Here is a 115,343-nt window from a genome sequence, read left to right on the forward strand (position 1 = left end):
GTGAGGCCGTCAGTCACTTTATTCTGCCGGACAAAAGAAAGGACCGAACGTTTCCACGTTCAGTCCTCTTTGTGCCATCCAAGTACCCGTTTAGGTATAAACGATGATGCTTATCCGAACGGCATTAGATCTTATGATCGGCTTTTTAAATAAAGGGCGAATCAGTTAAAGCTTGCCTTTAGCCACACCATACGGTGGTCGGAAGAAATATCTTTGCCTTTTCCTTTACCAATGCGTTCATCGTTCATCAGTAAGTATCCAGCTTCATTCGGTGCTGGCCAGTAAACACCAGAATCAACAATGTTTAGATTACTTGATGGGATAGCGTGATCCACTTGTAAACCAAACGTACTGGTTATGCGCTCTGGGTGTGGGTTATCTTGGCGACATTCACCACTTGGGAAGCAGTATTCAGCACCAAAGCTTGTCGGAACGTAAGCACCATTAGTGGCTTCTTGATTCACACGCTGGTGCTTTAATAGGGTATCAATGGTTTCGATAAAACCGTCACCCGCTTCAGGATCGGCATTAAGATCACCCACAATAACAAACTTGGCATTATCAGCTAAACCGCCTTTTGTGCCTTTGTCATCATAAATAAACTCTGCACCATCAATGTAATCTGTCCAGAACTGAATTTCATCGCGGTTTTTTTGTTTATTGTTTTCAGTCACTGTGTCAAATACCGGTGGCGTTGGGTGCGACATTAAAATATGCACCACTTGCTCGCCTGATGATGTCGGAATTATAACTGGAGCATCAACATGGTTTTTCGATGATAAACGTACTTGATTCCATTCAGCATCGGTGTACCAACTATCACCACAACTCATACCTGCAGGAATTTTATTTTTCTCATCGTTGCAGTTAGTAATGGTTGGGTTCGTTGCAGTTAGTAATGGTTGGGTTCGTTGCTGTTGGTAAGTCTTTCCACTTAAAAGTTTGGAATGTACGGGTATTAGCATTATCAATTTTAAATTGAGACATGAGCGCAAAGGCATACTGACCATGGTATTGACCAAAGCCCCAAGCATCATTTGGGCCGCTATTTACTTTACCGTCGTTATTAAGATCTAAACCACTCATTAAGCCTGTATTTGTTGCATAGCTCTCGGCAAATGGATAGTGAATTGGTGATAGGGTGTCACCACCATCAATGCTATTTAGGCTTTGTCCTACCGCTAAGTAGTTATCTTGGAATCCATTTAAAGCGGTAAGATCATCGCCTGTACCATCGTTATTGTATTCAGCCAGTAAAATAATATCAGGGCGTTGGTTTTGAATAATGGCAGCAACGTTTCTGATTTGAATAATCTTTAGTGCTTTCGCTTTGTCGTCTTCACTTAGCGTATTTGCATTAAACCCATCGACTAATGTTTGTTGCTCTGAAGGTGTGGTTTGCATTTCATCGATCAGTTGTTCAAACGTAAAACGATCGAATGATAAGTTAAATGTAGCAATAGAAACTTCGTTAACAGGGATAACATCATTATTGCTCTCAAATACACAGCCTGTAAGAAGAGCAGATGAAATAGCAACAGCAGCAAGAGTCTTAATTAGTTTCATTCAATAATCCATATTGTTGAAAGGAATTTAGGCGGTAAAGTCTCGAGCAGCATAGTACCTATTTAGTGATAAATAAGTGTGATAGGAGCACGATAATATGTAATCGGTAGTAATGATTTGCTTTGTATTTTCTTAAAATATGCTCGGTATCTCAAAAATGTTGTGAGGGGGGATAGTATGTGCGTCTTCGAATACTTAAAGAGATAAATATTTTGTGTCGTTTAAAACCGGAACAGTCTCTTTTTTTGTTCCGTTTTTAAATGGCGTAAAGCTCCTAAAATAAAATCATCAAATAACAGGAGCTAAATCATGAAATTTTATAACCAAATTAAAGAAATTATTAACTCATCAAAACGTCACGATAAAAAAACAGGATGGCTTGCTCGTTTGATATATATTAGTCCTGCACAGCGATTAGAAAGGCTGAACACTATTTTTGGCTCAGATCAGTTTTCTAAAGCCAGACCATTAACGCTTAGCCAGCAAAAGAAGTTTAATGATAATTATCTAAAGTAATGTAAGGATCTCTCTGTATGAGCCGACGAAAACTGGAACTATATGAAAATATATTTAATCGTGTCGGTCCTGGTAAAAGCAAGGTCACTATTGTAGAGATCGCCGCTTACCTTCATTGCAGTGAGCGTCATGCGAGAACCTTATTAAATCAAATGACAACATTAGGTTGGTTAACCTGGTCTCCGACTGTGGGGCGAGGTAATAAAGGGATCCTCAATTGTTTACAGGAACCGATACAGGCGTGCCACAAAGAGATTGATAAAGCGAATGACAACAGCAATCTCGATTTGGTTTATAAGCTGGTAGGGTTTAATGGACGAGATACCGCCGCTGGCTTATGGCAATATTTATCACAAGCGGTGACAGAGAAACACAACACGATCCTGGCGCCTTTTCATCGTTGTATGAAAACGTTACATCCCCATTTTATTACCGAGCGTACTGAGCGCCACTTTATCTCTGAGGTTTACCAAACGTTAGTTGAAGATAAAGCGAATAAGCTGACAGGTAATCTTGCTCATTTTTGGGAAAGTAATAGCAATCATACCGTTTGGACTTTCTATCTTCGGCCTGAAACCCTGTTTCATGATTTATCTGTTCTGACGGCAGATGATGTTGTTGCAAGTTTTAAAGGGCTTATCCATTCAGCGCAATGGCAACGATTGTATGATCATATCGAAAAGGTTATTGCTGTTTCTTTTGATGTGGTTGAAATTCATTTATCTACCCCAGATCCTCTTTTTATTAAATTACTGTGTCGTGCTGAAACCGCGATCATGCCAAAACAGTTCGTATTTGCTAATGAATCACATTTTAGAGCCATTGGCTCGGGACCTTTCTTGTTAGCCGTAAATTCGAACAAACTATTACGCTTGCAACGCTTTTCACAATATAACCGTACATCAGCATTAATTGAGAAAATTGAATTTTGGATCCACGAGAGTTGGGCAGAAAGAAAGAAGTGTTATCAGAACTTTTTCTTTTTAAATGACAGTTTAAACGTGTATGAGACGGCCTGTGATTATGTCGGATCGTTTTATTGCTTGATTACAAATAAGCAATTACAAACGCAAGACGTTAAACAAAATCTAGCAGCGGCATTTTTAGGCGATCATAATCAAGCCGGTAAAAAATACCCTGTTTATACGATAAGTCATGAGAATAATCGAGAATGTCGAGAGTATTCAAAACAGTTAATGTCCTATTTTGATAAGCCTGAAATATTGCAGACGAAAGAAGTAAAGTTTGGTCAGTTTCTTGATGGCGTTGATGTGTCGATTTTAGGAATAAGAAAGGAAGATAACAAGTACACCAGTTGGTTTGCTTTTTTAACGTTATATCCGCACTGGGCATCGGTATTGACCTTTACCCAGCAAGATTATTTACAACAGCAGATCGCTGCGATCCGTATTGAAGTGGATGTGTTACGTCAACAAGCACTGATTAGTCACGTAATGACGTGGTTAGAGCAACAGCATATTTTATTTGAAATAAAGCGTGAAGGATTAACCCTCTCGGTACCAGAGCAAATACGAGGTGTGGAGATCAATGCCAATGGGTGGTGCGATTTCTCTAAGCTTTGGATCAAACCCATGAAAGTGAAATCGGATGTCACTGCGTCAATGGAAAGTCTGATCGCTAAATATTAATCAACGAGTTATTGAGTAATCAATACATCATTATTTCTTCTTGACCTCAAGTTTACTTGAGGAATTAGAGTGCTTACATATTTTCAAAAAAGAAGGAAAAAACAATGAAAGGATATGTAGAGCACATCAATATCAAAGTCTCTCAGCCCGAAAAAACGATTCATTTTTTATTAACAGCGTTACCTGAATGGACGATTCGCGGGGAAGGGAAAATTGATAACTGGTTTGGTCAACCAATGCATTGGTATCACATTGGCGATCAAGAGAGCTATGTGGCGATAGGATCTGGGGGGGAAGGTCAGGTGCCTGATTGGCAGGGAAATGCATCAGGCATTAAGCATGTTGGTATTGTGGTTGAACGTATTGATGATGCGGTTGCAAAGCTGAAAAGTGCCGGTTATGAAGTGGATCATTGGAGTGCAGAGCATCCCTATCGTCGCAGTGCTTATTTTATCGATGATAACAATTTAGAGATCGAGTTTATTGAATATTTGACCGATGATCGTGCACTTAGAAACGATTACAGCCAATAATGGCGAAATGAAATAAGACAAGAAAGGAGAGCGCCTGCTCTCCTTTATAGATTGAATACAAGCGCTATAAGTATACCTTTCCACGCAGATATAAAACCGCTGATCCGGCAATAATAATGCGATCATTATCGATCATTTTACACTGTAAAACCCCACCTCGTTGTGAGGCTTGGTAAGCGGTTAATTCTCGTTTACCAAGCTGTTTAGCCCAATATGGCGCTAAAGCTGTGTGGATTGAACCTGTCACTGGATCTTCATAACCGCCATTGGCTGGCCAGAAATAACGAGACACAAAATCGTATTGTGTCGATTGTGCAGTGACAACGATATCGTGAGGGGCGAGCTGTTTAAGCTGCTCTGCATCGCAAACCACATTTTGTACTGCTTGTTCATTGGGTAAAACAGCAATATAGGCCTGGCGATTTTTTAGCACCTTGGTGGGCGTAATAGATAATCCCTTGAGTAAGGCGGCTGGTGGTTCAACGTCTTCACCAGGTTGGCAAGGGAAGTTCATTTCAATATTGCCATTTGGGGCTTGTTTTACTGTCAGTGTGCCAACTTGCTCTGTGGTAAAAGTGATCTCGCCTTTAAGCTGGTAAAACTGATACAGAACAAAGGCAGAGGCAAGCGTTGCATGACCACAAAAGTCAATTTCAGTCAGAGGAGAAAACCAACGGATCGCATAAGTATTATCGCCCGTTGGTTTAATAAACGCCGTTTCAGACAGGTTATTTTCAGCAGCAATACGCTGCATTAATGAGACGTCTGGAAAAGTGGCAACGGGCATGATTGCCGCAGAATTGCCTTTGAAATGTTGGTCGGTAAAAGTATCGACAACGAAAATATCCATATCGTGTTTATCCTGCGTGTGCGTTAAGAATTGACCAGTATGTCTTGTCGGATCAATTTTTTGTTAATTTTAAATAAAAGTTCGCGTTCTTCATTTGTGAGTGGCGCAAAGAAGTCTTGATTGAGATTAGCAATACATACGGTGGCTTTTTGCTCGATATCTTTACCTTTATCAGTAATCACAAGATAGCGGGCTTTTTTGTTTTGCTCTGATTTATGCACGGTGATTAAGTCACGTTTAATACAGTTATCGATTAAACGTTTAGTCACTGAACGTTCACGGTGTAGTGCATCGGAGACAGCTTGCTGCGGCACTTCGCCCAAATAACTGAGCACGCGTAGTGCACCTAACATTTCTAACGTAATATCAAATTCCGTCGCCAAGGCTGAATTGGCAATACTACGAAATTGCTTGTAGGCTAATCCCATCGTAAAAGAGACACTCTCATTAAGAGAAGGGATATCAGTGTAGTTCTGTGACATGACGTTTCTTCGCCGTAGTAATAAAATAAAACAGAGCCAATATACCTAAAGTACAGCTAAGTTCCCATCCTCGAAGGAAAGTACTACTTAATCCTAACTCACTGTTGGTCATATAAAGTTGGATTGGTAGCATGGTTGCGAGCAAAATATCGGGATGTAACTCTTGGTGTGGCCCTTCATCGGTATAAATTTTGTGACTGATCATGTAAATCAGTGCAAATAATCCTAAACCATAAACAATAATATCACTTTGATAACCAGCGATAAGTAACATAAATATCGCCGCAATGGCACATCCACCGACTTGAGTAATAAAGCGTGATTTAACGATTTTTAAATATGCTTCTCGACTCGTTTGGGTTGCTGCTGCAATGACTGGCACCATACAAAATGCGCCAGAAATGAGATTGACAATCATTAAAAAACCCAGTCCTAAACCAATCAAGCTCACTGATATCAAGCGTTGCTGAGCGGTGACGGGGGTAGATTTCGGTTTGAAAAAGCCCGATTTTGGTTTCGGTGGTAGTAGCCAAAAAAACAGCTTGGTTACACAGATACTAACCACAATTGCTAACCCTACCTCGTGTAAACGTTGCGGCATATCCATGTTGGTATGTAGCGCAAAGACAATATTTAAAATCCAGTTAATCGTCGGCATAAATAGCGCGCCCACTTTAGCGGGAGAATCTGCCCGTTTTCTTAGTTGATCGAACAGTACGATACTGATCGTCCAAATAATAAAAGGGTGATCACTAAAAACTTCAGACACGAAAACCGCACAGTAAGCGGATAGCAACACTAAGGCGAATGTTTTGCTCAATCCTTTCCAACTGTAGTCTTTTACTTTCGTTGCGATGATGATCGGAAATAAAGCAAAGTAAACATGTGAATTTACATGGAAAAGCTTTCCGAACATCATACAGATACACACAATCAAGCTAGTACGTAGTGCATCTGTACTGATTAACTGTTTCATATTTTGCTCACCTGAGTGGTTTCTTAGTAGATGTAGCGGAACAGGGCGATGACATGGATCCAAGCATTGCTGAGCACATCTAATACGGGATTACCATTAAGTACAATGACACTTGCGCGAGAGCCTGAAATCACATCTTGCTGCGGTACATTGACAGCAATACGAGTACGGATTTTTTGCTGTTCACGGATCCAGCGTGAGTCATTGGTAACGGTTGATAGTTGTGTTAATGGGTTACTCGCATCAAAAATAGCGCGATCTTGATTTTCTATTTCGCCTTTAAATACTCGGCCTGGTTGAGAATCAAAACTGATCAATACATGATTTTTAGGTTGTAAATGGGCAATGCCTTTTTCGTTAAAGTCCGCACTTAGCCAACTATTTTTTGCATTAACAAGAAAAAGGATCGGAGTGCCTTTATTAACATAAGTCCCTGCATCTAATTGTAAATTGCTCACAGTGCCAGCTGTCTGTGCAACAACTGTAGTATTGGATAAATCCCATTCAGCGCGTGCTAATTTTGCTTGTGCGAGTTCAACGGCTGCGGTGTTTTCCTTACCTGATAGTGTCGCTTTGATTTTTAGCACATCAGCTTGTGCGGCAGAAATAGCACTTTTAGCGACATCAGCAGTACTGATCGCATCATCAAGCTCTTGTTGGGTCGTTAACCCTTTACGGCTTAATGCTTGGTAGCGATCCAATTTAATTTGCGCATTTTTCCACAATGTTTTTTTCTGTAGTACCACTTGCTGTGCAGCGACGAGTTGCTGCCATGTTCCTATATTGGCTTCTTTTGCTTGTTGCAATTCGGCTTGTGCTTGATCGACTGCAATTTGATAAGGCTTTGGATCAATAGAAAATAAAGGTTGGTTAGCATTAACGTGTTGACCGTTACTGATATAAACATGGGTGATATTTCCTGATACTTCAGGAGCAATGTTCACCACTGATTTATAGAAAGTGGCTTGTGTGGTAAATGGCGACACATTATCAGCCATTAAAAGGAAAGCTGATAATGATAAAGCGAAGCCGATTACGGTATATAAGAGAATAGAGTAAATGTTCGTTTTCATCACTTTTGTTACCTATACAACAAAACTATGAGGCGATTGTATACTTAGTAATGTTGTATGTGCAACATTAATTAATGTTATTTATTTTAATGATGGTGTTGAAAGAGGAGTTTTTGAGTGTGGGGGCGTAATAAATAGGATTCTAGCTGCTATATTTAATTGGGTAATTTGTTTTATAAATAGGACGTTAATAGCGTTTGAGTTTATTTTTGCATTTTTTTCTATATGTGAATTTGCCTAATTGGCGTTTATCTACCATATTTAACTTAACCTGTATTGAGATAGTTACTCGAGCTTACGGAGGATTGGAGCTGTTTTTAAAGACTCACGGATACAGGTATCAGTGATTATTAATAGACCTCTTAGACCCGTTATTGGTAGTCACTCAGTTGCATCGCGCAACATGTGAAAAGTAGACAAAGTAATACATGTAAGAGCAACAAAGTAACACCGTAAAAATTACACACGTAAAAGCTACATACGTAAAAGCTACACATGTAAAAGCTTCTAAGTGACTACTTAGTTGTTAACAATTTGGTAAGTGACACCTTTTAAAAATTTGCTTCTTCGCCAATATATAGCGGTCCGCACAAATATTGTGGGACACGGCAAGCTCAACGTAATGAGTGGCGAAGCGTAACAATATTGGTGTGCCGAGTAAGTACACTAATAGCAACACCAAGCCGCACTGCAATAGTGCGGCTTTTTATGTTTAGCGACTTATTAATAATTCATAAAATTACAATAATTATTAACTCTTCCTATTGAAAATTATAAGATATTGAAAATAAACTTAAAATAAATGTTATCCACAAATTCAGTGGGTAACTCTGAACTGTGGTTGTTTAAGGTGGTTGTTTTTTTGCCATTTAACATGACAATTTTAGTATGTTAAATGGCGTAATAGTTAGGAGCGAAATCTCGATGCGTATGGCGAGTAAAGGTAAGTGTGAATTGTCATAAAGATAAGTTGTGATGACCGTATAAGGCTTTTGCTTGTAAGTATTCTTGATTACCTTCTTTGATGTGTACTTGAGTCTTAATCACTTCTACTATCTGAATATTATGTTGAGATAAGTCTTTAACTTTTTTAGGATTATTGGTAATTAAGCGGACTTTGTTGATACCCAGTGCGTGTAATGCGTCGGCGGCTTCCTTGAAATCACGAAGATCATCATCAAAACCTAAATGGTTATTTGCTTCATAGGTATTCATGCCTTGGCTTTGTAATTGATAAGCATCGAGTTTATTGTATAAACCAATCCCACGGCCTTCTTGACGTAGATACAAAAGAATCCCACCAGATTGGCGCATTTTTTCTATCGTTTCATTGAGCTGCTCACCACAATCACAGCGAGAAGAATGAAAAACATCACCGGTTAAGCATTCAGAGTGCAGACGAACTAAAGGAACGCTTGCCGCTGTATCTGCTTGTTTAAAAATAATTGCGACGTGTTCTTTACCTGAGTTAAAGCCATGAAATGACAATAATTCAGCAGGGATATCACTTCGTTGCCCTATTTTAAAAGGAACTCGGGCTCTTACTGTGACCATAATATCCTCGTACTTCTATTTGAGTTAATTACTTTGGAAGGAAAATGGCTATGATTCAGTAGGTATAATAGCCATCATAATGTGTGAAGATAAGGTATCTAAGGTTCTATCTCTGCTAACACGTTGATCATTTCGAGTGCACTGAGGGCGGCTTCTGCGCCTTTATTTCCCATTTTTGTTCCAGCACGTTCAATGGCTTGTTCGATGGAATCTACCGTAAGGACACCAAACGCGACCGGAATTTGATGTTCTAATGCAACTTGCGCTAAACCTTTATTACATTCACCTGCAACATATTCAAAATGTGGAGTACCGCCACGAATCACAGAACCTAAAGCGATGATGGCATCATAACTACCTTGTTTCGCAAGTTGTTGAGCCAATAAAGGCAGCTCATAAGCCCCTGGACAATGTACAATGGTAATATTGGTTTCTTTAACAAGACCTTGGCGTTGTAGGGCATCTAATGCACCAGACAATAGGTTGTCATTGATAAAACTATTAAAACGAGAAACGATGATGACAACATTTGCGTGGGGTGCTGTGATCGCACCTTCAATAATATTCATGAAGCTTCCTAAGTGTATTTATAAAAACGAACGATGAATCAATAACATTTGAGTGTTTACTAGTTACAAATATATTCAACAACCTCAAGATCAAATCCTGATAAAGAACGATATTGTTGGTTTTGTGAAGACAGTAAACGAATTTTGCGTAGCCCTAGTTCAGATAAAATTTGCGATCCTAAACCAATTTGTCGGGACTGCGGTGTGGTAGGCAAGGGAGCAATCGCTTGGTGCTCTGAAGCTAACTGGTTTACTTGATTGATGATCATCGTAGAGGGTTCTATTTGGCTGATGATCACTAATACGCCACCGTCGGCTTGAATACGCTGCATGGCCGCTTGTAGGGACCATTGTGTGGCGCCAGTATGTAAAATATCTTTCAGTGTATCTTTGACATGCACACGGACTAAGGTTTCAGTATCAGGGTTAATATCACCTTTACATAAGGCGTAATGGAGTTGATTGTCAATGGTGTCACGGTAGGTGATCAAGTTGAACACACCATATTCAGTGCATAATTCACTCTCTGATAAACGTTCAATATGACTTTCTAGTTGGGTTCGATACTCGATTAAATCGGCAATTGTCCCCAGCTTTAAATTGTGCTTTTGCGCAAACACTTCAAGTTGAGGTCGGCGTGCCATTGTGCCGTCTTCATTAAGAATTTCCACAATAACACTAGAGGCTTCAAGCCCTGCTAAGCGTGCAACATCACAGCCTGCTTCAGTGTGACCGGCACGAATTAATACGCCACCATCTTGCGCCATTAATGGAAAAATATGCCCCGGCGAAACAATATTATCAGCACTGGCATTAGGAGCAACTGCTGCTTGTACTGTCTTCGCACGATCACTGGCAGAGATCCCTGTCGTAACATCGGTGGCGGCTTCTATTGAAACGGTAAATGCAGTTGAGAATTTATCGTGATTATTTTGTACCATTAGCGGTAAATTTAACGTTTTACAGCGATCTTTGGTTAACGTTAAGCAGATCAACCCACGCCCATGTGTTGCCATGAAATTAATCGCTTCGGGAGTAATCATTTCAGAGGCAATGATCAGATCGCCTTCATTTTCACGATTTTCATCATCCATCAAGATAACCATTTTCCCCTGACGGATATCATTAATGATTTCTTGGGCGCTACTTAAAGTCATAACTGGTCCTTTTTATCAACAGCGTAAATGAGTTATACGATAAAACCGTGCTTCTCTAATAAAGACATAGAGACGTTAGTGTTTTTTTTGGATTCTTGTTTATCAATGCTGACTAATCGTTCGAGGTAACGTGCCACCATATCAGCTTCAATATTGACCTTTTGACCAATGGTTGCATTAGCAAGTGTTGTATTGGTTAACGTATGAGGAATAATGGTTAATTTAATGACATTCTGATAGACAGCATTGATGGTTAAGCTCGTTCCATCAATACAAATTGAACCTTTCTCTGCAACAAACTTCTTCAGGTGTATTGGTACAGTTATCCAAACCTCAATGGTGCGACCCTTTTGCTTTAATTCAATAATGTCGCCAATACCATCAACATGTCCGGAAACAATATGACCACCTAAGCGTGTAGTGGGTAACATGGCTTTTTCTAGGTTGATATTTTGTCCGACGTGGTAGCTGTGAAATGCGGTACGCTTTAACGTCTCTTTTGAAAGATCGGCAACAAACCCAGTTGGAGTTAATTTAGATACGGTTAAACAAACGCCATTACTAGCAATGCTATCACCAAGTTTTACGTCCGAAATATCAAGCTTATTGGTATTGATAACCATTGAAATATCGTCATTATTACGAATAATGGCGCTGATATTTCCAATTGCTTCTATTATTCCTGTGAACATACTATACCTACAAAAAAACTCTATTTATCAGGTGCAAGCCAACTGTTACCCAATAAATAGAGTAAATATAATGAGTAATGACTGATTTAGATAAAAACCATCAGTAATGATATGAACGATTTTTAACTACATATAACTAAACGCATCAGAATACATTTTCCCGACATTGGCTTTTTTCTGAGTTGTAAAAATATCTTTTGCATTTCGGCTCATACCGAATGGCCCGCAAACATAAATATCAAATTCAGATAAGTCGGCAAAATCATCCATTACAGCATCAATAACATTGCCGATTTTACCGTCCCACTCTGTGTGTACATGCTCGACAACGGGCACATATTTCACATTGGGAAGCTGGGCTTCTAATGACTTAAGTTTTTGATCTGCATAAAGCAATTGGCGATTGTTCACACCCCAGTAAAGGTAGATAGGTTGTGATAGTTGCTTGTCAATACAATGATGAAGGATACTATTGATATATGATAAGCCTGTGCCGCCAGCGATAAGTAGCAGTGGCGATTCACTTTCATCACGTAACCAAGCATCACCATGTGGCGAATCTATCTTAAACTCGGTTTGATGAATAAACGCATCGTTAAAATACGAAATTGCTTCTATAGCAGTTTCTTTGACTGAGCCGCCAACATGCAATTCAATTAATTCATTACAGTTTGGGCTGTTAGCAATAGAAAAAGGCAGCTGTTTATTATTCAAATAGATAATAGCGTATTGCCCGGCTTTGAATTGAAAGCATTGGTCTGGTTTGATAAACACTTTAAAAACATGGCTATCAGATGCTTCAATTTTTGTAATTTTGCAATTAAAAATCATCATTCAGTCCTGCTACTTATTTCAAGCTGGTCGCCATCGATAATGAACAGCCTTTTTGTTCACGGGTATTTAAACGGCGAACAATTTCCACGGTTGTTCCTTGGTGTGGATCGGGCTCTTTGATGTTGTGCACAATGCCAATATCGTCTGTAACAATAAAGGTTGGGTAACTCGTCGATGATGCATCCATGTAGCTCATTAAGCCTTCCTGACCATCTTCAACAGGCGTCATAGTGACAGGATCAAGTGCACGAGCATATACCCATGGTGGAACATGTTTGCGTTGGCGGTTATCTTCAAAGAAGCAAGTATTTAGTTCTACTTGGTTAAAGGTGTCACGAATTTGGCTTTCGTGGAAAAGGTTGAAAGTTTCCATTAATAACTGATTAAAATCTTGACGATTAAGTGCTTCTTTTTGTTTTGTTTTCCAGCCGCCACCAGTGATGATGAACATGTGAGCGCCAGCATTAAATTCAATGTTGTGCTCTTTCATATAAAGCGCTAATAAATAAATAAAGTATGGAGGGCCAATTAAACAAATGCCTTTTCCTTTACGTTGAATAGCCTTTAACGACGTGATGGTTTGTTCAAAATCAATTTCATCTTCGTCTACTGTAAACGTCGTTGGGTATAACAATTCAACTAGGCTCATGACATATTTGAACCAAACATTTTTGGCGCTGAAGCGATCAGGTCCCATATTAACTAGCTCTAGTTGGTGTTCATGGAACTCACCTAGATACTTCATGCCGTAATTTACAGAGCCAAGCAGGCGTTCGATGCTTTGGCGATCACGGGCAATATGGCTTTTTATTCCACTTGTGCCGCTACTGGTGAACCAATTTTCAATATTAGCTTCATCGGCAGTATGTAGCTTAGCGTATTTGAACATCGAAGTAGGGAATACCGGAATATCATCGATTGATGTAATTTTTTCGTCTACACCTTGGGCATTACAATAATAACGGTAATCTTCATTATTTTTATAATGGTAGTGGAATGATTCCATTATAAATTTCTGCTTTAATTTTTCTTGTTCATCATAGGTTAAGTTAAGTGGTGATGATGAGAAAATAATATCATCAAGTTCTGAACTAACAATAATATCGTTAGTATCAACATTTAATAATGTAGTCATATTAAACCTTAATAAAAAAAATAATGGCAGTGTAATAAATCACACTGCCATTTATAATGACAATGATTGGCGAAGTCTTAATTTAAATTAACTTAATTAGTTAAGATTGTAATCTTTTCGATAATTGATAACTTGTTTATCAAAATTAATCATTAATGATTTTTTATCCTCTTGAACTTTCATTGATTCAAAACAAAATAAGAAATCGACTTTATTATCTAAACCTTGAGCAATATCAACAACGTGAGATAAGCACGTATCGTAATTTCCTGCCGCATTACTATTGATGATTTCATCAATCGATGCCTCTGCTTGGGTGTAACAGAGGTAATTTTCTAAGTAAATGCTTAGCTCAGCTTTGGCTTGCGTTGGGTTCTCATTCACATTGATAAATAACATTAATCGATGACGAATATCGGTGATATTGATATTAAACTTAGCCGCGGTTGTCTCGTAATGTTTTAATAAATCAATGCGCTTTTTTTGGTTATCATCCCACTTAAACAGAAGTGGCACCCCATATTTAGCTGCTTTTTCAACGGTTTCGTTGCTGGTGGCTAAAATATGAACGTTATTACCAATACTAACAAGTGGAGCTAGTTTCGTTTCATCATGATAACTTTTATCTATGTGGTATTCGCTAAATGCAACAACATCATAGATGGATGTATCTTCATGAATAATACGTAATGTTTCTAACGCATTATTCATGGTTAATGATGGATCTTGCTGTCCTACATGATAAAAATTAAGGAAGAAGACGCCATAATTCCATTTTGTCATTTTATTATCCTGAGACTTATTATTATAGATTTTTCTTGATTTTGTTATTAACCATATTAATAAGGTCGATGACAGCTGCTTTATTTTTCATAGATTCAAAAGATAACAATACATTCTTTGAACCTGTTATTTCTAAAGCATATTTAGTGGAGTCATAATATTCATCTTCTGTACCTACCGCGTGTTGCTTAATTAGCTCTTCAATTTTTTCTTCTTGATCTGCATTTGGGTAAGCTTCTGCAATATAATCGCGGATATAGTCACGCATTTCTTGTTTAGCAATATCGCTATCTGTATTTAGATTAACAAGTAATGGGAATTGGTGATCAATATTAGTAATATCGACATTATTTTCAGCCGCGACAGCTAAATAATGTTGATAGTAATTTTCTTTTTCAGCTAGGGTGTCACTCCAGCGGTAAGTCAGCGGCAGGCCTTTGATCGCTGCCCACTCAACCACGCCCATACTTGTAGCTAAGATATACTGTTTTAGGTTTTCTTTACTAATACAGTGTGGGTTGATAGAGATTTTTGGGAAGTTATAAAAGTCATTATTAGCATGACAGTAGTTAGTAGTAATACCATCATTTAAAATGTCATAACAAGCTTCAAATTGCTGTTGTTGACTATCGCGTTGGCGCTTAAAGAAGTCCATCTCGAAATCATTAACACAATCACTTAATCCTAGAATAAAACGTCCATCAGACATTTGATCAAGCAAGCTTGTTTCTTCTGCAATACGTACCGGATGGTGAGTTGTGATAACTTGATTCAATGAACCAATATGAAGACGTTCGGTTAAACCGAGTAAAAAACTTGCAGCTGTTATAGGAGCACCTACGATACCGTTTTTAGAAAAATGGTGTTCGTTAATGAAAGCGGTATTGAAGTGGTACTCGTCTTTATCGACCAATGCAACAGTGTTGATCATGTTGTCGAGTACGTCTTCAGATGTCATACCTTTAAGCTGAAAGTTTAGAAAGAATAATCCAAAATTCATGTTATTTTCCTTATTTATCATTTAATTCAAGATGTTAAATCTAGTGGTTTATTTCGGATCTTTTAGGTATGGTGCCACTTGTGTCATAAAGCGTTCCATAGAAGCAATGATTTCTTGCTCTGAACCGTTTGCTTCAAAACCAAGGGTAATATTTTTGATCCCTGTTGCATCAATATCGCGTTGCATGATTTCAATACATTTTTCAGGTGTGCCAACAGGGTTAAGGTTATTACTGTAATCAAGACGACGGCGGCTATCGGTATGGCCTTGTAATACAAAGTCACGCCATTGACCTTTGTGGTAGTCATAGCCACGAGTTTGGTTACTGTCTTTAAAGATATTTGTCGCATTTGTGTAAGAGTCATACCAGTTTGATAAGAAGTCACGACATGCACTTTCTGCTTTTTCTTGATCGTCATTAACAGAACAGATGAAGGTCATACTGTGGTCGATATTCTTAATATCGTGACCATGTTCAGTTGCAATTTCATTGTACAGTTCCATCTGTGCTTTTTTCTCGCTGGTCGTGATGATCCAACTTAGCACCATAGGCAAACCACGTTCTGCTAACCAAGTTGTTGTCGCGGCAGATTCGGCTGTCATACAAGTAGGGATTTTGTCTGAGTAGGCTTCTGGATAGACATTTACATCTTGGAATTCAATATTTTTACCATCAGTGTGTAAAACACCTGATTTTGAGCCGTCCATGATCATTTTATGGAAATCTTCAGTGATCGAACGGGAATCTTCCATCGTAACACCGAATACCCGGAAATCTTTATGGTATAAACCACGGACTACGCCAAAGTTAAAACGACCTTTTGACATTTGATCCAGTAGCATTAGATCTTCCATTTGACGGGCAGGGTGAGCTGTTGGAAGTACGATACCCATTGTGCCAACGTTGAGTTTTTTGGTACGACCAAGAATATTGGCACAAGCAACATATAGGTTACCGGTTAGGCCAAATTCAGTGAAATGGTGTTCAAGCGTCCAGAAGGTATCGAAGTTTAATTCTTCTGAAGCAACGCCAAGTCGAACAAAGCGATCCATGACTTCTTTATGAGATTCACCTGGTGGCTGGTATGAGAAACAAATATTGCCAAATTTCATTATATTTTCCTTTTAATGAATAAAATATGTATTGGTTTAAGCGCTAGCGAACATTTCGTTTTCAATTTTATTTTTTAAACGACGTTCATTAACTGTAATAATGGTGAGATCTTCAAAGTTTGGTTCACTAATATCGTCCGCTAAATCGAGTACTTCACTGTCTAAGCCTATTGCGGCTTTGGTTACCGATTGGTAGAAATTACGCAGGACGATCAGGTTCTCACCTAAATCATGTGATGAACCAATTAATGAGTAAATTTTGGTTTTATCTGAGTTGATATTTCCGATTAAGTGTTTCACTTCTTCTTTGCAGACCCAATTATCGCCATTTGAAACAAAGGCAATAAAAGGAATATCTAGATCTTTAGTTTTATTTACTGTTGAATCTAAAGTATCCCAACTATTATCAAAACAGTCAGTCACAAAGACTTTTGAGCCTAAGTTATAACCTTCGAAATTTAAATCTTCAGGGATATCATTAATTTCCATTTGTAGATAATCATAATCAAGTGCTTTCTCAAGTGTGCTTCTTAAATTAACAACACCAACAGCCGTAATGAGGAATGATAATTTAATCTCAGTAGCAACATCATAGGCAATACGAGCAGAAAGACTTGAAGCAATTAGTCCAATTTCATTAATACCACGATCATTTAGCCAATCAATGACTGTTAATAAACTTTGTTTGCCAACAGACATAGAAAACTGATTAATTTCACCACTACTTAAGCCAACATGATTTAATGAATCATAACGAATAACATGAAAACCATTATTTGCTAAATATTCAGCAAGGCCAGCGAAATGGTCCATTCGACGGGCAAAACCAGCTGCAATAACAATCGTATTATTGCGCTTAACCTCTTGATTTTTAGGCAGAGTTTCCCATACTCGGATGTGACGATTATCACCTAGGTTAATAACGTGATCAATAGGTGCTGAGGTTTGAGTATTGTTCATAATATTTCTCTTTTATGGTACAAAAACGAGGAATTTATCTTCTTCTAGGTAACGCGTTTGTTCTATTTTGACTGCGACATCTTTAGTGGTATAAGTCGATGGTCTTTCATGTGAAATATATTTAACAAGACGCTGAAGTGGACGCATACCGTCATGTGCGCCACCCACTCGAAATATATTATTCATACCTGATTCAATAATACGTTCCGCACCGTGTGCCGCTAATGTATCTCTATATTTAAATGATGCTTCCCATGGTGTAATTGAAACTGTTTGGGTTACATTATTTTGAAGATAGGGAGTAATTTCCGAAATATCTTTCACGTGATGAATATACGCAGAACGAGATAATGGTTGATTACCGAATGAACCCGCTGGAGATTGCGTTAATAACCAAGACTGCTCGTCACCTTTTTGCACTTTATATTTGGCAAATAAACATTCTCTTTCTGTTAAAGAAAATGCGCCCTTTTCATCGAAAGATTGATCGCCTTTGGGCAGTATGTCTTTATAGATGTTTAATTGCTGAGTTAGCTCTGCAAAAAAAGTATCGATATTGTCACCCATGTAATAGATATCTTGGGTAGAGAAACAAGCTTGTTGATCATAAAAACAGATGTCGTGAGCAACACCAATGGCAGCTGCTTTAATATCTGTTGGGTTATCAACAATCGAAATACTTTTCTTTGGACCAAATTTAAGAATATCAACGTGTGCTGGGGTATGTTTTGTTGCCCATTTGATTGCATCGTTACCCCCCCAAGCCACAACCACATCTGCACAGCTCATGATTTTTTGTGGAATAGTGATATCTTCACTATGTGACCAATACATGACTGACATAGATCGAGTTATTGGGTGGTCGGCATCGGTATCAATAAAACTTGAAGCCAGTGCGGTTGCGGTAAATGGATCAGCAGACGATGTTTTAATGATGCATTCGTTTTTAGTTAGAATAGCGCGCAGGATAGATGTCACACCAGACAGCGGAACGTTACCCGCTAATAAATGGATAGACTTGCCTTTTGGCAGCGCCTTGACATAGCAATCACCTTGGGGGAGCCATTCATCAACGATATGGCGAGAACTGAGATCATTTTCAACAATGTCATACAGCGCACTTTTGCTACATAGGATCATCGAAATCCAGTTCGCTTCTAGTTTTGCCATCTCAGGAGAGTAGCCCATGAATTTGACTAGATCGCGAATATAAGTAAGGCGACGGCTATAGTTTTCACTCTTCCATTTTTGCCCTACAGTATACAAGAAGTTAACTATCTTGTTGATATTTAAGTTATTTTCTATTTTTAGTGAGGTGATCGCCTCAGCATCAATGTCTGTAATGATAGGTACATTGACGGTGTTATTGTTAAGCGTAAGTTCGCGGACTTCATGTTCTGACGTGTCTCGAACTTCGCCTCCAATAATCAATGGGATCTTCTTAATCATGCAATCTCCGTTAACATGCTGTTAAATTCTATTCCTTTTAGGGATGCGTTAATGCCCCTTAGGAACAAAAATAAGGCTAGATGAATAATTATTACCATGTAAGTTGATTTTTATTTGTTTATAAATATTCGAGATTTTGATCACACTATAAAAACAATTATTTTTAACTCTTCATATCCACATCTATTATGTCTAGCTTTTTCGACATTTTTTCCGTCTTTTTTTTGGTCAATAATTGCTCATTTCTTGGTTTTTAATATTTTTACGGAGTGAGTTTAGGTATGTTTATTTGTGTTTTTTTATCGTTGAAATTTTATTTTTTTTTGTTTTTTTTTATTTTTACTCCGATATTTATCGAATTAAAATGTATTTCATTTTTTGTTTGTTGATAGGTTTGTATTTGTGGGGATAAATATTGCTACAAGTAAATAAAAAAGCAATATTTTGCCAATAATCACTGCTTTTTATTGCTTTGTTTTTTATTAACTATATGTTTTGTTGGGGTTTATTTTTGCTTAGTGTGCATGTTGTGGGGTTGAGGGGGTTATCATGCTCTGATATTTAAATGTGTAAAAAAAGCGGTGTGATAAATGGGTGATATTGATATTTCCCATTTTAATGTTATTGGTGATTTATAATTAATACAAGTGTGTGAATTATATTTCTATATTTAAATTTTTGTGATGATATTAAAAAAAATCTTGTGCTTTATTTGTATTTTAATCTCAAATTACTAAACTCTTGATGAATCTATTGGCATACATTAAGAAAAAATATAAGAGTCTAGAAAAGGAGACATTGATGTTTAGAGGTATTGTTCAAGGTCGTGGTGTTATTAAATCCATATCAAAAAGTGAAGATAGTCAACGACATGGTATTGTATTCCCTGAGGGTATGATTGAGCTTGTTGACATAGATACTGTAATGTTAGTAAATGGTTGCTCCTTGACTGTCGTGCGTATTTTAAACGATACGGTGTACTTTGATATTGACCAAGCATTGGGTACGACAACATTTGAGAGTTTAAAGGAAGGTGATCAGGTAAATCTTGAGATCCACCCTAAATTTGGTGAAGTGGTTGGTCGTGGCGGATTAACAGGGAACATTAAAAGCACGGCATTAGTGACTGGGGTAGAAGAGGATGAAGCGGGTTTTTCAGTATTTATTGATATTCCTAAATCGTTATCTGAAAACTTAATGGTACAAGACGACATTGGTATCGATGGCGTTTCTTCGCCGATCACTGATATGTCAAACAGTGTTATTACATTGCATTACCCTCGTGATTTACTAGCCAATACTAACCTTGCGATGTTAAAAAAAGACGTGAAAGTGAACGTTGAAATTTTAAATGAATGGTAGTGATTAAATTCTGCTATTAAATATAAGCGCATTATTTTAATGCGCTTATTTTAATGCGCTTATTTGTTTTATTTTAAAGCAGTTGGCGCAGTATATAAGTACCACATACTTTGTGGTGTACAAAAAAAGGAGGTGGTGTATGGAAAAAAAAATGCCGACATTCCATGTCGAAACGTTAGACGAATCAAAAACATACCATCATCATGATTATCCTCAGATTATTATAGGATTAATGGGGCAAAGTGAACTGTCGATAGAAGATAGTTCACTTTGTCTTTCTTCTGGTATGGGATGCCGAATTAATGCCAATGTTAACCATGGTTTTTGTGGCGGACCTAACAACCAAGTTTTAGTGATGAATTTACCACCATTGATATCAATGACTGATGTGGAACAGTTCAGTAATGGCAATTTCAGCTTAGATGCACGTACTCATCAGCTTATTTCATTGTTAGCGATTGAATTAAAAGAACATGCTCAGGATAGTGTGTTATCACAATCGATCAGTAACACCTTACAGTGCTTAATTAATCGTAGCTTAATGAGCTTTGATGAAAAAAAAGTAACACGTCTAAATATGGCGCTTATTGATAGTTATATCCAGCAGAATATTCAGAAGAAGATCTCAGTGGCTGATCTATCCAGCATTGCTTTTTTAGCACAAAGCCAATTTTATGTCTTATTTAGAAAGCAAATGGGGATAACGCCACATCAATATGTATTGCGAAAACGATTAGAGTTAGCAAAGCAATTGATTGCAGAAACTCAAAAACCGTTATCGGAAGTTGCACAATTATGCGGATTCTCAAGTCAAAGCAGCTTTAGTCAAGCTTTTCGCCGTCTATACGGGACATCTCCCATACGATATCAGTTCTTTATTCAATAAGTTATAAGTAGCACTTAGCAGTAATATCGCGCTATATGGGTTAACTATATAGCGCTTTTTTATGTGTGAGATCTCGTATTATTCATTGTTGGAGAAAAAATAAAACATCCCGTAGGAATTCATAAGACGAGATAAAATTTTATCCATACTATCTACAGGCAATAACAGATTAATAACATGACAGTGTTGTTTATTATCATCTCACTGAGATGCCATAGAGGAAACCTGATGTTTAAAGCCGTTGATGTACTCCATTCTTCCTTTATAGAGAAGCCGTTAGCTCAATTATGGGCATTAATTTCACCACTGTATGCTGTTGATGAGTCTGAGTGGTTAACACAGTTGCTACCCTTAGCAGAACCTACCGATGAAGAACGTACGTATAGTGCAGCGCAAGCCAGTGAGCTTATTGCTCGTGTCCGTGCCGATAAAAATGCGGTGCAAATGATTGACGCACTGCTATTGGAATATAGCCTAGAGACCAAAGAAGGGATCTTATTAATGTGCTTAGCTGAAGCACTGATGCGTATTCCTGATCCGGCTACTGCTGATGCCCTAATTCGCGATAAATTAAGTGTTGCTGATTGGAAATCTCACCTTAAAAACTCTGATTCATTATTTGTGAATGCCTCAACATGGGGGCTCATGCTAACAGGGAAAGTAGTAACGTTAGATGCAAAACAAGACGGTACACCTACGAATGTAATTAACCGCTTGGTTAATAAAATGTCAGAGCCAATGATCAGACAAGCTATGCACCAAGCGATGAAAATCATGGGGCATCAATTTGTTCTAGGGCGAGATATTTCTGAGGCGATGAAAAACGGCAAACCTAAACGAGAGCAAGGGTTTACTTATTCATTCGACATGCTAGGTGAAGCGGCACTCACCGCTCAAGATGCCGAAAAATATTACCAAGACTACCTAACGGCGATTAAAGCGGTAGGCAAGGTCAATAGTGCCATTTCAGCTCAATCGGCTGGTCAATCATCAGATCCTACCGTATCCATTAAGTTATCTGCTTTGCATCCTCGTTACGAAGTCGCCAATGAAGCGCGTGTGTTAGAGGAAATGTACCATTCCGTACTTGAGCTATTAATTTTTGCCCGCGAGCATAACGTTGGGATCACGATTGATGCTGAAGAAGCAGACAGATTAGAATTATCATTAAAGCTATTTGAAAAACTGTATCGCGCAAAAGAAGTAAAAGGTTGGGGGCGTTTCGGTTTAGTTGTACAAGCGTATTCGAAACGTGCTCTACCTGTATTAGCGTGGCTTGCTGCCCTTTCTAAACAACAAGGTGATGTGATTCCACTTCGATTAGTAAAAGGCGCCTATTGGGATAGTGAACTGAAACTTTGTCAGCAAGCAGGCTTCAATGGCTACCCAGTTTTTACTCGTAAAGAAGCGACAGACAGCTCTTATTTAGCCTGTGCGAGATTTCTACTATCTGAGCCTTTAAAAGGGCTGATCTACCCACAATTTGCGACTCATAATGCTCACACGATCAGTGCTATTGTCGCGATGGCGAAGCATTCTTACTTTGAATTCCAACGCCTGCATGGCATGGGAGATGCGCTATATAACCATGTGATGGATATGCATAAAACACAGGTACGTATTTATGCACCAGTGGGAAGCCATAAAGACTTACTGCCATACCTTGTTCGTCGTTTATTAGAAAATGGTGCCAATAGTTCGTTTGTTCATCGCTTAGTTGATGCGAATTGTCCAATTGCCGATCTCACACAACACCCTGTTGATGTGCTTAAGCAACGTAAGACATTGAACAATAGCTTGATCCCATTACCGATAGATATTTTTGGCGCTGAACGTAAAAACTCATCAAGTATTAATATTGATATTGAATCACAGTGGCAGCCATTTCATCAGGCGGTACGTGCCTTTGATAAGGTGAGGTGGAAAGCCTCGCCTATTTTGAATGGAAAACCAAAGGCTATTTTAGCTGCCGAGCGAGTTTGTGTGACGGCACCTTATGATCGTGGGGAAGTGGTGGGTGAACTGAACTATGCCACATCATCACAAGTGGATACCGCAATGGCATCTGCCCATGACGCTTTTGCTGATTGGTCACAACGTTCTGCAAGCGAGCGTGCAAATTACTTATTGCTATTGGCCGATAAACTTGAATTACATCAAGCAGAATTAGTGGCGTTGTGTCACCGTGAAGCAGGTAAAACCATCCACGATGCCATTGATGAAATTCGTGAAGCGGTAGATTTTTGTCGTTATTACGCAGAGCAGGCACAAACTAATTTTGCTAAGCCTAAACGCATCACTAGCTTTGATGGTGTCGATCAAGAGATGACCTATCAAGGACGAGGTGTCTTTGTTTGTATTAGCCCTTGGAATTTCCCGTTAGCCATTTTCTTAGGTCAAGTATGTGCCGCTTTAGTTGCAGGTAATACCGTCGTGGCGAAACCTGCAGAGCAAACCTCATTAATTGCTTGTCGTGCTATTGAATTACTACTGCTTACTGGCATTCCACAAGGTGTTATTCAAGTCGTAACAGGATTGGGGCGTGAGATAGGCCATCAGTTGACGTCAGATGAGCGTGTTGCTGGTATCGCCTTTACAGGTTCTACACCCACAGCGCAATTGATTAATCGTACCTTAATGGCACGTGATTGTGCGCCAGTCCCATTCATTGCCGAAACGGGCGGTCAAAATGCAATGATCGTTGATAGTACAGCACTACCGGAACAAGTCGTACGTGATGTATTACGTTCCGCGTTTGCCTCTGCCGGTCAACGTTGCTCAGCATTACGCGTCCTCTTTATTCAGCAAGATATTGCCGAACGTGTGATCACGTTAATCAAAGGGGCGATGGCTGAACTTAAGGTTGGGGATCCGCAATTACATGCTACCGATGTGGGGCCTGTCATTGATCGTGCGGCAAAGCAAAAGCTGCTTACTCATATTGAATCGTTAAAAAACCAAGCACGATTGATTTGCCAAACGCCGCTGTCAGAAAGCTGTGCGAATGGCGATTTTGTTCCGCCGACGGCCATTGAAATTAAACATATTAACCTATTAGAGCAAGAGCACTTTGGCCCAATTCTGCATATTGTGCGTTTTAAGGCGAGCGAGATTGATCAAGTCGTTAATCAAATTAATCAAACAGGATTTGGTTTAACAATGGGAATACATAGTCGAAATGAGCGTACCTATAGTGAAATAGCGTCACGCGCCAAAGTCGGTAATTGTTATATCAATCGCGATCAAGTGGGCGCCGTTGTTGGCGTCCAGCCTTTTGGTGGTCGAGGGTTATCAGGTACAGGGCCAAAAGCGGGCGGGCCTCATTATTTGTATCGTTTTATGCAGTCAACGATTGCGCCAATCAATGTTACTCATCAATGTGAGATGGAAGGAGCAAACGATGAAAAATAATTCACAGTTAATGGCGTTATCTCCGCAATTACAAAAATCACTACAAAGTAGCATTTTTGCGTTTTCGGTATGGAATGATCTGGACTTTGAAACGCGAATCGCTATTCTACGCCGCTGGGCAAAATCGCTAGATAATCAATCTGCGATGATGGTGAATTTTCAGTGTAATAATGCACTGGAAATGGTGGCTGAAATGCAAGTAATGCCAGGGCCAACAGGTGAAAGTAACACGCTTTATTGTGTTGGACGCGGCGTATTTGTTGTCACTGCAAGCGATGACGTCGCTAACCATGTGGTGATTGCTCAAATCGCCACTGCATTGGTGTGTGGTAACAGCGTTATGTTGTGTTTATCGCCTGATCACCCTTTAAATACTGGTGCCATTCTCAGTCAGCTAGAGCCGGCAGGATGTGTCGCCAATGTACTTAGTGTTATTGAGGACATTGAGCTTGAATCGTTAATTCAAAGTGAAGAGGTTGCAGCAGTTGCTTATAGCGGTACTGCTGAACGTGCGTTGAGCTTAGCGCGTCAATTAGCGGCGAGAAGCGGACAGTTAGCGCAATTAGTGGCAGAAACCGATTTTGATCATCTACCTGTCATTGGTAGCCCAAGTTACTGTTTACGCTTTATCACTGAACGTACCAGAACCATCAATATTACAGCCGTCGGCGGTAATGCAACGTTATTAGAGCTTGGTTGTGGAGAAACCGACTGACCAGACCTTGCTTAATATGATAATAGGCCTTTGCCATGAACAAAGGCCACTTAACAGGAAGTACAACTTATGATTGAAAATAACTTCGCGATTACAGCGACCTTTGTAGCGTATCTACTAGGGATGCTAGCGATTGGTTATATCGCCTATAAACGCACATCGAGCTCCAGTGATTACTTTCTCGGTGGGCGTTCATTAGGTCCTTGGCCTTCTGCGATATCTGCAGGAGCATCGGATATGAGTGGTTGGTTATTATTAGGATTACCGGGATATGCATATATCGCTGGTTTTGAGTCATTATGGCTAGCTGGTGGCCTATTACTGGGGACGTGGTTGAACTGGCTGATCTGTGCTAAACGCCTGCGCACTTACAGTATAACAGCAGACAACTCACTGACTTTACCTGAGTTTTTATCACGTCGATTTGATGATAATTCAAAGCTTATCCAAACGATTTCCGCCTTCTTTATTTTGCTCTTTTTCCTTTTCTATACCAGTGCTGGTTTAGTGGCAGGCGGAAAACTATTTGAAACCGTCTTCGGTTTAGATTACACGCTCGCGCTATTTATCGGTACTTTGTGTGTTGTAACGTATACCTTATTTGGAGGGTTCCTTGCGGTATCTTGGACTGATTTAGTGCAAGGCCTATTGATGTCAGCTGCATTGCTTATTGTGCCGATCGCAGCGATGAATGCCGATCCCGTTCAGCTAATAGAAACGCTTCATAACAAGAACCCTGAATTATTAACGCTCTGGCATGATATTAAAGGCCAGCCATTATCATTTATGGTTATTTTGTCACTATTAGGTTGGGGGCTTGGTTACTTTGGTCAGCCTCATATCCTTGCGCGTTTTAAAGCGACACGTTCAAATAAAGACATTGGTACGGCGCGTCGTATTGCCGTGGTGTGGACGGCTCTGTCGATGATTGGTGCGTTGTTAGTCGGCTTAACGGGTATTGTTTATGTTGATGGCAACCTTGGTGGTGAGTTAGCGGATAGTGAAAAAGTCTTCATGTTGCTAGTGAATGCGATTTTCCATCCCGTGATGGCCGGTATTTTACTAGCGGCAATCTTAGCGGCGATCATGAGTACTGCGGACTCTCAGTTGTTAGTCTCTTCATCGGCATTGGCTGAAGATTTCTATAAACAAGTATTTCGTCCACAAGCGTCAAGCAACGAAATTGTTATGGTTGGGCGTATTGCGGTTATTGCATTATCAATTGTTGCCTTCGTTTTAGCATTAAACCCTGATAGCTCCGTTTTAGGTCTTGTGTCTTATGCTTGGGCGGGGTTTGGTGCGGCATTTGGCCCTGTATTGCTATTAAGTTTGTACTGGAGTGGGATGAACCGTTATGGCGCGATTGCAGGTATCGTGACAGGTGCGGTCACCGTTGTGGTATGGAAGCAACTAACAGGTGGAATGTTTGACTTATATGAGATCATTCCTGGCTTTATTTTTGCCACTGTTGCGGTTGTGATGGTAAGTAAAGCAACGGGTCGTCCGTCAGAAGCGGTACAACAGCAACATCAGCAATATCAAAAAAATCTGGTTGAATTTGATTAATATTATCTAATATTACGCAAGAAAAATCCCTGTATCAGCTTTGCTATACAGGGATTTTTTTTCGCTGAAAGTGCACTGGTTATACACGTAATGTTTTAGTCAACGAGTGGATAAACACCGTTTTCATCATGTGTTTCTTTGCCTGTGATTGGCGGATTAAACACACAAGCCATCACCATTTCTTTGTCTTTATAAGCACGTAAATAATGCTCATCGTGTTTATCAAGAATATATAGTGTACCTGGTTTAATTGGGTAAGTTTCGCCCCCAACAACTTCAATTTCACCTTCACCACTCATGCAGTAAACAGACTCTAAGTGATTTTGATAATGAATATGGGTTTCAGTGTTCTCAAAGATTGTCGTGATGTGAAAAGAAAACCCCATCTTGTCATCTTTAAGAAGCATACGAACACTTTCCCAAGTTTCAGAAGCTACACGGCGTTCACTGTCTCGACATTCAGCTAATGTTCTAACAATCATTTTTCGTCCTTAAATTACGATGCTTTTCTAAAGTTTTTAGCAACAACGTGCTCAACCGCATTTTCAAAAATTGCTAAGCCTTGCTCAAGCTCTGCCGTTGTAATGGTGAGTGGACTAAAGAACTTCACGACTTCATCATTAGGACCCGCGGTTTCAATCACTAATCCATTTTCAAAACAGGCTTTGGTGATTTGGCTAGACAGATCGCCATCATTACACTCAATACCAATCATCATGCCTCGCCCCTTTCTTTGCACAAACATATCAGGATGGTCGTGTAGGCATTTATCAATGACGTTAGCAATAATGTTTGAGCATGTTGCAACGTGCTTTTCTAGTTGGTCATCAGCCCAATAGGTTTCGAGTGCTTTCGTTGCTGTAATGAATGCGTGATTGTTGCCACGGAATGTGCCGTTATGCTCACCTGGGTTCCAAATATCGAGCTCTGGTTTGAATAGCACGATTGCCATTGGTAAGCCGTAACCACCAATTGATTTAGAGAGGGTGACCATATCTGGTTTAATACCTGACGGCTCAAAGCTAAAGAAGGTACCAGTACGGCCACAGCCTGCTTGAATATCATCAACAATCAATAAAATATCATTTTGTTTACAGACTTTTTCTAATCGTTGTAACCACTGGTTAGACGCAACGTTTAAGCCGCCTTCGCCCTGTACTGTTTCAATCAAGACAGCGGCTGGCTTGTCCATACCTGCTGAATTATCCGCTAGCATAGTTTCAAACAATTTAAGGCCATCAATGTCCGCATAACCTTCAAATGGAATACGAGTAACATTGTTTAAACTTGTCCCTGCACCTTGACGGTGATGTTGATTGCCTGTTGCAGCTAGCGCTCCAGCTGTACAACCATGAAAACCATTGGTGAAAGCCACAATAGAGCTACGTTTTTTCACTTTACGCGCAAGTTTTAGTGCCGCTTCTACAGCGTTAGTACCCGTTGGGCCGGTAAATTGAGTAACGTAATTAAGTTGGCGAGGAGCTAAAATATTGCGTTCTAATGCTTCAAGGAAATTAGCCTTTGCTGTCGAGTGCATATCTAAACCATGAGTGATCCCATCTTGTTCGATATAGTCGAGCAAAGCCTGTTTTAAAGTAGGGTTATTATGGCCGTAGTTCAGTGATCCAGCACCGGCTAGAAAATCTAAGTAACGATCTCCTTGTTCGGTTTCAAGCCAACTCCCTTTTGCTTTAGTAAAAACGACGGGAAAACTGTTTGAGTAAGAACGAACTTTAGATTCCTGCTTCTTAAAAATATCCATGATATGGCCGTTATAATCCTTTCTGTTTAATTTGAATTAAAGGGATGCGATACAACAATTCCGTATCGTGCTTGCCTTTAAAATGTATATTCTTGTCTAAAAATGTACTGACTTCGCCATTGTTACCATTACGTGCATCAAGTTTATTAAATAACGCCCACGAAGCATTATTCTCTTCCGTAATGGTTGTTTCTATAGCGGTAATATTATTTAGAGAGTCTCGACTTAACAGGTTATCTAACATGGTAAAGGCGAGCCCTTTTCCTCGAAATTGAGGAGCAACGGCAACTTGCCATATAAATAAAGTATTTGGCTGATTAGGTTTTGGGTAACCAGAGATAAAACCTGCTATTTCACCACCATCATCTTTTGCTATAACACACGTATTACTAAAGTGAGTTGTTTGAAGAAAATTACAATAAGATGAATTGGTATCGAGAGGGGGACTGTTTGCGATCAACGTAAAAACGTCATCGCCATCATGAGCTGTTGGTGTTGAAAAAGTCCACTTTTGTATCTGGTCTTCACCTGTATCGGAAGTCATTACCGAAGGTGTTGATATGTCCATATTAAGAGTCTATTCCTTTGAGCTCTAAATAATTTAGTGGGTATTATTACCTATCAGGATGATAATTATCTGAATAAAAGTTGAATAATCGTAATTTATTTGAGCAAGATCTCGTTTATTAATGTACATAAATGAAAGTTAAGTGATTAGAGCTCTAAATTGTTTTGGTTGTTAAAGTATTCACGAAGAACCTTTTTAAAGACTTAAAAGCAACATTATGCATCTTGTTTTCTATTATTATGCTGTAACTAAGCTCGGCATGGTGTGACAGTTTGTGTCGTTATTTACTGATGGGGATATAAATAATAAATAGTGTTTATACTTATGATGTTGATATTTATATGTCGTTGTGAGTGCATTTATATATAGATATATACCTTCAGGTATTTATTGAGTGTTTACTATTCTATTTAACGTTTATCGTTCTCTTGAATATACGATCATTCTGAAATGTCATTTCCCTTAATTATGCTCTTTAATTACTGTCGTTTTCATTTAAAAAGCGCATAGTATTTTCATCATTTCTTGATGGATTAAGGAAACTTATAATGTTAACTATGATTAACTTAGATATTGATAATGCCGTGGCTTTTTCAATTGATGGCAAAGTGACTGAAGATGATATGAAACGTATTTTGTTTGATGCTCAGGCGAAGACAGAATTACACGGTAAAGTTGTTATCTTTGAGCAGATTGACAATTTTGATGGGATTGAATTTTCAGCATTGCTAGAAGAAGTGCGCTATTTGTTTCATGCGGGAATATCACATGTAGCAAAAGTGGCTGTTGTTGCAGAGAAAAAATGGATAGAAAAAATCGTAAAAGTGGAAGATAAGCTGTTTCGTAAAATAGACATTAAATTCTTCCTGCCAGAAGAAAAAGATCAGGCAATTACGTTTTTAAAACAGCAATAATACGATTGAAATTAACCATGCTTGAGAAGTGATAAAATGTTCAAGCATGGTTATTTATAATGGTATAGATACGGTATCGTTAGAGTATCTTAAGTTACATTCGCTTAAAGATAATGGAAGTGTTAATCCCGCCAAACGCAAAGTTGTTGCTCATAATATATTGGCAATCAAGGTTGCGACCTTCGCCACGAATGTAGTCTAAATCACCACATTCAGGATCAACGTTCTCAAGGTTAAGCGTTGGGCTGAACCAGCCGCCATGCATCATTTCTAAACTTAGCCACGCTTCAATCGCACCACAGGCCCCAAGGGTATGGCCTAAATAGCTTTTCAGAGAGCTAATTGGAGTGTTGTTGCCAAAGATACTCGCTGTGGCTTGGCTTTCTGCAATATCACCTTTTTCGGTTGCAGTACCATGTGCTGAAATGTAACTAATTTCACTTGGCGATAAATTTGCCTGTTGCAGTGCCATCTCCATACAAAGCTGCATGGTTTCTTTTTGTGGCTGTGTTACATGGGCGGCATCACAGTTACTCGCAAATCCTACCACTTCGGCATAGATATTAGCGCCACGTGCAACGGCATGCTCGTATTCTTCTAACACTAATGTGCCAGCACCTTCACCAATTACCAAGCCATCACGATCCGTATCATAAGGTCGTGGTGTTGATTTTGGTTCATCGTTTTTAAGGCTCGTTGCAAACAGGGTATCAAATACCGCCGATTCTGTTGGGCAAAGCTCTTCTGCGCCACCTGCAACCATCACGGTTTGATAACCGTGTTTAATCGCTTCATAGGCGTAACCAATCGCTTGGCTTCCTGAAGTACATGCACTACTTGTGGGAATAACACGGCCACGTAATTCAAAAAATAAGCCGACATTGACAGCTGTTGTATGTGGCATCATTTGAACATAAGTTGTCGCGGTGATAGCACGGGTACTTTTCTCATTTAGCATTACACCAAATGCACTGATTGCAGGCGTACTACCGGTTGATGAGCCATAGGCAATACCCGTTTGACCGTTTGTCAGTACCTCATTGTTCAGTAACCCAGCTTGAGTCAGTGCATTTTCTGTCGCCAGTGTTGATAGTTTAGAAACACGCCCCATTGAACGGATTTTTTTACGGGTGTAATGCTTCGGTAATGTAAAATTTTCAATAGGAGCTGCAAGTTTGGTATTTAAGCCGTCATAAAGCTCATAATCTTGCATATAAATAGTGGCGTTTTCACAAGCACGAAGTTTAGGTTCGATATGTTCCCAATCGTTACCAAAGGCTGTTACACCCGACATACCAGTGACAACAACGCGACGACTCATACTAAACCTCCGTTTACCGAAATCACTTGGCGAGTCACATAGCCTGCAATATCAGACATTAAGTAACTCACCAGTCCTGCTACTTCTTCAGGCTCTCCCATACGACGAAGAGGCACTTGTGGGAGTGCGTGTTCTTTTACGTGCTCATCGACCATACCGGTATCAATCAGGCCGGGCGCGACACAGTTAACTGTAATTTTACGCTTAGCAAGCTCTAGCGCTAATGACTTAGTTGCGCCAATCACCCCCGCTTTTGCGGCACTGTAATTGGTTTGCCCTCGGTTACCGGTGATCCCTGAAACCGATGCTAAGGTTACAATACGGCCGCCTTTACGCTTTTGCACCATAGGCATTACACAAGGGTGTAACACGTTGTAGAAGCTATCAAGGTTCGTGTGGATCACGCCATCCCATTCTTGTTCTGTCATCGCAGGGAAGGCGGTATCTCGGGTGATCCCTGCGTTACTGACGACACCGTAATAAGCACCATGCTCGGCGATATCGGCTTCAAGCTGCTCGCGGCATTGCTGACGATCACTGATATCAAATTGAATAAGGCGACCATGGCCGCCAGCGTCAGTAATTGAGGCTAATGTTGCTTCTGCGCCTGGTTTATCACTCATGTAGTGAACGGCGATAGTGAAACCATCTTTAGCGAGCTGTATAGCAATTGCGCGACCGATCCCCTTACTGGCACCTGTTACGAGTACGTGTTGAGTCATGCGTTTTTCCTATTATTGTTATCTAGTTGCATTTGTTCTAATTGTGATTTTGAGGGAACAAAGGCATTGAGTTGACTGCTTGCGACGATTTGCTGATGACAAATGATTTTGCAGTCAAAAACAGCCATACCGTTATTTTCCATAATTTGTTCGGCATGAATGTCTAAAATTTCGTGTTCTTGAAATGCACTACACTCACTGTGGTAGCGACGACAACCGAGTAGAAAACCAATGGGGGCATCTTCACCTTTTTTCCATGCGTGGAAACCAGACCAACCTGCGACGGTTTGCGCCATAAACTCGATCCCAACATAAGCGGGGATCGACTGTGTTTCTGAATCAAAGTAGAGGCAATGGCGACTTATTTTGACACGACAATGAATATGTTTTTCGCCCACATCAATCAGATCATCAACAAGGATCATCGGTGCTTCATGGGGTAAAAGTTGATGTAATGGAGGGCAATTAGTCATCGGTACGTCCAATAATAAGGCTGATGTTGTTACCACCAAATGCAAATGAGTTACTTAACATGACAGGTTTAGTGAATGCCGTATCTGCTGGTGCTAATTGGATTGGCAGATCGTCTGCGACAGCACCATCATTAATTTGTGTTGGTAGCGGTAAGTCGTAACGCAGTAAATGCCAGCAAATGGCCGCTTCAACTGCGCTAGCGGCACCTAGCGTGTGTCCTGTTAATGGTTTGGTTGAACTTACAGGGACTTGATTGCCAAAAACGCGTGCAATCGCTTTTGCTTCCATTGCATCATTTAACGGGGTTGCTGTTCCATGGGCGTTGATATAACCAATATCTTCAGGGGTAAGTTTGGCATCTTTAAGGGCTTTTCGCATTGCCATTTCTGCACCAGTACCTTCTGGGTGTGGTGCTGAAATATGGTGAGCATCAGAGCTATCACCGATACCGAGTAACGCAATATGAGGAGCGGGTTGGCGTTCATCAGGCGTGCGAGCTAGCAACATAAAAGCGGCACCTTCACCAATATTTATGCCGTTACGGTTATCACTAAAGGGGTTACATAAGGTGCTAGAGAGTGAATCTAAACCATGAAAACCGTTAAGCGTTAAACGACAGAGAGTATCTGCGCCACCGACAATAACAGCATCCACTACCCCAGCTTTTAACATACGCTTGGCAGATAAAAATACCCGCCCACTAGACGAGCAAGCGGTTGATAAGGTGTAACAAGGACCGGTTAACTGATAATAGTCAGCGATAAATTGCCCTGTATTAGAAGGCTCTTGCTGGTGGTAGTGATAGTCGGTTGGAAAATTTTGGGTGTTTTTTTGGCTTGTTAACGCTTGTTCACCATCGCTGATCCCTGAGGTGGTTGTTCCAACAATGACGGCAATACGATCATGACCATACTGGGTAATTGCGCCATGAATATCAGCTTCAATTTGCTGTAAGGCCGATAAAACTAAACGATTATTTTCCGTATTCTGATGCGGAAAAACGTTGTCATCAATGGTAGGTAATGGTGATGATACTTTACCTATGACAGTCTCAGAGCCGTCATTTAACCAGCCCTGAACTGGTTGCATATCAGGGCTCATTCCCTGGCGTAAGCGTTGGTGGATAATGTCGTTACTACAGCCTAACGCTGAGTTAAACCCACACCCTCGAATATAGATTGGCTGTTTGTCGGCTATCTTTTGCATAGTGCTCGTATTCGGTTATTCAATGATGGCTGAGAGTTCGTTATTTTTGCGTCGATTGTAGTGTTTTAATGTCAATCGTATAGTGCTGTTGATGATGGGTGAAGATAATCTCACCTTTTAAAGGATTGGCATTTTTATAATCAATGTCCGCGATTATATCACCTTTACTATCAATTAGTTGTCGATGGTTTGGTGTTTGTTTTAATTGCCAACCTACTTGCTCTAATGGGGCTTGCCAAGCATTGATTGGCCACAGCGTGATCATGATATTAAATAATACTTGTTTGGGATCGGGTAATGTTGCTCCTAGCCCTGGCATCACGTACGTCTCAACTTTCTGATCTTGGTAATCTAAACTTAAAATACGTGTTCCCCACGAGGAAAAACCAGCTAAAGCGACACGTTTAGGATCAACTTGTAATTGGACGGGCAGTTGATGGCTTTTTTTATTCCATGTCGCAGTGATTAATTGGCTCGCCGTTAATGAGTAACCCAGTTGAGCAGGCGTCGGTAAGGTCACAAGCGTATTAGGTGCAATCTCAACTTGGTTTTGTTGCACCATTGGTTTAGTCGCACATCCCACTAACATCAGGCTAGCTATTAATAAAGTAAGCATACTGGTTGTACGTTTTCTTCTGTTTTTCATCGCTCGTTGCCTTACTTATTTGGGTGTTTGTGGTGTTCTTACTCGAGTCATTGCCAGTGGCGCGAGTAGCCAAGCGATAATGATACCTGTTAACACCGTGATACCAAAGCTGTGGATGGCTTGGGTTTCACTCAGTGCTAATAAGCCAAACGATAAGACCGTTGTTAATGCTGACAAGGTGATCGCGAGCAATGTCGTGATCCCTTGTTGGTGTCCTGTGTTAGGTTTTAGTTCAGCAAAAAAGAGGCTGTAATCAATACCGATACCCAAAATTAATATCAAGGCTAATAGGTTGAACAGGTTAAGTGGGGTGCCTGTTAAGCTAGTGATCGCAATGCCTGCTATCCCTGCAATTAATGATGGCGCGATCATTTTTACCCCTTGCTTTATGCCATAACGCCATGCAAGTAACAGATAAATGGCAAAGCTTGCCGCAATCAGTAGCCATGTGACATGTTCTCTATATTGACCAAAGAGCGATGAAATTTCATCGGCTTTATTGAGATAAGTTAACCCATTATCGTGTTGTGCTAACTCTGCTATGGTGTGCTGTTGCTTGATGTCGTGCAGTAAAATGACAGCGCTATATTTACTTACACCTTGCTGATCTTTGAGTGAACCTAACCACATGAAGCGAAGAGGGGCAGAAACAGATGAGGCGAGGAAGTGCGTCATCGTTAACGGTTCAAAGGTTGCTGAAAACGTAACAGGTTTCGCAAGGTTTAAGCGTTGACTTAGTATTGCACCTTGTTCCTGATAAAGCTGTTTGACTAGTGCGAAATTGGCTTTTTGTTGGTCAAGTGTGGGGATATATTGGCCAAGGCTTTGGTAGCTTTTTAATGCTCCTTGTTGAATTAATCCATCCAAGGTGTGATCGGTTGAGGCAATTTTATTAAGCAGCGCTTGTTCACTATCCGCTTTCACTAACAGCATTTGTTGACTACTGCTTACTCCCGTAATCGCCTTAATGGTGGCTTCTTGTTGTTGTAATGATGCTGGAAGTGCTTGTAGCTGGCGAATGTCATCGTTGTAGCTCGCTTTAGTTAAACCATAGAGGGCTAACAGTGCTAATAGGATCGGTGTTACCCAGCGAACACTCGGCTGTTGCCAAATATGTAGCCAGCGACCTAATACGCTAGCAAAGGGAATCGACCGAGGTGGGCTAGGTTTAGCGGCAAGGGTTGGATACCAACACACCACAGTGGCGTAGGCGGCAGTTAAACCAATGGCTGAGAATAAAGAGAGTTGCTGCAACCCTGGGAAAGGGGCGACCAACATACCCAAATAACCAATTAGGCTCGTAATTAAACCGAGCGTTATCGCGCTAAAGATATGTTTTAAGCCTTGCTGTGAATTCCAGTGCTTACCTGCGGCTAACCTGTCGGTGAGGTAATGGAAGGCATAATCAATCGATACCCCAATTAAACTTGCGCCAAACACCAAACTAAACAGATGCACTTTGCCAAAAATAGCCACGGTTGTGACAAAGGCGGCAACTAAACCACAGGTGATAGATAACAGGGCAAGGGCTAATGGCAAGGTGCTGCGATATACCGCGATCAATAACACAATAATGCCCAGTAGTGAGCCTAATCCAATCGTACTGATTTCATCTTCAGCACTTTTTGTCCCGTGGGCGGCATAGAAAATCACGCCAGTTTGCTGAATATCTAATGCGGAACCTACAAGTGAATACTTACTTTCTATTTGTTTTTCTAAGGCGTGTAAAGCGGGAAGTTTATCTTGTAATTCAATGTTATAGGCTGAGCCAGCGAGATTAGCGGTAATTAACGCGTAATGCTTACCTTGATACTCCGTGGTGAGAAAACCTTGTTTGAGACTGAATTTTCCCGCTTTGGCAGTGAGCTCGGTAAGGTATTCACGAAATAATAAGAATGGGTCGTTAGTAAGCTCTGTGCCTGTAATGCCAGAAAACGGGTTATACATGGCATTTAATACGTTTTGTGTTTGTTGCTCGGGATGTTCTCGCAGTCGCGTTTGTTGCTCTGGCGTGAGCAATTGAAAGCGTTTGGGGTAATACAGTTTGGCCCATGCTTGTTGCTGATCTTGACTGACTTTGGCATCAATATGGCTAAAGAGTTTTAGCGAAGATAGTGCTTGGCTAAAATCGTTGGCAGCTTTAATCATGGTATCGCTGTTTTTACTGCCGACAACAAAGACGACTTTGTCGCTCATGCTGGTGGCGATATGATCAAACGCTTGTTGAGCAATAGGATCTTGGCGATTTTCAGGGAGCAGTGCCAAGATGTTCGTTTCGATAGGGAGCTGTTTACGCGCGGTGAGTTGGTAGCCAAGTGCGGCTACCAAAATCAACATAATCGCGAGCCATAAGCTGGCTAACTTAGAATTGGAAAACACGTTTTTCTTCTGATGTCAGAGTCGTTGGGGTGGTGGTTTGTTGGCTAAAGGTGATGAGGGTTTTATCTCCTCGAATTTCGTCTAGCTCTAGCTTATTAATAAACTGACCACCTTCAATTGAAATTTGACTAAAGACTTTATTTAACGGGGCTGCTTTAGGCGTAAGCACTAACTGCCATTGTTCATGGGTTTTACTGTCTTTTAAGGTTTTCAGTGATAAATCAAACTGCTCTTTAAGCTGTGAAGTATCGCCTTTAAACAGTGATAAGAATACGTGGCTAAAGTAAAATACCATTGGATTTTTACTGGCAGCCAGCACTTGTGCAGGTTGATTATCAAATTGTTGGCTGAGTTTATCTTGTGTTAGCACTAAAGAAACAGGCATAGGGGTTGTTTGATGCCACCATAATCCCTTTTTGGCTGATAAGAGAAACTGACCGCTAGAGATGAGTGGTTGATCAAACATGGCCATTTCACGTTGTTGGCTAAAATCACCGCGCACTAAAGGCTCTGAAGATAACTTTGTTTGTAATTGTTCTAGCGTTATTGCATGAGCTGAAATGCTGGTAAGTGCTAACATACACATAGTAAAGGATGCTTTTACCACGCGTTTTAAATGGGCACTAAAGCGAGAATGACTACACATTGTTGGCATGATATGCCTCCACTTTGTCGGTAAATATTTTAGGCGAAACAAAACACATTTCACGTTTGTCTATACTAACAGCCACTTGCATGGTGTATCCCTTCGTCATACGTGCGCCAGTTTCACCATCATAAATGACGTAATCAACCCGCAGACGATTTTCCCATTCAGTTAATGTTGCCGTCACTCGAATGGGGTGATCATAGGGAATCGCTTTTACGTATTTCACTCGGGTATCAATGATAGGCCACACATAGCCAGATGCTTCCATTTCACGATAGCTGTAGTGCAATTTGTTCATTAACTGATGACGTGCTTCTTCAAAATAGCGAAAGTAGTTACCGTGATAAATAACGCCCATTGGATCGGCATCTTGAAAGTTTGTGGTGAGTGATAGCTCTGCACTAATCAATATCGGTTTACCTACTGTCATTTATTGATTTCCCAACACACATAAAATAAGAAAATATAAGTTATCAAGATGATAGTTTAAAAAACTATACTCACTCTGTATGTAGAGTGAGTATTTGGTTAATTTTTTACACGTGATAGAGGTTAGTAATACAACGCCCAGTGCTGCTGCTGAATCATATCAATGAACAGACGTAAATCATGTTCAAGCGGGCGATCTTCAATCACAGGTTCAAAGTGCTCTAACACGGATTGATTCATCTTTGTTAATGCAGGACTGAGGTGTGAAGCGTTAAGTTCATCATCACGTTTTCTCAGTTCAATGGCTTGGGTTGCTGCCAGTAACGAAGCGGCAGTCACCTGCTCTGTTAACTGTAATACACGTAAACAGTCACGTGATGCAATGGTTCCCATACTGACTTTATCTTGGTTATGACACTCCGTTGAGCGAGAGAAAACACTGGCTGGCATGGTGTGTTTTAATGCTTCTGCCGTCCATGCTGAAATCCCAATTTGCACGGCTTTAAAGCCATGGTTGATCGGCTTACGTTCACCAACGGCACCGGTTAAGTTAAAGGGTAAGCCATTATTAAACTTATAATCCATTAACTGAGCCATTTGACGATCGAGTAGATCGGCAATATTAGCGACGGCTGTTTTTAGCGTATCCATTGCCATCGCAATATGGCCGCCATAGAAATGCCCGCCATGCAGAACACGCTCGTTATCACCGTCAATAATTGGGTTATCGTTGGCACTGTTGAGTTCGTTTTCAATCATTTGGCGTAGCCAAGGCAGGCTGTCTTGTAAAACCCCAATAACATGGGGCGCACAACGGAGAGAGTAGCGATCTTGTAAGCGATCACTGTTACGAGGTGGACGTTCAGCTTGCAGATCAGAGCGTAACCAACTTGCGATTTGTTGTTGCCCCGGGTGAGGTTTTACCGCAAACAGTGCCTCATCAAAGTGGAAATCATTACCTTGCATGGCGACAGAAACCATCGCGGTGATTTTGGTTGCCATTTGCGCAAGATATTCGGCGCGTTTGTAGGCGAGGCAAGCCAATGCGGTCATCACAGATGTGCCATTCATTAACGCTAACCCTTCTTTAGGGCGTAATTGGATTGGCGAGATGCCAAGCTCTGCAAACACTTCAGCGGTGGGGCGAATTTCACCTTTGTAGATAACATCACGCTCACCAATTAAGGTGGCAGCAACATAAGACAATGGTGTTAAGTCGCCACTGGCACCCACAGAGCCTTCTTCTGGAATACGTGGCACGATGTCATGATTAATCAGCGTGACTAACTGGTTAAGCAACTCATGACTCACGCCTGAAACGCCTTGTGACAGAGAGCATAAGCGTGTGGCAAGGACTGCGCGAGCTTGAGGTTGCTGTAGCACTTCACCTAAACCACAACCATGAAAGCGTGTAAGGTGCAGTGGCAATTCGTCAACCAATTTAGGTGGGATCGCCACAGTACAAGAGTCGCCATAGCCTGTGGTTACACCATAAATGACGCCTTCATCTTTCAATAAGCGTTCAAGAAATGCCACGCCACGATCAATTTTGTCATTAAATGCAGTGTCGTTGTTCATTTCTGCATGAGCACCATTGGCAATCGCGCAAACATCTTCAATTGTGAGGCGTTCAGCACCAAACTTAATGGTTTGTTGAGTTGTTGTTGAATTAGTCGTTGTCATTATTTTTTCCACTAAGCTGCCAAAAATTAAAAAAGTTATACCACTGCAATGGGGCTTGAATTGTGTAAGATTCTAGCCGTGATGCATAGTCTTGAACTGTTTGTTGTAATGCCGTTTCTCGTGTTTTACGAGGTAAGATCAAAGCATCGCTGAAGGGTTCGAAGTAAATATCAAAATGGGGATCTGCTTGGCTGTCATCACGTAAACCAAAGAGTAAATAAACGGGCGCTTTCATGACCGAAGCCAGAATAAACGGTCCTTGTGGAAACGGGGCGGGTTTACCTAAGAAATCGGCCCATACCACACGTTGCTCTTTGGTGACCGACGTTCTATCACCGACAATCACCACCCATTCGCCTTGCTCAATTTTTTGCTGCAACATGATGGCAGTACTTGCGCTGAGCTCATTGACTTGAATAAGGTTCAGATCGGAATCAGGGTTAATGGCTTTTAATACCGCATTAAAGCGCTCTGCGTGTTCGGTAAAGACCAAAGCATTAACTTTTATATCGGGATGACGAGAACTTAACGCACGACAAAGTTCTAGATTGCCAAGGTGAGAGCCTAAAATGATGGCCCCTTGTTTTCGTTTGGCGAGATCATCAAAATGTTCACTACCATGAATGGTTAAGTGTTGCTCTGAATAATCGCCTTTCCATGCCACAAGTTTGTCGAGCATGGTATGACCAAACGATAATAAATGATCATAGCTGTTGAGCTTTTTCGGCAAGGAAAGCTGATTCTCACTGGCGTAATGTTCAAGTTGCTCTAGATAATCTTCAGATGCTTTGCGAGCCGTTTTCCCTGTTAAGTAGTAATAGCCCATCACGGCTTTTAAGATCAGATTAAATGTTTTTCGCCCGAGCAGAGAATACACAGCAAGTAATGTTTTGATCCCTACAATGGTGCCGCGCTCGGCATGGGATGACCAATGTTGTTGATCGGATGATTTGCGTTTAATTAGTTTAGGAATACGTGGCAACATGCCAAAAAATAGCTTGGTATGCATCCAACTAATTTTGACGTTATCCCACAATGCATCAAAGTGAGAGATGCCATCTTTTGGATAAATAACTTTGGTATCAATAAAACGAATATCGCCGTTATCCCAGTAAAAACGCACCATGATTTCAGTATCAAAATCCATTCTTAAACCAAGCTTGTTGTGATTAATCACATTCATCACGGCATCGATAGGGTATGAGCGAAAACCACACATACTGTCTTTGATAGCAAACGAAAGGGTTTCAATCCAGACCCAAATATGGGTGGCATAACGGCCATAGAGTCGCGATTTAGGGATTGATTCATCGTAGATCGGTTGGCCTGAAATCAGTGAATCAGGATAGTTTTTTGATTCATTGATCAGCTTAGGTAACGCAGATAAATCGTGCTGACCATCGGCATCAATTTGAATTGCATGGGTAAAGCCAAGTGCTTGTGCCTGTTTTATGCCAGCGATAACTGCCCCCCCTTTACCTTGGTTTTGCGGCAAAGTAACAATGTTGATATTGGGGCGTTTGGCTTGTTCCGATAAAATTTTACGGGTGGCTAATTCACTACCGTCATCAACAATGACAATGGGATAACCATAATTAAACAACCCATTTACAACGGCAGGCACCGTTGCGCCATGGTTATAGCAAGGGATCAGAAAACAGGGCTTAAATTCACACATGTTGACGACCTAGCTTAATTTTACCTGATGAATGTTTATGTAGCGTGTTACTAGCATCGATTGAGGTATAGCTAAAATGCAGTTTTTGCTGATCGTCACGCCATTCAAGTGTGAGCGTGATGGTGCTATCTGGCAAGATTGGCTCTTGGAATTTAATCACATCCATACCGTTAAATAAGGTCGGCATATCAGAAAAGCATTGCTTGGCAAAATGTACTGCCCAGTCAATTTGGCTCACACCGGGTAATAACGGAAAAGTTGGGAAGTGCCCTTGAAAATCAGAGAGTTGATTGTCAGGGCGCAAGGTGATCTCGGCCTTATAACCATCAATATGTTGAGCGAGTAATGTGGGAGTTCTATTGGTCATCATTATTATGCTTACTATGTCGAGGCGTCATCAGTAAATAACGATTCTAGATCGCTAACTAAACGCTTTCCTTGCGTATTTAAAGGAATGCTATCAACAAGGCGATAGCTGCGTGGAATACCAACTGGCTCAATCCATTGGCGAAGTTGTTGGCGCAGGAGCAACCAAAATTTCCCTTTTCCACGTTGCTGAATGTCTTTTTTTCCTTCACTTGAGAGTGTAATCACTGCGCCTAAAATAAGACGATTATTTTGCTCTAAGGGTAATACTGCGGCTTCTTCAATCCATGGTAACGAACACAGGCGCTGCTCAACATCGGTTAACGAAATACGTTTTTCTTCTATTTTAATAATGCGGTCGGTACGACCTTTTAAAATGAAATGATCGTTATCGATCTGTTCACAATGATCACTGGTTTGATACCACCGTTCTTGATCAATAAACGGCGATAAGATCTTAAGGCATTGCTCTGCATTCAGTGCGATGTCAATGACAGGGAAGCGTTGCCACGGCGTCGAAGCATCATGTTGCTGACGATAAGCAATCCCCCCGGTCTCCGTACTACCAAAGACTTCAAAAGGTAATTGGTTAAATAGTGTTTGGCATTGTTGAGCTGCCGCTAAGGGTAGCGGCCCACCAGAAGAGAAAATGGCGCGATAGTGTTGTGTTTTATCTTCATTATCAAGGCGTTTTAGCAACGCAGGGCTGCTAATGAGCACACAATTATCACTGGCTTGTGCCATTACCTGCTCTGGGTAGATCAAATCAAAACGACTGAAACTACGATCGCAGCACAGCGGCCATAAAATACGGAACAATAAGCCATAGATATGTTGATGTGAAACGGTACTAACAATCGTGGTTTGCGCTAATTGTTGTCCCCATAGCATTTCTAACTGGGCAATTTCGTTATTTAATAATGCGAGGTTTTTAAGAATGGCTTTAGGTTTTCCGCTAGAGCCAGACGTAAATAGCGTCAGTTGAATATCAGCGAGCGTTAGTGGTTCAAATACAATAGGAACATTGAGTGAGGACTGCCAGCTTATAGTATTCAGCTTAAGGCTAATACACGATGCTGGGCATTGAATATTGTTATCGTGGAGTAAGCCATCAAAATGGTGACTAAGCTCTGCAAGTGCTGCTGGCTGATGATTTCCTGGTAACACCATGTGCTGTTTACTGTGGGCTAATGCCATAAAGGCGACAGCAAAGAAGTAGCTATCTTCGCAACATATCGCCCATTGTTGTTGCTCATAGCTGTTTAGTTTTTCACTCAGCAAAGCAACATCGTTGTGAAACTGCTGCCATGATTGATGACCTGATGGATCGACAGACACCGGAGATTGGCGATCAGACTGCTGCATTAATTGAGATAACGGAATCATTGTTGTAGGCAGTATTAATGGTTTCATGGTAATTCCGGTGTTGAAGGTAGAACAAGTAGAGAGGAGCAATAATTAGAGATTGATTTCTCACTGTGATTTACGTTGAACAAATTGTCGCACAACCCATTCAATCGCAAACAGACTGCCCGCAAGAAGGTAGCTGATCAAACCGTTGTATAACGTCCATATTTGCAGTGGAAGAAAACAGGTTGTGAGTGCGATTGAACCATTAACAATGAAAAATACACACCATACTTTAGTGACATTGCGGGTATAGCGAACGCCATCTGGTGGTAAATCTGGCTCTTGCAGTCGTGCTAGTCGTTCAATGAGACTCTGTTTTTGCCATAAACTGGCACTAAACAGCCCAAACATAAGGATATTGACGATCACTGGGTAATAAAGAAACCAGCCATGTTCACGAAAAATGCTGCCAAGTAAAGCAAGGGTTAATCCCGCGCCACCGCTGAGCCATGCAATATACTTAAGTTCACGAAGTTGAGTCTGTTTCGCCGCGATAATGCGGAGTAAAAACAACACTGCCAGCAACCCAGCAACCACCCCTAACCCCCAACGGCTTAAACCATAGTAAACCGCGAGGGGATAGGCGAGTAACGCTAATGCTGACACGCCTGTCAGCAAACGCATCATCAATTATTCCTTAACAAGCTCGATCACTGCATCGACCACATCATCAACGGTACGGACAGCTTTGAAGTCTTCAGGTTTGATCTTCTGACCGGTCATGTTTTGTAAGTGAACGACTAAATCAACGGCATCAATACTGTCTAAATCAAGTTCAGTGTATAGATTGGTTTGCGGTTGAATGTCATCTGCATCAAGCTCAAACAGCTCCACAAGAACATTTTTCACTTGGTCAAAAACTTGGTTACGATTCGCTTCTGTCATTTTTTTTACGCTATTTTATGAGTTTTTATTATTAGAAATATAGTTTGCTAAGTTAGCAACTGATGCAAAATGTTCACGAGTATTAGTGTCATCTGCATCAATAACAATATTGTATTTTTTCTTAATCGCTAAACCCAATTCCAACGCATCAATAGAATCTAAACCTAGACCATCATTAAATAGCGGGGCATCTGTTTCAATATCATCAATGGTGATGTCTTCAAGGTTTAATGCATCAATGATGAGTGTTTTTAATTCGTTATGTAGTTGTTCCATAGTACCTACTTGTGATTGTTATCATGATGCTGAACAGTGTGTTGAGCAGGAAAAAGAGCATCATCAAGATAACGGTTAAGCTTACGTGCTGCTGTTGTGGCGGAATCACTACTTTCAATAAATGATCCAACCGCTATTTTATCCTTTACTTCGACTAAGAAGAAAGGCTTGCTGTCGGGAACTTGATACCACTTTTTTTCTTTGGTTAAAAAGCTAGGTTCAACCGTGATATGAATAACACGGAGATCCGACGTCGTGCGAACTGCTATCTGTGCAGCCCCACGTTGTAATTTTGATTTTTTTCCCGGCGTAGTACGGGTACCTTCAGGAAAAACTAATAAGACATTACCGCTACCTAATCGTTCACTACAGTCATCGAGCAAACTTTCTGGATCTCTATTGGGAATATAGCCAGCGGCTTTAACAATGCCTTTCATAAATGGATTATGCCAGATAGCCGCTTTCACTAAACAGTCGCACTGAGGAAGTCGAGAAGCGATAAGCACATAATCAATTAAACTGGGGTGATTGGCCACAATAAGGCAATTTCTATCGTTCTCTAATAATTCTGTGTTTTCAAAGCGGTAATCAATCGTGCCGCAAAAACGCATGGTGCGACAGAAAAAATCAAACGATTGTTGAATAATTTTCTGTATTTTAAATTCGCGCTGTTGGGTACTTTTTGCCGTTCGTGTCATTAACGGGAAAATAATGAAGGTTAAGGTAAGTGCGCCAACACCAAATAAACTAAAGCAAAATCCGGTTGCAACAATACGCCAATATTTATTCAGCTGTTGTGACAGAGTGAGTCTTGATGCTGTCACTTGTTTCGTACCCAATGCCAGTGGTTACGCTGATCTGACAGGTTAAACGCTTCGTTATCTAAAGCGAGATGTTTAATGACATCTAATGTTTGTGGATATCCCATAGCGACTTCCTTGCTGCTTCTGTCTGTTTCATTCCACTGTAGCGTGTAGCCATTACCTGCAGATAAGATAGCACTGAATGCGTAACCTTGATGAGGTTGGGTTTCAAATTCTTGATATTGTTCAGGTAATGGTTCATCAAAATCGACTAATAAAACCTGGTGGTCTGGATTTTCGCTTAGATAACACGCCGCTTCGATGAGTGCAGAGTGAAGCGTGTGCTCTGCTGCCGATAACGATGTCACAGGGATTGGCTGTTTAGTGATGATGGTATAAAGCCCTGCTGCTGTATTGTGAACCGATTGCGAGAAGGCGATGGGGGATGCATCGTCACCCTCAATGATCGATTCAACTAAATTAACAGTGCGGTGTAATTCACCATGACGGCTTGAGAAAATAATGTAATCAATCTGCTGTTGTTCTGAGATATGCAAAGCTGTTTGTAACGCCAATTTGGTTAAATTACTCATACGGCGTCGCATCATCGGCGGTATTTTATCAAACACGATAGGCTCTGGTGCTTGAGGCCAGTCTTGGGTTATTGCCCATTGCTGCCACTCAGCGAGAGATGACAAGCCAAGTGAGCGAGCTTCCCACTGGTTGATTGTAAAGTGCACAGAGTTCATGGTTAACCGTTTGCAATAAATATCGTGTTCTAATGAATGTGGCTTATGATAATAAAGTCTACCTGTGATTGAAAAACATATTTGTGTTGTTTATGGCATCTACCATGAAAAATATTATGTAATGTTTTCAAGGTGTCATTCATTCCAAAATGGAATGTCTATCTTGTTTGCTGCTATCAATCTAGATGATAATCTTTATTGACGATTAATTAAAACCATGACGAGCGTTAAATGAAAAAGACCCTAGTTAGTATAATGGCGAGTTTGCTGATTGTAGGTTGTACCAGCAAACCTGTCATGAATTTAAACGATGTCTATGTGCCGAGCACTGTCACTGGGCAACAACATTCTATTGATGATGTGCAAAAAGCGATATTAACCGCAGCAGAGCAACGAGGATGGAGCGCTCGAGTAATAAAACCTGGCTTGATTGTGGCAACCCTTTCTGTTCGAACTCATACCGCAACGGTCGACATTTCGTATTCAACATTAAGTTACAGTATTGATTATAAAAATAGTCAAAATTTGGATTATGACGGCACAGATATTCACCGCAATTACAATAACTGGGTGATGAAATTATCTCGCTCTATCCAACAACAACTTGGTGTAACTATTCAGAACTATTAATAAAATTATCGTAATAAGTGCATAGCGAATGATATTAACTAATGACTGATAATTTGTTTTAAAACAATAAGAGTGAGTAAAGGGTCGATAGAATAAGCGGCAACTGTTTAACCTATGTAGGTGTCGTGTGACCGATTATTCTGTAGATCCTTTCAATGCTCTTGATGCAAAAACAGAAGCGCAAAAACTTGCTTTCGCTCCTATCGTATTTCAAACCGCTAAATCTCTGCGTGATCTTGGTATCTTAGCCGCATTAGATGAAGTAAAAAAAGATGGGTTGGATGCTGTTGCCATTTCAAAGCGAACAGGGATCAGTGAATATGGTGTAAAAGTGTTATTAGATATGGGCCTAAGCGCACATATTGTCACTTGGCACGCGCCAAAATACCGTTTAGCCAATCTGGGACATTATTTACTGCACGATGGTATGACTCGAGCAAATATCGATTTTACCGCAGATGTTTGTTACGCCGCGATGATGCACCTTTCTCAATCTATTAAAGAAAGCAAACCCGCAGGCCTTGTTGAATTAGGCGATTGGGAAACCATTTATCAAGGGCTATCTCAACTACCTATGGCCGCCAAAGAAAGTTGGTTTAATTTCGACCATTTCTATTCTGATCGTTCATTTCCGTTACTACTTGAACGTGTCTTTGCGAAAAAGCCTAAACGCTTATTTGATATCGGTGGCAACACGGGTAAGTGGGCGCAACAGTGTTGTGCGTATGATCCTGATGTGAACGTTACTATTATCGATTTACCACAACAAATTGAGATGGCACTCACGCAAGCCAAAGAAAAAGGGCTGGCAGAACGCATTTCGGGTGTAGGCACTAACTTACTGGATAAATCTCAAGCATTACCGCAAGGAGCGGATGTGTGGTGGATGAGCCAGTTTTTAGATTGTTTTTCACCGATGGAAATACTGAGTATTTTACGTCGCGTACGTGAAGCTATGTCACCTGATGCGGTGGTGTATATTTTAGAGCTTTTCTGGGATGCACAGCGTTACGAAGCGGCGACCTATAGCTTGAATGCGACCTCGTTATATTTCACTTGTTTAGCCAACGGTAATAGCCGTTTCTATCGCAGTGATGATTTTCTAGAAATAGTCAAAGAAGCGGGCTTTATTGTGACAGAGCGCGAAGACAATATTGGTTTAGGTCATACATTATTAACCTTATCAGCCGCATAAACGAACCGAACTATTCATTATAAGCGATCATTTGCGTGACTTGCTCTCGGTTATTTTGTCTCACATATTGCTCGGTGTTAACTAACCACTGGGCAATATTGTGCTGATAACGAGGATGGTCGCCTGTCATGGCTCTCGCGTGGCGACAATCATCGAAAGCCATAAATTCTTTATTCCCCTTGAGCTGTTGATAGAGGGTCTCACCAAATTCAAACGGCACAACGCTATCTTCTTCACAGTGTACTACCAAGGCATGACTTTCCGGCACACGATGCAAATTCTGCTCTGCGGCATAATCATCTCGCATAATTACCAGTGCAAACCAATCATAGAGTTTACCAAAAGGGCTTTGGCTTAAAACAAACTGCGCTTCTTTAACGTAACTGGTAAAGGGGGAGTCGAGAATAATACCGTCAATTTCAATCGGATTATCAGCCCACGCCCGTAAAAAGATATTACTGCCAGTAGAGGTAGCGACAACAAATAATGGCTGGTGGTTATATTGATTGATGTAATTAAGAATCGAAATCGCATCAAGGTACGCATCTTTGTCTGTTGCCGTCCCTGTTGAGTGACCAAAGCCTGAATAGTCGAAAGTGATCACGTTAAAACCATAATCTGTCAGCCATGCGACTTTTTCTTGGGTTTGCTCCATTTGCCCACTGTTACCATGAAAGTGAACCACAGTACCGCGAAGATCAGGTGACGGCATAGAAGAAGTATTCGTGGGATGATAATAGCGATAAGCAATTTTATTGCCAGAGAGCGAATCAAGCCAAACGACCTCTTTACTTGGCATATCATTATTTGATGGTGAGAAAAATGCTTGGTTGGCACAACCAGATATTACAGGAAGTAATAACAGAGTCAGAAGCAAAAAAGAGTTCATGGGCATCTTCCTGATTTGTCATGATGTATTAATAGTGTGTACGCCTTAAAACGAAAATGTGATCTCTCCTGTGAGAAAATAAAACAATGCCCCTAATTGCTGTTTTTTAAGATAAAGCGCTCCCCGTTGTATGGTGTGAAGAAATAACTTTGTTAAACTCTGCGCTGATAATATATCCAAACCGATCGTTGCTTCTTATCTCACACCTGTCAGGTAAGACATTTACAGTGTTAATAAAAGGAAAAAGATGTTGAATAGTAGACAACGTACCCAAGTTGCAATTATTGGCGCAGGCCCATCAGGCTCTGTTGCAGCAGCGTTGCTCAATCAAAATAATATTGATGTTGTTGTCTTCGAGAAAAACACTTTTCCTCGTTTTTCTATCGGCGAAAGCTTATTACCTGCCTGTATGGAAGTGATCAAAAAAGCCAATATGCTCGATGCAGTAACAGGCGCTGATTTTCAATATAAAAATGGCGCTGCATTTCGCCGTCGTGATACCTATACGGCGTTTGATTTTCGCGATAAATTCACAGCAGGCGCTGGTACGACTTATCAAGTACAGCGTGGCAACTTTGATAAAGTGTTAGCCGATGAAGCGGCCAAGCAAGGAGTTGAAATTCGTTACCAACACAACGTAGAAGCAATTGAATGTGGGGACACTCGCTCCGTTATTACGGTTCGTGATGCGTTAACAGGACAAACCTATACGCTCGAAGCCGACTTTATTTTAGATGCCAGTGGTTTTGGGCGTGTATTACCGCGTTTACTCGATTTAGAGCAGCCGTCTTGTTTACCTGTGCGTCATGCCATTTTTACCCATGTGGTGGATCATATTGAAGATAGCGGTGTTGAGCACGATCGTGAAAAGATTTTAATTTCCGTTCACCCAACGAATGAAGATGTGTGGTTTTGGCTTATTCCATTTAGCAACGGGACTTGCTCATTAGGTGTGGTGGCAGAGCCTGAATTTTTAGCCCAATACGATGCTGATGAAAAAACCGCATTGCAGCAAATTGTGGCGCAAGAGCCAACATTAAATAAGCTGCTTAGCAAAGCTGAATACGCCAATCCTGCTGCGCAAATTGGCGGTTATTCTGCCAATGTAAAACACCTTGCGACGAACAACTATGCGTTATTAGGCAATGCAGGGGAGTTTTTAGACCCTGTATTTTCATCAGGCGTGACCATTGCAATGCAATCGGCAGATTTGGTTGTTAGCGCCTTATTGAAGCAATTAGCAGGTGATGACGTTAATTGGCAGCAAGAATATGCCGATAAATTAATGGTAGGGGTAAATACCTTCCGTACCTATGTAGAAGGTTGGTACTCTGGTGAATTACAAAAAGTGATTTTCTATACCGATCCCGATCCTAAAATAAAACAAATGGTGTGCTCGATACTGGCAGGTTACGCATGGGATCAGAAAAACCCGTTTGTTGCTCAATCTGAACGCCGCTTAAGAACTCTCGCTGAAATTTGTAGTTAAGTCGCCTTGCGCCTTTTTCAAGCCATATTCAATGGCTTGAAATAGTAATATTGGTTTTCATAAATAGCGCAGCAAAAACATGATTTTTGTCTTAATTTAATTAGATAGAAGGCGTATAACTAAGACATAAGCTATTTATAAGGAGAGTTCCGATGTTTCCAGAATACAAAGAGTTAATCGATTCTTTAAAAGGCAAAGAAGTTGCTTTTGATCGTCTATACAATAAACACAGCGAGCTTAACGCTGAAATTGAAAAGATGACAGCGAAAGACGGTTACGACGAAGATATTATTGATAAGCTTAAAAAAGAAAAACTATTGCTTAAAGATGAAATCTTGGCTTATTTAAAAAGTGTAGAAGCTAAATAATCATTTATTAATCAACAATAAGTGAAAAGAAACAGAAAAGATAAGTGAGAGCTTTTCTTTTCTGTTTTTTTAGGTGAATATAGAGCTTATTTAGGCTATTTATCCTGTTCCTACTGGTAGATATTAGGAAAAGTAAGGATGATGCTCGACTTAGTAGCATCATCTCTTATAGCATGAGTAATATTTACTTATATAAGTTAGCTTGGTTTTTTTCAATACTTCGGATAGGTGTGTACTATCTGCCTTTATTTTCCGAAGCTAGAAATCCAAAATCGATGATTACTATCCAAAAATACAATATAGAAAGTGTTTTCTTGAATAAAACCAGCAACTCTAGGTAGTCCACCAATACCTTCAATAACGCCCCAAGCAACATTTTTTTCTACGTGTTCAGGGTGAAAAAAATCCGTTTTGTCACGGGGAGGAAAGTCTCCATAATTCTTCAATTGTTTCTGAGAAAATGCTTCTTCCCGTGTAAGTACAGACAATTCCTTGAGGCGATTAATTAATGACTTTAAAAGTCCCTTTCCTTCCCACAACGTTATGGTTTCTTCTTTGCCTTTAGGCTGTGTTTGATCTAAAAATTTAAAGCTAAAGGTCAATAACTCGCGATTTCCTAATACTTTTCGTTCTTCTCGTATATTCTCTTTGCGAGCTTTAACTTTACCTCTGCTTCTATCTTTTGCCATTTAGCATTTCCTCTAAAATAGCAACAGAGCTAAACAATGGAATAGCTCCATACTTACCTGATAAATAATCCTTGCTATAGCTATCATCTTTTCTTGTATAGTGCTCTTTATATTCAACGAGTGAATATAGTTCACTTTCATTTGAATCATTCTTTTCTACAAACCAAATTTGGTCTCTACGGAATAATTCATTTGTCAAAAGATTAGTATCATGACAAGTTATTATTAACTGACTATTTCCATGGTTATTCTTATTATATAAATCAATAATAAACTTACATAATAATGTATGAAACTTATTATCAAATTCGTCAACAAATAATATTTCATCGTTAACGATAACATCATACAAGGGACCTAAGAGATAGAGTAATTTTCGAGTACCTTCAGATTCAAAACTCAGAGGAATTGAATAATGCTCGCCTGTTACTTGATCTAACTTAACAACATCAACTTTCTTTTGTTTTACTTTCGTACTCTCGAGATAACCCTTTAACTTAGATAGAGCATCATTAAGCTCCTCGTTTTCCAAGCGATTTTTACCTTTTGGCAACGGGAGGCTTTTCTCAATTTCTACAACATTTAGGTCGTAGATTTGGAAAGATTTTAAAATTTCAACAGCCCACTCTCTGAAATGGCTATTATTTTCAAAAAGATTAATAGTAAAATCTTTAAACCCTCTATCTGTCAACCCGGATATAATATTGACCTTCTCAAACCAAGCTGTAACTATGCTTGATTTTTCACCGTCGAATTGAGATAAAACAGATATAAAAGGAACAAACTCTTTTGTTTTTTCCAATAACCAAGTGTCACCATCTCGCTTGGTAAATAGCTTCGCTTCAGGGAATGATCTTTGATTATAGTTGACTGTTTGTCTATCTCTGTGGAATAAGGGAGTCTCTCTCGAACTTTTAGTCCAGTATAGCCACTCCTCAACAATCTCACCTTCAGAAATGGCAATTCCATAGCGATATAGATTTCCTTCGGCAAGAAAGGTAACTTCGAATTCAGATGGCACGTCAAAATAATCTTCCTTTAGCAGGAAAGGCACGACCATATGGGTCACGCTGTCACCAACTGAGTCCAAAGAACCCAATATAAGCATTTGTAACCTTTTCAATGATTCAGCTAAGTTAGTTTTTCCTGAACCATTAGCACCAAAAATAGCAGAGCTTTTCAGAACGTTCTTAACGCCAAACGCATTAACTTCTTTCAAGTTATTCAATGCACATTCTTCTTTGGTTGAAGTAGATGCAAGCATGTTCAATTCTTGACGAGTGTTAAAAGAGCAGTAATTTTGTACAGAATAGTCTATTAACATTTTATTTATTCTTTTATTTGTCGATTACGCTATCTACGATAGCACTTAAAGTTACTTTTCGCAAAAAAATAGCAAAAAAACCAATTAAGTGCGGTGTATTGACTTATGCCTAACAGCTTATTACTCGAGGGATTAAAAAAGGAGAGGTGCATAGCAAAAAGAAATGGCATACCTTACTTATGTATTAGTTAAAGTGCGTATGCCAATCGGGTTACTTACAAAAAGTCTCAATATATAAAGCTTCTACTTTGTCTCTTGCCCATTGGGTTTTGCGTAAAAACTTTAAAGACGATTTAATAGAGGGATCGCTGTAAAAACAGTTAATTTTAATTCTTGCATCTAGCCCTTCCCATCCGTAGTGCTCTTGTAAACGCACAAGGATCTTTTCTAACGTCAAACCGTGTAATGGGTTGTTGATTTGTTCTTGGCTCATGATTGAGTGTTCCTACCATCGCTAAATCTGTCGACGGAGTTTAGCAGAATGCGCTGGTCTGGTTTAAGGTTTTCACAAAAATTAAGCCTATCTCGTTAGCTTATCTCTCACAATTAGCTGCCTATTTAGCAGCTAATCGAACAATAGTGGGGTAACGAGTCTTAAATGAGTTCCCAATGTGAAACCACACGCGGTGCTATTGTTTGGTTTTTACTGGTTAACTGAGACGGGCACAGCCCAGTCCAGCGTTTGAACGCGCGTGAAAAAGTACTGAGATCAGAAAAACCTAATTGCTGTGCAATGTCAGCTAACCCTAACTCTGAATTATCTAACAGGGATAACGCCATTTCTAATTTATAGTTTTCTAACACCCCACGATAACTTGTTGATAAACATGCTAAACGTCTATTTAAGGTGCGAAAGCTGATGTCCATTAAACTTGCGATATGGTTGCCAGAGGCGGCCTCTAAATCAGGTAGGCTTCTGAGCGCACGGTAAACTTGATGAATCACATTGTTCTGCTGGTAGTTTACTAGCTGATGTTTTAACTGCCATAAGCTGTTTTGATGGATCACGGGATCAGAATCGGTTAACGGTAAGGATAACGACTTTTTACTAAAAGTAAGGCGGATCAAGGGAAAGCTATAATGGCACTTTATATTCAGTGCAGATGACGCAATCAAGTTATCAAATAACGGTTGTTCGATGCGTAAATTGGTCAGCGAGGGTAAATACGCATCACCTTTAAGTGTCGTTGTGCCCCACGTTTGCTTGATGACATTCAATAATAGCGCAAAGTGTAAAGCCAATAACGATAGGCTTTCTGTTGAATGTTTTGCGATGGGTTCATTACTTAATAGCCACAGATTGATGTTGTCACCTTTATTTTCATCTAAATGAAAACGAATAGAGCTATTGAGTAATGCGCTGTAGTTGCACAGCGTATGTAATTGCGTGTAGCGATCAGGGCTCGTCCATAGCGCTAAACTATAGAAGTTAAAGGTTAAGGGATTTACTGACTGGGCTATTTTTGTAATTTGGGAGGATAAAGCATGATACTCAGGCGTGATTGTTGAGAGGTATTGTTTTAGCCATAGACCTTCAAAATGTGTCATGTCAAAGGTGTGATTCTCTTCAATATTGAAGTTTGCAAAAGGAATGACACTTTTCCAACCTGAAGAGATTGTATTTTTTAATGATGAGAGTTGAGATTTGACTTCCATTGTTACTTATATACCTCATAAAAGTTACATCTCAGAAACATACCAGCGTATTAAAAGACAAGATTAAATAGAGGGTACAAATTAATGTCACTAAATGCAGTTATCAGTTAGTTGATAATGTGTCTTTAAAGTAACAGCCATGTGTCTTTGTCTTTATTTTTTTATCAGTAAATATGTATCATCGTTGTTTGGTTTATTTACATTAGCAATATTTGTAGCACATTAATATTGTTTATTTTGTGCTAATTCTACGTATGGAAAAATTGTTAATCTATAATTATAGATCAAACAGTCGATAAATTTTGTCGGATAGCTCTATTTTTATTACGATTCATTTTTATTATATATAACCTAATTGGTAAATATAATGGCTGAATTTAGCAATTCTTAACGTCTCTATTTTATATATAGCATTGGATGCATATATTGACTTTTATATTTTAATTTTAATGTATTATTTGTGTTCTTTTCTTAGGGCATATTATCGCTCGTAGTGATCGATATTTTAAATATAATGTTGTCTATTTTTTATGACTTCATATTGTCATTTACAACGTTGAAAATAGCTTCCAATGAGCGTTTGTTTATGTTTATTGAGCTTAGAGGTGAACGTTTTTGGGTGCCGTTAAAGGCTTTTATTACCTTTGTTAATCATCATCTTATTATTTCATTCTGTGATATCGGAATTTTATTAATAACGCTGTACCGATACCTTATTTTAAAAAATAATTTGGCTATATATACAGTCAACTATTTTTATTCCCTTTTCTTCTTTTTTCGCCACAGAGAGCGTCCTGCTAGTGCTGATTGTTATGTTTTCTCTTCCTTGAACTCGCAGTGAAAGAGCAAGAAGACAAGCTTAAATCGCATGATTTTGCCGTTTTAAAATTGAAATTTATTGCAAAAAAAGACAATAAATAGCAAATAACCGTCAATTTTTATGGTTGATAATAATTATTAATACGCCGTGAGTTTTGTGTTTCGCTCATTTTGATTATCGATGTTAATACATAATTATTCGCTTTGCTTACAATATAATCCATTCGGGCTGCAATCATTTACTTACTCAAAAATGAAAAACATTGATTTCATTTTTTTTAATAGCGTTAGTGATAACGATCACGTAAATTTTAATCATCAAGAGGTGGCGTCAAAGTTATTGATTTTAAATGTGTTGCAAGTTGCATTGATATAAATAACACTTTTCTGCTTCGGTATTTAATATTTATTTAACATTTTAGTTGATGAGATATTTGCTCTTGGTGAGGGAGTTTTCTCTTGCGATATTATTCATTCCTTACGTTTGTGTGAATTTAATCACAAGTTGAAATAACCCGTAACAAGTTGAAATGGAGGGGGTTAGCAGGTTATTGCATAAATAAAGAGGATTAGAAATGAATACGAAATCTGGTTCTAGCGATATTTTATCTGCAGCAAAAGTAATAGTGATTGGGCAAATAATATTAGGTTTACTTTTTATTTTTTTTGCTTCTATTACGACTAATTGGTTTGGCGTTAAATCTTCAATTATTGGGGTGGCTATTGCAGTTATTCCTTCATTGTTAGGATTAAGTGCCGCTGCTTTTAAAATAAAAACAAATAAAGACATTAGTATTCGATATTTAGCCAAACTTAATAGTTTTATTAAGTGGGTATATACCGCGGTAATGATTTTAGCTGTTGTTCGTTTTATTCCAGTAAATCATGTAGCTATGTTATTAGCTTATAGCGTGACATTTTTAGGATGCTTTTTAACCCCGATACTTAACAAACCTCAATTTAGGATGACGTAAGGTGGAAGCAGTAACTACCGCTCACGAATATATTGATCACCACTTAACATTCCTTACTGTAGGCCACGGTTTTTGGAGCCTAAATATAGACTCCATGTTTATGGTATGGGTGTTAGGTTTACTCTTCATCGGTGTCTTTAAATATGTTGTTAGCCACGGAACCTCTGGGGTTCCAGGTCGATTGCAATGTTTTATTGAGATCACTTATGAATTTGTAAACAACCTTGTTAAGGAAATTTTTCAGACGAGAAGCAAGATAGTCGGCCCTTTAGCGTTAACTATCTTCGTGTGGGTTTTCTTAATGAATATGATCGACTTAATTCCGGTCGACTTCGTTCCTGCATTAGCACGAGCACTGGGCTTTGAACATTTCCGTGATTTGCCTTCTGCTGATGTGAACGTACCGATGTCGATGGCGTTAGGTGTGTTTATTTTAATCATTGGTTACACCTTAAAAACTAAGGGACTTGTTGGCTTTATTAAAGAGTTAACAACACAACCATTTGAACACCCATTGTTGTATCCGGTGAACTTCGTTTTGGAGTTGGTGACATTAATTTCAAAACCAATTTCTCTTGGACTTCGACTCTTCGGAAATATGTATGCAGGTGAAATGATTTTTATCCTGATTGCATTAATGCCGTGGTGGATGCAGTGGGCGTTAAGCGTGCCGTGGGCATTGTTCCACATTTTAATTGTGTTCCTTCAGGCCTTCATCTTCATGGTACTAACTGTTGTGTACCTAGCGATGGCAACTGAAGAACATTAATAAATTAAGTTCGATTTAAGTTTTATCTATTAAATAAATTTTTGGAGTCATTCATGGATATTGTAAGTGCAGTTCTCTACGTTGCTGGTGCGCTTCTCATTGGTTTAGGCGCGGCAGGTGCGGCTTCTGGTATCGGTAATCTTGCGGGTAAATACCTTGAAGGTGTTGCACGTCAGCCAGATTTAACCCCTATGTTACGTACTCAGTTTTTTATCATGATGGGTCTTGTGGATGCGGTACCTATGATTGGTGTAGGTATCGGTCTTTACATCATCTTTGCTGTGGCTTAATAGCCAGAACTACCGTTATAAATCATAACGTTATTTAAATAGTGAGGATGGTATGAATTTAAATGCAACCATGCTTGGTCAGGCAATCTCATTCGTGATTTTTGTTTGGCTATGTATGAAATATGTTTGGCCACCGCTATCTGCGTTAATTGACCAACGTCAGCGCGAAATCGCTGAAGGACTGATTCATACCGAAAACGCGTCAAAAGAGCTTGAATTAGCAAAAGCTAATGGTGAAAAGCTTCTGGATGATGCGAAGAAAAGTGCAAATGAATTAGTCGAGCAAGGTAATAAGCGTCGCGCTCAAATTATCGAAGAAGCCCAAGCGGAAGGTGAGAAAGAAAAAGCTCGCATTATTGCTCAGGGCAATGCTGAAGTGGAAAGTGATCGTAATCGCCTTCGCCAAGAACTCCGTGCAGAAATGTCTGACATGGTGATTGAAACGGCGCAGAAACTGATTAACCGTAACTTAGACACAGATGCTAACCGCGATCTTGTTAATAAACTCATCAAGGATATGTAAGCGGAGAGCACATTATGTCAGATCCACTAACTATTGCTCAGCCCTATGCCAAAGCAGCGTTTGATTTCGCTCTTGCCAATGATGCATTGGAACAATGGGAGCAAATGTTAATTATCGCAGCAACGGTTGCTAGCCAACCCGTTATTGCTCAGCAAATTGAAGATAGCGAGCAGTTTGGCGAGCATGACTCATCAGCGTTTACTGACATGTTCTTGGGCGTTTGTGAGGGGCTGCTGGATGAACATGGCCAGAACCTGATCAGAGTAATGGCTGAAAATGGACGTCTAAATGTGATTGCGCAAGTTGCTGAATTGTTCCATGAGCTGAAAGAAGATCATGAGCGCATGGTAACAGCGACAGTAACAACAACCGAGCCGTTAACAGATGAGCAGAAAGCGAACCTGATACAGGCGCTGCAAAAGAAATTAAATCGCAGTGTTGAGCTTGATTGTCACATTGATGAGTCGCTAGTTGGCGGAATGCTAATCAAAGCCGGTGAAATGGTGATTGATGGCTCGCTAAAAAGCTCTATCAACCGACTTGCTACAAGCCTTCAGGCGTAATAGGTAATTAGATATGCAACTGAATTCCAACGAAATTAGCGATTTAATTAGACAACGAATCGCCACCTTTAACGTGACCAGTCAGGCACGTAATGAAGGTACTATCGTCTCTGTAAGCGACGGTATTATTGTTATCAATGGTCTTGCTGATGTTATGCAAGGTGAGATGATTGAACTTCCAGACAACCGTTATGCATTGGCACTTAACTTAGAGCGTCACTCTGTAGGTGCGGTAGTGATGGGTCCTTATGCTGATCTTGCTGAAGGCATGAAAGTAACAGGTACCGGTCGTATCCTCCAAGTGCCAGTAGGTAAAGGTTTATTGGGTCGTGTTGTTAACACCCTTGGTCAGCCTATTGATGGTAAAGGCGCGATTGACAACGATGGCTTTGCGCCTGTTGAAATTATCGCACCCGGTGTAATCGATCGTAAATCGGTTGATCAGCCAATCCAGACGGGTTACAAAGCGGTTGACTCTATGGTGCCAATCGGTCGAGGTCAGCGTGAGTTGATCATCGGTGACCGCCAGACAGGTAAAACGGCGATGGCGATTGATGCCATCATTAACCAGAAAGATTCTGGTATTTACTCTGTGTATGTGGCTATTGGTCAAAAAGCATCAACAATTGCTAACGTTGTGCGTAAGTTAGAAGAAAACGGCGCGCTTAAAAATACCATTGTTGTTGTAGCATCTGCGTCTGAAGCGGCCGCCCTTCAATACCTAGCCCCGTATGCGGGTTGTACGATGGGTGAGTACTTCCGTGACCGTGGTGAAGATGCTCTGATTGTTTATGATGACCTGTCTAAACAGGCTGTTGCTTACCGTCAAATCTCACTATTGCTTAAGCGTCCACCCGGCCGTGAAGCCTTCCCTGGTGATGTTTTCTACCTTCACTCACGTCTACTAGAGCGTGCATCACGTGTAAATGCTAACTATGTTGAGCGTTTTACTAACGGTGAAGTGAAAGGCAAAACAGGTTCATTAACCGCGTTACCTATCATCGAAACCCAAGCGGGTGACGTATCCGCATTCGTACCAACCAACGTAATTTCGATTACTGATGGTCAGATCTTCTTGCAGACTAACTTGTTCAACGCAGGTTTACGTCCAGCGGTTGACCCGGGTATTTCGGTCTCTCGTGTTGGTGGTGCCGCGCAGACTAAGATCATCAAGAAACTGTCTGGTGGTATTCGTACCGCACTCGCACAGTATCGTGAATTAGCAGCCTTTGCTCAGTTCTCATCAGATCTTGATGATGCAACACGTAAACAGCTAGACCATGGTGAAAAAGTCACTGAGCTAATGAAGCAAAAGCAGTACGCACCTATGTCTGTCGCTGAGCAAGCACTGGCTATTTTCTCTGCCGAGAAAGGTTATTTGAATAACGTTGAGTTATCTCAAATCGGTGCATTTGAAGAAGCATTAATGGCATTTGCTAAGAGTCAGTCAGCTGAATTACTAGCAAAAATTAATGAGTCTGGTGATTACAACGATGACATCGAAGCAAGCTTGCACCAGCTTCTAAAAACATTCGTTGATACCCAGTCGTACTAAGCGACGAGAACATTTCCGTCCAAGTACGATGCAGTATGAATGTAGATAGGAGCTAACCATGTCAAATGCAAAAGAGATCCGCACTAAGATCGCCAGCGTGCAAAATACGCAAAAGATCACGAGTGCTATGCAGATGGTTGCCGCAAGTAAGATGCGCAAAGTTCAACAGAACATGGAAGCGACCCGACCTTACGCAGAGAACATGCGTAAAGTGATCGGACACGTGACTTCGGGTTCGTTGGAGTACAAGCATCCCTATCTTGAAGAGCGTGAAGTAAAACGTGTCGCTTACATCATTATTTCCTCAGACCGAGGATTATGTGGTGGCTTGAACATTAATTTGTTTAAGAAAGCACTGGCAGATATGCGTCAGTGGAAAGATCAAGGGGTGGAGGTTGATACCACCTTGATCGGTTCAAAAGCGATTTCGTTTTTCCATCGTTTCGGCAACGTGATTGCACAAACATCCGGTATTGGTGATGAACCAAAACTTGAAGATATTTTAGGCCCAGTTAACGCCATGTTGGAGTATTTCGACGAAGGCAAGATTGACCGCTTGTTCCTGGTTTACAACGAGTTTGTAAATACCATGGTGCAAAAGCCGAAGGTGGCACAATTGCTACCTAATCCTCAGCTTGAAGAAGAAGAGTTAGCCGATGCTAATGAATCAAGCCGCTGGGACTATATCTACGAGCCAGATCCAAAACCCATTCTCAACGAACTGATGCTTCGCTATATCGAATCACAGGTCTACCAAGGCACTGTTGAGAGTATCGCTTGTGAACAAGCAGCGCGAATGGTTGCGATGAAAGCAGCAACCGATAATGCGGGCGAGCTGATTAATGATTTACAGCTGGTTTATAACAAAGCCCGTCAAGCTGCTATTACCCAAGAGCTAAGTGAAATTGTCGCTGGGGCACAAGCCGTTTAAATAGAATTTTGAGGACATCAAATGAGTACTGGTAAGATTGTCAAAGTCATCGGCGCTGTCGTTGACGTGGAATTTGACCAAGATAGCGTACCACGTGTATATGATGCGCTTACCCTTAGTGATAGTGAGCATGCTGAATTAGTATTAGAAGTACAGCAGCAAATTGGTAGCGGTGTTGTTCGCTGTATCGCAATGGGTTCATCAGACGGTCTTCGTCGTGGCCTAGAAGTGGTAAATACCAAAGCACCGATCACTGTCCCTGTGGGTGAAGAAACCCTTGGTCGTATCATGAACGTGTTAGGCTCACCGATTGATGAATGTGGTGAAATTGGCGAAAAAACCAAATATGCCATTCACCGTGAAGCACCGTCTTATGAAGAACAATCTAACAGCTCTGAACTGTTAGAAACGGGTGTGAAAGTTATCGACCTTATCTGCCCATTTGCTAAGGGTGGTAAAATCGGTCTGTTCGGTGGTGCGGGTGTAGGTAAGACCGTTAACATGATGGAGCTTATCAACAACATCGCGAAAGCACACTCGGGCTTATCAGTATTTACTGGTGTCGGTGAGCGTACTCGTGAAGGTAACGACTTCTACTACGAAATGAAAGAAGCTGGGGTACTTGATAAAGTAGCCATGGTTTACGGTCAGATGAACGAGCCACCGGGTAACCGTCTTCGTGTTGCACTTACTGGTCTAACTATCGCAGAAAGCTTCCGTGATGAAGGCCGTGATGTACTTCTGTTTATCGATAACATTTATCGTTACACATTGGCTGGTACTGAAGTATCAGCACTGCTTGGCCGTATGCCATCAGCGGTAGGTTATCAGCCAACACTGGCGGAAGAAATGGGTGTACTACAAGAGCGTATTACCTCAACGAAGACGGGTTCTATCACCTCTATTCAGGCGGTATATGTACCAGCCGATGACTTGACTGACCCATCGCCAGCAACGACGTTCGCTCACCTTGATGCGACGGTTGTACTGTCTCGTAACATTGCCGCGCTTGGTTTATACCCTGCGATTGACCCACTAGATTCAACTTCTCGTCAGCTTGATCCACTGGTTGTTGGTCAAGATCACTACGATGTTGCGCGTGGTGTACAAACCGTACTGCAGCGTTACAAAGAGCTTAAAGATATTATTGCTATCCTAGGTATGGATGAATTATCTGAAGAAGATAAGCAGACAGTATCTCGTGCTCGTAAGATTGAACGTTTCTTGACTCAGCCTTACCACGTAGCGGAAGTGTTTACCGGTCAACCAGGTGTATTTGTATCACTTAAAGAAACTATCGCAGGCTTTAAAGGCTTACTCAGCGGTGAGTATGATGACGTACCAGAGCAAGCATTCTTGTACTGTGGCGCAATCGAAGAAGTGCTTGAAAAAGCGAAAAATCTTTAAGGCGTAAGGAGGCATCATGGCTATTGGCGTAACCGAAAACACGTTCCAACTCAACATTGTGAGTGCAGAAGGTCCATTGTTTTCTGGCCCAGCTCATGCGCTGGCAATTTCTGGCTCTGATGGGGAATTGGGTATACGCCCTGGTCACTCTCCTTTATTGAGCCGACTAAAACCTGGTGTGGCGAGTTTTGTCATTGATCTAAAGGATCCTGAAGAAATCCTTTATATCTCAGGCGGGATTGTTGAAGTTCAACCCTCTGTAGTAACTGTACTTGCCGATACGGCAATGCATGGGAAGGACATTGATAAGGCTCGCGCTGATGAAGCTCGACGCGCCGCAGAAGAAAATATCAACAAGCATGCTGATGATATTAACTTCGCTATGGCGGAAATGGATCTGGCGAAAGCAATGGCACAATTACGTGCAGTTGAATTAACCCAGAAACAAATGCGCCGCTAACCTTGATGGAATAAATACAGTGACCGTTTGTTGGACTAAATCACCATAGAAAGATAAGCGGATATTGTTTTATACCATCAAGGAGGCACTCCTTTTGCATAACCATCATGGTGTGAAAGGAAAAGTAATAGATAGAATGGATGTTATTTATTGCTGATGGTATCTCCAGTAAACCCATCACAATTAAAGCCCTTACTTTGTACCGAGAGTAAGGGCTTTTTCATACCGTTTTAATAGTATGTATTCATTTGTGCTCGTACTTTTTCAAGTTCTTGTTTTAACTTGTTAAGTTGATGCTGCTTTCGTTTCAGATCGTTGGGTCTATTATTTATTTCATCAATCTCATCGAGCTTTTCACGGCGCTCACGTGGGGTGAGTTGGTCATAAATTAAACTGTTTTTTAACTCGTTTAATTTCTCTTTTTGGTTATCAATTTCATGTTGCTCATAGCTCAATTCTCGTTCTGCACGAGAAACATTTTCTTGCGCTGTGTAGAGTTGCTGGCCATGGTTATAGCCTTTTACAAACGCTTTGGCGGTATTTTGCGGGCAGACACCTTGGTAAGACTTGCCATGAGATCCGACAAAAAAGCCATGGCTTTCAGTACAGTAGCTGATTAGGCCTTTTTGATAACCGGCTTGATACTGAGAAAAGTCAGCGCGAACATTGTATTCCGAACAGGCAGAGCTACGTTCGTTAAATTGGGTTGAAGAGGCACCTTGAGAGCCATCCATGTAACCCAGTGCTTGCCAGTTAGCTGTTTGGCACTCTTGTTGATTCATGACAGAACATGCGCTCAATGTTGAACACAGCATGAGTGTTATTGTTAAATTCTTTATCGTCATAGCTAACTTGTTACAAAAATATAAAGGTGGATACTCTAAAGGTATCGTTAATAAAGATAAAGGTGTATCTCGTCTAAAATAGTTAAAAACGTGGTGATCTGGATGGTTAAAGTAAACTTTATTTGTAAATAAGTGAGCGGAAATGATATTGGAAAAAAGGGGGAGGACAGCAAAGATAGCCTTTACGATTGTCTTTCGAAAAGGCTTAACAGCGATGAATTATAAGCTGACGGCTAGGCGACAATAGGCTGTTTAAAGACGAAATAGCTCAATACGTAAATGGTTTTCATCTTCATAAGCAATGACAGATTGGAAGCCTGTGCTCTTATCGACAATTGAAGAAAATTGATCTTTCAACTTTTCGTCGCCAATAAAGAGTATTTGCGTTGCTTTGGTCATTAAACCATCTTCATCAAAGCTTGATGTTAGATCTTCATCGACAACACAGACCAAGACTTTGCCATAACGCGCATTAAGATCAATGGCATGTGCCAATGAATACTGCGCTTTCGTGTCCAGCTCTGTTTCGATCTCTTGAATCAGGGCAATAAACTGGTAGAGATCGGTTGAGCTCATTTGCTGCAAACGTTCGCGTTCTTGATTTAATGTTGCTTCGAAATCGGTATTTAGCCTTCTACCCATTTGTAGCCAGCTTTTCGTCGTCTTCTTTACTCGTCGATACTGGTGAGATTTGACGATTGGCTTTAGGTATTGAACCAATATATTATTTTTTTCTGCAAGGCTTAGTCGTTTATCTAGTTTTTTGAATTCTAGGTGTAGTAAAGCGTGAGTACTAACGTCTAATAATAGTTCTGATTGGTTCATTCGAGTACCGAGTTGAAACAGGTATTAACAATAATATCATACTATTACTGAGGTAATAGTAGCGTCATATAGTAGACTTTTTTTCAATGACGATATACTAGCATGTTTGTTATAAGCGTGTCATAAACAAACAGTTACTGATAAAAAGTTTATATTTATAAGCGTCACGTAGGGCTTACAGAGGATAAATGACATGAGTAAATAGCGTAAGGTTAAGGTTTTAAGTGTCGCAATAATGCCTATTATCGGTATTGAGCAATAGGCACTTACAATACGATGATTAATGCGCGAACATCGTTTTTTCCATGGGATTGAATGCGGTTAAATCACCCGTCGGATTTAGCAAATGCGGTAGAATTTTGGGTAGATTTAGCTCGATATCTTTATCTGTAACAGGATTAATTATTTTGTTATACCAGCCAAGTAAGCCTAATACGGCATAACCGATAGCGTCATCATTATCACGGTGTTCAAGAATGATTTGAAGAAAGCGCAGTATAGCCTTATCTGGTGTTTTTGCCTGCTCTAATGTTTCGTTATACACCGCAGTTGCTTCTGCGACTAGGCCTTCGTACTCAGTATCAATTGCGACTTTAAATGAGCCGCCATCCACAGTTATTTTCATTATAAACATACCTGTTAGTGCTAATCGCAGCATGGTATCGAATTTACGGCAGGCTTTTATTACGCTAACGCAAAAAACGTCTATTTATTCGCTTAGTCTTCGTTAGGATCTGAAAATGTAATATAAGCCACTTGTGCGGGAATTCTATGTTGATCAAAAAAAGCGAGCCAACGTAACTGGTGGTCTTGTAGTTTATCACCGGGTCCTTTGACTTCTACCCACTGATAACCCGTGTCATTAAACATGATCAGATCAGGCATTCCTGAGCGGTGGTGGCGTAAGTCTTTTAGTAATCGACGAAACATTACCGCTAATTGAGCAGGTGGTATATGGCTTAAAGCCAATGTAAGTGCTTGCTGACTAAATAGCTCCCAATGTACCCAGTAGTTAGAGATCCCTTGCTTTGTCTCAAAGTGTGTTTGCCAGCCATCATAGTGACCTTGTTCAATCGCTTGTAAGCGTTCATCAATTACGTCTTTTCGCTTGAGGTAAAACTCTGAATTGAACATATCCAGTGGCGCTAATTGGTAAGGATTAATAAAGCTGCCTTTGATGGGGGCAAAGATAATATCCCACATTGCTAACCCAAAAAGGCTGTTGAGAAATTGGTTCTCAAGATAGAACACCGTCCAACCTTGAGACTCAAAATAGCCAGCAGTGCAGTGTTCAACCCTTTGGTGTTCAGGATTCGCAAGTTGCAGTTGTATCGCTTTTGGAGCAAACGTTTTTGGAGCTGTAAAAATGTGATTGACTGACTTTGCGAGCTTTTTCTCTAACCTCAGACTTACGCCGTATTCATCTTCATTTTTCGCATCATGCTGAATATTTTTCACGACATCGTAGGCTGCTTGGTATTGCTGCTGCGCCATGAGTATTCGTGCTTGTCGTTCACGGCTTGGCGTACGTTCAGTTTGACGAAAGAGAGCAAGTGCTGCGTCATATTGATGGTTTCGCTCTAAATCTCGCGCCATATGATTGATCAGTTTTTGGCGTTTATTTTCGAGAGGCAACCATGAAGTAGCCTTTGGCAATAGTGGTACAAGGGAAGAAATAGTATCGTAGTCTTTCGTTTCATGGGCACGCCAATATAAGTCGGATAATTGGGTTAGTGTCAGCCATTGGTCGACTTGTTCTGTGGTGTGGAACAGTTGCGTGCTGGCATCAATCCGGTAATTTTCAAATTTATGGAGCCCTAAATCACTTAATACAAATTGGCTAAGATCTTGATGGCTATTACCAAAAAACAGCAATAGAAACTTTGCGAGCAGGGTTTGTTGTTGCACCATAACAAGTGGTTCGTTAATGACATTAAGCAAGTATTCACTATCATCATGGCTCTCTAATTTAAATACTATTTCAGCTTTCTTATCTGTTTTTTCAATAAGGGTTGGGAATAAACGCTGTAGTTCAGGTTTGGTATAGAGTGAGAAAATATCACTGATGCTGATAACTTGCTGCTGGTGAAGAGCGGTGATTTCTTGGCTAATAAAATGAGCATGAATCAGCGCATCTTTGGCTAAGTCGATATTTGTAATTTCGTCATAATTAAGTTTGTTAAAACGAAATAAGATCCCTTTACGTGATAGTAAGCGGATCAGCAACATTTGCGCATCGGTTGAAAGCTGGTGGAAAGATTGCAGCCAGTGCTTTTCATCTGTACTTAATAATGAAGCATGATACTGCTCTACAGTTTTAAGTAACGCCTTAAAGTTGTGAAGGTAGTAGTCTTGTTCGAGTTCGATGGTTGCCATATAACTGCACTGTGTGATTGGACGGCTATGTTTATCTGAAAATCGAGTCAGTATAAACATAGCTGTCTTTATACCCAAGTTACTTAAATATCCAAAACCATTAGAAAAGGTTAAGCCCAAATGCGCTTTTCACATCATGTAATACGAGCTGAGTTTCTTGATTGGCTTTTTCGGTGCCTTTTTTCAATACTTCAACTAAATAGGCTTTATCATTTAAGTATTCTTCACGACGTTGGCGAATCGGCGTAATTAAGTCATGTAAGCACGCCTCTAAGATTTTCTTTGTTGTACCATCACCTAAACCACCACGTTGGTAATGCTCTTTTAGTTCAGCGACATAGCTTTGATCTGGATGAAAAGCATCAAGATAGGTAAACACCACATTCCCTTCAATATTCCCCGGATCTTCAACCCGTAGGTGGTTTGGATCTGTGTACATTGATTTCACCGCTTGGCTTATTTGTTTACTGTCTGCGCCTAACGTAATCGCATTTCCCATTGATTTAGACATTTTGTTTTTACCGTCAGTACTTGGTAGGCGTGCCACATTACTTAGTAGTGCTTGGCATTCCACTAAGATTTCTTTTCCGGCGATATGGTTAATTTTTCTTACGATTTCATTGGTTTGTTCTAGCATGGGTAATTGGTCATCACCTACAGGGATCAAATTAGCCTTGAATGCCGTAATATCAGCCGCTTGAGAAATGGGATAAGTTAAAAATCCGGCAGGAATTGAGCGGCCAAATGCTTTAGATTGAATTTCATTTTTAACGGTTGGGTTACGTTCAAGACGAGAAATCGATACCAAGTTTGAATAGTACATGGTCAGCTCAGCCAATGCGGGTAGTGATGACTGTAAACAAATCGTGGTTAAGTTGGGATCAATACCGACGGCGAGATAATCAGCTACCACGTTTAAAATATTCGATGCGACTTTCTGTGGGTTATGCCCATTATCCGTCAGTCCCTGCATATCAGCGACAAGAATGGTTTGTTGGTACTGATGTTGTAGTTGAATGCGTTGTTCAAGGGAACCCACATAGTGACCAAGGTGAAGTGGACCTGTTGCTCGATCGCCAGTAAGAATCACGTTAGTGCTTTGTGCTGATGTTGTCATAGTATTCTCCAAAAATAATTGTTGCTACCGGAGAGGACTGAAACAAGATCATAATTGTTCATGGCAAACCTTCCGGCAGCGTATGAACATAAAAATAAGGTGTGTTAGTTCAGCGCCGCTCTAGTAAGAGCGCCACCAACAAAGAAAGAGGTGAGGTGTACTTAATCGTAATTTCATGGTTAAAACAATACCCCTCTAATCTTTTTCTAACAAGCATTTTATGCTTTATCTTGTTTACTAAAATTGAAAACTAACGACTGATTTTTTGAATACACGTAAATGGTTAAAAGGTATAAAATGCCACATATTAAGATTAAATTGAGGTCTAAATCATGTCATTTAAGTCTACTTATTTCTTTTTCTTCATTTTTGCATCCGTACTTTGGATCGGTATTCCGCTACTTGCTGTTTCAGTTTAATAAGTTGGTTTTTGTTTTAATTTCGGCTGATTATTCTAGTTTTTAAGGAGGTCGGCCGTTAATATGAAGAATATTATTTCACGGTAAAAATTCGCTCCAGCAAGGCTATCTAGGTCGTCCTGTTGTTTTTATATGCACTAATATTGACTTTTTATTCTTTATTTTGTGCTGGTACTCTTTTCTTTAACCGATAGTCATCTCATTTATACAGATAAAAATGCTAATCTGTGTAAGATATTCCCCATAATTCGCGCTTTTTTTTGTAAGAGATATGCGATTTATATAATTCTTATTCTCATCCGCTTGTTTAATTCCCATTCTTAAAATAGCGTCACTGTCTGCCTTTTTGTGTTTATCCTATTGTTTTTAATTGGTTTTTGTTTTTTCAGTCCTTTATTGGTAAGTAAGTTGATTGTTATTTTTGTTATATGAAACGCTTGTTTCATACTTTTATGATAGGGGCTTTATTCAAATTTAGGATGTTGCTATGTTAAAAGTGTAAACACAATGTAAAAACTATAAATATGAATGTTGAACATTCAAACAAGGATGTTGTATGAATAAAATTTTAATGACAGCTGCCATGCTTGGCGCATCAGGTAGCACCTTTGCTAGCTCTCTCGATGAGAAGATTAATGAAGTTGTTGCCCCGATTGTTAACCCTTTTGTTGGAATGATTTTCTCCTCTATTCCTCTTCCTTTTACTGATGTTCAAGCACCGTGGATTGTACTTTGGCTTGTTGTAGCCGCTGTATTTTTTACCGCTTACATGGGCTTTATCAATATTCGTGGTTTTAAACACGCCGTTAAAATTGTTAAAGGGGACTATGCCGATCCTAAAGACAGTGGTGATGTCACGCCATTTCAGGCTTTATCGACAGCGCTTTCTGGTACTGTTGGTTTAGGTAATATCGCAGGTGTTGCTGTTGCTGTGACAATTGGTGGCGCTGGTGCAACATTCTGGATGATCCTTGCTGGCTTACTGGGCATGTCGACTAAATTTGTTGAGTGTTCACTTGCCGTTAAATACCGTACTTATAATCTAGATGGCACTGTCTCTGGTGGTCCTATGTACTACCTAAGCCAAGGTTTAGAAAAACGTGGCAATGCAGCATTAGGTCGTACGCTTGCGGTTCTGTTTTCAATCTTTGCGATTGGTGGCGCGTTAGGCGGCGGTAACATGTTCCAAGCCAACCAAGCGTATAAGCAAGTTGTTGGTGTAACAGGTGGCGACTTATCTTTCTTTGCTGATAAAGGTTGGTTGTTTGGCTTGATCCTCGCGCTATTGGTGGCATTCGTTATCATTGGTGGTATTAAGTCGATTGCTAAAGTAACAGCGAAAGTTGTTCCATTCATGGCGATTACTTATGTTGGTGCAGCGTTAGTTATCCTTGTGATGAACTACAATCTGATTGATGATGCATTTGCTCAAATTATTAATGGTGCATTTACTGGTGAAGGTATTACTGGTGGTGTGATTGGTGTGCTAATCCAAGGCTTTAAACGTGCAGCGTTCTCGAATGAAGCGGGTGTGGGTTCAGCGGCGATTGCTCACTCAGCGGTTAAAACCAAAGAGCCAATTTCTGAAGGTTATGTATCTCTGTTAGAACCGTTTATCGATACGGTTGTGATTTGTACGATGACTGCACTGGTTATCATTATTACGGGTCAATTAGGTTCAGGCCTTGCAGGTGTAGAACTAACTTCAGCAGCATTTGGTAGCTCAATTTCTTGGTTCCCATTGGTACTTGCTGTCGCGGTTGTTCTGTTTGCTTTTTCTACCATGATCTCTTGGTCTTACTATGGCCTTAAAGCGTGGACGTACCTATTCGGTGAAAGTAAGAAAGCGGAGATGGCGTTTAAACTGATGTTCTGTACTTTCGTTGTTATCGGTGCATCAATGAACCTAGGTCCTGTTATCGACTTCTCTGATGCAATGATCTTCTCAATGGCACTGGTTAACATTGTCGGTCTATACATCATGGCACCAGAAGTAAAACGTGATTTGAAAGATTACCTACTACGTTTGAAAAACGGTGAGATCAAAGAACAAGGTAAAGCTGCAGCGAAACTTGCTAAGCAATAAGGTATAGCTGTTAAATAGAAAAATGCCGAGCAATATGCTCGGCATTTTTATGTTTGGGCTATTTGCAAGGAGTAAACGTTAGCTTATAACCTGATGCTGTTGATGATGCAGGCGTATAGGTTAGGTAACAGTTATCACGATTCATTTTATAACCGATGAAGTGACCTTCATCATTCTTTGCTTGTTCAGCAAATTGTTTAAAGGTGATTCTGTTTTCTCCTGCATGATTGGTAATACGCCAGTCAGTATTAAAATTATCAATTAAGTTCTTTAATGTGCCGCTATCATTAAGCGGATAGCCATAAGCAAATACACAGTCATGACCAGGTTTACTCGAACAGCCGGGGATTTTTAGATCTGCGGCATAAACTCCCGCACCGTCATAACTACCTTTATTTCGTGTTGCAACGTAAGGCTCATTCTCTAGTCCTGCAACGGCTAGTTTAGAATACGTTGTTCCAAATACGGATTTTAATGAGCCTTCAAGCCCTCTTAATGAGGCATCTCTGGCATCATTTTGTAGGTTCATAAACTTAGGCGCAGCGACTACTGCTAAAATACCAAGAATAACAATAACAACGATAAGCTCTATTAAAGTAAAACCATTCTTTTTCATCGGGGATAACTCATACATCATTCAACTTGAGTGGTGTTTTTTGTGGATTGTATTCCTAGGTGATATTTTGGCAATATAATTATCTATTATAGGGTATTATTTTGGTTTGTTATTCATTTTAAGCGCTATTTGTTGAATGCTAGTGAATACGAATTGCTTAACGTTTTAAAAGATAACCTTGATGTGACGAAACATTGATTTTAGTCGGTCAATGGAAAGAGATATTAGCGCAGCGCTAAATAAACAAATGGGTTGATCCTGTTGAAGTAGATTGTCAGCATGCCCATTAGCTGTTAGTGTCGCACCCCTTACGCATGCTTGCTAAATCAACATGCTGATATTCTAAAAACACGCTATGGTGTGTTAGTTGTATACAGGACATAATTTTGAGCCAGACTGCTTTTTCTACGTTAAACCTTAACCCTGATTTGCTCAGTAACTTAACGTCATTAGGTTACGACGCAATGACGCCGATCCAAGCGCAAAGCCTACCTTTAATTCTTGAGGGAAAAGATGTTATTGCTCAAGGTAAAACAGGTTCAGGTAAAACAGCAGCATTTGGCTTGGGATTACTACAGAATCTAAAAGTAAAACGCTTTCGTGTGCAGACGCTAGTATTATGCCCAACGCGTGAGCTTGCTGATCAAGTCGCAAAAGAAATTCGTCGTTTAGCTCGTGCTATTCACAATATTAAAGTTTTAACATTATGTGGCGGCACACCTTTTGGGCCACAGATTGGTTCATTAGAGCATGGTGCACATATTATTGTGGGCACGCCGGGTCGTGTAGAAGAACACGTTCGTAAAGGCTTTCTATGTTTAGATGAACTAAATACGTTAGTGCTTGATGAAGCTGACCGAATGTTAGAGATGGGTTTTCAAGACTCATTAGATGCAATCACTGATGTTGCGCCAAGCGATCGTCAAACACTGCTGTTTAGTGCAACCTATCCAACTCAAATTGCTTCTATTGCAAAACGTATTATGCGTAACCCTGTTGAAGTGAAAGTTGAATCTAACCACGATAATAGCAGCATCTCTCAGCACTTTTATAAAGTAGAGAGTAATGATGACCGCTTACGTGCTGTACGTTTGTTACTTAGCCAGCATCGCCCTGAGTCATGTGTGATTTTTTGTAATACCAAGCGTGAAGCACAAGAAATTTCTGATGATCTTGAAGATTACGGCTTTAGCTCAATTGCATTACACGGTGATTTAGAGCAGCGTGAACGTGATCGCACTTTAGTATTGTTTGCTAATAAAAGCCGTTCAATTCTAGTGGCAACTGATGTGGCTGCACGTGGCCTTGATATTGATAATCTTGATGCGGTGATTAACTATCACTTAGCACGTGATACTGAAGTGCATGTGCACCGTATTGGTCGTACTGGTCGTGCAGGTAGTAAAGGTATTGCTTGTTCGTTATTTAGCGATAAAGAACATTATAAAATCGCATTACTTGAAGATTACCTAGATCGCCCAATCTCAGGTGAAGCGTTACCAGCCGAGCATCTATTAGATCAACCAACGTTCCGCCCTGAAATGGTAACGTTAATGATTGATGGCGGTAAAAAACAGAAAGTCCGTCCGGGGGATATTTTAGGTGCATTGACGGGTGAAAATGGTATCGCTGGTAGTGATGTGGGTAAAATTAATGTCTTTGACTTCTGCGCTTATGTAGCAGTGAAGCGTGAAGTTGCACGTGCTGCATTGAAGAAGTTAGAAAACGGTCGAATTAAAGGTCGTAACTTCCGCTCTCGTCAATTACGCTAACTGCACTTTTAATCAAATAAAAAATCTAAAGAAAAGCCGATAGTAATATCGGCTTTTTTCCAATTCAATAGTAATAAATCACGATATAACAAAGTGTTTTATAAGAAGTAGTGTTGGTATTGAGAGTAAATTAACTCACTAAGGTAGTAAGTCAATTGGAATGAATGTTCATCAATACACAAGGTACAGTCACGCTCATCCTCATCAATGGAGTTGATAGCTATCGCAATTGTTTTCCATAATTGTAATTCACGATTTAGTGGTATATCAGCGATGAGTTTTTCATCACTATTGAAATTTATTGTTAAAATGGCCATGCGGAATAATACAGTGGTAAAGTTGAGCGATGATATGCATAATTATTCCTTTAAGCAATAGTTATGCGGTTTTTATGGCATTAATATCCCAAAATACCGCTTGCTTATCAGAATTTTTTGAATAGTTATTATAAATAAGCTGGTTGAGGTTATGAATATTTAGAGTTAGCTATTAGAGCCGTTTAAATAAGATAAGATGATAGAAAAAAAGCCGATGCAATATCGACTTTTGTAAAACAGGTTGAATAACTTCATTTAGAGATTCAGGAAAAGGCTATAAAAAATAATGTTGGTACTGAACATAAATGGTTTCACCTAGGTGTTGAGGCACTTTAAAAGAGTGATCATCAATACTTAAAAAGCTGTAGATGTCATTAGCTTCATCTTCTTCTTTTAAAGAAATTGCAACCATCTTCCAAAGTTGCAGTTCGTGAGTTGGAGGGATCTTAGCAATGAACTTTTCATTTGCAGCGAATGTAATATTTAATGTAGCCATACTGATAACCTTATAATCTTCCTGTGCAAGAAGAATAGCCCTAAGATACCCACAGGCAATTATTTATGTTTATAGCGTTATTGAGATCTCATTTTTTACTTTTGGTTGTTTGTTTCTAAGTGACTTATTTGCGTAAAAATGGCAACAAATAGTCTCGTCTCTTTATCTTATCCTTGTTTTGAAATCCTCATTTTTGTCATCTATTTGTTCTAAATATGAGCAACAAAATGATAAGGTTGAACTCAGCACCCATTTATTAGTTAGGTAGTGGCAAACAATAGCTTTAGTTATATTGGGCAGATAAGAATATAGCGAGCTATATTCGTTATATTTTAAAATCACATAAATAATGTGATGTGTATTAAGCTATAGAGTATGACCTCATGCATGAAGAAATGATTGGCCTAACTATCGCGGGATTAGGTGTTTTAGGCCTGAGCTGTCAATGGTTAGCATGGCGAATGAAATTGCCAGCTATTTTATTATTATTGATGGCTGGATTAATAATAGGGCCTGTGACAGGAGTATTTAACCCTAATATTTTATTTGGTGATTTACTGTTTCCATTAATTTCATTATCAGTTGCTGTGATTCTATTTGAAGGCAGCTTGACCCTAAATTTTGATGAAATTAAAAATGTAAGGCGTAATGTAAAATCTATTGTCACTGTTGGGGCAATCATTACATGGATGATCACCAGTGTCGCTACTCATTACTTATTGGATTTTAGTTGGCCATTAGCCTTGCTGTTTGGTTCTATGACAGTTGTAACAGGGCCGACGGTGATTGTGCCGCTATTACGTACCGTTAGGCCACAAGCCAAACTTGCTAATATTTTACGGTGGGAAGGGATTTTAATTGATCCCATTGGTGCAATTTTCGTTGTTATTGTTTATGAGTTTATCGTCTCTAGTAGCACCATCCATAGTGTTGAAGTTTTTGGTCTTATGTTGCTGGTGGGTCTGGTGCTCGGTGGTGTTGCAGGTTGGCTATTAGCGCATGTATTACGTCGTCATTTACTGCCAGAATATCTCCAACCGTTTGCTGTTTTAGCATTAGTACTTGGAGTATTTTCAGCGGCTAATGCGTTAGAGCCAGAAGCTGGATTATTGGCTGTTACAGTGATGGGCATGTGGCTGGCGAATGCGAAAGACGTCAATATTCAGCATATTTTGCACTTTAAAGAAAACTTAACAATCTTACTGATTTCTGGTTTGTTCTTGATCCTAGCATCACGCATTCAAATGTCTGATTTCCATGCATTAGGTTGGGGAGCTATCGCTGTATTTGTGGTGATTCAACTGTTGTCACGCCCAGTATCTATTTTCATTTCCACTATGTTTAGTCAGTTAGCCTTTAAAGAAAAACTGTTTTTAGCTTGGGTAGCGCCACGAGGTATTGTTGCGGCAGCTATTTCAGCGTTGTTTGCGTTAAAGCTTTCAAACGATGGGGTAGCAGGTGCAGAACTATTAGTCCCACTAACCTTTATGGTGATTATTGGCACAGTGGTCTTGCAAAGTTTAACTGCGCGACCAATGGCTAAGTTACTGGGCGTTGCGGAGCCTTCACCTAAAGGCTTTATAATTGTTGGTGCGAATGACGTTGCGCGCACTATTGCGTTAGCATTAAAAAAATATGATTGCCGTGTCGTGGTGACAGATTCTAATTGGGATTATATTCGTGCCGCACGTATGGCTGGGCTTGAAACCTATTACGGTAATGCCGTATCAAGCCATGCTGATGAGTATTTAGATGTGATTGGTATTGGCCATTTATTAGCGTTAACACCAGATAAGCATTTTAATGCAGTAGCAGCTATGCACTTTGAAAGTGACTTTGGTAGCCGTAATGTGTTCCGTTTGAACGGGCGTCGGCATAATAGTGGTTTAGAGAAACACTCAGCATCTCAAGCGCATAATGGTGCTGCTTTATTTGGTGAAGATATTAGCTATAAGAAATTAGCGAGTTTGATTAACCAAGGTGGTGAGATTAAACATACTAAGTTGAGTGATAACTTTACGTTAGAAGATTACTACGCGCAGTATAAAGCAAGTCAACTTATTCCAATGTTTGCGATTGATCCTAAAGGTTATATTTATACATATACGGTTAACGATGAATTTGCTGTGAAGGCGGGATGGACGATAGTTTCTTTAATTAAAGAATTAAAAGTTTCAGAAGAAGTTAAAGATATAAAAACAGAAGTTTAGCTCTTCTAGCTATCATCATAATGATAAAGGCACGTTAAACGTGCCTTTTTCTTTTTCTTATATGTTAATATCTTCCACTTAGTTTTTAGAATATCGTGGCTTACCGTGAAACAAAAAATAAGAATGCTTATAAAAAATAAGCGCTTTCTCTTTGATCTTATAATATCAATTTTTCTTGTTGTATTATCGACCACTGCAATGGGAGCAAAGCACCACAATTACTTGTTATCATTATTGGTGTATTGTGTTGGTGTTATGATCCTCGCTGGATTTAAGCAAGTAAAATACTGCTTGTTATTACCATTGTTTATTATAAGTTGGCTTTATTTACCAGTAGGTATGATTTATGGTCCACCTAATATTGGATCTGTTGCGTCATTATTAGATACGAACAAGCAAGAAGCATTAGAGTTTATTTCAAATATTCCATCGGATATTATTCCTTGGTCAGCCAGCTTATTTATTTTAATTCTTGTCTTTGCATTTAAGAAAACATCTTATCAACTTAAACATGATATTCCGTTAGTCATTGGATTGGTACTTCTCTATTTTTCACCTTATAACCATCTTTTTGTACGCGGTTATCAATCTGTTACTGATTACTTTGTGCAAGAAAAGGCACTTGAGGCTGCTTTCTCGCATAAAGTGAATTTGGATATTCAGCAGGTTACACCTCAATATCAAAACTATATTGTTGTTATTGGTGAGAGTATGCGTCGTGACTATATGTCATTATATGGTTATCCAGCGAAGACAACCCCGTACTTAGATACTGCCAATGGCTTGTTTTTAAATGGCTATATTTCAACGGCACCAAATACAACAACTTCATTACCACGTACGCTTTCTTTAAGCCAAGGGCTAACGTTCAAGCCTAATATTAACTTTATTAATCTTGCTAATAGCGCAGGGTTTAAAACGTACTGGTTATCTAATCAAGGAAAAATAGGACGTTATGATACGCCTATTTCAAAATTTGCAATTTTAAGTAATGAAACGCATTTTTTGAAAAATGGCAGTTTTAATGGTTCAATTAATTATCAAGACTCCGATTTGTTACCTTTATTTAAACAGGCTTTGCTGGAACCAACGAAGCAGCATAAGTTGATTGTTGTTCATTTAATGGGATCACACGCAAAATTTTGTCGTCGAATAAAGCATGATGATTATCATTTAAAAGATAAACAACTGTCTTGTTATTTATCAACATATCGAGAATTTGATGCGCTAATGAAAAATATGGTAGGGATATTAAAAAATAGTCAGCAATCATATTCATTAATGTATTTCTCTGATCATGGCTTAAGCGATAAAAATAACAAAGGTAAAGATGTTTATTTAGTACACGGAGAGGATCATAAATCAAATTATGAAGTGCCATTCTTTATTTTATCAAGTGATAGCAAGCAACATGAGATGTTGAAAAAGCAAGTTAGTGCTTATCACTTTTTATCGTTATTTTCAGATTGGACTGGGATTGAATCAAAAAAAGTAATGCCATTAACTTTAGATCAGATACACGATAAAAATATTCGTGTGTTTAATTACAGCAAAATGGTTGATTTCAATCATCTAGCCCCCGATCCTGCGGTGAAAATATAAAGTAAACATTCGCTTATGTTTCGTTCTTTAATAGGTTAATGATTTTAATGAAGGCCAAGTGGGTAACACTTGGCCTTTTTCATACGCTTGATTAGGGTTTTTATCGTCAAATATAAATGGTGATGTATGTTGTTATAAATGTAGTCTATTTATCAACGAGGTTATTTTTGAGCATTAATGCAATAAAAAGGAAGAATTTTTTGTACATCAATAGTTAATTTTTGCTGCTTTTTCCGAAAAATTAAAGGATTGGATAGTTAATGGAAAAGAATTAAGGAAGTATATTTATATTATGTAAGTAAATGACTGTGATATTTATCAAGAAATAAAACAAAAAATAGTAATTTCAATTGTTACTTTACACCTTGTTCTTGTTACTAATGTTACATAACTTATTTTTAATAAGGGATGTTTGTAGAACAAATATCATAGTTAACATGATTATTTGAGGAGAAGATCTAATTTTTATTTATCGTTTTTATTCAGATTAAAAGATAATCAACCTATATAAATTAATAGTGTGAATTTACTTCAAAAATATAATGGATTTTATTTCTTATACTTGTATATGATTGTTACATTCCATACTTAAGCTGAATTTAAGTAGGTTTATTTTTGTGATTTACTTCAATTTTAGTGTTTTTATTTGTCTTTAATATTCCCTCCGCTTATAGCGCAATACCAAAATACTCTACCCATAAAAATAATATTAATTCCATGTGGAATGTCTCTTTATATTAAAGGTGTAACAATGACGAATAATCCAATAGTAACTAAGAAAACATTACTTGCCGCAGTGATCGGCTCTTTATTATTGACTGCTGGCTGTAATAGTGATGATTCGTCTAGTTCATCGTCTGAAGAGAAAAAGAAACCAGAATTAGCCCTGCAGTTTAAAGACATTATTGATCGCACAGGTACACCAAAACACCTTGCAGAAGTTGGAGCGGGTAATCACATGGCTTATACGCCATTACATGATGACGGCGCGTGGCATGGTCACCTATTACCAGATTTAAAAGCAAATCCAGAAAATAAAGGTGGCTTTGGTGTGACGGCTATCGCTGAAGAATATAATACTTCGGTAGCAGAGTATTTCGATAAATTATCTATTTTAAAAGATGGTCAGCCTGTTGATTTTAAAGCTGTTGCTTACAGTATTCCTGGCGCGTTAATTCAAACATTAACCGCCGATGATATTCGTGTTGAGATGACATTGCAGTTTGTTTCTTCTCGTTCCTCATTGGTTGAGACGGCCGTTACTAATAATAGTGGTCAAGATCTTACGTTATTGTGGGACGGCAAATTAGTTGAACGTTTCTACGCCCTAGATGGTGTTGAAAAGCCAGTATGCAGTGAATTAGATAAAGATGATAAGCAAGAATGTTATGAAGCAACAGTCGCTGAACAATTACCTGATTTAACGCGTACTTTAACAACGGATAATCATGGGAATATTACTCTACAGTTTGGTAAAGAGCGTGATTCATGGTGGGTGAGAACCCGTGGTGATTCAGCTTTTTATATTGATCGCAGTATTGCCGCTAAAACAACAGTAAAGGGTTTGGAATATCAATCAACGTCAGATATTGGTAATGAAAAAGAAACCAAGATCTATACCGTCTTTAGTCATACTTTAACGGCGGATGAGTGGAAACAAGAGCAGCCAGTTGTGGCTGATATTTTGAAAAATCCTATTAAATATATGAATGCGACCACTAGTCGTTGGGAAAGTTACTTAAGTCATGGTTTAGTAAATGACAATGCAACGACAGAACAAGAGCGGGTTGCAGTGAAAGCGATTGAAACCTTAACTGGTAACTGGCGCAGCCCCGCTGGTATGGTAAGCCATGATACAGTAACGCCATCGGTAACCGCACGTTGGTTCTCTGGTAACTTAACGTGGCCGTGGGATACGTGGAAACAAGCGTATGCAATGGCGCATTTCAATCCTGATCTTGCGATGGAAAACATTCGCACAGTGTTTGAACACCAAGTGAAAGCTGACGATGTGTTACGTCCATATGATAAAGGCTATTTGCTTGATGTGGTGGGTATGAACATGTCTCAGCAACGTGGAGATGCATTGGGCTTAACCGAATTTAATGATGCACAAACATGGAATGAGCGTAATACAAAACCATCACTGGCGTCATGGGCGGTATGGGAAGTCTACACAGCGCTGAAAGATAAATATAACCGTCCAAGTGATGCCAAAGCATGGCTTGAAGAGATGTACCCACAGTTAGTGGCATACCATGATTGGTGGTTAACTGCACGTGATACTAATAAGAACGGTATTCCTGAATACGGTGCGGCAGTGGATCCTGAGCACACGAAAGATGGCCAGCTTATTTACAAATATAAGTTAGAAGGCGATACAGAATGGCAAGTGGCTTATGGTATTGATAATTACAATGCACTGTTAGAGTCGGGCAATTACGTTGATATTAGCAGCCCTGCACAGACTGCAGCGTCTTGGGAGTCAGGTCGTGATGATGCCGCGGTATTTGGTTTTATCGACACTATTGCTGATGCGCAAGGGCTGACTGATTCTGACGAAATTGCTACCATCGATCAGCTAGGTCGTTATGCGAAAAAGAAGTACGAGTTTGATAATAGTTATAATATCAATGCTAAGACTGTGACTTACCGTAATACTGATGCGGTTAATACTGCAAAACTGAATCTGGCGAAAAAAGATTGGCAGGTGAAGTTTAGTGAGAACAAAGACGCATCTGGTGAAGTGATTGGTTACTCACTGATGCAAGAATCGGTCGACCAAGCTTCATACTGGTACAGCGATAACAAATATCTTGCTCAAATTGCTGAGGTATTAGGTCATAGCGATGCCGCAGAAACCTTTACGCAAAAAGCAGTAGAGACTAGGGACTACATTAATAAATGTATGTTTGATACTGACACTGGTTTCTACTACGACATCAATATTGATAGTTCTGAAGCGAAAGAATTAAATAATGGTTGCGCGGGTAAGCCAATTGTAAAACGAGGCATGGGTGCTGAAGGTTGGTCACCGCTGTTTAATGGTGCTGCAACAGAAGTGACAGCTAAAGCGGTCGTTGCAAACATGATGGATACCAGAAAGTTTAATACGACAGTGCCACTGGGGACTGCATCGGCTGATAACCCAGCTTATGGTGCCGATATTTACTGGCGTGGTCGCGTATGGATTGATCAGTTTTATTTTGGTGTGAAGGGGATGGCGAATTATGGCTATACCAAAGAAGCGCATGAGATGGTAAATAAACTTTTTACTAATGCAGAAGGTTTAACTAAGCAGCTTCCGATTCAGGAAAATTACAACCCTGAAACAGGGGCGGTGCAGGGCGCAAATAACTTCTCATGGAGTTCTGCTCACCTTTACATGCTATACAACGACTTTTTGAAATAAGTCGTTCAGTGAAAAGTTAATTTGATTCAGCATTAATCCCCCTAATGTTGATAACTCCAACGCCAATACAGAGAACGTATTGGCGTTTTTTATATCAAAGCGGTGAAAACTGTATCTTGTTCTATCTCCTGTCAGGATGTAAACAGCTTATTTATTCATAATTCAACGCGTGAATATATTGCTTTGACCTTTTTTCGACATGGGTGCAGTTATCGTACATCTTCTATATTTACTAAAAGGTGAAAAGAAGATGGTATGAAAACGTCACTATCCATTAGCTGAATCTTTGTTTGCATTTAAGATATAAAGCAATTTATATAGTTATTGGTTAATTGTATGAATTTATAGATATAATTCGCCGCCAAAATGGAACAGATTCGCCAAGGTTGGCATGACGTTAATTGTGAACTGGAATGCCAATGTTCACGCCATACCAAATGATGATAAATACTCTTGGGAATAGACACATGAAATTTCGTTTAACGAGTGTGCTATATACGCTTTTAATCGCACTGTTTTTTACGGCGATACAAAATATTGCGTTATGGCGACATATCACTGAATTATTTGAAGCCAATCCGCCAAATAGTCTTATTTTTGCCATATCCATACCGATCTTTATTTGTGCGGCATTAAATATCATCTTTACCTTACTTATTTGGCCGAAGATATATCGTGTTTTGATCCCTGTACTGATTATTCTGTCGGCACTAGCAACCTATGGTATGTACAGCTATGGCGTATTTTTCGATTACGGTATGATCGTTAATATTTTTGAGACGAATACCGGTGAAGCGACCAGTTATCTATCGCTCGGTGGTGGGATATGGTTATTGGTTATCGGGATTATTCCTGCCATCATCTTTACGTCGATGAAAGTACAATTTAAGCCCTTTTTTAAAGAATTACTGTCAAAATTAGGATCGATTGTTGTCTCGTTGCTAGTGATTGGCTTGATTGCTGCTGGGTATTATAAAGATTATGCGTCTTTGGTTCGTAACCACTCTGAAATTAAGGCGCTGATTAACCCAACTAACTATTTGTCAGCCACTTATCGTTATGCGCAGTACCAGTTAATTGAAGCGAAGATGCCGTTTAAACACATTGGCACTGATGCGGTAAATGAACACGCTGTTATCTCTGAAAAAACAGGTAAACCGAATGTGGTGGTGATGGTATTAGGTGAAGCATCACGTTCGATGAACTATTCACTCAATGGTTACGATCGTGATACCAACCCTGAGCTGGCAAAATTGAATGTGATCAGCTTTAAAGATGTTAAATCTTGCGGTACGGCAACGGCAGCTTCTGTGCCTTGTATGTTCTCTGATATGACTAAAGCGAACTACAACCCAATGACCGCACGTCACCAAGATGGCGTATTAGATGTGATGCACCACGCGGGGATTGATGTGTTATGGAAAGATAATGATGGTGGTTGTAAAGGGGCATGTGATCGCATTAAACATGTTGAGATGAGTGCTGAAATTGATCCTAGCTTGTGCCATAACGGCTCGTGCTACGATCAAATCTTATTGAAAGGCCTGCAGCAATACATTGATGATGCGAAGCAAGATACCTTTATTGTGCTGCATATTATAGGTAGTCATGGGCCAACCTATGACGATCGTTATCCTGCTAAATTTAAAGTGTTTACCCCTACCTGTGATACCAGCGATTTGCAAAACTGTACTCAGCAGCAGGTAAAGAATACCTACGATAACACCATTGTTTATACCGACTATATCTTGAGCCAAGTGATTGATATGTTGAAGCAAGATGATCATCATGCCAATACAGCGATGTTCTATATGGCCGATCACGGTGAATCTTTGGGTGAAGATGGCGTGTACTTGCATGGTTTACCTTATGCTATTGCACCGAAAGAGCAAACCACTGTGCCACTGATATTATGGTTATCACCTGAATACCAAAAAAATCAGCACATTAACCGTGCTTGCTTAGAAAAAGAAGCACAAGCCGGTGGATATTCACAAGATTATCTGTTCCATTCACTACTTGGCATGATGGACGTAAAAACCAACGTTTATGAACCTAAACTAGATATATTTTCACAATGTCGTAGTATTAGCGCCCATTAATGCAATGCTAGCTAACTGATTATAAATAGAGAGAAAAATAATAATGAAACCGGGTGCGACGGGAATAACTCGAATTATTAATGCCGCAGGCTATTCTGTTCAAGGATTGAAAGCTGCATGGAAGAACGAAGCGGCATTTCGCCAAGAGTCAGTGCTACTGGTGCTAATGACTGTGATTAGCTTTTTCTTACCGGTGACTGGGGTAGAGCGAGCAATCATGATTGCTTCATTGTTGTTAGTGATGATTGTTGAGTTGATTAACTCAGCCATTGAGGCAGTGGTTGATCGTATCGGTTCTGAACACCATGAGTTGAGTGGCCGAGCGAAAGACATTGGTTCGGCAGCGGTATTTGTTGCGATGGCACTGGTTGTTGTTGTGTGGGGCGGGATCTTAATTAGCTAGCGACGACACAAAATAATAAAACAGCACACTTAAAGAAATGCCAGAGTGAAAGCTCTGGCATTTTTGTATTTATATACCCAAGTGGCTTCAAGGTGCCTGATTCAGAGCGAGGTCACTGAGTCGAATTCAAGGAAGGCAACGAAGCGGAATAGCGAGCTCTTTCCAAGTTGTCTGACGCAATAAGTCGGCTCAGTGACACGCTCCCAAAGGGCGAGCGTCCTTAGCTCTCAGACTTTGTTAACGATTCTCAATGTAGAACCACTATATCTTCGAATCGTTGCCGCGCCTGAGAACTAAGGTCGTCTCGCTGAACACTGCATCTTGAAGTTACTTGGGTATAGGCATGTGCTTTATCGTTTATTTAATATCTGCTTTCTTATGAGTTAATGCCCATAGGTGCAGCATATCGGTTGCAATTGTTGCTGCTGCAAGGGATGTCATATCAGCGTGATCGTAAGACGGTGCTACTTCAACCACGTCCATACCAACTAAGTTAATACCTTCTAGCGCACGGATAATTTTCAGTGCTTTATCTGATGTTAAACCACCACACACAGGAGTACCTGTACCCGGTGCGAACGCAGGATCTAAACAGTCAATATCAAAGGTTAAGTACACAGGCATATCACCCACTTTTTCTTTGATAGTTGAAACGATTTGCTCAACCGACCAATCATTAGCAGTGCCAGCATCAATCACGTTAAAGCCTAAGCTGTCGCAGTGATCGGTACGAATACCAATTTGTACCGAGTGGTGAGGGTCAATTAACCCTTCTTTCGGTGCATGGTAGAACATGGTGCCGTGATCAAACTTACTGCCTTGATCATAAGTGTCAGTGTGGGCATCAAAGTGGATCAATGCCATTTTACCGAACTGCTTAGCGTGAGCACGAAGCAGCGGCAGGGTCACAAAGTGATCGCCACCAAAGCTTAACATTGCCTTACCTTGTTCTAATAGGCCGGTTGCGTGTGCTTCTAGACGCTCACACATTTGTGCGGCATCACCACAATCAAATACCAGATCACCACAGTCAGCAATCTTGATAGTTTTAAATAAGTTAAATGTCCATGGCCAACGTTTACCTTCCCATGCTAGGTTGGTTGAAATTTGGCGAATCGCGCCAGGTCCCATGCGACTCCCAGAACGACCCGTGGTTGCCATATCAAATGGAATACCAGTGATCACCACATCAGCATCAGACTCCATTGGTGAGAAGTTGAGTGGTTGACGCAAAAAACCAAACGCATTTGCGTATAGTGAGTAATCTGGGTAGTTAGCTAATGTTGCCATGGTTCTCTCCAACAACAATCTTGGGCAAAGCCCTGTTAAGACATCCTATCACACAGGATTGACGTGATAGGGACCTTATTTAGTCTATAAATTAATTAGATAGCACGAACATCTTCGAGGTAAGTGTAACCTTCAAGACCTTCTGCTAATTCTTGTAAAATTGCATCACGTTCGTGAACAGTTAAATGTTGCTCAGCCATTGTTTGGTATTGGCGTAAAAACTCTTTCGAGTCTAAATGCACGTAGCGCAATACATCGCCAACACTATCACCGCGATCAATTTTTTCTATTTCATAACCACCGTCAGCACGAGTACGAACAACAGCGGTGTCGGTATCACCAAATAGGTTATGCATATCACCTAAAATTTCTTGATAAGCACCGACCATAAAGAAACCAATACGGTAAGGCTCTTCGGCTGACCATGTTGGAACCGGTAGTGTGGTTTCAATACCCTGGCTTTCAACATATTGATCAATGGCACCATCTGAATCACAGGTGATATCTAAAATAATCGCACGACGTTCAGGGGCTTTATCCAAATTGCTTAAAGGCAATACAGGGAAGATTTGATCAATACCCCATGCATCTGGCAATGATTGGAATAAAGAGAAGTTCACAAAGAACTTATCCGCTAAACGCTCATGCAACTCATCTAAAATCGGGCGGTGAGCTCGGTTTTTATCTGAGAGTTTTTTCTGTAATTCGTAACATAGGCGTAAGCTAACTTGCTCTGCCCATGCACGGTCGATAAAGCTGATCATCCCAACCCCAAATAGGGCGTGAACTTCGGCTAAATCGCTTTGGTTATCATGGTAGATCTCAACTAACGAGCGTTGATCGGAATGCTCAGAGAGCTCTTTCCACGACATCCACATGTTCTGTAGCACTTGTGGTGCATCTTCAGTAGGTGCACTAATGCTTTCTGGTTTGTAGCTTTCTACACCCACAACATCGGTGATTAAGACTGCGTGATGCGCCGTTAAGTTACGCCCAGATTCTGAAATAATGCGTGGCATAGCAATATCATGTTCAGTACAAATATCACCTAATACATAAACAATGTTGTTTGCATATTCGTTAATACTGTAGTTCATTGAACAACTGCTTTGGCAACGGGTACCTTCATAGTCCACGGCCAAACCACCACCAACATCTATAGTTGTAATACCAACACCGATTTTTTTCAATTCTGCGTAAACACGGCCGGCTTCACCCACACCATTTCTTACATCACGAATGTTGGCGATTTGCGATCCTAAGTGGAAATGCAACAATTGCAGACAATCTAGCATATCGCGCTGGCGCAGTTCATCTACCACAGTTAAAACCTGAGATGCCGATAATCCAAACTTAGACTTCTCACCACCACTGGCTTGCCACTTACCTTTACCTTGCGAGGCTAAACGAACGCGTAAACCAAGACGAGGAGTAACGCCAAGCTCTTTTGCTTGCTCTAAGATAATGCGTAGTTCTGATAGTTTTTCTAGGACGATATACACTTCGTGTCCTAGCTTTTCACCTATGAGTGCAAGGCGAATGTATTCTTTATCTTTATAGCCATTACAAACAATGACTGAGCTCGCCTCTTGCGCCATAGCCAGCACAGCCATAAGCTCTGGTTTACTGCCCGCTTCTAAACCTAACTGACGTTGTTGTTTAGCGTATTGGCTTTTAAGAATTTCGCTAACGACTTCCTGCTGTTGGTTTACTTTGATTGGATAAACCGCAAGGTAGTCACCAGTATAGCCATAATTTTCAATAGCTTGGTTAAACACACTACATAAGCTGTCGACACGGTGATGCATTATTTCTGGAAAACGCACCAATACCGGTAATGAGGCTCCTGCGGCGATCAGTTCATCAGCAAGTTGCGATAAACCAATGGTATTGCCGGGAGCTTGTAAATTAGGACGTGCAACCACTGAACCATCTTGTGCAATATCAAAATAGTTTTGGCTCCAGTAAGGCGTATTATAAACGTCACGTGCGTTATTAATTGTCCACTCACTCATAGTCTTAATCCTTGCAAAGTACGCGTCAGTTTTTTAAGGCGAACAAAAGCCCTACAGAACTGCAGAAAATATAAATAAAATAGAAGGTTATGGTTACTGACGTCATAAAAGTCAGGATCTAAAGGTCACGCTAATAAAAAAGCAGTCCACATCTAACAGTAGTGTGTTGCATTTAATTACACGTAACTGGGACTATCCGAGTTCGTTTCATCATTACTATTAATGAATATACGTGTCGATCGTCTAGATTGGGTTGGTCTGGTGCTGTTGGCTGCGTTGTCGCATACTTTATTCAGACAAGAAAATGCTTGTAGGTATAGTGCTGCGAATAATTTCATTGTCATTTCCGAACAGGTCGTGCTGCTACTAGCACGGTATGACATAACGTAAAGAGAGGAATTCCAATCTCAGTCTACACCTCAAACCGAAAAGAGGGTGCTTGGCGATTAGACAATTGAATGAGGCTAACTGCAATCAAAAAAGATTTATCGTTATGATAAGAAAGATTAGCCAATAGGCTTTATACCGACTTTAATTGAAAAGAGCGCTAAAGCGCGATAAAAAACACTGGTTTTTATTTTTTTAGTATAGGCAGTATAATGCTTAACTGTTGTGAATGAAGTCAGTATTAACGGTTTAGTATTAACATCATATTGTTAGTTTGTGTATTTAAGAGCAATGGGCTCTTAATGGAAGGAGTAGTAACCTGTGGCAGGTGCAAGTTTATTAACTTTGTTAGATGATATCGCGACCGTATTAGACGATGTTGCTGTGATGACAAAAGTAGCAGCACGAAAAACAGCGGGTGTGTTAGGCGATGATTTAGCATTGAATGCCCAACAGGTAACGGGGGTACGTGCTGAACGCGAAATTCCTGTTGTATGGGGTGTCGCAAAAGGCTCATTTAAAAATAAGCTGATCTTGGTTCCTGCAGCGTTATTGATCAGCGTAATAGCCCCATGGCTGATTCAACCAATGCTGTTATTAGGCGGTTTATTCTTATGCTTTGAAGGTGTTGAAAAAATCGTTGAGAAATTATTTCATTCAGAGGCAAGCACGGAAGATAAAGTTGATGTGTTAGCGCAAAGTGATGTTGATATCGCAGAGTATGAAAAAGAGAAAATAAAAGGGGCTATTCGTACTGATTTTGTTCTTTCTGCTGAAATTATTGTGATTTCTTTAGGGGTTGTACAAGATCATCCATTTTTAACTCAAGCCATTGTTGTCAGCGTAATTGCCGCGGTTATGACGGCAGGTGTTTATGGCTTGGTTGCAGGTATTGTGAAGTTAGATGATGCGGGTTTATATCTTGTAAATCATAGCGAACAAGCGAGTTTGAAAAACCGTTTTGGCTCGCTATTGGTGAACATAGCACCTTATCTTATGAAGGCTCTGGCGTTTGTCGGCACAATTGCGATGTTTCTTGTCGGTGGCGGTATCGTTGTACATACATTGCCGCATTCCCATGAAATTGTGGAGAACATTGTACAAGCCGTCAATTTGCCTGGTTCAGCGTCTATTCTACCACCATTAATGAACGGTATTGTGGGTGTTATTGCGGGAGCCGCGGTGGTTGCTGTGGTGACGTTGATTAATAAAATTCGCGGTAAAAAAACACACTAGATTGAGTGTTTTTTACCTTTTAAAAGAGAAACTAATTGTAAAGCTTTGCTTCTTCTTACGCGAATAAATTGTAACATATTGTTTTTATTAGTCCATTCAGTGTAAATACAGGATTTGTGAGCAAAATGTTAATTTAACGTCCAAACTTATATCGTTGTAATAGCAGATTGCTTTATTGACGGAGGTTATATTGAAAAAGTATACAGTAGCATCTTTATGTCTAGTCGCAGCACTTGGTGTATCAGGTTGTGCGCAAAATCCATATGGTAATGCTTATGATGTCGGTGAGGCACGCACAGTACAAAATGTATTAACCGGTACGATCATCAAATTAGATGCCGTAACCATGAGTGGTGGCGGTGAAAATATGATTGGTACTATTGCTGGTGGTGCCATTGGTGCCATTCTGGGTTCGAAAGTTGGTGGCGGTAGTGGTTCTGATATTGCGGCTATTGGCGGCGGTTTAGCTGGCGCAGCTTTAGGTAATAAAGCGGGTGATGCAATTAGTCAGCGCAATGGCGTTAATATCGTGATTAAACTTGATAGCGGTAGAACCATTGCGGTTGTGCAGGAAGTCGATCCAAATATGATTTTCCGTGTAGGCCAACGTGTTGATATTTATCAGCAGGGTAATACGACACGCGTTGTGCCTGGCAACTAATCGCTAAAAATGAAATGTTTATCAATTTGAAAGGCAGTCTATCAGGCTGCCTTTTTTATATGTTGTGAAATTATAGTTGGATAAATATTTATATCGCTTACACGAGAAATAGACGCTACGCATTCTACATCCCTGCTGTTATTACCGTGGTATAGGCCATTATCGCGGCTGTACTGATGCGTGGTAAGCCTAAAAACGACTGATTACCTAATGTTGGTGTTATTGATTTGTACGATTATCTGGGGTGATCGTAATTACATTACCAATGTAACGTTAATGCGTTAATAACGTATAAAAAAAGCGACCGATTAGTCGCTTTTTGTTTAGGGTTGATGTGCTTGTCGATTAACGAATCGAGTTAAGCATAAACTCCATCACTGGATCGATATCCGCATCTATCTCTAGTGCTTTAGGTAAGTAATCGGGTTGTTTTAAGATCCCGCGCTCGATGAGTTCATCAAGCAGGGGCTTAAATTCAAAGCCAGTCTTACCAATAAATAATGATGTTAAATCTTCATTCTTATACGCTTGAATCGCATCTTTTAAGCCACGAAGATATAAGAAATCTTTAGTGAAACCACCACCACGATATACACGTGCCGTTACGGTAAATGCTTCATCATTACTGATGCCATACTCATGTTTTAAACTATTAAAACAATCGTTAAAGCTATCACCATTGACCATCATCTCTACAGCGACAACACGCAACGCCAATGTTTTTAGGCGGTGTAGTGGGAAGCTACCTGATAAGTGCTCACAAAGAATCGCAAGGCCTTCTTGTGTATGCGTATTACCAGGTAAACCCAGTTGTAGGATCTTCAATGGTTGACGTTCAGCATTGACTGACGTGACTAAGTGCACTCCCAGTTCGTGATGAATTAACGCATCTAAATCACCTTGTGTAAAACGACTGTTTGGGTTCACCTTGATCGTTTTACCACTGACCATTGCACGTGCAATTAGCTGTTTAGAAGAAACGATTTTACAAGGAATGTCGTACTCTTGCGCCGCTTCTTTAAACGCTTCTATTGCTTCATTGGCTGTGATTGTGGCAGGTTGCTGCTCTTTGTATTCACAAGCATGAAGAATAAATTTTGCATTAGCAATATCACGTTCATCAGGCTGACCGTAGTAACGTAATGAATTATATAAGAACTCATCAGTACCAATACTACAAAGTAGATCAATACGTACCGCTAATTGGTCGATAACTTTGCGATACATTTTTTGTACGTCAGCATCACGGATACCTTCTACGGGTAGTCGGTAAAGTTGCTCACGGAACTTGTATGGGTCTAAATCAAGTTGGCGATAAGTGAACTGTGGCTGATAGCTATGCGGCTTACTTAAAAAGCGTCGCTTTTCTTGCTTAAGGTTCGTTGGGTTGATGTAGCTAAGCGTATTGATACCACGAGCAATACGATATAGCTGTCGATCCAGTTTGACTACTTCTTTGGATAAGTTCGAAGCAAGCAGATCATTACCTGTTAAACCTTTGGCTTTTGTGCGTTTAGTGATAGTGAAAGCAGCATGTTCCGTTATCACGGTTTTCATGGATTCTTTCAACTTTTCAATCACTAATGGATACGCTTCGCCGCCTTCCTCATTCATGAATACTTTTTTTACTTCAATCGGTAGGATTAATGTGTTTTTAAAGTTTTCTTTAATGAAAGTAGCTTGGTAACCCATGCCTTTAAAGACATCGTTTTCTAATGCTGTTACTTCAAGGTTAGGTAGCTCTATGCTATTTAAACCTTCAAGCATGGCATCAATCTCTTTCCGCCAACGACGACAGTTAATTTGCTTAGTACCGACATTGAATGTTGGTGTTTTCTCGTCAATACGTTGGTAGTTATATGAATGGATGTCATATAACAAACATAACCCAAATTCTTTTTCTAATGTTTCAATAAGACATTTAAGAATACGATAGTAGCGGTTATGTTTTTCATGTGTTTCCGCACGCTCTTCTACCGTTAATGGCTCAAGCCATACTTTTTTACCCCACGCATCGTCATAGATGCAATTGCTTGGGTCACGGTTAAGATCGTATTCGTAACGTGAATCTTCACCCTGAAGAATGATTGGCAGAGATGAAATAAAATCGCCAGTAAATGGATCTTCTTCAAAGTAGCGCTCTTCTTCTGTTAGCGCACATTTTTCTTTTAACTCGCCACGAAGGTTGTGTCCATGATGAATGGCTGTAGCAATATAAGGCTGATATTCGCTAACACGAATTATCAAGCTGCCATCATCAAGTTCCGCTTCAAAGGGAGTCAGGCTGCGGATTTTCTCCAGAACCTCTAACTCAGTATGCAGCATCAGCAATCACCTTTCGAAAATCATTTTTACGTGCAATGCCGACTTCTTTCGCCATTACTACGCTCTCAGCAAAATCCAGGACATTACGTTGAAGTTTCACACGGTTAAGACGATTGATACGGGTAATACCGCCAGGGCTTAATACATTTACTTCAACCAGTTTGCCGTTAATAACGTCTAGTCCAACAAAGAACAGGCCGTCACGCACAAGCTTAGGGCCAATGTGTTTACATAGGTTAAGTTCTTGCTTTGTTAGTACGTGTTTTACTTCACGGCCACCGGCATGAATGTTTGAACGTACATCGCCTTCTGCTGGTACACGGCGCATTGCACCAATAGGTTCACCATTAAGCAGTAGAATGCGAACATCGCCTTGTTCTGCACCTTCAATGTAATCTTGTAAGATCACATAGTTTTCATCGTCACCAATGTAGAAATCAAGTAATGATTTAACGCTTGATTTTGCACTCTTTTCAACCAAGATAACGCCTTTACCACCGTAACCATTTAGTGGTTTTAGGATCATGCGATCTTGCGTTGATTCGTCTAATACACGCTCTAAGTATTCACGGTTCTTTGATACGTGTGTTGCTGGAATATATTCATGGTTTGGATCGGGTAGCGATGCTGTATATAGCTTGTTATTAGCCACACGCAGACCATCAATATCATTGATAATGAAAGTATGTTCACGCACAGAATCTAAGAAATTAAGTGCCATGGTATCTAGAGGTGGGTTAGCACGCATAAAAATAACATCAAAGCCCGCTAATGGTAGCTCGGCTTTGTTAAATTCAGCTTTGCGGTAAAAGCTTGGAATATTGTTTGATACATCACCTTTTTTTAATACGTTACAGAATGCAATAGCCATGCTGTCACGCATAGTTAAGTTACTTGGTGTTGTTATAGCAACCGTGTGACCGCGGCTTGCGGCTTCATGGATAAGACGTAGTGTGGAGTCGTTTTCGGCTTCAACTTTGTCCCACGGATACATAACAAAACAAATTTTCATAGCTCTACCAAGAAAGTGCCTGTTTTACAGGCTATTAAAAAGAAATAAGCCATCGCACGAGAGTGGGATGGCTTCATTGTTACTCGATAAACAGAGGTGAGCCCTCTGATAGTAATTAATAGTCTAAATCGCTATCACTACCACTATCGGCATCATCATCGTCGCCGTATACGCCATTGTTGGGACGTTGCGACACGCATAAGGTATAACTGCGTGCTTTATGAGTGGTGTGGTTCAGGTATTTTAACCAACACTTACCAAATTCAGACACTGCTGCTTGCTGACCTAACACTTCAGCAAGGAACTGAGTTTCAGACTCATCGATTGGTTGAGTAGTCCCTTCATGTAAGGCACGCATAATACGTCCGTAATTTTCTAAGACGCTGGCTTCACTAATTGTAAAAACCCCCGAGCGATTAAAGCCACGTGGGAAATTTTTATCGTCGTAAAATTTACCTTCACTTCTCATTCATAAAGTCCTTGATGTGATTTGCGGTGATATTTATCCAGACTTGGTGAGTTGTAAATCAAACATTTTTTATCGTTCTAATAAATTTTTTTAATGATTTGATACCATAAATCATCATATCGTTTAAGATCTAGATTAAGCTCTTGCTTATTAGATATATAATGCTTAAATAGCACGATAATCACGCAACTTATCCTTCTTATTCTTGAGAATTTCGCTGTGGATACAGAATTACTAAAAACATTTTTAGAAGTAACTAAGACTCGTCACTTTGGCCGTGCAGCTGATAATTTATATTTAACGCAGTCTGCCGTCAGCTTTCGTATTCGACAGCTTGAGTCTCAGCTAGGTAACCCGTTGTTTTCTCGTCAACGTGGTAATGTCCATCTAACTGCAGCTGGTGAGCGTTTACAGCCTTATGCTGAAGCTATTTTGCAAACATGGGGGCGTGCGAAGCAGGATGTTGCATTAACAGATAGCCTCAATACCCAATTAGCCATTGGTGCATCTCCTTTATTCTGGGAGTTTGATGGGATTTCTGATTGGATTAACCATATCTATGCCAATATGCCTGGGCTAGCATTACGCTTAGAGTCGGTTAAACGTGAAGGGATGGCAAAACGCTTGTTTGATCAGAGCATCGATCTCTTTATTACCAGCGAACCACCGAAAATTGAAAATCTCAATGTACGTAAAGTTCGAGATTACCAATTACAGTTAGTGACTAATAAAAGTAATTGTTGCTTACATGATACGCGTGATATTCCACTTGTCTTTTTAGATTGGGGCACACGATTTTCTGTTGAGCACAGTCGTATTGCTGAGCTTCAGCGTACACCAATTATGCATACACATTCTGTTAAAATGGCGCTTGATTATATTTTAGCGAATGCTGGAGTTGGTTATCTGCCATCGCCTGTTGTCGAAAGTGCTAAGAAAAAAGGCTTACTTCATGTGGTAAAAGACGCGCCAGTTATGGATCAAAGCTTATATTTAGTATGGCGAGAAGATAACGAAAAAGAGGACTTGATCAACGCTTTGGTCGAAGTTCCTTTTAAGAATGTGACCGAAAACAATGGATAAGTTTTTTTGCTGATAAGCAGTAAAATATCTTGTTGTACAGAGAGCGAGTTCCTGAATTAGTCTTAGAAAAAATACGAATTAAGCAATAAATCAAGTGGAAAACAAACAAGGCAGTTGTCACTGATTTTACAAAAAAGCGACGTATTTTTGTCACAATAGAGCATTAATATTGCCTGTGTTCTATTTATTAATTACTTACTCTGGATGTAGTTCAGGAATCGCAAATGGCTAAGTTAGACCAAAAGTTTCACAAGGGCAGCAAATCAAAATTCAACTCTGAATTTAATGATGATTTTCAAGATTTGAATCAATCTCGTAACAAAAAGAAACGTCGTATGACACGTTCACGTTTTGAGAGTCCGGAGTACAGCGATTTCGATTATTAATAGTATTTAGTATCGGCAATAAAAAATTTAAAAAAAGGCGTATCCTAAGGGTACGCCTTTTTATTTAACTATTAATGATGCGAGGAATGGTTATTTTTCTTCGCTTAATGCTGCGTAACGATGAAGTAATTCTGTCAGTACACTTATCCAACCAAATGCGTTGTCAGGCGCATTGGCTAAAATCTTTTCAACTTCAGCACAGTGCTGCTCTAATGTGACAGCTTCCTCTAGCTGGAATGAGATAGCGTAAAAATGCCAAAGAATTAAGCGTGTCATACGTTCAATATTTTGCTTAGCGTTATCCGATTCTGAAAATGCTTCCTTGACTTCACCCAAAGCAACCGCTGTCATGCGTAGCATTGCATCAAATTGTGCTGACTTAAGGCGTTCTTCACTATCCACTTCTTCTTGTTCAAAAGTGAATATTTCCTGCATTACATCTTCCGGCACCATGCGGCTGATTACGCGTAAGCTAAATTCTTCAAGCTCATGGCGAGGCATTGTTAATAGGCAGTTTAAAGTATAATCACGTTGCATAGCTATCTCATGGTACCTGTGCCCGATCGGAATTGATCGCTGGCTTTCTTAAAGGCGTTATTGTGGATGATTTGCGAATAAATTGCGACCCAAAGCCGGATGAATTAACCGCTTATTACGTCACAAAGCATTTGTCATGCCTAATGATACGAAATCAAACGCTGTCTTTTGAGGATAGGTTAATCTCATTACTACGGAGATAGATGTTCAACGAACGCGCCATATAAAATAATGTTTTTTGCCAGCCTTGATAAAAAAATCATACAATATAGAACTGACACTAGGATGACATGATCATTGATAATTAGGATTATGTTTAGCCCAACTATATTGATTTTATATAAGGTAGTAATTTAACAGCCATCTTATTTATCTTATTGTTTGATAATTATTTTTTAGTAAAGTCGTAGTTGTTAAATTGGAAAAATGAATGACATCAAATAAACATCAGCCTGATAATCAACAGGATAAGCCACAGCCATCATCAACGCGTAAATTAATTAAGCGTAGTATTCTTACTGTTGCCATTATTGGTGGCTTGGGCATGGCTTATCTTGGGAATAACTTAAACAAAACCATCAGTGAGAAGTTTTCAGGTCAACTGTGGCAATTACCTTCGGTGGTTTATGCTCGCGAGCTTGCCCTTCAACCAGGAGCGCCAGTTAGCTATAACTCGTTAGTGAATGAGTTAAAAGTATTGGGTTATCAAAAGGTCGCGAAGCCTGATCAAAGTGGTGAATATAAAGCGAATGGCTGGTCTGTTGAATTTGTTCGTCGACCATTTAACTTTAAAGAGGGTGCAGAAGGTGCTCGTCATGTTGTTGTGACATTCAACAGCGAAGGGATCAGCCAAATCAAGGATCTTGATACAAATAAAGAGCTTGGTTTCCTTCATATTGATCCTAAAATGTTGGGCATGTTAGAAGCGAAAAATGACCAGCAACGAATTTATCTCCCTGAAGATAAAATGCCTAAGTTATTAGTCGAAGGTCTGATTGATACTGAAGATCGTCACTTTTATGAGCATGATGGTATTTCTTTAGTGGGTATTGCTCGTGCTTTTGTCGCTAATATCAAAGCTGGGCACACAGTTCAAGGTGGTAGTACGCTAACACAGCAACTTGCTAAAAATATGTTTTTATCGAGTGAGCGCAGTTTATGGCGTAAATTTAAAGAAGCCTATATGGCGATTATCATCGATTATAAATATGGTAAAGAAGAAGTACTTGATGCTTACATGAACCAAGTTTATCTCGCTCAATATGGTGGACGTGGTATTCATGGCTTTGCTTTGGCATCTCGTTATTACTTTGATCGCCCATTGTCGGAATTGCGTCCTGATCAATTAGCACTGTTAATTGGTTTGGTAAAAGGTCCGTCTTACTACAACCCTTGGCGCAACCCTGAGCGCGCGAAAGATCGTCGTAACGTGGTATTAAAAATCATGTTAGACAATAAATTGTTAACGGATAAAGAATATCAAGCAGCAATAAAATTACCGTTGGATGTTCAATCAAAAGGACAACTTGCGAAACGTCAGCCTGCGTACTTTGATCAACTTAAACGTGAGTTAGAGCAAAAAGTAGGTGATGCTTTTGAAGAAGGTAAAGGCTTACGTCTGTTTACTTCACTCGATCCTCAATCGCAAAAGTTGGCCGAAGAATCTGTCGAGAAAATGATCCCGTTAGTGGAAAAACGTTCGGGTAAAAACTTACAAACCGCGATGGTGATTGCTGACCGTACAACAGGTGAAATTCGCGCTATGATTGGAGGAAGTAACCCTAATTTCCCTGGTTATAATCGTGCAATAAATGCACAACGTCAAATTGGCTCGGTAGTGAAACCTTCTATTTACTTATCAGCATTAGAAGACCCAGAGCAGTACACGCTTGCAACTTCACTCAAAGATCAGCCTCTTTCTATTAAGATGCAAGATGGTGCGGTATGGAGTCCTCGAAACTATGATCGTAAATATCGTGGTGAAGTGCCTTTATTTGTGGCGTTAGCCAAATCGTACAATGTTCCGACGGTTAATCTAGGTATGGCTTTGGGGGTTGAAAAAGTCTCAAAAACATTAACAAAATTAGGGATTCCGTTTGAAGAGATCCCTCAAGTACCGTCGTTATTTTTAGGTTCGATCGCCTTGTCGCCATTAGAAGTTACTCAGATGTACCAAGCCATTGGTAATAATGGCTATTTAGCGCCATTAACGGCATTAAATGCGGTGGTTGATGAAGATGGCAAAGTACTCTACCAAAATTGGCCTAAAGCTTCATCGGTAGTGCCAAGTCAGGCTGCATGGTTAACTATGTATGCACTGCAAGATACGGTAAAATTTGGTACCGCACATTCATTGAATAAATTGTTCCCAAATAGCCATTTGGCAGGTAAAACGGGCACGACAAACGATGGTAAAGACAGTTGGTATGTCGGTATCGATGGGCGTGAAGTGGTAACAGTATGGATGGGACGTGATGATAATAAAACTGCCCACCTAACGGGTGCGACAGGCGCATTGCGTTTATATACTGATTACATTCAGCATCGTAAACCTGAGCCATTAATCTTAACTCAACCTTCAGAATTGGAAGGAGAGAAATATACGGTAGCGGCGAACGGTACCTATATTGAAGATTGTTCAGGTACAACACGAATGCCTATTTGGGATCCGAATGGTGATCTTAAACAAAACTGTCAGGTACAAGCTGTGAAGCAACAAGCGAAAGAAGTGCAGAAAAAAGTCGAAGGCTTCTTTGATAAGTTGTTTGATTGGTAATGATATTTTTTGTTTTGCCATTATTGGCTTAATATAAAAATGAAAGGCTAAGTGTTCGCACTTAGCCTTTTTTATATCTGTATGTTTTACACTGAAGATCGAACTGCTAAATCAGTTTGTCATACCCCATTTTAGCTCATCATCTAATTCTTCGATGGCATCATCAAGGTAACTTTCCACTTGCTCTTCAACTAAGCCATCGGGCTCTTCAAAGAAAGCAATATGGAAAATAGCATCACCTTCGTTAACTAAAGGCAATGTTTGCTGGCCAATGACGATCCCACCTTGTGGCGCAATAACAGGTGCTTCACTGCTGCCAGCAGGATCGCTAATAGTGGCGATGACTTGATCTTTCGATACCTTCTCCCCCAAGGCCACATGGGATCGAAGCAAGCCATCATAGTCGGCACGAATCCAACGGGTCGCTTTTGGCACCATTGGTTCAATAACTTTTTTGCTACGGCTAGTGCGCAGCATATTTAGATGACGCATTACCTTTAATACGCCTTGAACGCCAGATCCTACTGCATGTGGATCAAGACGTAACGCCTCACCTGCCTCAAATGTGATCACGGGTATGTTAAATGCTTCAGCAGCTGCTCGTAATGAGCCCTCGCGCAGACTTGCGTCAACGACAACTGGCGAGCCAAATGCCATTGCCATCTCTTTAGCTAATGGATTTTCAAGGTTAGCTCTAATTTGAGGTAAGTTAGTACGGTAAATTGCAGCGGTATGTAGATCGATAACATGCGATGCACGACGAACCACTTGATTAAAATATTGGTAAGCCATGCGTCCTGCAATTGAGCCCCGTTCAGAGCCAGGGAAACAACGGTTCAAATCTCGACGATCGGGTAAGTAGCGAGATTTATGAATAAAGCCAAAAACGTTAACTACAGGTACCGCAATAATCGTTCCGTGAAGTTTGTTTAAATCTATTTTTTCAATAACTTGACGTACAACCTCAATACCATTTAATTCATCACCATGAATCGCCGCATTGATTAATAATACGGGACCTGGGTGTTTACCATGAAGAATATCAACAGAAACCGAAAGAGGTGAATGAGTATAAAGACGAGCAATTTCTAATTCACAATTAATGTGTTTACCCGCGTCAATCGATAAGCCGGCAAATTCAAAAGGTGGCGTTTTCTTAGCCATAGATACTTCCTGTATTCGGTAGTGTATATAAGAATAGAAAATTGTTGGATGCCGATAACACAAGGAGGTCAATCATGGCGCATACAATGGCAAAAGAATAAGCGTAAATTCATTTTATAAATAGATAACATTGTCACAAAAATAGTGATGTTTACCGAGTAAAATGTTTCTAAATGTATATTTGTTGTTATATTAAATTGTTATTATCGTAATAGATACTTGTTGCGAGGTGTTATGTTTGAGCTGAAATAAAAGCACTTCTATTTAAGAAGTGCTTTTCGTGTGTTTTATGATGATTGAACTAAAGCTTGGTGTATTATTTATTCACACTTGCGATTTGGTTTTTATCTTGTTCGACCGATTGTTTAATTAAGCTATTATATTTAGCGACCTCGCTTTCAAACTCTTTCTTTTCTTTACGAGGAACAGACGCTGCCAATGGAATTTTTGCGGTCATTGGATTTACTGCTTTTCCTCGAATTAAGAATTCATAGTGAATGTGTGGGCCTGTTACACGGCCTGTGCTTCCTGATAGCGCAATTTCTTGACCACGTTTAACATGTTGGCCTTTCTTAACCAAAATACGGCTGTTATGTAAGTAACGAGTGCTGTAGTTAGCACTGTGTTTAATGACGACATAACGTCCCGCATAAGGGTGGTTAGTCACTAACGTTACAACGCCATCACCTGTTGCGAGTACTGGTGTACCTGATGGTGTCGCAAAATCCACACCATTATGTGGTTGGCGACGGCCTGTAACTGGGTGAATACGGTTTGGGTTAAATGGCGAACTGATACGGAAATGCTTCGACGCCGGATAAGGGTAACGAAGGAATGCACGTTGTAAGCTATCACCATTTTGGTCATAAAAATTTCCATCAGTGTGTAAATAGGCTGAAATTAAACGTTTACCTGAATAAATGCGGATCGCTTGTAATTCACTATCATTGGTGGCTTGGTTTTTAATATATTTGCGTTTAGTGACAACTTCAAAGGTATCACCTGCTTTTAAGTCTTTATTAAAATTCATTTTATCTTTTAGTAAAGACATGATTTCTAGAGTCTCACTGTGTGATAACCCCGCTTTACGAGTTGATGCGCTAAAGCTGCCATGAATTGTTCCAGTCGCAACTGTTTCACGCCATACCCCAGGTAATGTGATCTCTTTTACATCGAAATCGCCATCTTTAGTACGAATGTAATCAATTCGCTGCGCTAAACTGAACTCAAGCTCTAATTTATTCAGCTGGTGATCACTTTCATTAATCCAAAAACGTAATATATCGCCGGGTTTTAACTTATCAATTTGAAGCGTGTTTAAATCGGCTTCCATAATCGATTGGACATTAGAATAGGGGATCGACAGTCGTGAAAAAATCTCACTTAAGGTATCGCCTTTTTTGATCTTATATTCATAACTCGGCGGTATGTCGACTGTCTTTTGCATTGCTTTTGGTGATAATGCAGGGAGAACAACTTCAGGTGTGGTTGAAATGGGTAGCTGTACTTCCGTCTGTTTATGAGGGGTTGATGTTGTATTAATAGATAAAACTGCAGCTACAGTAATGAGAGAAATACCTGCAAGGCTAATATAGCGAAAATTAATAAATTTGCTCAAGATTGTCGTTTTTAACGTAGACATAAATCTGGAATGCTCGTCAGTTTTTTATTTTTAGTGAGTGCAATCGGCACTAGCTTATTTTTGCGATGGAGTATAAAAACATAGCTTTTCTGAACCGTAAATGAACTAATGTTGTGATTAGTAATTCTACGGTGTATTTTTATTAAAAGTAGATAATATCTTACATAAGTTAGTTATTTTACAATGTTTTATATTTTTACTGTTTAAATGATAGACATTGTTCCGATGATTTATTGACAATTGTTATGGGCCTAAAACCATTCTTGTGTTGGTGTTGATATAATATTCGTTACGTTATTGACTAAAAGCCCAAGGCTGAACTGAATGATTCAAAACTTGGGCTGAAGAATGAGATTATTTATTTCTATGTTCTTCTCGATAGCGGTTGTTGCTTCGGCTTATACGGGTTTCTTCCCACCGGTTTCTTTCTAAATGCCCTTCCTTATGCCCTGTGGTTGATAAGTAATTATTGTTATTTATTGTCGTCAACACATGGCTTTGTTGTTGCTGATTGGAATTTAATTGTTGAGTATGGTCCAGATACTTAATCGTACTATCTGTGATCTGTTGGGTATATTGTGGAGAACTGGCGGTCATGGCAAAAGCTGATAACGAATGCAGTGTTAATGATAAGACTAGAGTCGTGATAACGCGTTTCATGGTTGTCTCTCTATATTAAGAAGGACACAGTAAACGATATTTCCTCTGAATTAAGCATGATGCAAGTATTCATATTTCATTCATAATTCAGTGACATTTTATTAAAAATAAATACGTTATTATTCACAAATGCTTTTTTTTATGATTCAGCATACACTAGATGTTTTATTCGAAGGTGTATTGAAACCATGAACCACGATTTTCAAGAACAAGCATTTATGATGCGTGCACTTTTATTATCTCATCAATCATTACCAGCCTGTCGCCCGAATCCTCCTGTTGGATGTGTATTAGTTAAAGATGGTGAGGTTGTGAGTGAAGGATTTACTCAGCCGCCAGGGCAACACCATGCTGAAGCGATGGCGCTAGCTAATTATGACGGTCCTTTTACGGATGTTACTGCTTATGTGACATTAGAACCGTGCTCATTCGTCGGACGTACCCCTTCTTGTGCACATACATTGGTTGAACGAGGTATTAAGAAAGTTGTTGTTGCAACGCTGGATCCAGACAGTCGCAATAGTGGTAAAGGTATCGCGGTTTTAAAAGAGGCGGGTATCGAGGTTGAAGTTGGGCTTTGTGAAAATGAAGTGTTAGATTTTATTGAGCCTTACTTAATTAGAAATTGATAACATAAATAGAAAAACCCAATTAATAAAAATAGACTTTCATTAATTGGGCTCTTAATCTTTTTATATTATTCTTATTTAAATAAGAACGTTATCTCAACTAAATAGGCTTATTTAGTTGATGTTTTGTGGTGTAAACGAGATGACTCTTTATGGTCATGCTCTTTAGTTTTATGATGACGATGCTCATCATGTTCATGACGATCGCCATGAGTTTGTTCTGGGTGCTTATGACCTACAGGATCACCACCATGTTGTGTATGTGGGTGACTTTTCTCATGATCACGCATTTCATGATGATCACGGTTATGTTTATGCTCAGCACCGTCATCGTAACGACGTTCCATTTTTTCATGCTCGAACTCAGCGCCATGTTGATGACCGCCTTGTGAACCTTTGTGCTCTTGACTATTAAAATGTGCCATAACTAAATCCTTTGATAAACAGCGTTAAAAATAAGTTGGTGTCTGTCTATGGATTTAAATTTACGCTTAATTTAAATATTGAACAATACACGTTTTTATAATCAAAAGTTTTGTTTTTGGTAATTGCTGATATAACGAAATAGGTCTATTAATTAAGGTTTATTCATTTTAAGTGTTAAATGTTCTACGTAAGAAATTAATTAATCTTTACATGTATAAACAAAAATAAAATTGTCAAAATATGCAACTTGACATAGGGTGATTAAATGTCTGAACAGAGCTTAAATTATGTTTTTTAACACCTATAAAGTCACATCACAATCAGTGTTATCTAATGAAGATAAGGTTAATTTAATCAATGACATACATGAACTAATAAGCCGGAGATTTGCTGGTAAAGGGATTAAATTAATTAAAGACTTATCAACTGAAGGGCACTTAAAGTTGCGTTTTGAAGTGAATGGGGAAGAGCTATTACAGCTTAATGTCTCTAATCAGTTGCTTTGAATATGTAACATTTAGTACATTTTATGAAAGTAAAAAGCCGAGCTTTAAAGCTCGGCTTTTTCATGATTATTAAGCGATTATGCTAATAATTCTTTTGCTGTTTCAACAATATTATCTGTTGTAAAGCCAAACATTTTAAATAGCTCTTCAGCTGGTGCTGATTCACCAAATGTTGTCATACCGATGATACGGCCATCGAAACCAACATACTTGTACCAGAAATCAGCAATACCAGCTTCAATAGCAATACGTGCTGTTACATCTGAAGGTAATACGCTTTCACGGTATGCGGCATCTTGCTTGTCAAATAGATCTGTTGCAGGCATAGAAACAAGGCGTACCTTACGACCTTCAGCCGTTAGTTGCGCGTAAGCTTCGGCTGCAATACCGACTTCTGAACCTGTTGCAATTAAAATTAGCTCAGGTTGACCTTCACAGTCTTTAAGGATGTAACCACCCTTAGCGATGTTAGCTACTTGTGCAGCATCACGATCTTGTTGTGTTAGGTTTTGACGAGAGAAGATTAGCGATGTTGGGCCATCTTTACGCTCGATTGCGTATTTCCAAGCCACTGCTGATTCAACTTGGTCACATGGACGCCATGTGCTCATGTTTGGTGTTAGGCGTAGAGAAGCAATCTGCTCTACAGGTTGGTGTGTAGGACCATCTTCACCTAAACCGATGGAATCGTGCGTGTAAACTTGAATGTTCTGAATTTTCATCAGTGCAGCCATACGCATTGCATTACGTGCATATTCCATAAACATTAGGAATGTTGCACCGTAAGGAACAAAACCACCGTGTAGTGCCATACCATTGATGATTGCAGTCATACCAAATTCACGTACACCGTAGTGAATGTAGTTACCAGAAGCATCTGTTGGAGTGATTGACTTAGAGCCAGACCACATGGTTAGGTTTGATGGTGCAAGGTCTGCAGAACCGCCCATGAATTCAGGTAAAATTTTACCGAATGCTTCAAGTGCGTTTTGTGATGCTTTACGAGAAGCAATATTTGCAGGGTTTGCTTGAAGATCTGCAATAACTTCCGATGTCACTTGTTCCCAGTTTGCTGGTAGCTCGCCGTTCATACGACGTTTGAATTCAGCAGCTAATTCAGGGTAAGCAGCAGCGTATGCGGCAAACTTCTCATCCCATGCAGCTTCTTTCACTTTACCTGCTTCTTTCGCATCCCATTCAGCATAGATTTCTGCTGGGATTTCAAATGCGCCGTAAGTCCAACCTAGGAATTCACGTGCTGCTTTAATTTCATCAGCGCCTAGTGGAGCACCGTGACAGTCGTGAGAGCCAGATTTGTTTGGAGAACCAAAACCAATGATTGTTTTGCAACAAATAAGTGTTGGCTTACCTGTTTCAGCTTTAGCTGCTTCAATTGCTGCATTAATTGCTGCTGCATCATGACCATCAACAGCAGGGATGACATGCCAGCCGTAAGATTCAAAACGCTCTGGCGTATTATCAGTGAACCAACCTTCAACGTGACCATCGATAGAAATACCGTTGTCATCCCAGAATGCGATCAGTTTACCAAGACCTAATGTACCTGCTAGTGAACATGCTTCGTGAGAAACACCTTCCATTAGACAGCCATCGCCAAGGAAAGAGTATGTGTAGTGATCAACAACGTCATGACCTTCACGGTTAAATTGTGCAGCCATTGCTTTTTCAGCAAGTGCCATACCAACCGCATTAGTAATACCTTGGCCTAAAGGACCTGTTGTTGTTTCAACACCTGGCGCGTAACCGTATTCTGGGTGACCCGGTGTTTTAGAGTGAAGTTGACGGAAATTCTTCAGATCATCGATAGAAAGATCGTAACCTGTAAGGTGAAGTAGCGAATAGATAAGCATTGAACCGTGGCCGTTTGATAATACAAAACGGTCGCGATCAGCCCACTGTGGGTTTTGTGGGTTGTGATTCATGTGACCACGCCAAAGTACTTCAGCGATATCTGCCATACCCATAGGTGCGCCAGGGTGACCAGAATTTGCTTGTTGTACACCATCCATGCTTAGAGCACGAATCGCATTCGCTAACATTTTATGTTCCATAGTGTTTCCACCAAATATATGAGATTTAAACTTAAGAAAGCGGCAAAGGCCGCTTTCTGGAATACTTAATTAAGCGATTAAAGACGCTCTGCAATCATAGCTTCAAGTTTACCTTGGTCAATTGCGAAGTTACGGATACCTTCCGCTAGTTTCTCAACGGCCATTGGATCTTGATTATGTTCCCATAGGAACTCAGCATGTGTCATTGCTGCCGGACGATCTTTCAGATCAGTTGTTGCTTTTAGTTTCTCAACAACCTCACCTTGTGCTTCTTCTAGTTCTTGAAGAAGTTGTGGACTAATCGTTAAACGGTCACAACCTGCTAGTTCAAGAATTTCACCAGTATTACGGAAGCTTGCGCCCATAACTACGGTATTGTAACCGTGTTCTTTGTAGTAGTTATAGATATTCGTTACAGAAATCACACCTGGATCTTCTTGTGGTGCAAAATCACGACCTTCTTTCGCTTTGTACCAGTCCATAATACGACCAACGAATGGCGAAATAAGGAATACGCCAGCTTCAGCACAAGCACGAGCCTGCGCAAAAGAGAATAGAAGCGTTAGGTTACAGTTGATACCTTCTTTTTCTAGGATTTCCGCTGCACGGATACCTTCCCAAGTAGAAGCTAGTTTGATTAGGATACGATCGTTGCTGATACCAGCATCGTTGTACATTTTGATAAGTTGACGTGCTTTAGTAACACTGCCTTCTGTATCGTAAGAAAGGCGCGCATCAACTTCAGTTGAAATACGACCTGGTACAACGTTAAGAATTTCTTTACCAATGTTTACTGCAAGCATGTCGCAAGTATCTTGTACTTGTTGTGCTTTATCATCACCTTGCGCTTTTGCGTAAGCGATAGAAGCATCTATAAGTGGTGCGTATTCAGCGATTTGGGCCGCTTTTAAGATCAAAGATGGGTTAGTTGTCGCGTCTTCTGGTTGGTATTTTTTTATGTCTTTAATATCGCCAGTATCTGCTACAACAGTAGTTAGTGCGCGTAGTTGTTCTAATTTTGTGCTCATATCTATTGACCTTATCTATAGGGCTCATGCCATGCCAGCCACTATTTATAACGTGAAATGCTGTCATGCTCAAAAGAATTTATTACTTATTCTTAACCTGTTCATACAAAGCCATTTACACACACTGTGAGCGAATGGTTTATGTAAGAGCATTTGATAAATCGATAATTGACTTTTTCCGTGTTTTTGTCAATTCAAAATGCGAATAAATCCTGTTTGGATCCCAATAAAAGTGGGGCTAATTTAAGTTAGCCGCGAGATATTGCTCCCGACTACGATTACTTTAGTTTTTAATGCTGATCATATGATCTTTAAGTTGAGCATGTGCTCATTCTTGAGAAGGTAAACGAATAAAAATTCTACAAAAACAAATAGGGTAAAAACATCTAACGTGTTCTAAAGCGATAATAAAAAAGCCATTAACACTGAGTTAATGGCTTTTTTTACTTAGAGATGATCAAAAAACGACATTAGAAATTGTAGTTAACACCGACATAATACATCGTTGTTTCTGAATCGATGTTTAAATCTTTATCATTGTCCGCTTTTTCAAGATCTGTTGATAAGTAGTCAATACCTGCACGAAGATCGATATGTTCAGCAACGGCAAAGTTAACACCCGCACCCGCAGTCCAGCCAAAACCATCAACATCAATATCGTGACGGTTCATATTGCCGATGCCATCGTAATCGCCATCCACAGCAACGTAAGCAACACCAGCTTTCGCAAATAGGGATAACTGATCATTAATTGGCATCATTACGCGAGGAGTCAGAGTTGCGTAACCTTTTTTAATGTTATCTTGTTCGCCAGTTTGGCCTAATGTTGCTTCTAGACCAAGATTTTCAGTGAAGTTGTAACCACCGTATAAGCCGTATGCAACTACATTTTCGTCGTAGTTATGTTCCCAATGGTCAGCTTTAAGATCCGTTGTTGCATTACCAAGGCTTGCACCTACGTATGGACCTGTCTGATCGGCAAGTGCTACGCCAGATGCTGTTGTAAGAACAAGTGCTAATGGTAATAGAATCTTTTTCATCATAATTTCCTTTATGTTTTTATTGGTTTTTCAAGAGTTAATACTCTAACTCTTGAGTGTCACTAACTGCTGATGGGGAGAATATGATGCATTCACAAGCTAAATGTCATGGAATTGAAAGGTGTTTTATTGTACGGATTGATTTGACGTTGAGTTAACAATTTACGGACATGACTCAAACAAAACGTACACCGATTGCATTGGTAGTGAATGAATGACATTAAAATACATATTTATAAGCAAGTTTTATTGCTTTTGGTGAATGAGTATTCAATGCGCGTTATCTAGAAAAACTGAAAGTCAAAAAATAGTTTATATAATTACTATGAATTCAATCGCAAATTGACATATGTTTCGTGCTACAAACCTGACGCGTATTTTTTATCCGGTATGGTACCTATTACTCAAAAAAGCGTAGTTACGTTTTTGACTGTTGTAATGGGGGAAAAAATGGGATTGATGATCAGATATTTTCGGTATTGGCTTTTTTTGTTGGCTGTAATGATTTCAACGTTTGCTGCAGCAAAACCCCAATATATAAATCCAATACCACTTGCCCAACTTATTAATACGCCAGTTTCAAAAGTTAATGAACAGACTTTTGAACTGCCAGTGATTACTTGGGGCGCAGATATTAATACGATTTATGCGAATGGTAGCCAATCGATCACCTCAAGTAATTCTCTTTTTTCTAGTTATGGACTGAAATTTAGATTAAGTCGAAATGATAAATTTTCAGATCAGCTCACGAATTACTTATCAGGAAAAACGCCATACCTTCGCGGAACATTAGGGATGGTTAATGCTGCTTCTGATTTACTTGTCAGCAACCCTTCTGTTACCCCTATTATTATTCATCAATTATCTTGGTCATCAGGTGGTGATGCTTTAGTTGTTAAACCAACTATTCGTACCGTGGCAGATTTAAAAGGTAAGACGATTGCGCTTCAAGCGTATGGTCCGCATGTGGATTATATGGGAGCTGTATTAAAAGATGCAGGATTAACACCTGATGATGTCACCATTAAATGGTTGCCCGATCTTACTGGAACGAATAATAGCCCAGCCAGTGCGCTATATGAAAATGATGTCGATGCTGTATTTGTAATTCTACCTGATGCGTTAGCACTGACATCGGGGGGAGCTGTAGGTACTGGATCTGAAGATTCGGTTAAAGGCGCGAAGATATTAATGTCAACTAAAACGGCTAACCGAGTGATAGCGGATGTTTATGCGGTGCGAGCGGATTATTTTAATAGCCATCGCAGTGACGTAATGAATTTTGTAAAAGCGTTAAATAGCGCAACAGATGAAGTGAAGGTTTTGTTTAATAATGCGAACGCTCAAAACGCAAAATTGACACCGTTATTGTCTTATTCTGCTGATCTGTTGCTTGATTCTCCCGATGCAATAGAAGATATAAAAGGGCTTTATGCTGACGCAGAGCATTTAGATATTAACGCTAATAAGCAATTGTTTAGTGACATGGCGTACCCAAGAAATATTACGAAAGTCAGTAAAGAAATCCAAACGACGTTAAAGCGACTCGGTTTAACGTCAGCTTCCTCACTTCCTCAATTAGCAAATTGGGATTTTACCCAATTAGGTGCTGATATTGAGTTTAATAATAAATCACGTTTTAACAGTGAGCGTGTCGCTTCAGTGGTTGCAAAGAAACAGCAACAGAATTCATTGGCAGATGGCGAACTGTTTTCTTTTGAAGTCGCTTTTCAGCCTAACCAAAACAACTTTAATTCGTCGCTATATCAAACAGAGTTTAAGCGTGTAATTGAATTGGCCTCTACTTATGGTGGTGCGGTGATCACTGTTGAAGGTCACAGTGATCCTTTGAAATATTTACGCTCTAAGAAAAAAGGCGAAACCGGTGTGGTGTTAAACCGCATTAAACAATCCAACCGCAATATCAGCTTATCGCGTGCGCAAAGCGTTAAACAAAGCGTATTAACATACGCTACCGATCAAGGCATTGCTTTAGATGCGAGTCAGTTTGCTTTAGTTGGTCATGGTTTTGGTAATCCAAAAACAGGGATGTGTGGCAATGAACCTTGTGCTCCTGCAACTGAATCTGAGTGGCGATCAAATATGCGTGTCGTCTTTCGTATTATTCAGTTAGAAGCTGAATCTGATGTATTCCAACCTTTATAAGTGGGCATGATATGAGATTTATAATTTATTCTTGCTGCCTTATTGCTTTTGCTGTGGTGTTTTTTAAACCGAGCTCTGGGGTTAACTCGACAGGATCAAAAGACAGTAGTGCACAGATAAAAAAAACAGATGCATCAAGTGGATATGGATTTGACGCATTAAAAAATGATTGGCCAGCATTAAATAATGATAATGCACTCGTTTCCGATAATTGGCTGGCGACTAACTACCTACTAATTTTTGATGGTAGCGGTTCGATGGATAATACTAATTGTGGTAATGGGCAAAAGAAAATTGTCGCGGCAAAGCAAGCAATACAAACTTTTATTAACGATATTCCTAATTCAGCCAATGTCGGGTTATATGTTTTTGATAATAAAGATGCGTCATTGCGTGTACCACTTGGCAATAATAATCGAGCGACATTAAAACAAGCGATTTATGACGTAACAGCTGGTGGTGCAACACCATTAAAAAGCTCTCTAGATTCGAGCTACGCAGCATTAGAGCGTCAAGCCAGTAAACAATTGGGTTATGGGGAATATAACGTTGTGATTGTTACCGATGGTGATGCAAGCCAGGGAGAAAACCCACAACCTGCGATTAATCGTATCTACCGTGACTCACCCGTTACCATTCATACCATAGGCTTTTGCATTGGTGAGCAACATGCGCTTAATGCAAAAGGGATCACCTATTACCAATCGGCTAATAACCCAGAAAAACTGTTAGCAGGGCTAAAAAATGTATTAGCAGAATCTGCAGAGTTTGATGTCGCTAGTTTTAATTAAGAAAAAGGTCATATATGCAAAAGCATAGTAAGTTTGCTCTTTTTATTTTAGTGCTAGGGGTAATGGGTTTAATTAGCTATAAGTTTTTACAGCCCCATATTGATGATCATGTTTATGCTGATACATCGGATGCGCGTAATACCAAAGGTGTAATAAAAATAGGGATGGATAACTGGGTTGGCTATTACCCACTATGCTCTAAAGAAATGCGACGATTATTACGCAATGAAGGTTATCGTTTATCTTGTATTGATGATGGTGCTAATTACTCCCAACGTATGGAAGGTATAGCTAACGGTGAATTAGATTTTGCCGTTGCAAGTGTGGATGCTTATATTACATCTGGTAAAGTATACCGTTACCCAGCCAGTATCGTAGCTGTCATTGATGAGTCACATGGTGGCGATGCTATTGTCGCGAATACCGATGTTGTTACGTCGATTAATGATTTGAAAACGAATAAATCCTTATCGATTGGTTACACTCATGATTCACCCAGTGAACACTTACTGAGCGCGATATCTTCTCATTTCGATCTTAATCTTTTTAAATCTAACAATGTTAAACGAGTTGCGACTGCTGGCTCAAGCGATGCGTTATCACAATTAATCGAAGGCAAATTAGATGTTGCTGTATTGTGGGAGCCTGACGTGTCAACCGCGCTTGCCGAAGGTAATTTTGAAACCATTATTAGTACTGATGATACGAAAAACTTAATTGTTGATGTACTTCTTGCCAATAAAACCGTGATTAAAAATAAGCCTGAAATACTTGATCGCGTATTAGCAACCTATTTTAAGGTACTTAAATATTATCGTGATAATCCTAATGTATTAGTTCAAGAGCTCGAAAGTATTACAGACTTACCGAATACTCAAGTTAAGCAGTTGCTTAACGGTGTACGATGGATAGGGCTCAACGACAACGTCTCTGCTTGGTTTAGTCAATCCCAGTTACTACTCGATACCATCGATAGCACTATTACAATTATCAATGATACATCAGCAACGCCACAACAGTGGTTACCCAATAATGATCCTTATAGGATAATACATTCCCCTCCTATTCAAACTGTACAACAAACACTTAATGATATTGCTTTAAATGAACCATCACACAGGCCAGTTAGCCAAGTATTTGCTGCATTAAGTGCAAAGCAATGGGCACATATGAGTGAAATAGGCACGTTGAAAACCCGTCCAGTTATTTTCTCTAGTGGTAGCGAGCGACTGACACCAAACGGTCAGCAGCAACTTAATCTTACTGCTGAAAGTTTATCGCATTACCCGAATTTTCGAATTCTAGTTGAAGGTCATACGGGTCTACGTGGTGATAAAGTGTTAAATATCGAGTTATCAGCCAAACGCGCAAAGGCAGTAAAAAGCTATTTAGTTAATCAACTCGGCTTTGAAGCCAGTCGTATTCATGCTGTTGGTAAAGGAAGTGATGAACCATTAATTCAATTAAGTGGGGAAAGTCAGCGCCGTTATGCCAATAGATTAATGCGCGTTGAAATTGCGTTGATGAGTGAAACTTATTAAAAGGAAGTAGATTGGATATTCTGTCGCCTCAAGCTATTAAAAATCAGGTAATTTCAAACAGTATTCAACACCCGATTGTTATATATAGTGGTGTGGTGGGCGCGATTGGAGCCGTATATAGCTTATTGTTCTCTGGTGAGTTATTGAGCTGGGGAGTCACGATTGCAGCTACTGCATTATGCTTTAGTAAATTACTGTGGGGATATAAGGTTAATTATAATTCTCATGCTAAGGCTATTGTTGAGAAGTATCATCGCAGTTTATTACAACAACGAGAGCAAACGCTGGTTGATTTAAAGCAAGAGCTAAGCCAAATAAAACAGCAAGATGCGCTAAAGCAAGTTGATCAATTAGGTTTAAAATTCAATGCGTTCCAGCAGGTATTAGATAGGGTCTTAAATAAAGACGAATTAGCGTACTCACGCTATATCACAATGGCTGAAGCGGTCTTTGTTGGAGCGTTAGATAATTTGCAGACAGTGATTGTAAATACTAAAGCCGTCTCAGGTATTGATATTGACTATATTCAACAGCAACTCAGTGTTCTTAATTGCCAATTAACACAAATCACATCGCCTCAAATCTTATTAGAACAAAAAATAGATGCTTTGCAGCATCGAATTGTTATCTATAAAGATGCTCATCAGCATATCACAACCGTATTAATCGAAAACGAACAAGCAATGACAGAGCTTGATCGTGTCACAACGCAACTTTCTCAAATATCGCTTCTTTCATCGCAGCAAGGAATGGAATTAGAAACGGCAATGGAAGAGTTACGTCTACTTGCACAGCGCGCACAAAAATACAGTACTCGTTAAGGATGAACAATGGCACAGGAAAATACGACTCTTATAGTAGCGACGCCTGATACGGTAAAACAAGCCTTAGATATTCCAGTATCAGTTCCTGAAACTCACGATAAAATCAGTACGAAAGTAGAAGAAACCGTTTCAATGTTATTAGCTATCGGCGAACGTGATTTAACGCAGCAACGAGACATGACAAACTTGATGACCTCTTTAGGTGAAGATAGTTGTCGTCAGTTAGCTCAATGTAGCCAGTTATTGAAAACCCCATTGCATACGTTAGTTGATGATGCTCAAGATGGTGGTGGAACAGCAAAAAGCTTATTAGACTTGCAACAACAAGTGAATGCGGTTAACCCCAATCGTACTGATTTTACCATGGGCACGATACGACGTTTACTCAGCTTTCTTCCTTTTGTTGGAACCCCTATAGCGAAATGGTTTTCACGTTATCAAACGGCAGAAGGGGTGATTAAGGATATTGTGCAATCGCTTAGAGGCGGTCAAGCACAATTACAACGTGACAATATCACGCTTGAAGCCGATCAAATTCGTTATCGTGAGCTAACATTTCTGCTTGAAGATTATGTTCGTTTTGGTCAATTGCTTGACGAGAAAGTAAATCAAACAATCGAGACAGCCCAAAATACAGAAACCAAAGTTAAGTTTTTACAAGAGCAGGTGTTATTTCCATTACGTCAGCGTGTGATGGATTTGCAGCAAACATTGGCTGTTAATCAGCAAGCGGTGATTACCACTGAAGTTATCATGCAAAATAACCGCGAGCTTATTCGAGGTGTTGATCGCGCGATAAATGTGACGGTATCTGCGCTTGAAACAGCGTCAGTCATGTCGATTGCACTTCAACATCAGAAAAAACTATTAGATGCGACCCAAGCTGTTAATGACACTACTAATGATCTGATATTACAAACCAGTGAGCAACTTCGAGATCAAGGGGTCAGTATCCAAAAACAAGCTTCTGAGAGCCAATTAGATATCAGTAAGTTAAAACAAGCCTTTTCAAATATTAATGCTGCATTAAATGATATTAGCCAGTATCGAGTTAAAGCTTTACCGCAAATGGCACAATCTATTTTAGAAATGGATCAATTAACCGAACAAATGGAAAGCCGTATTAAAGATGCTGAAAAGGGCAAAGACATTCAACAGAACTTGTCTCAGTTAATTGAACTTTAATCTTTGAAAAGGAATTTAAGATGGAAAATGGAATCAAGAAAAATTTACTACCAGCGAACGGCACGCATTGGAAAAAATGGTACGTACCGTTAGAAGAAGAAAATGCCACCATTAGAGAATGTTTAGCGACTCAAGCTCCAGTGGCTGCTGGCAGCGCAGATATACCATTGATTGTGAGATTAATTGAGAATCCTAAGTTTGATATCCCTGGGATCAATTTATTTAATGGCGCTGTTAGCTTAGAAGATCATGATGTTATTCACCTTTTATTAGGGCGGGGAATGCTACCGAAAGATGAGGCATTTGTTATTGGTTTTACGATGGGCTCATCAAATCGAATGTCAACGGCAGAAAAGAAGATGTACGCGTTTGCTGCTAAATATTTATACCCAGGGCCGTATAAATTTTCTGATGATGATATTGCTGTATTTAAGAAAGCGGCGCATCTTGGATACGTTTCTGACTGTCAGCCATTAGATACCATTAATTGTGCAGAACTAATGGATTTAAGTTTAAAAGAAGCGCGTCAGCGAGTCGGGATAGAACCTGATTTACTGGCGGCTTATTATCAGATTGAAAGTCAGCGTTTTAGTCAATTTGAAGAATGTTTACGTATAACACCTCAAGGTCGAGAAAAACTTGAAGCACAGATTAATGCTGAAAAATTAGCAGGATAAATAAAATTAGAACTTTTTGTGTATGATATTTAAGTAAAAATGCGCGCTAAAGCCTGTTTTTTAAACGAATGGTGGATTTGTTTAAAAATAGGCTTTACAGGTGAGTGATTGCTAGGTATTATTCGCGGCACTTACGGAGAGATGGCTGAGTGGTTGAAAGCACCGGTCTTGAAAACCGGCATACGTTTATAGCGTATCTAGGGTTCAAATCCCTATCTCTCCGCCATATTCTAGAGATTCGATTTATCGGGTTTCATAAAGAATTGGAGCGGTAGTTCAGTTGGTTAGAATACCGGCCTGTCACGCCGGGGGTCGCGGGTTCGAGTCCCGTCCGCTCCGCCAATACAACGAAGCCCCGTCAGAAATGACGGGGCTTTTTTGTATCTAAAATTTAAGCTGTTGTTGGCATGTATTGATGCACCTAGCCGAGGTCGAGAGTCCCGCAGGAATGTCCGCACTGCTTTTCGCTAACATAATGCTGTCTTAGTGTGGTGATCTTGTTAATTAAAAAATACCGCTAACCAAATCGTCAGTTTATTTGGTTCTGTCCAACTTACGCGGTGCTTTTGGTGAGCTGGAATATAAAGGTGATCGCCTTTTTCTATACGTTTAATTTCACCATTGGTAAAACTCACTTCAGCTCTTCCTTCTAATACGATAACCCATTCATTTTCAGATTGATCGTACCATTCATCTACTGGTGTTATATGTCCTTGCGAGACAATGCGCTCAATTCGTACCGAATCGGTTTTAAGTAAGTCGGTAAACTCTTCATTATCAAGTTTAGCGGGTAATTGACTAAAAATATTCATCATGTCTGTTTTCCGTTAACAGGTGGTTGAAGCAAGTTTTCAAGTTCTCAATCAATACTGGTATGTCATCAATGGAGGTATTACCAAAGCCAAGTACAATACCCTGCCAGTTTCGAATAGTATTCGGCAGCTCATAATAACTCAGTGGTCGTACAATAATATTGTGCTGAAAAGCCTCTTCACAAAATTGTTTTTCACAGACGTTCTGGTGCCATCTTACGGTAATATGAAGCCCCGCAGCTTGACTGATCACTTCCCATTGCTGGCCAAAACCGTCTTTAATACTTTGGAGCATTTGTTGATGTTTTGCTTGGTATAGCCGGCGCATTTTCCGAATGTGACGAAGCAAGTGTCCGTGATGAATAAACTCCGTCATTGCTAATTGAAGCTGGGCTTGCGTTTCACCGCTGAGAGCATCTTTTATCTCAAGGTAACGAGGAAGAAGAGCTTGAGGGACGACCATATAACCAAGACGAATACTGTTGCACATCACTTTACTAAAAGTACCAATATAGATGATATTCACATTGATATTGGTTTGAGCTGCAAGTCCTTGTAAGGAAGGATAAGGGCGGTGAGCATATTGAAATTCACTGTCGTAATCATCTTCAATAATGGTCACATTATGTTGGCTTGCCCACTTTAGTAATTGGATCCGTTGAGAGATATTAAGTGTTGTGCCTAATGGATATTGGTTGCTGGGGGTAATGTAAATGGCTTTCGCTTTTGTTTTCGATAACTGTTGAAGGTTAATTCCATCGAATGGAGTCACTGAAAGCGGTGCTATTTTTACATTGCATAAGTTAACCACTTTACGCATTTGAGCATAACCGGGATTTTCAACAAGGACTATATCGTTAGGCTGAGTGCTTGCCATTATTGCCATGATTAATGCTTGTTGTGCCCCCGATGTTGAAATGATCCTATCGGCGGTGACATCGACAGAGCGTGATGTTTTCAAGTAATGCGTTAATACTTCTCTAAACTCCCACTCACCTTGTAGATCGTTACAACCAAGAAACTGTGTTCGATCAAACTGTTGTAGATAAAGACGTTGCCACTTTTTTCTAGGAAATGCGGCAAGATCTGGTACGCCAGGAGCAAAGGCATTATTCGTTGTGTT

104 protein-coding genes, 2 tRNA genes and 1 pseudogene (1 of these 107 running past the window's edge) are annotated in these 115,343 nt (G+C 39.9%); 43 read left to right on the top strand and 64 right to left on the bottom strand.

Annotated features, from left to right (window positions below; translation table 11 throughout):
• Window positions 1-161 precede the first annotated feature (161 nt).
• Window positions 162-1,566 (bottom strand): annotated as a pseudogene (locus tag C9J41_RS05055) (endonuclease/exonuclease/phosphatase family protein).
• A 309-nt stretch (window positions 1,567-1,875) separates the two neighbouring features.
• Here C9J41_RS05055 and C9J41_RS05060 point away from each other — a divergent pair.
• The 3 genes from C9J41_RS05060 to C9J41_RS05070 all read left to right on the top strand — a co-directional run bounded on the left by C9J41_RS05060 (window position 1,876) and on the right by C9J41_RS05070 (window position 4,264).
• A complete protein-coding gene (locus C9J41_RS05060; RefSeq protein WP_107246556.1) occupies window positions 1,876-2,082 on the top strand; it encodes a hypothetical protein in 207 nt (68 codons plus the stop codon).
• A gap of 17 nt (window positions 2,083-2,099) precedes the next feature.
• Window positions 2,100-3,731 (top strand): SgrR family transcriptional regulator, encoded by a 1,632-nt coding sequence (locus tag C9J41_RS05065; protein ID WP_107294294.1) that lies wholly within the window; start codon window positions 2,100-2,102, stop codon window positions 3,729-3,731.
• A gap of 104 nt (window positions 3,732-3,835) precedes the next feature.
• Window positions 3,836-4,264, top strand: coding sequence for a VOC family protein (locus C9J41_RS05070; protein WP_107246553.1), 429 nt, complete (start codon window positions 3,836-3,838; stop codon window positions 4,262-4,264).
• Between the two features lie 64 nt (window positions 4,265-4,328).
• Here C9J41_RS05070 and C9J41_RS05075 read toward each other — a convergent pair whose 3' ends face one another.
• The 15 genes from C9J41_RS05075 to C9J41_RS05145 form a co-directional block, all read right to left on the bottom strand.
• Window positions 4,329-5,114 carry a PhzF family phenazine biosynthesis protein gene (locus tag C9J41_RS05075; protein WP_107207425.1) on the bottom strand — a complete coding sequence of 262 codons (786 nt, stop codon included), beginning with the start codon at window positions 5,112-5,114 and terminating at the stop codon, window positions 4,329-4,331.
• Between the two features lie 23 nt (window positions 5,115-5,137).
• Window positions 5,138-5,596: a MarR family winged helix-turn-helix transcriptional regulator gene (locus C9J41_RS05080; RefSeq protein ID WP_107207424.1), complete on the bottom strand. Its 459-nt coding sequence runs from the start codon at window positions 5,594-5,596 to the stop codon at window positions 5,138-5,140.
• Window positions 5,577-6,572, bottom strand: coding sequence for a DUF2955 domain-containing protein (locus C9J41_RS05085; RefSeq protein ID WP_107294295.1), 996 nt, complete (start codon window positions 6,570-6,572; stop codon window positions 5,577-5,579). The genes C9J41_RS05080 and C9J41_RS05085 overlap by 20 nt, the downstream gene beginning before the upstream one ends.
• 23 nt (window positions 6,573-6,595) lie before the next feature.
• Entirely contained in the window at window positions 6,596-7,645 is a 1,050-nt protein-coding gene (locus tag C9J41_RS05090) for an HlyD family secretion protein (RefSeq protein WP_107207422.1), read from the bottom strand.
• 957 nt (window positions 7,646-8,602) lie between these two features.
• Window positions 8,603-9,199, bottom strand: coding sequence for a GTP cyclohydrolase II (gene ribA, locus C9J41_RS05095; protein WP_107207421.1), 597 nt, complete (start codon window positions 9,197-9,199; stop codon window positions 8,603-8,605).
• Window positions 9,200-9,297: 98 nt separating this feature from the next.
• Window positions 9,298-9,768 carry a 6,7-dimethyl-8-ribityllumazine synthase gene (ribE, locus tag C9J41_RS05100; RefSeq protein WP_107207420.1) on the bottom strand — a complete coding sequence of 157 codons (471 nt, stop codon included), beginning with the start codon at window positions 9,766-9,768 and terminating at the stop codon, window positions 9,298-9,300.
• A 59-nt stretch (window positions 9,769-9,827) separates the two neighbouring features.
• Window positions 9,828-10,925 (bottom strand): bifunctional 3,4-dihydroxy-2-butanone-4-phosphate synthase/GTP cyclohydrolase II, encoded by a 1,098-nt coding sequence (ribBA, locus tag C9J41_RS05105; protein ID WP_107207419.1) that lies wholly within the window; start codon window positions 10,923-10,925, stop codon window positions 9,828-9,830.
• A 32-nt stretch (window positions 10,926-10,957) separates the two neighbouring features.
• Window positions 10,958-11,617: a riboflavin synthase gene (locus C9J41_RS05110; RefSeq protein ID WP_107207418.1), complete on the bottom strand. Its 660-nt coding sequence runs from the start codon at window positions 11,615-11,617 to the stop codon at window positions 10,958-10,960.
• A gap of 126 nt (window positions 11,618-11,743) precedes the next feature.
• Window positions 11,744-12,451, bottom strand: coding sequence for an NAD(P)H-flavin reductase (gene fre, locus C9J41_RS05115; RefSeq protein WP_233217699.1), 708 nt, complete (start codon window positions 12,449-12,451; stop codon window positions 11,744-11,746).
• Window positions 12,452-12,464: 13 nt separating this feature from the next.
• Window positions 12,465-13,586: a long-chain fatty acid--CoA ligase gene (locus C9J41_RS05120; protein ID WP_107207416.1), complete on the bottom strand. Its 1,122-nt coding sequence runs from the start codon at window positions 13,584-13,586 to the stop codon at window positions 12,465-12,467.
• A 96-nt stretch (window positions 13,587-13,682) separates the two neighbouring features.
• Complete coding sequence (locus C9J41_RS05125) at window positions 13,683-14,369, bottom strand: LLM class flavin-dependent oxidoreductase (protein ID WP_107207415.1); 687 nt, start codon at window positions 14,367-14,369, stop codon at window positions 13,683-13,685.
• Window positions 14,370-14,391: 22 nt separating this feature from the next.
• Entirely contained in the window at window positions 14,392-15,369 is a 978-nt protein-coding gene (locus C9J41_RS05130) for an alkanal monooxygenase (protein WP_107246550.1), read from the bottom strand.
• Window positions 15,370-15,417: 48 nt separating this feature from the next.
• Window positions 15,418-16,482 carry an alkanal monooxygenase gene (locus C9J41_RS05135; protein ID WP_107207413.1) on the bottom strand — a complete coding sequence of 355 codons (1,065 nt, stop codon included), beginning with the start codon at window positions 16,480-16,482 and terminating at the stop codon, window positions 15,418-15,420.
• Between the two features lie 36 nt (window positions 16,483-16,518).
• Window positions 16,519-17,442, bottom strand: a complete 924-nt coding sequence (locus C9J41_RS05140) for an acyl transferase (RefSeq protein ID WP_107207412.1) — start codon at window positions 17,440-17,442, stop codon at window positions 16,519-16,521.
• A gap of 12 nt (window positions 17,443-17,454) precedes the next feature.
• The gene (locus C9J41_RS05145; protein ID WP_107207411.1) at window positions 17,455-18,891 is read right to left on the bottom strand and encodes an aldehyde dehydrogenase family protein; all 1,437 of its coding nucleotides are present in this window, start codon (window positions 18,889-18,891) and stop codon (window positions 17,455-17,457) included.
• 801 nt (window positions 18,892-19,692) lie between these two features.
• Here C9J41_RS05145 and C9J41_RS05150 point away from each other — a divergent pair.
• The 5 genes from C9J41_RS05150 (at window position 19,693) to putP (ending at window position 26,831) form a co-directional block, all read left to right on the top strand.
• Window positions 19,693-20,253, top strand: a complete 561-nt coding sequence (locus C9J41_RS05150) for a hypothetical protein (protein ID WP_158259668.1) — start codon at window positions 19,693-19,695, stop codon at window positions 20,251-20,253.
• Between the two features lie 139 nt (window positions 20,254-20,392).
• Window positions 20,393-21,139, top strand: a complete 747-nt coding sequence (locus C9J41_RS05155; protein ID WP_107207409.1) for an AraC family transcriptional regulator — start codon at window positions 20,393-20,395, stop codon at window positions 21,137-21,139.
• Between the two features lie 228 nt (window positions 21,140-21,367).
• Window positions 21,368-24,550 carry a bifunctional proline dehydrogenase/L-glutamate gamma-semialdehyde dehydrogenase PutA gene (gene putA, locus C9J41_RS05160; RefSeq protein ID WP_107294297.1) on the top strand — a complete coding sequence of 1,061 codons (3,183 nt, stop codon included), beginning with the start codon at window positions 21,368-21,370 and terminating at the stop codon, window positions 24,548-24,550.
• A complete protein-coding gene (locus C9J41_RS05165) occupies window positions 24,540-25,265 on the top strand; it encodes an aldehyde dehydrogenase family protein (RefSeq protein ID WP_107207407.1) in 726 nt (241 codons plus the stop codon). Before putA ends, C9J41_RS05165 begins: the two co-directional genes overlap by 11 nt.
• A 69-nt stretch (window positions 25,266-25,334) precedes the next feature.
• The gene (gene putP / locus C9J41_RS05170; RefSeq protein WP_107288062.1) at window positions 25,335-26,831 is read left to right on the top strand and encodes a sodium/proline symporter PutP; all 1,497 of its coding nucleotides are present in this window, start codon (window positions 25,335-25,337) and stop codon (window positions 26,829-26,831) included.
• A 95-nt stretch (window positions 26,832-26,926) separates the two neighbouring features.
• On the opposite strand, the gene C9J41_RS05175 is transcribed toward putP, so the two are convergent.
• From C9J41_RS05175 to ectA, 3 genes are read right to left on the bottom strand one after another with little or no spacing between them, the layout of a single operon-like run.
• The gene (locus C9J41_RS05175) at window positions 26,927-27,313 is read right to left on the bottom strand and encodes an ectoine synthase (protein ID WP_107294298.1); all 387 of its coding nucleotides are present in this window, start codon (window positions 27,311-27,313) and stop codon (window positions 26,927-26,929) included.
• Window positions 27,314-27,327: 14 nt separating this feature from the next.
• The gene (gene ectB / locus C9J41_RS05180; RefSeq protein ID WP_107246547.1) at window positions 27,328-28,593 is read right to left on the bottom strand and encodes a diaminobutyrate--2-oxoglutarate transaminase; all 1,266 of its coding nucleotides are present in this window, start codon (window positions 28,591-28,593) and stop codon (window positions 27,328-27,330) included.
• A gap of 10 nt (window positions 28,594-28,603) precedes the next feature.
• A complete protein-coding gene (gene ectA, locus C9J41_RS05185) occupies window positions 28,604-29,161 on the bottom strand; it encodes a diaminobutyrate acetyltransferase (RefSeq protein ID WP_107207404.1) in 558 nt (185 codons plus the stop codon).
• Between the two features lie 548 nt (window positions 29,162-29,709).
• On the opposite strand from ectA, the gene C9J41_RS05190 reads away from it, so the two are divergent.
• A complete protein-coding gene (locus tag C9J41_RS05190) occupies window positions 29,710-30,075 on the top strand; it encodes an STAS/SEC14 domain-containing protein (protein ID WP_107207403.1) in 366 nt (121 codons plus the stop codon).
• A 94-nt stretch (window positions 30,076-30,169) separates the two neighbouring features.
• On the opposite strand, the gene C9J41_RS05195 is transcribed toward C9J41_RS05190, so the two are convergent.
• The 17 genes from C9J41_RS05195 to C9J41_RS05275 all read right to left on the bottom strand — a co-directional run bounded on the left by C9J41_RS05195 (window position 30,170) and on the right by C9J41_RS05275 (window position 45,751).
• A complete protein-coding gene (locus tag C9J41_RS05195) occupies window positions 30,170-31,396 on the bottom strand; it encodes a beta-ketoacyl-ACP synthase (protein ID WP_107294299.1) in 1,227 nt (408 codons plus the stop codon).
• Complete coding sequence (locus C9J41_RS05200; protein ID WP_107288059.1) at window positions 31,393-32,118, bottom strand: 3-ketoacyl-ACP reductase FabG2; 726 nt, start codon at window positions 32,116-32,118, stop codon at window positions 31,393-31,395. Before C9J41_RS05200 ends, C9J41_RS05195 begins: the two co-directional genes overlap by 4 nt.
• On the bottom strand, window positions 32,115-32,591 hold the full coding sequence (locus C9J41_RS05205; RefSeq protein ID WP_107294300.1) for a hotdog family protein: 477 nt from the start codon (window positions 32,589-32,591) through the stop codon (window positions 32,115-32,117). The genes C9J41_RS05200 and C9J41_RS05205 overlap by 4 nt, the downstream gene beginning before the upstream one ends.
• Window positions 32,584-33,798, bottom strand: a complete 1,215-nt coding sequence (locus C9J41_RS05210) for a beta-ketoacyl-[acyl-carrier-protein] synthase family protein (RefSeq protein WP_107207399.1) — start codon at window positions 33,796-33,798, stop codon at window positions 32,584-32,586. The genes C9J41_RS05205 and C9J41_RS05210 overlap by 8 nt, the downstream gene beginning before the upstream one ends.
• A 40-nt stretch (window positions 33,799-33,838) precedes the next feature.
• Window positions 33,839-34,444, bottom strand: a complete 606-nt coding sequence (locus C9J41_RS05215) for a DUF3261 domain-containing protein (RefSeq protein ID WP_107246543.1) — start codon at window positions 34,442-34,444, stop codon at window positions 33,839-33,841.
• A 15-nt stretch (window positions 34,445-34,459) separates the two neighbouring features.
• Entirely contained in the window at window positions 34,460-36,823 is a 2,364-nt protein-coding gene (locus C9J41_RS05220; protein ID WP_107294301.1) for an MMPL family transporter, read from the bottom strand.
• Entirely contained in the window at window positions 36,807-37,478 is a 672-nt protein-coding gene (locus tag C9J41_RS05225) for an outer membrane lipoprotein carrier protein LolA (RefSeq protein ID WP_107294302.1), read from the bottom strand. The genes C9J41_RS05220 and C9J41_RS05225 overlap by 17 nt, the downstream gene beginning before the upstream one ends.
• Window positions 37,462-37,902, bottom strand: a complete 441-nt coding sequence (locus C9J41_RS05230) for a thioesterase family protein (RefSeq protein WP_107207395.1) — start codon at window positions 37,900-37,902, stop codon at window positions 37,462-37,464. Before C9J41_RS05230 ends, C9J41_RS05225 begins: the two co-directional genes overlap by 17 nt.
• Before the next feature lie 122 nt (window positions 37,903-38,024).
• Window positions 38,025-39,584, bottom strand: a complete 1,560-nt coding sequence (hutH, locus tag C9J41_RS05235) for a histidine ammonia-lyase (protein WP_107292540.1) — start codon at window positions 39,582-39,584, stop codon at window positions 38,025-38,027.
• Window positions 39,571-41,262, bottom strand: a complete 1,692-nt coding sequence (locus tag C9J41_RS05240) for a glycosyltransferase (protein WP_107294303.1) — start codon at window positions 41,260-41,262, stop codon at window positions 39,571-39,573. The genes hutH and C9J41_RS05240 overlap by 14 nt, the downstream gene beginning before the upstream one ends.
• A complete protein-coding gene (locus C9J41_RS05245; protein WP_107261749.1) occupies window positions 41,255-41,629 on the bottom strand; it encodes a 3-hydroxyacyl-ACP dehydratase in 375 nt (124 codons plus the stop codon). The genes C9J41_RS05240 and C9J41_RS05245 overlap by 8 nt, the downstream gene beginning before the upstream one ends.
• 14 nt (window positions 41,630-41,643) lie before the next feature.
• Window positions 41,644-43,041, bottom strand: a complete 1,398-nt coding sequence (locus C9J41_RS05250) for an AMP-binding protein (protein WP_107294304.1) — start codon at window positions 43,039-43,041, stop codon at window positions 41,644-41,646.
• Between the two features lie 60 nt (window positions 43,042-43,101).
• Entirely contained in the window at window positions 43,102-43,665 is a 564-nt protein-coding gene (locus C9J41_RS05255) for a hypothetical protein (protein WP_107294305.1), read from the bottom strand.
• A gap of 3 nt (window positions 43,666-43,668) precedes the next feature.
• Window positions 43,669-43,923 (bottom strand): acyl carrier protein, encoded by a 255-nt coding sequence (locus C9J41_RS05260; RefSeq protein WP_107207390.1) that lies wholly within the window; start codon window positions 43,921-43,923, stop codon window positions 43,669-43,671.
• 15 nt (window positions 43,924-43,938) lie between these two features.
• Window positions 43,939-44,199, bottom strand: a complete 261-nt coding sequence (locus C9J41_RS05265; protein ID WP_045148502.1) for a phosphopantetheine-binding protein — start codon at window positions 44,197-44,199, stop codon at window positions 43,939-43,941.
• A gap of 5 nt (window positions 44,200-44,204) precedes the next feature.
• A complete protein-coding gene (locus tag C9J41_RS05270) occupies window positions 44,205-45,023 on the bottom strand; it encodes a 1-acyl-sn-glycerol-3-phosphate acyltransferase (protein ID WP_107294306.1) in 819 nt (272 codons plus the stop codon).
• Entirely contained in the window at window positions 45,020-45,751 is a 732-nt protein-coding gene (locus C9J41_RS05275; RefSeq protein ID WP_107261735.1) for a beta-ketoacyl synthase chain length factor, read from the bottom strand. Before C9J41_RS05275 ends, C9J41_RS05270 begins: the two co-directional genes overlap by 4 nt.
• Window positions 45,752-45,982: 231 nt before the next feature.
• Here C9J41_RS05275 and C9J41_RS05280 point away from each other — a divergent pair, with 231 nt between their 5' ends.
• Window positions 45,983-46,381, top strand: a complete 399-nt coding sequence (locus tag C9J41_RS05280; protein ID WP_107246528.1) for a hypothetical protein — start codon at window positions 45,983-45,985, stop codon at window positions 46,379-46,381.
• A 127-nt stretch (window positions 46,382-46,508) separates the two neighbouring features.
• Window positions 46,509-47,576: a methyltransferase gene (locus C9J41_RS05285; RefSeq protein WP_107261739.1), complete on the top strand. Its 1,068-nt coding sequence runs from the start codon at window positions 46,509-46,511 to the stop codon at window positions 47,574-47,576.
• Window positions 47,577-47,586: 10 nt separating this feature from the next.
• Here C9J41_RS05285 and C9J41_RS05290 read toward each other — a convergent pair whose 3' ends face one another.
• Window positions 47,587-48,465, bottom strand: coding sequence for an alpha/beta hydrolase (locus tag C9J41_RS05290; RefSeq protein ID WP_107294307.1), 879 nt, complete (start codon window positions 48,463-48,465; stop codon window positions 47,587-47,589).
• Window positions 48,466-48,712: 247 nt separating this feature from the next.
• Between C9J41_RS05290 and C9J41_RS05295 the strand changes: the two genes are divergently transcribed.
• Window positions 48,713-49,954 carry an NAD(P)/FAD-dependent oxidoreductase gene (locus tag C9J41_RS05295; RefSeq protein WP_107294308.1) on the top strand — a complete coding sequence of 414 codons (1,242 nt, stop codon included), beginning with the start codon at window positions 48,713-48,715 and terminating at the stop codon, window positions 49,952-49,954.
• A gap of 152 nt (window positions 49,955-50,106) precedes the next feature.
• Window positions 50,107-50,322, top strand: coding sequence for a DUF465 domain-containing protein (locus tag C9J41_RS05300; protein ID WP_105061594.1), 216 nt, complete (start codon window positions 50,107-50,109; stop codon window positions 50,320-50,322).
• Window positions 50,323-50,567: 245 nt separating this feature from the next.
• Here C9J41_RS05300 and C9J41_RS05305 read toward each other — a convergent pair whose 3' ends face one another.
• The 4 genes from C9J41_RS05305 to C9J41_RS05320 form a co-directional block, all read right to left on the bottom strand.
• Entirely contained in the window at window positions 50,568-51,011 is a 444-nt protein-coding gene (locus C9J41_RS05305) for a hypothetical protein (RefSeq protein ID WP_107294309.1), read from the bottom strand.
• Window positions 50,998-52,275, bottom strand: coding sequence for an ATP/GTP-binding protein (locus C9J41_RS05310; protein WP_158259669.1), 1,278 nt, complete (start codon window positions 52,273-52,275; stop codon window positions 50,998-51,000). The genes C9J41_RS05305 and C9J41_RS05310 overlap by 14 nt, the downstream gene beginning before the upstream one ends.
• Window positions 52,276-52,546: 271 nt before the next feature.
• Window positions 52,547-52,768 (bottom strand): VF530 family DNA-binding protein, encoded by a 222-nt coding sequence (locus tag C9J41_RS05315; protein WP_005366553.1) that lies wholly within the window; start codon window positions 52,766-52,768, stop codon window positions 52,547-52,549.
• A 161-nt stretch (window positions 52,769-52,929) separates the two neighbouring features.
• Window positions 52,930-53,991, bottom strand: a complete 1,062-nt coding sequence (locus tag C9J41_RS05320; protein WP_107294311.1) for a helix-turn-helix domain-containing protein — start codon at window positions 53,989-53,991, stop codon at window positions 52,930-52,932.
• A gap of 1,394 nt (window positions 53,992-55,385) precedes the next feature.
• Here C9J41_RS05320 and C9J41_RS05325 point away from each other — a divergent pair.
• From C9J41_RS05325 to C9J41_RS05365, 9 genes are read left to right on the top strand one after another with little or no spacing between them, the layout of a single operon-like run.
• The gene (locus C9J41_RS05325; protein ID WP_107207378.1) at window positions 55,386-55,784 is read left to right on the top strand and encodes an ATP synthase subunit I; all 399 of its coding nucleotides are present in this window, start codon (window positions 55,386-55,388) and stop codon (window positions 55,782-55,784) included.
• A gap of 1 nt (window position 55,785) precedes the next feature.
• Complete coding sequence (atpB, locus tag C9J41_RS05330) at window positions 55,786-56,553, top strand: F0F1 ATP synthase subunit A (RefSeq protein ID WP_107294312.1); 768 nt, start codon at window positions 55,786-55,788, stop codon at window positions 56,551-56,553.
• Window positions 56,554-56,606: 53 nt separating this feature from the next.
• On the top strand, window positions 56,607-56,843 hold the full coding sequence (gene atpE / locus C9J41_RS05335; RefSeq protein ID WP_004730405.1) for a F0F1 ATP synthase subunit C: 237 nt from the start codon (window positions 56,607-56,609) through the stop codon (window positions 56,841-56,843).
• A gap of 52 nt (window positions 56,844-56,895) precedes the next feature.
• Window positions 56,896-57,366 (top strand): F0F1 ATP synthase subunit B, encoded by a 471-nt coding sequence (gene atpF / locus C9J41_RS05340; RefSeq protein ID WP_107207376.1) that lies wholly within the window; start codon window positions 56,896-56,898, stop codon window positions 57,364-57,366.
• Between the two features lie 14 nt (window positions 57,367-57,380).
• A complete protein-coding gene (locus C9J41_RS05345; RefSeq protein WP_107207375.1) occupies window positions 57,381-57,929 on the top strand; it encodes a F0F1 ATP synthase subunit delta in 549 nt (182 codons plus the stop codon).
• A gap of 13 nt (window positions 57,930-57,942) precedes the next feature.
• The gene (gene atpA / locus C9J41_RS05350; RefSeq protein WP_005366518.1) at window positions 57,943-59,484 is read left to right on the top strand and encodes a F0F1 ATP synthase subunit alpha; all 1,542 of its coding nucleotides are present in this window, start codon (window positions 57,943-57,945) and stop codon (window positions 59,482-59,484) included.
• A gap of 58 nt (window positions 59,485-59,542) precedes the next feature.
• On the top strand, window positions 59,543-60,415 hold the full coding sequence (atpG, locus tag C9J41_RS05355; protein WP_107207374.1) for a F0F1 ATP synthase subunit gamma: 873 nt from the start codon (window positions 59,543-59,545) through the stop codon (window positions 60,413-60,415).
• A gap of 21 nt (window positions 60,416-60,436) precedes the next feature.
• Window positions 60,437-61,822, top strand: coding sequence for a F0F1 ATP synthase subunit beta (atpD, locus tag C9J41_RS05360; protein WP_107207373.1), 1,386 nt, complete (start codon window positions 60,437-60,439; stop codon window positions 61,820-61,822).
• Window positions 61,823-61,838: 16 nt separating this feature from the next.
• Complete coding sequence (locus tag C9J41_RS05365; protein WP_107294313.1) at window positions 61,839-62,282, top strand: F0F1 ATP synthase subunit epsilon; 444 nt, start codon at window positions 61,839-61,841, stop codon at window positions 62,280-62,282.
• Window positions 62,283-62,512: 230 nt separating this feature from the next.
• Here the strand turns inward: C9J41_RS05365 and C9J41_RS05370 are convergent, their stop codons facing one another.
• The 5 genes from C9J41_RS05370 to trpS form a co-directional block, all read right to left on the bottom strand.
• Window positions 62,513-63,064: a DUF2799 domain-containing protein gene (locus C9J41_RS05370; RefSeq protein WP_107246520.1), complete on the bottom strand. Its 552-nt coding sequence runs from the start codon at window positions 63,062-63,064 to the stop codon at window positions 62,513-62,515.
• 315 nt (window positions 63,065-63,379) lie between these two features.
• Window positions 63,380-63,952 carry a DUF2913 family protein gene (locus tag C9J41_RS05375; RefSeq protein WP_107207371.1) on the bottom strand — a complete coding sequence of 191 codons (573 nt, stop codon included), beginning with the start codon at window positions 63,950-63,952 and terminating at the stop codon, window positions 63,380-63,382.
• A gap of 280 nt (window positions 63,953-64,232) precedes the next feature.
• On the bottom strand, window positions 64,233-64,577 hold the full coding sequence (locus C9J41_RS05380; RefSeq protein WP_107207370.1) for a hypothetical protein: 345 nt from the start codon (window positions 64,575-64,577) through the stop codon (window positions 64,233-64,235).
• Between the two features lie 92 nt (window positions 64,578-64,669).
• On the bottom strand, window positions 64,670-66,388 hold the full coding sequence (locus C9J41_RS05385) for a VRR-NUC domain-containing protein (RefSeq protein WP_233220387.1): 1,719 nt from the start codon (window positions 66,386-66,388) through the stop codon (window positions 64,670-64,672).
• A gap of 40 nt (window positions 66,389-66,428) precedes the next feature.
• Window positions 66,429-67,445, bottom strand: a complete 1,017-nt coding sequence (gene trpS, locus C9J41_RS05390; RefSeq protein ID WP_107294315.1) for a tryptophan--tRNA ligase — start codon at window positions 67,443-67,445, stop codon at window positions 66,429-66,431.
• A gap of 975 nt (window positions 67,446-68,420) precedes the next feature.
• Here trpS and C9J41_RS05395 point away from each other — a divergent pair.
• Window positions 68,421-69,950 carry a sodium:alanine symporter family protein gene (locus C9J41_RS05395; RefSeq protein ID WP_107294316.1) on the top strand — a complete coding sequence of 510 codons (1,530 nt, stop codon included), beginning with the start codon at window positions 68,421-68,423 and terminating at the stop codon, window positions 69,948-69,950.
• A gap of 58 nt (window positions 69,951-70,008) precedes the next feature.
• Here C9J41_RS05395 and C9J41_RS05400 read toward each other — a convergent pair whose 3' ends face one another.
• On the bottom strand, window positions 70,009-70,566 hold the full coding sequence (locus C9J41_RS05400; protein ID WP_107246563.1) for a type II secretion system protein: 558 nt from the start codon (window positions 70,564-70,566) through the stop codon (window positions 70,009-70,011).
• Between the two features lie 386 nt (window positions 70,567-70,952).
• Between C9J41_RS05400 and dbpA the strand changes: the two genes are divergently transcribed.
• Window positions 70,953-72,338: an ATP-dependent RNA helicase DbpA gene (gene dbpA, locus C9J41_RS05405; RefSeq protein ID WP_045152533.1), complete on the top strand. Its 1,386-nt coding sequence runs from the start codon at window positions 70,953-70,955 to the stop codon at window positions 72,336-72,338.
• Window positions 72,339-72,436: 98 nt separating this feature from the next.
• Here the strand turns inward: dbpA and C9J41_RS05410 are convergent, their stop codons facing one another.
• Window positions 72,437-72,655, bottom strand: a complete 219-nt coding sequence (locus C9J41_RS05410) for a hypothetical protein (RefSeq protein ID WP_107207364.1) — start codon at window positions 72,653-72,655, stop codon at window positions 72,437-72,439.
• 274 nt (window positions 72,656-72,929) lie between these two features.
• Window positions 72,930-73,151: a hypothetical protein gene (locus C9J41_RS05415; protein WP_107207363.1), complete on the bottom strand. Its 222-nt coding sequence runs from the start codon at window positions 73,149-73,151 to the stop codon at window positions 72,930-72,932.
• Window positions 73,152-73,534: 383 nt separating this feature from the next.
• On the opposite strand from C9J41_RS05415, the gene C9J41_RS05420 reads away from it, so the two are divergent.
• The 5 genes from C9J41_RS05420 to C9J41_RS05440 all read left to right on the top strand — a co-directional run bounded on the left by C9J41_RS05420 (window position 73,535) and on the right by C9J41_RS05440 (window position 82,880).
• Window positions 73,535-75,361 (top strand): sodium:proton antiporter, encoded by a 1,827-nt coding sequence (locus C9J41_RS05420; protein WP_107294317.1) that lies wholly within the window; start codon window positions 73,535-73,537, stop codon window positions 75,359-75,361.
• Window positions 75,362-75,559: 198 nt separating this feature from the next.
• The gene (locus tag C9J41_RS05425; RefSeq protein WP_107294318.1) at window positions 75,560-76,963 is read left to right on the top strand and encodes a phosphoethanolamine transferase; all 1,404 of its coding nucleotides are present in this window, start codon (window positions 75,560-75,562) and stop codon (window positions 76,961-76,963) included.
• A 751-nt stretch (window positions 76,964-77,714) separates the two neighbouring features.
• Window positions 77,715-80,375, top strand: coding sequence for an alpha-glucosidase (gene ygjK / locus C9J41_RS05430; RefSeq protein ID WP_107294319.1), 2,661 nt, complete (start codon window positions 77,715-77,717; stop codon window positions 80,373-80,375).
• A 467-nt stretch (window positions 80,376-80,842) separates the two neighbouring features.
• On the top strand, window positions 80,843-82,477 hold the full coding sequence (gene eptA, locus C9J41_RS05435) for a phosphoethanolamine transferase EptA (protein WP_107207359.1): 1,635 nt from the start codon (window positions 80,843-80,845) through the stop codon (window positions 82,475-82,477).
• Window positions 82,478-82,520: 43 nt separating this feature from the next.
• A complete protein-coding gene (locus C9J41_RS05440) occupies window positions 82,521-82,880 on the top strand; it encodes a diacylglycerol kinase (RefSeq protein WP_107294320.1) in 360 nt (119 codons plus the stop codon).
• Between the two features lie 357 nt (window positions 82,881-83,237).
• On the opposite strand, the gene speB is transcribed toward C9J41_RS05440, so the two are convergent.
• Window positions 83,238-84,170: an agmatinase gene (gene speB / locus C9J41_RS05445; protein ID WP_107207358.1), complete on the bottom strand. Its 933-nt coding sequence runs from the start codon at window positions 84,168-84,170 to the stop codon at window positions 83,238-83,240.
• A 95-nt stretch (window positions 84,171-84,265) separates the two neighbouring features.
• Window positions 84,266-86,185, bottom strand: a complete 1,920-nt coding sequence (gene speA, locus C9J41_RS05450; protein ID WP_107294321.1) for a biosynthetic arginine decarboxylase — start codon at window positions 86,183-86,185, stop codon at window positions 84,266-84,268.
• A gap of 708 nt (window positions 86,186-86,893) precedes the next feature.
• Here speA and C9J41_RS05455 point away from each other — a divergent pair.
• Together C9J41_RS05455 and C9J41_RS05460 are read left to right on the top strand one after the other, a co-directional pair.
• Window positions 86,894-87,808, top strand: coding sequence for a DUF808 domain-containing protein (locus C9J41_RS05455; RefSeq protein WP_107294322.1), 915 nt, complete (start codon window positions 86,894-86,896; stop codon window positions 87,806-87,808).
• Window positions 87,809-87,998: 190 nt separating this feature from the next.
• Complete coding sequence (locus C9J41_RS05460) at window positions 87,999-88,469, top strand: glycine zipper 2TM domain-containing protein (RefSeq protein WP_107207355.1); 471 nt, start codon at window positions 87,999-88,001, stop codon at window positions 88,467-88,469.
• A 345-nt stretch (window positions 88,470-88,814) separates the two neighbouring features.
• On the opposite strand, the gene C9J41_RS05465 is transcribed toward C9J41_RS05460, so the two are convergent.
• From C9J41_RS05465 to maoP, 3 genes are all read right to left on the bottom strand, one after another.
• Window positions 88,815-90,794 (bottom strand): flavohemoglobin expression-modulating QEGLA motif protein, encoded by a 1,980-nt coding sequence (locus C9J41_RS05465; RefSeq protein WP_107207354.1) that lies wholly within the window; start codon window positions 90,792-90,794, stop codon window positions 88,815-88,817.
• Window positions 90,781-91,806, bottom strand: a complete 1,026-nt coding sequence (gene gshB, locus C9J41_RS05470) for a glutathione synthase (RefSeq protein ID WP_107207353.1) — start codon at window positions 91,804-91,806, stop codon at window positions 90,781-90,783. Before gshB ends, C9J41_RS05465 begins: the two co-directional genes overlap by 14 nt.
• 115 nt (window positions 91,807-91,921) lie before the next feature.
• On the bottom strand, window positions 91,922-92,275 hold the full coding sequence (maoP, locus tag C9J41_RS05475) for a DUF413 domain-containing protein (RefSeq protein WP_107207352.1): 354 nt from the start codon (window positions 92,273-92,275) through the stop codon (window positions 91,922-91,924).
• A 219-nt stretch (window positions 92,276-92,494) separates the two neighbouring features.
• Here maoP and hdfR point away from each other — a divergent pair, with 219 nt between their 5' ends.
• Together hdfR and C9J41_RS21885 are read left to right on the top strand one after the other, a co-directional pair.
• Window positions 92,495-93,358 (top strand): HTH-type transcriptional regulator HdfR, encoded by an 864-nt coding sequence (gene hdfR, locus C9J41_RS05480; RefSeq protein ID WP_107207351.1) that lies wholly within the window; start codon window positions 92,495-92,497, stop codon window positions 93,356-93,358.
• Window positions 93,359-93,582: 224 nt separating this feature from the next.
• A complete protein-coding gene (locus C9J41_RS21885; RefSeq protein WP_198038485.1) occupies window positions 93,583-93,744 on the top strand; it encodes a hypothetical protein in 162 nt (53 codons plus the stop codon).
• 90 nt (window positions 93,745-93,834) lie between these two features.
• Here C9J41_RS21885 and C9J41_RS05485 read toward each other — a convergent pair whose 3' ends face one another.
• The gene (locus C9J41_RS05485) at window positions 93,835-94,281 is read right to left on the bottom strand and encodes an exoribonuclease R (RefSeq protein ID WP_107246486.1); all 447 of its coding nucleotides are present in this window, start codon (window positions 94,279-94,281) and stop codon (window positions 93,835-93,837) included.
• Window positions 94,282-94,711: 430 nt separating this feature from the next.
• Between C9J41_RS05485 and mrcB the strand changes: the two genes are divergently transcribed.
• Window positions 94,712-97,057, top strand: a complete 2,346-nt coding sequence (gene mrcB / locus C9J41_RS05490; RefSeq protein ID WP_107246485.1) for a penicillin-binding protein 1B — start codon at window positions 94,712-94,714, stop codon at window positions 97,055-97,057.
• A 111-nt stretch (window positions 97,058-97,168) separates the two neighbouring features.
• Here mrcB and C9J41_RS05495 read toward each other — a convergent pair whose 3' ends face one another.
• From C9J41_RS05495 to C9J41_RS21735, 3 genes are all read right to left on the bottom strand, one after another.
• Window positions 97,169-98,221: a succinylglutamate desuccinylase/aspartoacylase family protein gene (locus tag C9J41_RS05495; RefSeq protein WP_107207348.1), complete on the bottom strand. Its 1,053-nt coding sequence runs from the start codon at window positions 98,219-98,221 to the stop codon at window positions 97,169-97,171.
• Between the two features lie 316 nt (window positions 98,222-98,537).
• A complete protein-coding gene (locus tag C9J41_RS05500) occupies window positions 98,538-99,863 on the bottom strand; it encodes a peptidoglycan DD-metalloendopeptidase family protein (RefSeq protein WP_107207347.1) in 1,326 nt (441 codons plus the stop codon).
• A 354-nt stretch (window positions 99,864-100,217) separates the two neighbouring features.
• On the bottom strand, window positions 100,218-100,523 hold the full coding sequence (locus tag C9J41_RS21735; RefSeq protein ID WP_146144065.1) for a hypothetical protein: 306 nt from the start codon (window positions 100,521-100,523) through the stop codon (window positions 100,218-100,220).
• Between the two features lie 188 nt (window positions 100,524-100,711).
• Between C9J41_RS21735 and C9J41_RS05505 the strand changes: the two genes are divergently transcribed.
• Complete coding sequence (locus C9J41_RS05505; RefSeq protein ID WP_107246481.1) at window positions 100,712-101,152, top strand: bifunctional diaminohydroxyphosphoribosylaminopyrimidine deaminase/5-amino-6-(5-phosphoribosylamino)uracil reductase RibD; 441 nt, start codon at window positions 100,712-100,714, stop codon at window positions 101,150-101,152.
• Between the two features lie 110 nt (window positions 101,153-101,262).
• On the opposite strand, the gene C9J41_RS05510 is transcribed toward C9J41_RS05505, so the two are convergent.
• The 4 genes from C9J41_RS05510 to C9J41_RS05530 all read right to left on the bottom strand — a co-directional run bounded on the left by C9J41_RS05510 (window position 101,263) and on the right by C9J41_RS05530 (window position 106,227).
• Window positions 101,263-101,577: a hypothetical protein gene (locus C9J41_RS05510; protein WP_045083097.1), complete on the bottom strand. Its 315-nt coding sequence runs from the start codon at window positions 101,575-101,577 to the stop codon at window positions 101,263-101,265.
• A 584-nt stretch (window positions 101,578-102,161) separates the two neighbouring features.
• Window positions 102,162-104,156 (bottom strand): transketolase, encoded by a 1,995-nt coding sequence (gene tkt, locus C9J41_RS05520; RefSeq protein WP_107207344.1) that lies wholly within the window; start codon window positions 104,154-104,156, stop codon window positions 102,162-102,164.
• A gap of 77 nt (window positions 104,157-104,233) precedes the next feature.
• Window positions 104,234-105,184, bottom strand: coding sequence for a transaldolase (tal, locus tag C9J41_RS05525; RefSeq protein WP_107207343.1), 951 nt, complete (start codon window positions 105,182-105,184; stop codon window positions 104,234-104,236).
• A gap of 470 nt (window positions 105,185-105,654) precedes the next feature.
• Window positions 105,655-106,227, bottom strand: a complete 573-nt coding sequence (locus C9J41_RS05530; protein ID WP_233219114.1) for an outer membrane protein — start codon at window positions 106,225-106,227, stop codon at window positions 105,655-105,657.
• A 498-nt stretch (window positions 106,228-106,725) separates the two neighbouring features.
• Between C9J41_RS05530 and C9J41_RS05535 the strand changes: the two genes are divergently transcribed.
• The 8 genes from C9J41_RS05535 (at window position 106,726) to C9J41_RS05570 (ending at window position 113,750) form a co-directional block, all read left to right on the top strand.
• Window positions 106,726-108,390: an ABC transporter substrate-binding protein gene (locus C9J41_RS05535; RefSeq protein WP_233217705.1), complete on the top strand. Its 1,665-nt coding sequence runs from the start codon at window positions 106,726-106,728 to the stop codon at window positions 108,388-108,390.
• A gap of 11 nt (window positions 108,391-108,401) precedes the next feature.
• On the top strand, window positions 108,402-109,181 hold the full coding sequence (locus C9J41_RS05540; RefSeq protein ID WP_045148438.1) for a VWA domain-containing protein: 780 nt from the start codon (window positions 108,402-108,404) through the stop codon (window positions 109,179-109,181).
• 14 nt (window positions 109,182-109,195) lie between these two features.
• Window positions 109,196-110,722 carry a phosphate ABC transporter substrate-binding/OmpA family protein gene (locus C9J41_RS05545; protein WP_107290646.1) on the top strand — a complete coding sequence of 509 codons (1,527 nt, stop codon included), beginning with the start codon at window positions 109,196-109,198 and terminating at the stop codon, window positions 110,720-110,722.
• Window positions 110,723-110,733: 11 nt separating this feature from the next.
• On the top strand, window positions 110,734-111,543 hold the full coding sequence (locus tag C9J41_RS05550; RefSeq protein WP_107290645.1) for a hypothetical protein: 810 nt from the start codon (window positions 110,734-110,736) through the stop codon (window positions 111,541-111,543).
• 9 nt (window positions 111,544-111,552) lie between these two features.
• Window positions 111,553-112,731 (top strand): toxic anion resistance protein, encoded by a 1,179-nt coding sequence (locus C9J41_RS05555; protein ID WP_105061550.1) that lies wholly within the window; start codon window positions 111,553-111,555, stop codon window positions 112,729-112,731.
• A gap of 20 nt (window positions 112,732-112,751) precedes the next feature.
• Window positions 112,752-113,408, top strand: a complete 657-nt coding sequence (locus C9J41_RS05560) for a hypothetical protein (protein ID WP_052955886.1) — start codon at window positions 112,752-112,754, stop codon at window positions 113,406-113,408.
• Between the two features lie 135 nt (window positions 113,409-113,543).
• A tRNA-Ser gene (locus C9J41_RS05565) sits at window positions 113,544-113,634 on the top strand.
• Between the two features lie 39 nt (window positions 113,635-113,673).
• Window positions 113,674-113,750: transfer RNA gene (locus tag C9J41_RS05570), tRNA-Asp, on the top strand.
• A gap of 158 nt (window positions 113,751-113,908) precedes the next feature.
• On the opposite strand, the gene C9J41_RS05575 is transcribed toward C9J41_RS05570, so the two are convergent.
• Entirely contained in the window at window positions 113,909-114,223 is a 315-nt protein-coding gene (locus C9J41_RS05575) for a cupin domain-containing protein (protein ID WP_107207341.1), read from the bottom strand.
• Window positions 114,207-115,343 carry the 3' portion of a PLP-dependent aminotransferase family protein gene (locus C9J41_RS05580; protein WP_199190629.1) on the bottom strand. The gene runs 339 nt beyond the window's last position, so the window shows 1,137 of its 1,476 coding nt (coding positions 340-1,476); its start codon lies off the right edge, out of view — the gene reads right to left on this strand; its stop codon occupies window positions 114,207-114,209. The genes C9J41_RS05575 and C9J41_RS05580 overlap by 17 nt, the downstream gene beginning before the upstream one ends.

The organism is Photobacterium sp. GB-50 (assembly GCF_003026755.1).
Taxonomy (GTDB): domain Bacteria; phylum Pseudomonadota; class Gammaproteobacteria; order Enterobacterales; family Vibrionaceae; genus Photobacterium.

Excerpts from the sequence above, each read along its gene's own strand:
- C9J41_RS05060 (WP_107246556.1), top strand. The coding sequence starts at position 1,876 with ATGAAATTTTATAACCAAATTAAAGAAATTATTAACTCATCAAAACGT.
- C9J41_RS05065 (WP_107294294.1), top strand. The coding sequence starts at position 2,100 with ATGAGCCGACGAAAACTGGAACTATATGAAAATATATTTAATCGTGTC.
- C9J41_RS05070 (WP_107246553.1), top strand. The coding sequence starts at position 3,836 with ATGAAAGGATATGTAGAGCACATCAATATCAAAGTCTCTCAGCCCGAA.
- C9J41_RS05075 (WP_107207425.1), bottom strand. The coding sequence starts at position 5,114 with ATGGATATTTTCGTTGTCGATACTTTTACCGACCAACATTTCAAAGGC.
- C9J41_RS05080 (WP_107207424.1), bottom strand. The coding sequence starts at position 5,596 with ATGTCACAGAACTACACTGATATCCCTTCTCTTAATGAGAGTGTCTCT.
- C9J41_RS05085 (WP_107294295.1), bottom strand. The coding sequence starts at position 6,572 with ATGAAACAGTTAATCAGTACAGATGCACTACGTACTAGCTTGATTGTG.
- C9J41_RS05090 (WP_107207422.1), bottom strand. The coding sequence starts at position 7,645 with ATGAAAACGAACATTTACTCTATTCTCTTATATACCGTAATCGGCTTC.
- ribA (WP_107207421.1), bottom strand. The coding sequence starts at position 9,199 with ATGGTCACAGTAAGAGCCCGAGTTCCTTTTAAAATAGGGCAACGAAGT.
- ribE (WP_107207420.1), bottom strand. The coding sequence starts at position 9,768 with ATGAATATTATTGAAGGTGCGATCACAGCACCCCACGCAAATGTTGTC.
- ribBA (WP_107207419.1), bottom strand. The coding sequence starts at position 10,925 with ATGACTTTAAGTAGCGCCCAAGAAATCATTAATGATATCCGTCAGGGG.
- C9J41_RS05110 (WP_107207418.1), bottom strand. The coding sequence starts at position 11,617 with ATGTTCACAGGAATAATAGAAGCAATTGGAAATATCAGCGCCATTATT.
- fre (WP_233217699.1), bottom strand. The coding sequence starts at position 12,451 with ATGATGATTTTTAATTGCAAAATTACAAAAATTGAAGCATCTGATAGC.
- C9J41_RS05120 (WP_107207416.1), bottom strand. The coding sequence starts at position 13,586 with ATGACTACATTATTAAATGTTGATACTAACGATATTATTGTTAGTTCA.
- C9J41_RS05125 (WP_107207415.1), bottom strand. The coding sequence starts at position 14,369 with ATGACAAAATGGAATTATGGCGTCTTCTTCCTTAATTTTTATCATGTA.
- C9J41_RS05130 (WP_107246550.1), bottom strand. The coding sequence starts at position 15,369 with ATGAATTTTGGATTATTCTTTCTAAACTTTCAGCTTAAAGGTATGACA.
- C9J41_RS05135 (WP_107207413.1), bottom strand. The coding sequence starts at position 16,482 with ATGAAATTTGGCAATATTTGTTTCTCATACCAGCCACCAGGTGAATCT.
- C9J41_RS05140 (WP_107207412.1), bottom strand. The coding sequence starts at position 17,442 with ATGAACAATACTCAAACCTCAGCACCTATTGATCACGTTATTAACCTA.
- C9J41_RS05145 (WP_107207411.1), bottom strand. The coding sequence starts at position 18,891 with ATGATTAAGAAGATCCCATTGATTATTGGAGGCGAAGTTCGAGACACG.
- C9J41_RS05150 (WP_158259668.1), top strand. The coding sequence starts at position 19,693 with ATGTTTAGAGGTATTGTTCAAGGTCGTGGTGTTATTAAATCCATATCA.
- C9J41_RS05155 (WP_107207409.1), top strand. The coding sequence starts at position 20,393 with ATGGAAAAAAAAATGCCGACATTCCATGTCGAAACGTTAGACGAATCA.
- putA (WP_107294297.1), top strand. The coding sequence starts at position 21,368 with ATGTTTAAAGCCGTTGATGTACTCCATTCTTCCTTTATAGAGAAGCCG.
- C9J41_RS05165 (WP_107207407.1), top strand. The coding sequence starts at position 24,540 with ATGAAAAATAATTCACAGTTAATGGCGTTATCTCCGCAATTACAAAAA.
- putP (WP_107288062.1), top strand. The coding sequence starts at position 25,335 with ATGATTGAAAATAACTTCGCGATTACAGCGACCTTTGTAGCGTATCTA.
- C9J41_RS05175 (WP_107294298.1), bottom strand. The coding sequence starts at position 27,313 with ATGATTGTTAGAACATTAGCTGAATGTCGAGACAGTGAACGCCGTGTA.
- ectB (WP_107246547.1), bottom strand. The coding sequence starts at position 28,593 with ATGGATATTTTTAAGAAGCAGGAATCTAAAGTTCGTTCTTACTCAAAC.
- ectA (WP_107207404.1), bottom strand. The coding sequence starts at position 29,161 with ATGGACATATCAACACCTTCGGTAATGACTTCCGATACAGGTGAAGAC.
- C9J41_RS05190 (WP_107207403.1), top strand. The coding sequence starts at position 29,710 with ATGTTAACTATGATTAACTTAGATATTGATAATGCCGTGGCTTTTTCA.
- C9J41_RS05195 (WP_107294299.1), bottom strand. The coding sequence starts at position 31,396 with ATGAGTCGTCGCGTTGTTGTCACTGGTATGTCGGGTGTAACAGCCTTT.
- C9J41_RS05200 (WP_107288059.1), bottom strand. The coding sequence starts at position 32,118 with ATGACTCAACACGTACTCGTAACAGGTGCCAGTAAGGGGATCGGTCGC.
- C9J41_RS05205 (WP_107294300.1), bottom strand. The coding sequence starts at position 32,591 with ATGACTAATTGCCCTCCATTACATCAACTTTTACCCCATGAAGCACCG.
- C9J41_RS05210 (WP_107207399.1), bottom strand. The coding sequence starts at position 33,798 with ATGCAAAAGATAGCCGACAAACAGCCAATCTATATTCGAGGGTGTGGG.
- C9J41_RS05215 (WP_107246543.1), bottom strand. The coding sequence starts at position 34,444 with ATGAAAAACAGAAGAAAACGTACAACCAGTATGCTTACTTTATTAATA.
- C9J41_RS05225 (WP_107294302.1), bottom strand. The coding sequence starts at position 37,478 with ATGCCAACAATGTGTAGTCATTCTCGCTTTAGTGCCCATTTAAAACGC.
- C9J41_RS05230 (WP_107207395.1), bottom strand. The coding sequence starts at position 37,902 with ATGACAGTAGGTAAACCGATATTGATTAGTGCAGAGCTATCACTCACC.
- hutH (WP_107292540.1), bottom strand. The coding sequence starts at position 39,584 with ATGACAACGACTAATTCAACAACAACTCAACAAACCATTAAGTTTGGT.
- C9J41_RS05240 (WP_107294303.1), bottom strand. The coding sequence starts at position 41,262 with ATGTGTGAATTTAAGCCCTGTTTTCTGATCCCTTGCTATAACCATGGC.
- C9J41_RS05245 (WP_107261749.1), bottom strand. The coding sequence starts at position 41,629 with ATGACCAATAGAACTCCCACATTACTCGCTCAACATATTGATGGTTAT.
- C9J41_RS05250 (WP_107294304.1), bottom strand. The coding sequence starts at position 43,041 with ATGAAACCATTAATACTGCCTACAACAATGATTCCGTTATCTCAATTA.
- C9J41_RS05255 (WP_107294305.1), bottom strand. The coding sequence starts at position 43,665 with ATGATGCGTTTGCTGACAGGCGTGTCAGCATTAGCGTTACTCGCCTAT.
- C9J41_RS05260 (WP_107207390.1), bottom strand. The coding sequence starts at position 43,923 with ATGACAGAAGCGAATCGTAACCAAGTTTTTGACCAAGTGAAAAATGTT.
- C9J41_RS05265 (WP_045148502.1), bottom strand. The coding sequence starts at position 44,199 with ATGGAACAACTACATAACGAATTAAAAACACTCATCATTGATGCATTA.
- C9J41_RS05275 (WP_107261735.1), bottom strand. The coding sequence starts at position 45,751 with ATGAACTCTGTGCACTTTACAATCAACCAGTGGGAAGCTCGCTCACTT.
- C9J41_RS05280 (WP_107246528.1), top strand. The coding sequence starts at position 45,983 with ATGAAAAAGACCCTAGTTAGTATAATGGCGAGTTTGCTGATTGTAGGT.
- C9J41_RS05290 (WP_107294307.1), bottom strand. The coding sequence starts at position 48,465 with ATGAACTCTTTTTTGCTTCTGACTCTGTTATTACTTCCTGTAATATCT.
- C9J41_RS05295 (WP_107294308.1), top strand. The coding sequence starts at position 48,713 with ATGTTGAATAGTAGACAACGTACCCAAGTTGCAATTATTGGCGCAGGC.
- C9J41_RS05300 (WP_105061594.1), top strand. The coding sequence starts at position 50,107 with ATGTTTCCAGAATACAAAGAGTTAATCGATTCTTTAAAAGGCAAAGAA.
- C9J41_RS05305 (WP_107294309.1), bottom strand. The coding sequence starts at position 51,011 with ATGGCAAAAGATAGAAGCAGAGGTAAAGTTAAAGCTCGCAAAGAGAAT.
- C9J41_RS05310 (WP_158259669.1), bottom strand. The coding sequence starts at position 52,275 with ATGCTTGCATCTACTTCAACCAAAGAAGAATGTGCATTGAATAACTTG.
- C9J41_RS05315 (WP_005366553.1), bottom strand. The coding sequence starts at position 52,768 with ATGAGCCAAGAACAAATCAACAACCCATTACACGGTTTGACGTTAGAA.
- C9J41_RS05320 (WP_107294311.1), bottom strand. The coding sequence starts at position 53,991 with ATGGAAGTCAAATCTCAACTCTCATCATTAAAAAATACAATCTCTTCA.
- C9J41_RS05325 (WP_107207378.1), top strand. The coding sequence starts at position 55,386 with ATGAATACGAAATCTGGTTCTAGCGATATTTTATCTGCAGCAAAAGTA.
- atpE (WP_004730405.1), top strand. The coding sequence starts at position 56,607 with ATGGATATTGTAAGTGCAGTTCTCTACGTTGCTGGTGCGCTTCTCATT.
- atpF (WP_107207376.1), top strand. The coding sequence starts at position 56,896 with ATGAATTTAAATGCAACCATGCTTGGTCAGGCAATCTCATTCGTGATT.
- C9J41_RS05345 (WP_107207375.1), top strand. The coding sequence starts at position 57,381 with ATGTCAGATCCACTAACTATTGCTCAGCCCTATGCCAAAGCAGCGTTT.
- atpA (WP_005366518.1), top strand. The coding sequence starts at position 57,943 with ATGCAACTGAATTCCAACGAAATTAGCGATTTAATTAGACAACGAATC.
- atpG (WP_107207374.1), top strand. The coding sequence starts at position 59,543 with ATGTCAAATGCAAAAGAGATCCGCACTAAGATCGCCAGCGTGCAAAAT.
- atpD (WP_107207373.1), top strand. The coding sequence starts at position 60,437 with ATGAGTACTGGTAAGATTGTCAAAGTCATCGGCGCTGTCGTTGACGTG.
- C9J41_RS05365 (WP_107294313.1), top strand. The coding sequence starts at position 61,839 with ATGGCTATTGGCGTAACCGAAAACACGTTCCAACTCAACATTGTGAGT.
- C9J41_RS05370 (WP_107246520.1), bottom strand. The coding sequence starts at position 63,064 with ATGAATCAACAAGAGTGCCAAACAGCTAACTGGCAAGCACTGGGTTAC.
- C9J41_RS05375 (WP_107207371.1), bottom strand. The coding sequence starts at position 63,952 with ATGAACCAATCAGAACTATTATTAGACGTTAGTACTCACGCTTTACTA.
- C9J41_RS05380 (WP_107207370.1), bottom strand. The coding sequence starts at position 64,577 with ATGAAAATAACTGTGGATGGCGGCTCATTTAAAGTCGCAATTGATACT.
- C9J41_RS05385 (WP_233220387.1), bottom strand. The coding sequence starts at position 66,388 with ATGTTTATACTGACTCGATTTTCAGATAAACATAGCCGTCCAATCACA.
- trpS (WP_107294315.1), bottom strand. The coding sequence starts at position 67,445 with ATGACAACATCAGCACAAAGCACTAACGTGATTCTTACTGGCGATCGA.
- C9J41_RS05395 (WP_107294316.1), top strand. The coding sequence starts at position 68,421 with ATGAATAAAATTTTAATGACAGCTGCCATGCTTGGCGCATCAGGTAGC.
- C9J41_RS05400 (WP_107246563.1), bottom strand. The coding sequence starts at position 70,566 with ATGAAAAAGAATGGTTTTACTTTAATAGAGCTTATCGTTGTTATTGTT.
- C9J41_RS05410 (WP_107207364.1), bottom strand. The coding sequence starts at position 72,655 with ATGGCCATTTTAACAATAAATTTCAATAGTGATGAAAAACTCATCGCT.
- C9J41_RS05415 (WP_107207363.1), bottom strand. The coding sequence starts at position 73,151 with ATGGCTACATTAAATATTACATTCGCTGCAAATGAAAAGTTCATTGCT.
- C9J41_RS05420 (WP_107294317.1), top strand. The coding sequence starts at position 73,535 with ATGCATGAAGAAATGATTGGCCTAACTATCGCGGGATTAGGTGTTTTA.
- C9J41_RS05425 (WP_107294318.1), top strand. The coding sequence starts at position 75,560 with ATGGGAGCAAAGCACCACAATTACTTGTTATCATTATTGGTGTATTGT.
- ygjK (WP_107294319.1), top strand. The coding sequence starts at position 77,715 with ATGACGAATAATCCAATAGTAACTAAGAAAACATTACTTGCCGCAGTG.
- eptA (WP_107207359.1), top strand. The coding sequence starts at position 80,843 with ATGAAATTTCGTTTAACGAGTGTGCTATATACGCTTTTAATCGCACTG.
- C9J41_RS05440 (WP_107294320.1), top strand. The coding sequence starts at position 82,521 with ATGAAACCGGGTGCGACGGGAATAACTCGAATTATTAATGCCGCAGGC.
- speB (WP_107207358.1), bottom strand. The coding sequence starts at position 84,170 with ATGGCAACATTAGCTAACTACCCAGATTACTCACTATACGCAAATGCG.
- speA (WP_107294321.1), bottom strand. The coding sequence starts at position 86,185 with ATGAGTGAGTGGACAATTAATAACGCACGTGACGTTTATAATACGCCT.
- C9J41_RS05465 (WP_107207354.1), bottom strand. The coding sequence starts at position 90,794 with ATGCTGCATACTGAGTTAGAGGTTCTGGAGAAAATCCGCAGCCTGACT.
- gshB (WP_107207353.1), bottom strand. The coding sequence starts at position 91,806 with ATGAAAATTTGTTTTGTTATGTATCCGTGGGACAAAGTTGAAGCCGAA.
- maoP (WP_107207352.1), bottom strand. The coding sequence starts at position 92,275 with ATGAGAAGTGAAGGTAAATTTTACGACGATAAAAATTTCCCACGTGGC.
- C9J41_RS21885 (WP_198038485.1), top strand. The coding sequence starts at position 93,583 with ATGGCTAAGTTAGACCAAAAGTTTCACAAGGGCAGCAAATCAAAATTC.
- C9J41_RS05485 (WP_107246486.1), bottom strand. The coding sequence starts at position 94,281 with ATGCAACGTGATTATACTTTAAACTGCCTATTAACAATGCCTCGCCAT.
- mrcB (WP_107246485.1), top strand. The coding sequence starts at position 94,712 with ATGACATCAAATAAACATCAGCCTGATAATCAACAGGATAAGCCACAG.
- C9J41_RS05495 (WP_107207348.1), bottom strand. The coding sequence starts at position 98,221 with ATGGCTAAGAAAACGCCACCTTTTGAATTTGCCGGCTTATCGATTGAC.
- C9J41_RS05500 (WP_107207347.1), bottom strand. The coding sequence starts at position 99,863 with ATGTCTACGTTAAAAACGACAATCTTGAGCAAATTTATTAATTTTCGC.
- C9J41_RS21735 (WP_146144065.1), bottom strand. The coding sequence starts at position 100,523 with ATGAAACGCGTTATCACGACTCTAGTCTTATCATTAACACTGCATTCG.
- C9J41_RS05505 (WP_107246481.1), top strand. The coding sequence starts at position 100,712 with ATGAACCACGATTTTCAAGAACAAGCATTTATGATGCGTGCACTTTTA.
- C9J41_RS05510 (WP_045083097.1), bottom strand. The coding sequence starts at position 101,577 with ATGGCACATTTTAATAGTCAAGAGCACAAAGGTTCACAAGGCGGTCAT.
- tkt (WP_107207344.1), bottom strand. The coding sequence starts at position 104,156 with ATGGAACATAAAATGTTAGCGAATGCGATTCGTGCTCTAAGCATGGAT.
- tal (WP_107207343.1), bottom strand. The coding sequence starts at position 105,184 with ATGAGCACAAAATTAGAACAACTACGCGCACTAACTACTGTTGTAGCA.
- C9J41_RS05530 (WP_233219114.1), bottom strand. The coding sequence starts at position 106,227 with ATGATGAAAAAGATTCTATTACCATTAGCACTTGTTCTTACAACAGCA.
- C9J41_RS05535 (WP_233217705.1), top strand. The coding sequence starts at position 106,726 with ATGATTTCAACGTTTGCTGCAGCAAAACCCCAATATATAAATCCAATA.
- C9J41_RS05540 (WP_045148438.1), top strand. The coding sequence starts at position 108,402 with ATGAGATTTATAATTTATTCTTGCTGCCTTATTGCTTTTGCTGTGGTG.
- C9J41_RS05545 (WP_107290646.1), top strand. The coding sequence starts at position 109,196 with ATGCAAAAGCATAGTAAGTTTGCTCTTTTTATTTTAGTGCTAGGGGTA.
- C9J41_RS05555 (WP_105061550.1), top strand. The coding sequence starts at position 111,553 with ATGGCACAGGAAAATACGACTCTTATAGTAGCGACGCCTGATACGGTA.
- C9J41_RS05560 (WP_052955886.1), top strand. The coding sequence starts at position 112,752 with ATGGAAAATGGAATCAAGAAAAATTTACTACCAGCGAACGGCACGCAT.
- C9J41_RS05575 (WP_107207341.1), bottom strand. The coding sequence starts at position 114,223 with ATGATGAATATTTTTAGTCAATTACCCGCTAAACTTGATAATGAAGAG.